This is a genomic window from Streptococcus cristatus, assembly GCF_963529205.1.
GTDB lineage: Bacteria > Bacillota > Bacilli > Lactobacillales > Streptococcaceae > Streptococcus > Streptococcus cristatus_O.
This window is the reverse complement of record NZ_CAURYF010000001.1, coordinates 1-100,414: the sequence shown is the minus strand read 5'-3', so window position 1 is coordinate 100,414 and position 100,414 is coordinate 1. Positions and strand designations below refer to the sequence as shown.

Annotated in this window: 111 protein-coding genes, 6 tRNA genes, 4 pseudogenes and 1 riboswitch; of the genes and pseudogenes, 84 read left to right on the top strand and 37 right to left on the bottom strand. The window is 41.6% G+C overall.

The features are described 5' to 3' along the window. Positions 1–67: 67 nt before the first annotated feature. The 18 genes from RWS39_RS00605 to rpsD all read left to right on the top strand — a co-directional run bounded on the left by RWS39_RS00605 (position 68) and on the right by rpsD (position 10,885). Positions 68–157, top strand: a tRNA-Ser gene (locus RWS39_RS00605). 19 nt (positions 158–176) lie between these two features. Next, a tRNA-Met gene (locus RWS39_RS00600) sits at positions 177–250 on the top strand. 3 nt (positions 251–253) lie between these two features. Further along, positions 254–326, top strand: a tRNA-Phe gene (locus RWS39_RS00595). A gap of 13 nt (positions 327–339) precedes the next feature. Then, positions 340–410, top strand: a tRNA-Gly gene (locus RWS39_RS00590). 34 nt (positions 411–444) lie between these two features. Beyond that, positions 445–518 (top strand) — tRNA-Ile (locus RWS39_RS00585). A gap of 4 nt (positions 519–522) precedes the next feature. After that, positions 523–610, top strand: a tRNA-Ser gene (locus RWS39_RS00580). A gap of 67 nt (positions 611–677) precedes the next feature. Next, positions 678–1,493 carry a rod shape-determining protein MreC gene (gene mreC, locus RWS39_RS00575; RefSeq protein WP_061585360.1) on the top strand — a complete coding sequence of 272 codons (816 nt, stop codon included), beginning with the start codon at positions 678–680 and terminating at the stop codon, positions 1,491–1,493. Position 1,494: 1 nt separating this feature from the next. Beyond that, complete coding sequence (gene mreD, locus RWS39_RS00570) at positions 1,495–1,995, top strand: rod shape-determining protein MreD (RefSeq protein ID WP_045773633.1); 501 nt, start codon at positions 1,495–1,497, stop codon at positions 1,993–1,995. Positions 1,996–2,094: 99 nt separating this feature from the next. Continuing rightward, entirely contained in the window at positions 2,095–3,285 is a 1,191-nt protein-coding gene (pcsB, locus tag RWS39_RS00565; protein ID WP_314479294.1) for a peptidoglycan hydrolase PcsB, read from the top strand. Positions 3,286–3,444: 159 nt separating this feature from the next. Next, positions 3,445–4,410 carry a ribose-phosphate diphosphokinase gene (locus tag RWS39_RS00560; RefSeq protein ID WP_314479291.1) on the top strand — a complete coding sequence of 322 codons (966 nt, stop codon included), beginning with the start codon at positions 3,445–3,447 and terminating at the stop codon, positions 4,408–4,410. A gap of 216 nt (positions 4,411–4,626) precedes the next feature. After that, the gene (abpA, locus tag RWS39_RS00555; protein WP_045504766.1) at positions 4,627–5,214 is read left to right on the top strand and encodes an amylase-binding adhesin AbpA; all 588 of its coding nucleotides are present in this window, start codon (positions 4,627–4,629) and stop codon (positions 5,212–5,214) included. An 88-nt stretch (positions 5,215–5,302) separates the two neighbouring features. Next, positions 5,303–6,160, top strand: a complete 858-nt coding sequence (gene srtB, locus RWS39_RS00550) for a class B sortase, LPKTxAVK-specific (RefSeq protein WP_125397316.1) — start codon at positions 5,303–5,305, stop codon at positions 6,158–6,160. 78 nt (positions 6,161–6,238) lie between these two features. After that, positions 6,239–6,898, top strand: a complete 660-nt coding sequence (locus tag RWS39_RS00545; RefSeq protein ID WP_314479280.1) for an HAD family hydrolase — start codon at positions 6,239–6,241, stop codon at positions 6,896–6,898. A gap of 13 nt (positions 6,899–6,911) precedes the next feature. After that, positions 6,912–7,013, top strand: a riboswitch (TPP riboswitch). Positions 7,014–7,237: 224 nt separating this feature from the next. Next, the gene (locus RWS39_RS00540; RefSeq protein ID WP_314479277.1) at positions 7,238–7,528 is read left to right on the top strand and encodes a thiamine-binding protein; all 291 of its coding nucleotides are present in this window, start codon (positions 7,238–7,240) and stop codon (positions 7,526–7,528) included. After that, positions 7,491–8,243: an ABC transporter permease gene (locus RWS39_RS00535; RefSeq protein ID WP_041789832.1), complete on the top strand. Its 753-nt coding sequence runs from the start codon at positions 7,491–7,493 to the stop codon at positions 8,241–8,243. The genes RWS39_RS00540 and RWS39_RS00535 overlap by 38 nt, the downstream gene beginning before the upstream one ends. 40 nt (positions 8,244–8,283) lie before the next feature. Then, positions 8,284–9,285 (top strand): ABC transporter substrate-binding protein, encoded by a 1,002-nt coding sequence (locus tag RWS39_RS00530; protein WP_111724258.1) that lies wholly within the window; start codon positions 8,284–8,286, stop codon positions 9,283–9,285. Then, positions 9,285–10,007, top strand: a complete 723-nt coding sequence (locus RWS39_RS00525) for an ABC transporter ATP-binding protein (RefSeq protein ID WP_045634743.1) — start codon at positions 9,285–9,287, stop codon at positions 10,005–10,007. The genes RWS39_RS00530 and RWS39_RS00525 overlap by 1 nt, the downstream gene beginning before the upstream one ends. Before the next feature lie 266 nt (positions 10,008–10,273). Continuing rightward, positions 10,274–10,885 (top strand): 30S ribosomal protein S4, encoded by a 612-nt coding sequence (gene rpsD, locus RWS39_RS00520; protein ID WP_000092756.1) that lies wholly within the window; start codon positions 10,274–10,276, stop codon positions 10,883–10,885. Between the two features lie 257 nt (positions 10,886–11,142). Here rpsD and RWS39_RS00515 read toward each other — a convergent pair whose 3' ends face one another. Beyond that, on the bottom strand, positions 11,143–11,673 hold the full coding sequence (locus tag RWS39_RS00515; RefSeq protein WP_314479255.1) for a TetR/AcrR family transcriptional regulator: 531 nt from the start codon (positions 11,671–11,673) through the stop codon (positions 11,143–11,145). 140 nt (positions 11,674–11,813) lie between these two features. On the opposite strand from RWS39_RS00515, the gene RWS39_RS00510 reads away from it, so the two are divergent. The 5 genes from RWS39_RS00510 (at position 11,814) to RWS39_RS00490 (ending at position 18,473) form a co-directional block, all read left to right on the top strand. Next, on the top strand, positions 11,814–14,213 hold the full coding sequence (locus tag RWS39_RS00510) for a YhgE/Pip domain-containing protein (RefSeq protein ID WP_314479252.1): 2,400 nt from the start codon (positions 11,814–11,816) through the stop codon (positions 14,211–14,213). 237 nt (positions 14,214–14,450) lie between these two features. After that, on the top strand, positions 14,451–15,176 hold the full coding sequence (locus RWS39_RS00505; protein WP_314479249.1) for a polyphosphate polymerase domain-containing protein: 726 nt from the start codon (positions 14,451–14,453) through the stop codon (positions 15,174–15,176). Continuing rightward, positions 15,169–15,849, top strand: coding sequence for a DUF4956 domain-containing protein (locus RWS39_RS00500; RefSeq protein WP_314479246.1), 681 nt, complete (start codon positions 15,169–15,171; stop codon positions 15,847–15,849). The genes RWS39_RS00505 and RWS39_RS00500 overlap by 8 nt, the downstream gene beginning before the upstream one ends. A gap of 20 nt (positions 15,850–15,869) precedes the next feature. Continuing rightward, a complete protein-coding gene (locus RWS39_RS00495) occupies positions 15,870–17,117 on the top strand; it encodes a carbohydrate-binding domain-containing protein (protein ID WP_314479243.1) in 1,248 nt (415 codons plus the stop codon). Between the two features lie 105 nt (positions 17,118–17,222). After that, positions 17,223–18,473: a S41 family peptidase gene (locus tag RWS39_RS00490; protein ID WP_314479241.1), complete on the top strand. Its 1,251-nt coding sequence runs from the start codon at positions 17,223–17,225 to the stop codon at positions 18,471–18,473. Between the two features lie 39 nt (positions 18,474–18,512). Here the strand turns inward: RWS39_RS00490 and RWS39_RS00485 are convergent, their stop codons facing one another. From RWS39_RS00485 to RWS39_RS00470, 4 genes are all read right to left on the bottom strand, one after another. Beyond that, the gene (locus RWS39_RS00485; RefSeq protein ID WP_314479238.1) at positions 18,513–19,466 is read right to left on the bottom strand and encodes a S66 family peptidase; all 954 of its coding nucleotides are present in this window, start codon (positions 19,464–19,466) and stop codon (positions 18,513–18,515) included. 144 nt (positions 19,467–19,610) lie between these two features. Next, the gene (locus tag RWS39_RS00480) at positions 19,611–20,651 is read right to left on the bottom strand and encodes a DUF4097 family beta strand repeat-containing protein (RefSeq protein ID WP_314479230.1); all 1,041 of its coding nucleotides are present in this window, start codon (positions 20,649–20,651) and stop codon (positions 19,611–19,613) included. After that, complete coding sequence (locus tag RWS39_RS00475; RefSeq protein WP_314479227.1) at positions 20,644–21,243, bottom strand: DUF1700 domain-containing protein; 600 nt, start codon at positions 21,241–21,243, stop codon at positions 20,644–20,646. The genes RWS39_RS00480 and RWS39_RS00475 overlap by 8 nt, the downstream gene beginning before the upstream one ends. Then, positions 21,230–21,556: a PadR family transcriptional regulator gene (locus RWS39_RS00470; protein WP_311164581.1), complete on the bottom strand. Its 327-nt coding sequence runs from the start codon at positions 21,554–21,556 to the stop codon at positions 21,230–21,232. The genes RWS39_RS00475 and RWS39_RS00470 overlap by 14 nt, the downstream gene beginning before the upstream one ends. A gap of 266 nt (positions 21,557–21,822) precedes the next feature. Here RWS39_RS00470 and RWS39_RS00465 point away from each other — a divergent pair, with 266 nt between their 5' ends. From RWS39_RS00465 to RWS39_RS00440, 6 genes are read left to right on the top strand one after another with little or no spacing between them, the layout of a single operon-like run. Beyond that, on the top strand, positions 21,823–21,954 hold the full coding sequence (locus tag RWS39_RS00465) for a teichoic acid D-Ala incorporation-associated protein DltX (RefSeq protein ID WP_005591428.1): 132 nt from the start codon (positions 21,823–21,825) through the stop codon (positions 21,952–21,954). Positions 21,955–21,974: 20 nt separating this feature from the next. Then, positions 21,975–23,525 (top strand): D-alanine--poly(phosphoribitol) ligase subunit DltA, encoded by a 1,551-nt coding sequence (gene dltA / locus RWS39_RS00460; protein ID WP_314479223.1) that lies wholly within the window; start codon positions 21,975–21,977, stop codon positions 23,523–23,525. Beyond that, a complete protein-coding gene (gene dltB / locus RWS39_RS00455; protein WP_314479220.1) occupies positions 23,522–24,766 on the top strand; it encodes a D-alanyl-lipoteichoic acid biosynthesis protein DltB in 1,245 nt (414 codons plus the stop codon). The genes dltA and dltB overlap by 4 nt, the downstream gene beginning before the upstream one ends. 21 nt (positions 24,767–24,787) lie before the next feature. Further along, positions 24,788–25,027: a D-alanine--poly(phosphoribitol) ligase subunit DltC gene (gene dltC, locus RWS39_RS00450; protein ID WP_005591431.1), complete on the top strand. Its 240-nt coding sequence runs from the start codon at positions 24,788–24,790 to the stop codon at positions 25,025–25,027. Beyond that, positions 25,020–26,291, top strand: a complete 1,272-nt coding sequence (gene dltD, locus RWS39_RS00445) for a D-alanyl-lipoteichoic acid biosynthesis protein DltD (RefSeq protein WP_062004545.1) — start codon at positions 25,020–25,022, stop codon at positions 26,289–26,291. The genes dltC and dltD overlap by 8 nt, the downstream gene beginning before the upstream one ends. Before the next feature lie 24 nt (positions 26,292–26,315). Beyond that, positions 26,316–26,795: a GNAT family N-acetyltransferase gene (locus tag RWS39_RS00440; RefSeq protein WP_187421009.1), complete on the top strand. Its 480-nt coding sequence runs from the start codon at positions 26,316–26,318 to the stop codon at positions 26,793–26,795. 30 nt (positions 26,796–26,825) lie between these two features. On the opposite strand, the gene RWS39_RS00435 is transcribed toward RWS39_RS00440, so the two are convergent. The 4 genes from RWS39_RS00435 to RWS39_RS00420 all read right to left on the bottom strand — a co-directional run bounded on the left by RWS39_RS00435 (position 26,826) and on the right by RWS39_RS00420 (position 30,437). Next, on the bottom strand, positions 26,826–27,653 hold the full coding sequence (locus tag RWS39_RS00435; RefSeq protein ID WP_062004544.1) for a Cof-type HAD-IIB family hydrolase: 828 nt from the start codon (positions 27,651–27,653) through the stop codon (positions 26,826–26,828). A gap of 35 nt (positions 27,654–27,688) precedes the next feature. After that, positions 27,689–28,435, bottom strand: coding sequence for a DeoR/GlpR family DNA-binding transcription regulator (locus RWS39_RS00430; protein ID WP_314479216.1), 747 nt, complete (start codon positions 28,433–28,435; stop codon positions 27,689–27,691). 231 nt (positions 28,436–28,666) lie between these two features. Further along, complete coding sequence (locus RWS39_RS00425) at positions 28,667–29,839, bottom strand: CynX/NimT family MFS transporter (protein ID WP_314479213.1); 1,173 nt, start codon at positions 29,837–29,839, stop codon at positions 28,667–28,669. A gap of 76 nt (positions 29,840–29,915) precedes the next feature. Continuing rightward, positions 29,916–30,437 (bottom strand): TetR/AcrR family transcriptional regulator, encoded by a 522-nt coding sequence (locus RWS39_RS00420; RefSeq protein ID WP_314479210.1) that lies wholly within the window; start codon positions 30,435–30,437, stop codon positions 29,916–29,918. A gap of 169 nt (positions 30,438–30,606) precedes the next feature. On the opposite strand from RWS39_RS00420, the gene RWS39_RS00415 reads away from it, so the two are divergent. From RWS39_RS00415 to RWS39_RS00400, 4 genes are all read left to right on the top strand, one after another. Next, positions 30,607–31,467, top strand: a complete 861-nt coding sequence (locus tag RWS39_RS00415; RefSeq protein ID WP_314479207.1) for a cation diffusion facilitator family transporter — start codon at positions 30,607–30,609, stop codon at positions 31,465–31,467. A gap of 148 nt (positions 31,468–31,615) precedes the next feature. Further along, positions 31,616–32,218, top strand: coding sequence for a DUF3796 domain-containing protein (locus RWS39_RS00410; RefSeq protein WP_314479204.1), 603 nt, complete (start codon positions 31,616–31,618; stop codon positions 32,216–32,218). Between the two features lie 2 nt (positions 32,219–32,220). Beyond that, positions 32,221–32,448, top strand: a complete 228-nt coding sequence (locus tag RWS39_RS00405) for a helix-turn-helix transcriptional regulator (protein ID WP_125373146.1) — start codon at positions 32,221–32,223, stop codon at positions 32,446–32,448. Further along, a complete protein-coding gene (locus RWS39_RS00400; RefSeq protein WP_314479198.1) occupies positions 32,445–33,092 on the top strand; it encodes a Maf family protein in 648 nt (215 codons plus the stop codon). Before RWS39_RS00405 ends, RWS39_RS00400 begins: the two co-directional genes overlap by 4 nt. A gap of 98 nt (positions 33,093–33,190) precedes the next feature. Here the strand turns inward: RWS39_RS00400 and RWS39_RS00395 are convergent, their stop codons facing one another. Next, positions 33,191–34,363: a family 1 glycosylhydrolase gene (locus tag RWS39_RS00395; protein WP_314479195.1), complete on the bottom strand. Its 1,173-nt coding sequence runs from the start codon at positions 34,361–34,363 to the stop codon at positions 33,191–33,193. A gap of 40 nt (positions 34,364–34,403) precedes the next feature. Continuing rightward, on the bottom strand, positions 34,404–37,349 hold the full coding sequence (locus RWS39_RS00390; protein ID WP_314479192.1) for a hypothetical protein: 2,946 nt from the start codon (positions 37,347–37,349) through the stop codon (positions 34,404–34,406). A 232-nt stretch (positions 37,350–37,581) separates the two neighbouring features. Here RWS39_RS00390 and RWS39_RS00385 point away from each other — a divergent pair. Then, a pseudogene (locus RWS39_RS00385) lies at positions 37,582–37,854 on the top strand (phosphomethylpyrimidine kinase); the annotation flags it as partial. Between the two features lie 27 nt (positions 37,855–37,881). Beyond that, the gene (locus tag RWS39_RS00380) at positions 37,882–38,499 is read left to right on the top strand and encodes an SAP domain-containing protein (protein WP_314479189.1); all 618 of its coding nucleotides are present in this window, start codon (positions 37,882–37,884) and stop codon (positions 38,497–38,499) included. A 463-nt stretch (positions 38,500–38,962) separates the two neighbouring features. Here RWS39_RS00380 and RWS39_RS00375 read toward each other — a convergent pair. The 3 genes and pseudogenes from RWS39_RS00375 to RWS39_RS00365 form a co-directional block, all read right to left on the bottom strand. Next, positions 38,963–39,052, bottom strand: a pseudogene (locus RWS39_RS00375) (helix-turn-helix domain-containing protein); the annotation flags it as partial. A 50-nt stretch (positions 39,053–39,102) separates the two neighbouring features. After that, positions 39,103–39,441: a Cd(II)/Zn(II)-sensing metalloregulatory transcriptional regulator CadX gene (gene cadX, locus RWS39_RS00370; RefSeq protein WP_000711078.1), complete on the bottom strand. Its 339-nt coding sequence runs from the start codon at positions 39,439–39,441 to the stop codon at positions 39,103–39,105. Positions 39,442–39,458: 17 nt separating this feature from the next. Next, positions 39,459–40,067 (bottom strand): CadD family cadmium resistance transporter, encoded by a 609-nt coding sequence (locus tag RWS39_RS00365; RefSeq protein WP_261082950.1) that lies wholly within the window; start codon positions 40,065–40,067, stop codon positions 39,459–39,461. A gap of 28 nt (positions 40,068–40,095) precedes the next feature. Between RWS39_RS00365 and RWS39_RS00360 the strand changes: the two genes are divergently transcribed. Then, positions 40,096–40,281: a FanG protein gene (locus tag RWS39_RS00360; RefSeq protein ID WP_071788395.1), complete on the top strand. Its 186-nt coding sequence runs from the start codon at positions 40,096–40,098 to the stop codon at positions 40,279–40,281. Between the two features lie 182 nt (positions 40,282–40,463). Here the strand turns inward: RWS39_RS00360 and RWS39_RS00355 are convergent, their stop codons facing one another. The 7 genes from RWS39_RS00355 to RWS39_RS00325 form a co-directional block, all read right to left on the bottom strand. Beyond that, entirely contained in the window at positions 40,464–41,729 is a 1,266-nt protein-coding gene (locus RWS39_RS00355; protein ID WP_314479184.1) for a tyrosine-type recombinase/integrase, read from the bottom strand. A gap of 86 nt (positions 41,730–41,815) precedes the next feature. Further along, the gene (locus tag RWS39_RS00350; protein ID WP_314479182.1) at positions 41,816–42,067 is read right to left on the bottom strand and encodes a MerR family transcriptional regulator; all 252 of its coding nucleotides are present in this window, start codon (positions 42,065–42,067) and stop codon (positions 41,816–41,818) included. Continuing rightward, positions 42,054–42,668, bottom strand: a complete 615-nt coding sequence (locus tag RWS39_RS00345; protein ID WP_314479180.1) for a replication protein — start codon at positions 42,666–42,668, stop codon at positions 42,054–42,056. Before RWS39_RS00345 ends, RWS39_RS00350 begins: the two co-directional genes overlap by 14 nt. Before the next feature lie 206 nt (positions 42,669–42,874). Continuing rightward, positions 42,875–43,474: a hypothetical protein gene (locus RWS39_RS00340; protein ID WP_314479178.1), complete on the bottom strand. Its 600-nt coding sequence runs from the start codon at positions 43,472–43,474 to the stop codon at positions 42,875–42,877. A gap of 3 nt (positions 43,475–43,477) precedes the next feature. Continuing rightward, positions 43,478–44,566, bottom strand: a complete 1,089-nt coding sequence (locus RWS39_RS00335) for a cell division protein FtsK (RefSeq protein WP_314479175.1) — start codon at positions 44,564–44,566, stop codon at positions 43,478–43,480. Further along, positions 44,566–44,880: a hypothetical protein gene (locus RWS39_RS00330; protein WP_314479305.1), complete on the bottom strand. Its 315-nt coding sequence runs from the start codon at positions 44,878–44,880 to the stop codon at positions 44,566–44,568. The genes RWS39_RS00335 and RWS39_RS00330 overlap by 1 nt, the downstream gene beginning before the upstream one ends. Positions 44,881–45,124: 244 nt before the next feature. Then, positions 45,125–45,556, bottom strand: a complete 432-nt coding sequence (locus RWS39_RS00325; protein WP_314479172.1) for a hypothetical protein — start codon at positions 45,554–45,556, stop codon at positions 45,125–45,127. A 353-nt stretch (positions 45,557–45,909) separates the two neighbouring features. On the opposite strand from RWS39_RS00325, the gene RWS39_RS00320 reads away from it, so the two are divergent. The 4 genes from RWS39_RS00320 to RWS39_RS00305 all read left to right on the top strand — a co-directional run bounded on the left by RWS39_RS00320 (position 45,910) and on the right by RWS39_RS00305 (position 48,357). Beyond that, a complete protein-coding gene (locus RWS39_RS00320; protein WP_314479169.1) occupies positions 45,910–46,767 on the top strand; it encodes a hypothetical protein in 858 nt (285 codons plus the stop codon). Between the two features lie 10 nt (positions 46,768–46,777). Then, complete coding sequence (locus RWS39_RS00315) at positions 46,778–47,353, top strand: hypothetical protein (RefSeq protein WP_314479167.1); 576 nt, start codon at positions 46,778–46,780, stop codon at positions 47,351–47,353. Further along, the gene (locus RWS39_RS00310; protein ID WP_314479164.1) at positions 47,334–47,519 is read left to right on the top strand and encodes a hypothetical protein; all 186 of its coding nucleotides are present in this window, start codon (positions 47,334–47,336) and stop codon (positions 47,517–47,519) included. The genes RWS39_RS00315 and RWS39_RS00310 overlap by 20 nt, the downstream gene beginning before the upstream one ends. Before the next feature lie 82 nt (positions 47,520–47,601). Further along, on the top strand, positions 47,602–48,357 hold the full coding sequence (locus RWS39_RS00305) for a hypothetical protein (protein ID WP_314479160.1): 756 nt from the start codon (positions 47,602–47,604) through the stop codon (positions 48,355–48,357). Positions 48,358–48,568: 211 nt separating this feature from the next. Here RWS39_RS00305 and rpmG read toward each other — a convergent pair whose 3' ends face one another. Together rpmG and rpmF are read right to left on the bottom strand one after the other, a co-directional pair. After that, positions 48,569–48,718 (bottom strand): 50S ribosomal protein L33, encoded by a 150-nt coding sequence (rpmG, locus tag RWS39_RS00300; protein WP_001265622.1) that lies wholly within the window; start codon positions 48,716–48,718, stop codon positions 48,569–48,571. Between the two features lie 15 nt (positions 48,719–48,733). Beyond that, complete coding sequence (rpmF, locus tag RWS39_RS00295; protein WP_000290417.1) at positions 48,734–48,916, bottom strand: 50S ribosomal protein L32; 183 nt, start codon at positions 48,914–48,916, stop codon at positions 48,734–48,736. A gap of 267 nt (positions 48,917–49,183) precedes the next feature. On the opposite strand from rpmF, the gene ilvD reads away from it, so the two are divergent. Then, positions 49,184–50,890, top strand: coding sequence for a dihydroxy-acid dehydratase (gene ilvD, locus RWS39_RS00290; RefSeq protein ID WP_314479303.1), 1,707 nt, complete (start codon positions 49,184–49,186; stop codon positions 50,888–50,890). A gap of 69 nt (positions 50,891–50,959) precedes the next feature. Here the strand turns inward: ilvD and RWS39_RS00285 are convergent, their stop codons facing one another. Further along, positions 50,960–51,301, bottom strand: a complete 342-nt coding sequence (locus RWS39_RS00285) for a metal-sulfur cluster assembly factor (protein ID WP_005591447.1) — start codon at positions 51,299–51,301, stop codon at positions 50,960–50,962. Between the two features lie 184 nt (positions 51,302–51,485). Here RWS39_RS00285 and hisS point away from each other — a divergent pair, with 184 nt between their 5' ends. The 21 genes and pseudogenes from hisS (at position 51,486) to RWS39_RS00180 (ending at position 65,300) form a co-directional block, all read left to right on the top strand. Beyond that, positions 51,486–52,766 carry a histidine--tRNA ligase gene (gene hisS / locus RWS39_RS00280; RefSeq protein WP_314479146.1) on the top strand — a complete coding sequence of 427 codons (1,281 nt, stop codon included), beginning with the start codon at positions 51,486–51,488 and terminating at the stop codon, positions 52,764–52,766. Positions 52,767–52,910: 144 nt separating this feature from the next. After that, positions 52,911–53,780 (top strand): hypothetical protein, encoded by an 870-nt coding sequence (locus RWS39_RS00275; protein ID WP_062004527.1) that lies wholly within the window; start codon positions 52,911–52,913, stop codon positions 53,778–53,780. 105 nt (positions 53,781–53,885) lie between these two features. Beyond that, positions 53,886–54,545, top strand: a pseudogene (locus tag RWS39_RS00270) (DUF6572 domain-containing protein). 102 nt (positions 54,546–54,647) lie between these two features. Further along, positions 54,648–54,974: a 50S ribosomal protein L7/L12 gene (locus RWS39_RS00265; RefSeq protein ID WP_314479141.1), complete on the top strand. Its 327-nt coding sequence runs from the start codon at positions 54,648–54,650 to the stop codon at positions 54,972–54,974. A gap of 163 nt (positions 54,975–55,137) precedes the next feature. Next, positions 55,138–55,671 (top strand): ankyrin repeat domain-containing protein, encoded by a 534-nt coding sequence (locus tag RWS39_RS00260; protein WP_314479139.1) that lies wholly within the window; start codon positions 55,138–55,140, stop codon positions 55,669–55,671. Next, positions 55,658–55,999, top strand: a complete 342-nt coding sequence (locus tag RWS39_RS00255) for a DUF2185 domain-containing protein (protein WP_314479138.1) — start codon at positions 55,658–55,660, stop codon at positions 55,997–55,999. Before RWS39_RS00260 ends, RWS39_RS00255 begins: the two co-directional genes overlap by 14 nt. Positions 56,000–56,024: 25 nt before the next feature. Then, the gene (locus RWS39_RS00250) at positions 56,025–56,600 is read left to right on the top strand and encodes a DUF6572 domain-containing protein (protein WP_314479137.1); all 576 of its coding nucleotides are present in this window, start codon (positions 56,025–56,027) and stop codon (positions 56,598–56,600) included. 89 nt (positions 56,601–56,689) lie between these two features. Further along, positions 56,690–56,884, top strand: a complete 195-nt coding sequence (locus RWS39_RS00245) for a hypothetical protein (protein ID WP_015605984.1) — start codon at positions 56,690–56,692, stop codon at positions 56,882–56,884. A gap of 22 nt (positions 56,885–56,906) precedes the next feature. Further along, positions 56,907–57,194 (top strand): hypothetical protein, encoded by a 288-nt coding sequence (locus RWS39_RS00240; RefSeq protein WP_314479132.1) that lies wholly within the window; start codon positions 56,907–56,909, stop codon positions 57,192–57,194. A 130-nt stretch (positions 57,195–57,324) separates the two neighbouring features. Next, entirely contained in the window at positions 57,325–57,537 is a 213-nt protein-coding gene (locus RWS39_RS00235; protein WP_125373108.1) for a hypothetical protein, read from the top strand. A 13-nt stretch (positions 57,538–57,550) separates the two neighbouring features. After that, positions 57,551–58,105 (top strand): alanine acetyltransferase, encoded by a 555-nt coding sequence (locus RWS39_RS00230; RefSeq protein ID WP_314479127.1) that lies wholly within the window; start codon positions 57,551–57,553, stop codon positions 58,103–58,105. A 104-nt stretch (positions 58,106–58,209) separates the two neighbouring features. After that, positions 58,210–58,404 (top strand): hypothetical protein, encoded by a 195-nt coding sequence (locus RWS39_RS00225; protein ID WP_314479124.1) that lies wholly within the window; start codon positions 58,210–58,212, stop codon positions 58,402–58,404. Positions 58,405–58,686: 282 nt separating this feature from the next. Continuing rightward, complete coding sequence (locus tag RWS39_RS00220; protein WP_314479121.1) at positions 58,687–58,980, top strand: hypothetical protein; 294 nt, start codon at positions 58,687–58,689, stop codon at positions 58,978–58,980. Further along, positions 58,962–59,384: a hypothetical protein gene (locus tag RWS39_RS00215; protein ID WP_314479112.1), complete on the top strand. Its 423-nt coding sequence runs from the start codon at positions 58,962–58,964 to the stop codon at positions 59,382–59,384. The genes RWS39_RS00220 and RWS39_RS00215 overlap by 19 nt, the downstream gene beginning before the upstream one ends. 12 nt (positions 59,385–59,396) lie before the next feature. Continuing rightward, the gene (locus RWS39_RS00210) at positions 59,397–59,819 is read left to right on the top strand and encodes a hypothetical protein (RefSeq protein WP_314479109.1); all 423 of its coding nucleotides are present in this window, start codon (positions 59,397–59,399) and stop codon (positions 59,817–59,819) included. 12 nt (positions 59,820–59,831) lie between these two features. Beyond that, a complete protein-coding gene (locus tag RWS39_RS00205) occupies positions 59,832–60,215 on the top strand; it encodes a hypothetical protein (RefSeq protein WP_314479105.1) in 384 nt (127 codons plus the stop codon). 267 nt (positions 60,216–60,482) lie between these two features. Next, a pseudogene (locus RWS39_RS00200) lies at positions 60,483–60,953 on the top strand (DUF6572 domain-containing protein); the annotation flags it as partial. 274 nt (positions 60,954–61,227) lie between these two features. Next, on the top strand, positions 61,228–61,950 hold the full coding sequence (locus RWS39_RS00195) for a hypothetical protein (RefSeq protein WP_314479103.1): 723 nt from the start codon (positions 61,228–61,230) through the stop codon (positions 61,948–61,950). A 292-nt stretch (positions 61,951–62,242) separates the two neighbouring features. Continuing rightward, entirely contained in the window at positions 62,243–62,455 is a 213-nt protein-coding gene (locus tag RWS39_RS00190) for a hypothetical protein (RefSeq protein WP_005591462.1), read from the top strand. A 168-nt stretch (positions 62,456–62,623) separates the two neighbouring features. Next, the gene (gene aspS / locus RWS39_RS00185; RefSeq protein ID WP_314479102.1) at positions 62,624–64,378 is read left to right on the top strand and encodes an aspartate--tRNA ligase; all 1,755 of its coding nucleotides are present in this window, start codon (positions 62,624–62,626) and stop codon (positions 64,376–64,378) included. After that, complete coding sequence (locus RWS39_RS00180) at positions 64,365–65,300, top strand: YitT family protein (protein ID WP_125389946.1); 936 nt, start codon at positions 64,365–64,367, stop codon at positions 65,298–65,300. Before aspS ends, RWS39_RS00180 begins: the two co-directional genes overlap by 14 nt. Positions 65,301–65,429: 129 nt before the next feature. Here the strand turns inward: RWS39_RS00180 and pulA are convergent, their stop codons facing one another. The 6 genes from pulA to RWS39_RS00150 all read right to left on the bottom strand — a co-directional run bounded on the left by pulA (position 65,430) and on the right by RWS39_RS00150 (position 72,969). Further along, on the bottom strand, positions 65,430–67,505 hold the full coding sequence (gene pulA, locus RWS39_RS00175; protein WP_314479101.1) for a type I pullulanase: 2,076 nt from the start codon (positions 67,503–67,505) through the stop codon (positions 65,430–65,432). Between the two features lie 15 nt (positions 67,506–67,520). Then, positions 67,521–68,504 carry a LacI family DNA-binding transcriptional regulator gene (locus RWS39_RS00170; protein ID WP_314479099.1) on the bottom strand — a complete coding sequence of 328 codons (984 nt, stop codon included), beginning with the start codon at positions 68,502–68,504 and terminating at the stop codon, positions 67,521–67,523. Positions 68,505–68,513: 9 nt separating this feature from the next. Beyond that, positions 68,514–69,326, bottom strand: a complete 813-nt coding sequence (locus RWS39_RS00165; protein WP_314479097.1) for a DUF1189 family protein — start codon at positions 69,324–69,326, stop codon at positions 68,514–68,516. 104 nt (positions 69,327–69,430) lie between these two features. After that, positions 69,431–70,273, bottom strand: a complete 843-nt coding sequence (locus RWS39_RS00160; protein WP_125379106.1) for a sugar ABC transporter permease — start codon at positions 70,271–70,273, stop codon at positions 69,431–69,433. Between the two features lies 1 nt (position 70,274). Further along, positions 70,275–71,564, bottom strand: a complete 1,290-nt coding sequence (locus RWS39_RS00155) for a carbohydrate ABC transporter permease (protein WP_125387170.1) — start codon at positions 71,562–71,564, stop codon at positions 70,275–70,277. Between the two features lie 145 nt (positions 71,565–71,709). Further along, positions 71,710–72,969, bottom strand: a complete 1,260-nt coding sequence (locus RWS39_RS00150) for an extracellular solute-binding protein (RefSeq protein WP_314479091.1) — start codon at positions 72,967–72,969, stop codon at positions 71,710–71,712. Between the two features lie 319 nt (positions 72,970–73,288). On the opposite strand from RWS39_RS00150, the gene malQ reads away from it, so the two are divergent. The 4 genes from malQ to nrdI all read left to right on the top strand — a co-directional run bounded on the left by malQ (position 73,289) and on the right by nrdI (position 78,359). After that, the gene (malQ, locus tag RWS39_RS00145) at positions 73,289–74,806 is read left to right on the top strand and encodes a 4-alpha-glucanotransferase (RefSeq protein WP_314479088.1); all 1,518 of its coding nucleotides are present in this window, start codon (positions 73,289–73,291) and stop codon (positions 74,804–74,806) included. A 39-nt stretch (positions 74,807–74,845) separates the two neighbouring features. Continuing rightward, the gene (gene glgP, locus RWS39_RS00140) at positions 74,846–77,107 is read left to right on the top strand and encodes a glycogen/starch/alpha-glucan family phosphorylase (protein ID WP_314479085.1); all 2,262 of its coding nucleotides are present in this window, start codon (positions 74,846–74,848) and stop codon (positions 77,105–77,107) included. Between the two features lie 193 nt (positions 77,108–77,300). Beyond that, positions 77,301–77,819: an ABC transporter permease gene (locus RWS39_RS00135; RefSeq protein WP_314479082.1), complete on the top strand. Its 519-nt coding sequence runs from the start codon at positions 77,301–77,303 to the stop codon at positions 77,817–77,819. 63 nt (positions 77,820–77,882) lie between these two features. After that, entirely contained in the window at positions 77,883–78,359 is a 477-nt protein-coding gene (gene nrdI / locus RWS39_RS00130) for a class Ib ribonucleoside-diphosphate reductase assembly flavoprotein NrdI (protein ID WP_390896017.1), read from the top strand. A 47-nt stretch (positions 78,360–78,406) separates the two neighbouring features. On the opposite strand, the gene RWS39_RS00125 is transcribed toward nrdI, so the two are convergent. Continuing rightward, the gene (locus RWS39_RS00125) at positions 78,407–78,673 is read right to left on the bottom strand and encodes a MarR family transcriptional regulator (protein ID WP_314479076.1); all 267 of its coding nucleotides are present in this window, start codon (positions 78,671–78,673) and stop codon (positions 78,407–78,409) included. Positions 78,674–78,724: 51 nt separating this feature from the next. After that, the gene (argS, locus tag RWS39_RS00120) at positions 78,725–80,413 is read right to left on the bottom strand and encodes an arginine--tRNA ligase (protein ID WP_314479074.1); all 1,689 of its coding nucleotides are present in this window, start codon (positions 80,411–80,413) and stop codon (positions 78,725–78,727) included. 125 nt (positions 80,414–80,538) lie between these two features. On the opposite strand from argS, the gene argR reads away from it, so the two are divergent. Both argR and mutS read left to right on the top strand, forming a co-directional pair. Continuing rightward, positions 80,539–80,979, top strand: a complete 441-nt coding sequence (gene argR / locus RWS39_RS00115; RefSeq protein ID WP_045500171.1) for an arginine repressor — start codon at positions 80,539–80,541, stop codon at positions 80,977–80,979. Between the two features lie 72 nt (positions 80,980–81,051). Next, complete coding sequence (gene mutS, locus RWS39_RS00110; protein WP_314479067.1) at positions 81,052–83,601, top strand: DNA mismatch repair protein MutS; 2,550 nt, start codon at positions 81,052–81,054, stop codon at positions 83,599–83,601. A 200-nt stretch (positions 83,602–83,801) separates the two neighbouring features. Here the strand turns inward: mutS and RWS39_RS00105 are convergent, their stop codons facing one another. Continuing rightward, a complete protein-coding gene (locus tag RWS39_RS00105) occupies positions 83,802–84,272 on the bottom strand; it encodes a DUF3021 domain-containing protein (protein ID WP_314479064.1) in 471 nt (156 codons plus the stop codon). Beyond that, positions 84,269–84,709, bottom strand: coding sequence for a LytTR family DNA-binding domain-containing protein (locus RWS39_RS00100; protein WP_314479061.1), 441 nt, complete (start codon positions 84,707–84,709; stop codon positions 84,269–84,271). The genes RWS39_RS00105 and RWS39_RS00100 overlap by 4 nt, the downstream gene beginning before the upstream one ends. Before the next feature lie 184 nt (positions 84,710–84,893). Between RWS39_RS00100 and mutL the strand changes: the two genes are divergently transcribed. Further along, a complete protein-coding gene (gene mutL, locus RWS39_RS00095; protein WP_314479057.1) occupies positions 84,894–86,840 on the top strand; it encodes a DNA mismatch repair endonuclease MutL in 1,947 nt (648 codons plus the stop codon). A gap of 35 nt (positions 86,841–86,875) precedes the next feature. Here mutL and RWS39_RS00090 read toward each other — a convergent pair whose 3' ends face one another. Both RWS39_RS00090 and RWS39_RS00085 read right to left on the bottom strand, forming a co-directional pair. Beyond that, on the bottom strand, positions 86,876–87,397 hold the full coding sequence (locus RWS39_RS00090; protein ID WP_314479054.1) for an RDD family protein: 522 nt from the start codon (positions 87,395–87,397) through the stop codon (positions 86,876–86,878). Further along, positions 87,381–87,887, bottom strand: a complete 507-nt coding sequence (locus RWS39_RS00085) for a helix-turn-helix domain-containing protein (protein ID WP_314479051.1) — start codon at positions 87,885–87,887, stop codon at positions 87,381–87,383. Before RWS39_RS00085 ends, RWS39_RS00090 begins: the two co-directional genes overlap by 17 nt. Positions 87,888–88,055: 168 nt before the next feature. Between RWS39_RS00085 and ruvA the strand changes: the two genes are divergently transcribed. From ruvA to RWS39_RS00065, 4 genes are all read left to right on the top strand, one after another. Next, a complete protein-coding gene (gene ruvA / locus RWS39_RS00080; RefSeq protein ID WP_247950950.1) occupies positions 88,056–88,646 on the top strand; it encodes a Holliday junction branch migration protein RuvA in 591 nt (196 codons plus the stop codon). Between the two features lie 9 nt (positions 88,647–88,655). Next, positions 88,656–89,210 carry a DNA-3-methyladenine glycosylase I gene (locus RWS39_RS00075; RefSeq protein WP_314479046.1) on the top strand — a complete coding sequence of 185 codons (555 nt, stop codon included), beginning with the start codon at positions 88,656–88,658 and terminating at the stop codon, positions 89,208–89,210. Positions 89,211–89,214: 4 nt separating this feature from the next. Beyond that, positions 89,215–89,874: a CPBP family glutamic-type intramembrane protease gene (locus RWS39_RS00070; protein WP_048791588.1), complete on the top strand. Its 660-nt coding sequence runs from the start codon at positions 89,215–89,217 to the stop codon at positions 89,872–89,874. Between the two features lie 71 nt (positions 89,875–89,945). Next, entirely contained in the window at positions 89,946–90,503 is a 558-nt protein-coding gene (locus tag RWS39_RS00065) for a GNAT family N-acetyltransferase (RefSeq protein ID WP_314479040.1), read from the top strand. Between the two features lie 43 nt (positions 90,504–90,546). Here RWS39_RS00065 and RWS39_RS00060 read toward each other — a convergent pair whose 3' ends face one another. Beyond that, positions 90,547–90,957, bottom strand: coding sequence for a helix-turn-helix domain-containing protein (locus RWS39_RS00060; protein ID WP_314479037.1), 411 nt, complete (start codon positions 90,955–90,957; stop codon positions 90,547–90,549). A 269-nt stretch (positions 90,958–91,226) separates the two neighbouring features. Between RWS39_RS00060 and RWS39_RS00055 the strand changes: the two genes are divergently transcribed. The 11 genes from RWS39_RS00055 to cls all read left to right on the top strand — a co-directional run bounded on the left by RWS39_RS00055 (position 91,227) and on the right by cls (position 100,362). Next, positions 91,227–92,483, top strand: a complete 1,257-nt coding sequence (locus RWS39_RS00055; RefSeq protein ID WP_314479035.1) for a competence/damage-inducible protein A — start codon at positions 91,227–91,229, stop codon at positions 92,481–92,483. A 58-nt stretch (positions 92,484–92,541) separates the two neighbouring features. Further along, a complete protein-coding gene (gene recA / locus RWS39_RS00050) occupies positions 92,542–93,690 on the top strand; it encodes a recombinase RecA (RefSeq protein WP_015605951.1) in 1,149 nt (382 codons plus the stop codon). A gap of 85 nt (positions 93,691–93,775) precedes the next feature. After that, positions 93,776–94,174, top strand: coding sequence for a transcriptional regulator Spx (gene spx, locus RWS39_RS00045; protein WP_005591493.1), 399 nt, complete (start codon positions 93,776–93,778; stop codon positions 94,172–94,174). A gap of 106 nt (positions 94,175–94,280) precedes the next feature. After that, positions 94,281–94,847 carry an SP0191 family lipoprotein gene (locus RWS39_RS00040; RefSeq protein ID WP_314479030.1) on the top strand — a complete coding sequence of 189 codons (567 nt, stop codon included), beginning with the start codon at positions 94,281–94,283 and terminating at the stop codon, positions 94,845–94,847. 43 nt (positions 94,848–94,890) lie between these two features. Then, positions 94,891–95,448, top strand: a complete 558-nt coding sequence (locus tag RWS39_RS00035; protein WP_285874257.1) for an SP0191 family lipoprotein — start codon at positions 94,891–94,893, stop codon at positions 95,446–95,448. 168 nt (positions 95,449–95,616) lie between these two features. Then, positions 95,617–95,883, top strand: a complete 267-nt coding sequence (locus RWS39_RS00030) for an IreB family regulatory phosphoprotein (RefSeq protein WP_005592119.1) — start codon at positions 95,617–95,619, stop codon at positions 95,881–95,883. Next, positions 95,883–96,302, top strand: a complete 420-nt coding sequence (gene ruvX / locus RWS39_RS00025) for a Holliday junction resolvase RuvX (RefSeq protein WP_314479025.1) — start codon at positions 95,883–95,885, stop codon at positions 96,300–96,302. The genes RWS39_RS00030 and ruvX overlap by 1 nt, the downstream gene beginning before the upstream one ends. Positions 96,303–96,322: 20 nt before the next feature. Further along, complete coding sequence (locus RWS39_RS00020) at positions 96,323–96,634, top strand: DUF1292 domain-containing protein (RefSeq protein WP_048763552.1); 312 nt, start codon at positions 96,323–96,325, stop codon at positions 96,632–96,634. A 222-nt stretch (positions 96,635–96,856) separates the two neighbouring features. Further along, positions 96,857–98,089, top strand: coding sequence for a bifunctional folylpolyglutamate synthase/dihydrofolate synthase (locus RWS39_RS00015; RefSeq protein ID WP_314479021.1), 1,233 nt, complete (start codon positions 96,857–96,859; stop codon positions 98,087–98,089). Positions 98,090–98,149: 60 nt separating this feature from the next. Then, positions 98,150–98,647, top strand: a complete 498-nt coding sequence (locus tag RWS39_RS00010; RefSeq protein ID WP_314479017.1) for an SP_0198 family lipoprotein — start codon at positions 98,150–98,152, stop codon at positions 98,645–98,647. A 179-nt stretch (positions 98,648–98,826) separates the two neighbouring features. Then, on the top strand, positions 98,827–100,362 hold the full coding sequence (gene cls, locus RWS39_RS00005) for a cardiolipin synthase (protein WP_314479014.1): 1,536 nt from the start codon (positions 98,827–98,829) through the stop codon (positions 100,360–100,362). The last annotated feature ends 52 nt before the right edge of the window (positions 100,363–100,414 follow it).

Below are 100,414 nucleotides of genomic sequence, written 5' to 3'. Positions count from 1 at the left end.
TAGAGCTCTCGGCTCATAACCGAGTGGTCGTAGGTTCAAGTCCTACAAGGTCCATAATGAATATCTTGGAGGATTACCCAAGTCCGGCTGAAGGGAACGGTCTTGAAAACCGTCAGGCGTGTAAAAGCGTGCGTGGGTTCGAATCCCACATCCTCCTTTTAGTTGAATAATAGTAACGCGGGATGGAGCAGCTAGGTAGCTCGTCGGGCTCATAACCCGAAGGTCGTAGGTTCAAATCCTGCTCCCGCAATATGGCTCGGTAGCTCAGTTGGTAGAGCAATGGATTGAAGCTCCATGTGTCGGCGGTTCGATTCCGTCTCGCGCCATATTTTTGAATAAGCGGGTGTAGTTTAGTGGTAAAACTACAGCCTTCCAAGCTGTTGTCGCGAGTTCGATTCTCGTCACCCGCTTTGAACAATAGTTCATACCAAGTTTTTATAACTTGGGCGCGTAGCTCAGGTGGTTAGAGCGCACGCCTGATAAGCGTGAGGTCGGTGGTTCGAGTCCACTCGTGCCCATTTTGGAGAATTACTCAAGAGGCTGAAGAGGACGGTTTGCTAAATCGTTAGGTCGGGTAACTGGCGCGGGGGTTCGAATCCCCCATTCTCCGTCAATAGGGAGTTTAGCATTTGCTATCTCCTTTTCTTGTACTTTGTTGTGATTTTGTAGGTATTGAGATGAAAAAATTTAAAAAATCAAGATTAATTGTAATGATCATTGTGTTAATTTTAACTGCTTCAGCTTTGTTACTTTCTACTTATTCTACTTGGTTTGTAAATGGAACATCAAATGTTTTAAGCCTTGTTGATAATGTTTTGTCAAAGCCATTTCATTTACTTAGTGATGTGAAAAGTGATTTGGAACATTTGGTTAATACTTATCATGAGAATGAAGAGTTAAAAGCTACTTTAAATGAAATTGATTCAGCGTCAAATGAAGTTTCAGATTTAAAGGAAGAAAATGCTCAACTTCGAGAAATGCTTGATATGAAGAATTCTATTAAAAGTGATGTGAAACTATCCGCTGATGTTATTGCTCGTACTCCAGCTTCATGGTCTAATGAGTTGACAGTTAATGTAGGATCAGAAAATAAAGTAGCTTCAACTATGCTTGTTGTTGCTAACGGTGGCTTGATTGGAAGTGTTGATCAAGTGAATGAACATTCTAGTCGAATTAGTTTATTAACGAATAAAAAAAATAACGAAAATATATCTGTTAGAATACAAAGTGGCTCAAAAACAATTTATGGTATTATTGTAGGATATGACGAAAAAAAGTCAGCTTTTATTGTTAGTCAGCTGAATACTTCTGATGAGATCAAAGAGGACTCAAAAGTGGTTACAAGTGGCTTGGGATCTTATCCAGTTGCGAATATTTCTGTTGGGAAGGTATCTTCTGTAGCTTCAAGTAGTGACTATTTGACAAAAGAGGTATATATTAAACCAAGTGCTGATTTTTCTGACATTCGTGTTGTAACATTGGTGGGGAACTGATATGCGACTTTTTAGACAACATGTGGGTATACCGCTCTTATTGCTTTTTTTAATGTTATTAGATGGCCAGATTTCAACCCTAATTGCTTCTTTTTTACCTATAAGATTCCATTTAGTTTGCCATTTGGTGTTGATTTTTCTGCTATTTATTTCAGTAGAAGTATCTGATGTAACAGCATTTACAATATTCTTAGTGATAGGTATTCTTTATGATGCTTACTATTTTCATGTAATTGGAATTGCCACATTATTACTTCCTCTATTGAGTGTATTAGTCAATAAATATAATACAATTATGATGGGCAATAAAATCACTAGATTCTTGTCCGTTTTAATACTGGTATTCTTGTTTGAATTTGTTTCTTTTTTATTAGCTAATCTAGTTTCTTTAACTAGTATGGAAATAAGTACTTTTATAGTGTATAGTTTAGCTCCGACAATGGTGCTTAATTCCCTGCTTTTACTAATTTTGCAACCAGTTTTGGAAAAAGTTTATTTATGATAAAAAAGAAGAAATAAAAATGTAATAAAGGCGTAACATATTCTACGTCTTTTTCTGTTATACTTATTATTGTCTTATTGGATAGGAGTAGAATTATTTATGAAGAAAAAAATTATCACTTCGATGTTATTAAGTGCTTTGGTTCTTACTCAAGGTGCTAGTCTAGTGAATGTGCATGCCGATACAACAGATGATAAGATCGCTGCACAGAACAATAAAATTAATAGCTTAAATGCTCAACAACAAGCTGCGCAAGCTCAAGTTGATCAAATTCAAAGTCAAGTATCAGCAATTAAATCACAACAAGAAAAGCTTCAAGCTGAAAACGAAAAGTTAACAGCAGAATCTGAAAAACTTTCAGCTGAAATTGATGAATTGTCAAAAAACATTGTAGCACGTAATGAGTCATTAGCAAACCAAGCTCGTAGCGCTCAAACAAGTGGAACTGTTACAAGCTATATTAATACGATTGTTAACTCAAGCTCAATCACTGAAGCAATTTCACGTGTGACAGCTATGAATGAAATCATTTCCGCTAACAATAAAATGTTGGAACAACAAAAAGCGGATAAAGAAGCTATTACTGAGAAACAAATTGCTAATAACGAAGCAATCAACACAGTTATTGCGAACCAACAAACCTTGGCTGATGATGCTCAAGCGTTGTCAACTAAAGAAGCTGAATTGAAGGTTGCACAAATCAATCTTGCAGCTGAAAAAGCAAGTGCCGAAGGTGAGAAAAATTCTCTTTTAGAACAAAAAGCAGCAGCACAAAAAGCAGCTGAAGCAGCAGCAGCAGCTGAAGCAGCTTACCGTTCACAACAAGCTTCTCAACTTCAAGCAATTCAAGCATCTGGTAATACAAACCTCTCAGCACAAATACAAGCTGTTTCTGGAGGTACTCCTGCTGCAGCAGCACCTGCACCAGCAGCGACAGTGTCTAATGTATCTTATTCTTCAGACGCTTCTACTTACCCTGTTGGTCAGTGTACTTGGGGAGTTAAAACATTGGCACCTTGGGCTGGTAATTACTGGGGTAATGGTGGTCAATGGGCAGCAAGTGCAGCAGCGGCAGGCTTCCGTGTAGGTTCTCAACCACAAGTTGGAGCGATCGCATGTTGGACTGATGGTGGTTATGGACACGTGGCTGTAGTAACAGCAGTTCAGTCTTCAACTAGCATTCAAGTATCAGAAGCTAACTATCTTGGTCAACAATCAATTGGTAACTACCGTGGTTGGTTTGACCCAACAACTGCACAAGGTACAGTAAGTTACATTTATCCAAATTAATAAATTTAGAAGGTTGGAATTTCCAACCTTTTTATATTTAGCATAAGATTAAGTATTTGTAAGACTATTCAAATATTTTTTGTAAAACGCTTTATTCAAAATTGAAATATTCCTTAAAAAGGGTTAAAATGTAAATGGAATAAATTTTCGGAGGCAAACATGTCATTTTCTGATTTAAAGCTCTTTGCTCTTTCTTCTAACCAAGAGTTGGCCAAGCGGGTAGCCAAAGGGATAGGAATGGAGCTTGGAAAGTCGACGGTACGTCAGTTTTCGGATGGGGAGATTCAAGTCAATATTGAAGAATCAATTCGAGGCAAGCATGTTTTTATTTTGCAGTCAACGAGTTCACCTGTTAACGATAATCTGATGGAGATTTTGATTATGGTGGATGCGCTTAAGCGAGCAAGTGCTGAATCTATCAATGTGGTCATGCCTTACTATGGTTATGCTAGACAAGACCGTAAGGCCCGTGCTCGTGAACCGATTACTTCTAAACTAGTAGCAAATATGCTAGAAATTGCTGGTGTTGATCGTTTGCTGACAATTGATTTACATGCTTCACAGATTCAAGGCTTCTTTGACATTCCGGTTGATCATTTAATGGGAGCGCCTCTCATTGCTAATTACTTTGAACGTCGTGGAATGATTGGAAGTGACTATGTTGTTGTGAGCCCTGACCATGGTGGTGTCTCACGTGCTAGAAAATTAGCAGAATTTCTAAAAACACCGATTGCTATTATTGATAAACGTCGTAGTGTAGATAAGATGAACACTAGTGAGGTCATGAATATTATTGGTAACGTTAAGGGCAAAACCTGTATTTTGATCGATGATATGATTGATACTGCAGGAACCATCTATCACGCAGCAGATGCCTTAGCTGAAGCAGGTGCAGTTGATGTTTATGCTAGTTGCACTCACCCAGTCCTATCTGGTCCTGCAATGGAAAATATTCAGAAATCTGCTATCAAGAAATTAGTTGTTTTGGATACAATCTATCTTCCGCAAGAACGTTTAATTGATAAGATTGAGCAGATTTCTATTGCTGATCTTCTTTCAGAAGCAATTATTCGTATCCATGAAAAACGTCCTCTTTCTCCTTTGTTTGAAATTGGCAAAAATTAATATTATAAAAATGTTACAATATTACACATTTCTGAAATGCTTCCCCCTGACCACAAGATAAGGGGGATTTTTTATTGAAACGAAGCCGTTTCTACCATATGATGAATTTCAAAATAATAAAAAAAACTATTGACAAAAATAGGGCAAATATATATAATATAGGTAGTAACTCCGAGTTACGAATAATTTTTTTAAAAAGAAAAAGGAGATAAAACGATGAAAAAAGTTTTATTGTCAAGCGTGGTAGCACTTACATTATTTGCAGCTGCAGCACCAGTTTTCTCTGCTGATGAAGCTACTGATGCAGCTCGTAAAAACGACGGCGCATACTACCTTCAAACTCAATTCACAAATGCTGATAAAGTAAACGAATACTTGGCTCAACATGATGGTGAAATCCGTGCAGAAGCTGCTGCAGATCCAGCAGTAGTAGCTGCTAAAGCTGCTCTTGATGCAGTTGAAGGTGGAAGCCACAATTATGGTGAAGTTAAAGCAGCTTATGAAGCAGCATTCAACAACGCTTTCAACGCTGTACGTAACAAATATGTACAACAATTCCAAGCTACATACAACAACGCTACAGAACAAGAAGGCAAAACATACATCCAAGGTGAAACTCCTGAACAAGCTAACGCTCGTTACTTGAAACGTGTTGGTGCAGCTAACAACCAAAACCCAGCTGCAGAAGACAAAGGAGCTACTACTCCTGCTTCTAAAGAAGAAGCTAAAAAATCAGAAGCTGCTGCTAAAAACGCAGGTAAAGCTGCTGGTAAAGCACTTCCAAAAACTTCAGCAGTTAAATAATTCTTTATTGATACTGATGTAAACAATATCACTGGGCCATTGGTTCAGTGATATTTTCTTAGAAAAAAATGGGGAATACTTAAATATTATGAGTCAAAATGCTAAAAGACAAACTAAGAAGGCTCCAAATAAGAATTTAAAACTATTTGGTGCTTTATTAGGTATCATTGTTGTTGCTGTTGCAACTGCAATGCTGATTTTTAATCCATTTAAGTCAGCGCCTAAGTCGAATACGACTGCTTCTACTAGTCAAGTAACAAAAAGCTCTACAAAGAATACTTATCAACCAAGCAAGGAAGAAAAAGAGTATTTAGCCAAGCGCTTTGCAGATTTAAAGGCTATTAATAGTGAAGCTATTGCTTATGTTTATGCTCCAGGTACAAAATTAGATGAACCTGTTGTACAGACGAAAGATAATTCTACTTATCTTGATAAAACCTTTGAAGGCGGGAATGAGCCTTACATGGGAACAGTCTTTATGGACACAGATAACAAGAAGGACTTTAGTGATCGCTTGACTTGGCTTTTTGGTCATGCTCGTGGAAGCAAAGTAGCGGACAATCGTATGTTTAACGATGTCAACTTCTATGATAATCAGGAATTTTTCGATCAGCACAAGTATGTTGTTGTTGAAACACCTGAGCGTAAGTTCTACTATGAAGCAATGGGCTTGGTTATTGTACCAGAGGAGACTGCTTTCTATCGGACTAGCTTCGATGGAGATAAGGACTTTACAGATCAGCTAAACAGTATTTATGAAGCATCTAGAACTAAAAACAAGGACATCAAGGTAAAAGCAAGCGACAAATATCTTGTGCTATCAACCTGTCGTGAAGAGGATGAGACAATTCGTTCTAACCTCTACCTACGTCAGATTCCAGATTCTGAAATGAGTGATTTCCTTGCGAAACATGGTTCAGAATTAACATATACTCCTACTAGATAGGCTATTAAAGAGGCGGAATTTGTTTTCGCCTTTTTTATATTTTTTAAACATGTTATAATGAAAGCAGAGGTGGACACTATGATTAAAAATTTGGTTTTTGATTTAGGAAATGTTTTGATTGAGTGGAATCCAGATAAGATATTCAGGCATTTTGAAACGGATGAAATGCGACGACAATCCCTGAGAAAAGCAATTTTTGATTCACACCTATGGCACCAAACGGATTGGGGATCCTTATCTTTGTCGGAAGCTTGTACATTAGCTCAACAGAATCTGGATCCATCTTTTGAAGCTGCAGTTGAAAAAATATTTTTTCACTGGTATGAGGCCGTGGATGTCTACCAAAATCTGCAAGAAAAAATAGAGCGATGGTCAAAGTTAGGCTATCATATTTACATTTTATCAACAACCTGTGAGATATTTTATAGGATTGAACAGGCAGGATTATTGCCAATTTTTCCTCTTTTGTCAGGTTATATTCTCTCTTCAGAAGTTAAAGTAGTAAAACCTTACAAAAAAATATACCAGGAACTCCTTGAGAAATATAATCTTAAACCAGAAGAGTCGGTCTTTATGGATGATATTCAGGTCAATTTGGATACGGCAAGGGAAATGGACTTTGAGACAATACTAGCTAAGAGCGAATTGGAAAATATTGAGGCGCTGGATTGTTTATTACTTTCTAAGGGAATGTTTGGTTCAGTGGGATTAAGCACAAATCTTGACATAGAGTCGTGATTGCGCTATCATAATATACATATATGGGAGTCTGTGTACAGTCTGAGAGGAAGTGTAAACTTCGACCGCACCTGATCTGGGTAATGCCAGCGTAGGGAAAAGTATTTGTAAAAACCTTGTGGTTTTACTAAAAGTGGCGAGCGATTCGCCTATCTTTAGGATACTGATGCATGCTACACCTTTTCCATATTGGAGAAGGTGTTTTTGTATGAAGTGCAAGGTTTTTATAAAGAGAGCTTGCGATCTCTTTCATTAGGGAAAGAACGGTCTGGTTAGTAAATGGAATCGTATCTGTATGCATCATTCTCAGATAGAGTTTGAATGCAGGGAGGTGAAGAGATGAAAGCGAGCATTGCTTTGCAAATTCTGCCTTTGTCAATTGATAAAGGACGGTTGGCAGTCATTGAAGACGTGATTGAGTATCTGCAGAAACAGCCCGTGAGGCAGTTGGTAACTCCTTTTGAAACAGTTTTAGAAGGAGAATGGGAAGATTTGTTTCCTATATTGGGAAAGGCAATAGAATTGGCTGGCAGTCAAGCGGATAATGTATTTGCAAATGTGAAGATAAATTATGGAGAGATTTTGTCTATTGATGAGAAACTTGAAAAATATTCTGCGTCAGCAGATTAGTCTTTTAGGGATGGTAGGTGTGCTTGCTATTTGGCAAGTCATGGGCTGGCTCAAGCTCTTGCCTAAGTTCATTTTGCCGACGCCTTTGGAAATTTGTCAGGCTTTTGTTAGGGATGCAGAACTGTTGGCTATACACAGTTGGGCGACCTTAAAAGTAGCCTTGTTGGGTTTGCTGCTAGGAGTCATTATAGCCTGCTTGCTGGCAGTCCTCATGGATAGTCTGAGCTGGCTCAATGATTTGATTTATCCCATGATGGTTGTGGTGCAGACGATTCCGACCATTGCGTTAGCGCCAATTCTGGTTCTCTGGCTGGGTTATGGGATTTTGCCCAAGATTGTGCTCATTATTCTGACGACAACTTTCCCAATTATCGTCAGTATTCTAGACGGTTTTCGACATTGTGACAGAGATACCTTGACTCTCTTTGAACTCATGCAGGCCAATCGCTGGCAGATTCTCTGGCATTTTAAGATTCCAGCTAGTTTACCTTATTTCTATGCGGGTCTGAGGGTCAGTGTTTCCTATGCTTTTATCACGACTGTAGTCTCTGAATGGCTGGGCGGCTTTGAAGGGCTGGGTGTCTATATGATCCAGTCTAAGAAGCTTTTCCAGTACGATACCATGTTTGCCATTATCGTTTTAGTATCAGTTATCAGTCTTCTGGGTATGAAACTGGTAGCTATTAGTGAAAAATTTGTCATCAAGTGGAAATAGGAGCTTAGCTCTGCTATTTTCCAAAAAAGAAAAGAGGATTATGATGAAAAAAAGTTGTAAATTGTTCCTTGCAGGATTGGCTGCAGTATCACTCTTTGGTCTAGCGGCCTGCGGTCAGTCGAAATCTACGTCTGAGAGCAAGGACAAAAAGATTGATTTTATTCTGGATTGGTCACCCAATACCAATCATACAGGGCTTTATGTAGCTAAGGAGAAGGGCTACTTTAAGGAAGCAGGTGTGGATGTTGATATTAAGTTACCACCAGAAGATAGCACTTCTGACCTGATTATTAATGGCAAGGCTCCTTTTGGAATTTATTTCCAGGACTCTATGGCTAAAAAACTGGATAAGGGCGCAGAAATCACAGCTGTCGCGGCCATTGTAGAGCACAATACTTCGGGTATCATTTCCAAAAAATCTGCAGGGATTAATGGTCCTAAGGATTTGGCTGGGAAGAAATACGGTACTTGGAATGATCCTGTGGAGTTGGGCATGCTGAAAACTTTGGTAGAAAGCCAAGGTAGCAAGTTTGATGATGTAGAGAAGGTTCCGAATAATGATTCTAACTCTATCACACCAATTGAAAATGGTTTGTTTGATGCGGCATGGATTTATCATGGCTGGGATGGTATCATGGCACAGACTCAGGGCATGGACACTAATTTCTTTTATATGAAGGACTATGTCAAGGAGTTTGACTATTATTCTCCTGTCATCATTGCTAATAATGACTATCTGAAGAAGAATCCGGACGAGGCAAAAAAAGTCTTGCAAGCTATTAAAAAAGGCTACCAATATGCTATGGAGCACCCTGAAGAAGCAGCAGACATTTTAATCAAAAATGCACCAGAATTGAAAAATAAACGTGACTTTGTTTTGGCTTCTCAAAAATATTTGTCTGAGCAATATGCGTCAGATAAGAGCAAGTGGGGTCAGTTTGAGGCTAGCCGTTGGAATGCCTTTTACAAATGGGCCAAGGATAACGGTCTTGTAAAAAATGACTTGAGTGACAAGGGATTTAGCAACGATTATATAAAATAATGACAGTAATTAAACTTGAAAATGTAAGCTATGCTTATGATGAACAGCAAATTTTAAAAGATATCAACCTAGAGGTGGAAGCTGGCCAAGTAGTGGCAATCTTGGGTCCTAGTGGCGTAGGGAAATCGACTCTTTTTAACCTCATTGCTGGGATTTTGGAGGTCCAGTCGGGCAGTATTGTCCTAGATGGGCAGGAAAATCCTAAGGGCCAGGTGAGTTATATGCTACAGAAGGACTTGTTGCTGGAGCATAAGACGGTGCTGGGTAATGTCATCTTGCCCCTCTTAATCCGAAAAGTATCCAAAAAGGAAGCGACGGAGCAGGCCACTCAGATTTTGAAGGAGTTCGGGCTCTTTGATGTGGCAGATAAGTATCCACATGAGCTGAGTGGGGGGATGCGGCAGCGCGTGGCTCTGCTGCGGACCTATATGTTCGGGCACAAGCTATTTCTTCTAGACGAAGCCTTTAGTGCTTTGGATGAGCTGACCAAGATGGAGCTGCACGCTTGGTATCTGGACATTCATCGTAGGCTGGGTCTGACGACTCTTCTCATCACGCATAGCATTGAGGAGGCTCTGGCTTTGAGCGATAGGATTTATATTCTGAAAAATCGGCCGGGGCAAATCGTCGCGAATCTCCAGATGACTTGGTCAGACAGCGAGGATAAAGAACTGCAGAAGCTCCGTTATAAGCGGGAGATTTTAAAGCTCTTGGGAATGTGAAGTAAGCGACGGGATTCCTCATGAAGAGTTTTCAAGTAACAAAAAATCAAGCTTTTTGGCTTGATTTTTTGTTTGAGACCCTTTACTTTTGACTTTATTCATGGTACAATAGCCTTTGTGTGAAATAGCAGCAGGAAAGCATGGAGCTCGTCAACAGAACATCAGCTATAAAAGTAGCCTTAGCTGTTTGGGCGAAAATGTTCTGCACGAATCAGAGCTTTCTAAGTGACTATTTCCTCAAAAATATTTTATAGGAGGACATTTATATGTCACGTTATACAGGACCATCTTGGAAACAAGCTCGTCGTTTGGGTCTTTCTCTTACTGGTACAGGTAAAGAATTGGCTCGCCGTAACTATGTACCTGGTCAACATGGACCAAACAACCGCAGCAAATTGTCAGAATACGGTTTGCAATTGGCTGAAAAACAAAAACTTCGTTTCACTTACGGTGTAGGTGAAAAACAATTCCGTAACTTGTTCGTACAAGCTACAAAAATCAAAGGCGGAATCCTTGGTTTCAACTTCATGCTTCTTTTGGAACGTCGTTTGGATAACGTTGTTTACCGTCTTGGTCTTGCGACTACTCGTCGTCAAGCTCGTCAATTCGTAAACCACGGTCACATCCTTGTTGACGGAAAACGCGTTGATATCCCATCATACCGCGTAACTCCAGGTCAAGTGATCTCAGTTCGTGAAAAATCATTGAAAGTTCCAGCTATCCTTGAAGCAGTTGAAGCTACTCTTGGACGTCCAGCATTCGTATCATTCGACGCTGAAAAATTGGAAGGTTCATTGACTCGCTTGCCAGAACGCGACGAAATCAACCCAGAAATCAACGAAGCACTTGTCGTTGAATTCTACAACAAAATGCTTTAATTTCTATTGGAAATTTATTCAGAAGCCGTTTTTGGCTTCTTTTTTATTCGATTAATAAAAAGAGAGAGTGGGACAGAAATCGGTAATTCGTTAGAATTCGGTTTCGTCGTCCCACCTCCGCACAGTTGAGTAGGGCTGTAAAAGCTGATGAAATCAGCGTAGTAGAGCCCACTCAACCACTGCGTCTTGCTCGATAATCCAAAGACAATTGAGAGGCTAGGACAAAAGTCCTAGCCTCTTTCTTTAGTTGTTAAATTTTATAGCATCTTTAAAAGGAGATCAGCCATTTGTTCAGGGCTTTCCTTACTGCCTCGGGCGATCCACATCTGGTAGACGCCAAAGAAAGCATTAACGAGGTAAACGATGCCGTATTCCTTTTCGATTTGATTGAAAGCTTTGTGTCGAAACCGTTCCTGTAGGATTTGGGAAAGTAAGGATTGGAGCTTATGACGCAGGAAATTTTGGATTTCTCTAGTGCCGTTTTCCGTCAAGAGAGCAGCCAGAAGAGGCTCTTGGGTCAAGAACTGAAAGACCTCTGTGATAGCGACTGCAACATCTTCTCGATTGTGTTCAAAGATGTATTCTAGTTGATGAAAGAGCCCTTGCTGATAGCGCTCAATCATATCATATTTATCCTTGTAGTGGGTATAAAAGCTACTGCGACTGATACCAGCAGCTCGGGCCAATTCGACTGTCGTAATGTGGTCAAAAGATTCTTGATGTAATAAGTCAACCATAGCCTTTTCAATGATGGCCTTGGTTTTTTTACGTTTATTACTTTCCGTCATTTCAATCTTTCCTTTGTTATTGAATTATACAAAATTAGACAAGGTGTTCAAAAATAGAATTTTCTGCTTGCCTTAATTTTTTTATTGTGTATAATCTATTATATCAAATTTTTAGACAATGTGTATAAAAAGGAGAAGAGATGTTCAAAGAATGGAAAGCTATCTTCAAAAAACCGAAGATTATTGTAGTCATGCTGGGAGTTGCCTTGATTCCAGCCTTGTATAATGTGATTTTTTTGAGTTCCATGTGGGATCCATATGGCAAACTTTCTGATTTGCCAGTAGCGGTGGTCAATCAGGACCAGAAGGCGAGCTTGTATGGACAAGACTTGTCCATTGGGTCAGATATGGTTCAAGATATGAAGAAAAATGAAGCGCTGGATTTTCATTTTGTGGATGAGAGTCAGGCAGAGAAGGGACTGGAAAAGGGCGACTATTACATGGTGGTGACTCTTCCCAAGGATCTATCAGCCAATGCGGCTAGTATCTTGAGCAATCAGCCCAAGCAGGTCACGATTCACTATCAAACATCCAGTGGTCATAGTTTTATCGCTAGTAAAATGAGCGATTCTGCCATGACTTCGATGAAGCAGTCTGTCAGTCAGAAGATCACGAACAGCTATGTGACAAGCCTTTTTGCGAGTATGGATAAGCTAAAAGGTGGACTTGGCACGGCTGTCGATGGGACTGCTAAATTGGCTGAAGGCAGTCAAGAATTAGCAAACGGCAGCCAAAAGCTGTCGACTAACTTGGAAAGCCTAGCCCAGTCCAGCCTCACTTTCTCAGATGGAGCCACAGCGCTGTCAACTGGTCTGGTAGCATATACAAATGGAGTGGCTCAGATCAATGCTGGCTTGCCAACTTTTACTAGCAAGATGACGGAATATACAGATGGAGTTGGGCAGCTTTCAGCTGGTGCCAGTCAATTAACCGCTCAGTCAGAAACATTACTGAATGGAACCAACCAACTGACGGGCAATTCACAGGAATTAGTTGCTGGTGTGGAGCGACTAAATAGTGGTTTGGCAGAACTGCAATCATCTGTTAATAGTAGTGTTACTGCTAATCAAGAAAAGGTTGCTCAGTTGACGGCAGGTCTAGATCAGCTCAATACAGCTATTCAGAATGCCACATCAGGAACGAGTTTGCCAACGGAAACAATTGCGGCTTCTCTCACGACGATTGCGACCAATGCCCAGTCTTTGGCAAGTAGTGCGCAAAGTGATCGGGCGGCAGCCGTGGCCGCTTTGGAAGGCACAGCTGCTTACCAAAAACTTTCTGCCAGTGAGCAAGAAGAACTAAAATCAGCTCTAGCAGGTGGAGCTGATTCTAGCAGCAGTGCAGCGGCAACCATTGTACAGGAAGTCCAAGCTATCCAAACGAATCTGCAAGGTCTGCAAAAGGCCAGCAGTCAGGCAAGTCAGCTGTCGGCAGCAGCCAACCAAGTCCTGCCGGGAGCTTCAGCTATGATTAGTGGTCTCTATGGTGGTCTAGGTCAGGTAAATGAGGCTCTATCCTCTGCCAGCACTGGTTCAGCGACCCTTTCTCAAGGTATTACGGCTTATACAGGTGGCCTTTCTCAAGTAGCTCAGGGAGTAGCCGCTTATACTACAGGTGTCGATCAGCTTTCTCAAGGAGCGGCCAATCTAGCGAACCATAATGACCAAGTGACTTCAGGAATCGGTCAAATCAGCTCAGGCCTCTCTCAATTAAATGATAAATCATCTACTTTGGTCACAGGGATGCAAACATTATCTACGGGTGCCACTCAAATGGCGGATGGTTCTCAGCAGTTAGCGACTGGTGGTCTCACTTTAACTAGTGGGCTGGGAGATTTATCAATCGGTGCTCAGACTCTAAATACAGGGTTGACGGGTGCCAAGGGTCAATTATCCGAGCTTTCAGTGACAGAGGACAATGCGGCCGCCTTGGCTGGCCCTGTCGAGCTGAAAAAGACAGATAAAGATCAGGTTGGTAAAAATGGTGTTGGTATGGCCCCCTACATGATTTCTGTTGCTCTTTTTGTAGCAGCGATTTCGACCAATGTCATTTTCGGCACGCTCCCTTCTGGTCAAGTTCCAGCTTCTCGCAAAGCTTGGCTCAAGGCTCGTCTGGAGGTCAATGGTTTGATTTCTGTTTTGGCTGGCATCTTGGTTTATGGAGCGGTTCATTTGATCGGTCTTGAGGCCAACTATGAATGGATGACGCTGGCCTTGACTGTTTTAGCCAGCATGGCCTTTATGGCAGTTGTGACGGCTCTAGTCACTTGGGATAGTAAGGTCGGGGCCTTTATCTCCTTGATCCTCTTGCTCCTGCAACTGGCTTCTAGCGCTGGTACTTATCCGCTGCCTCTAACGGCAGAAATCTTCCAAAAGCTCAATCCAATCTTACCGATGAGCTATGCGGTGTCAGGACTGCGGGAAACGATCTCGATGAATGGTCAAATCGGTGGCCAACTAGCTTTCTTGACCGCGACTTTACTGCTTTTCATGGTCTTAGGCACAATGGCCTATCGTCCTGATAAGAAGAAAATCATTTAAGATAGAGAAGAGGGCAGACTATTTTCTCTTCGAAAGGAACAACTTGGTTTTGTGAACAGAACCAAGTTTTTTTGTTTCACGTGAAACAGCAGAGAATTTTATTTTATAGATGTTCTCCACAAGTCTATTTTATTCAGTATGAAAATAATAATGTTTTGTTTTCTTTAAGTTTTCTTTAGCCTTGCTTTAAGTTTTCATCCGTAAAATGGCTCTAGTTACAAGAAAGAGGAAAAACCCATGGCTAAAAAAACATTTAAAGACAAATTTCAACGATTTGAAACCAAATATATTATTTCCAAAGAAACTTTGGCTGATTTATTGACCGAGTTTGAAAGCCATCTGGTGGAGGATGAGCATGCTTACTCGACCATCCATAGTCTTTACTACGACACCCCGACCTATCAAATGATTCGTGAGTCCTTGGAAAAGCCTTATTTTAAAGAAAAATTGCGCGTGCGGACCTACGATAAAAATCCGAGAAAAGACAGTCAAGTCTTTTTGGAAATCAAGAAAAAAGTGCGTAAGATTGTCTACAAACGCCGCATTTCGACAGATTTAGTAGCTGCCGAGGCTTACTTGGAGGGCGATCACAGTAAGATTGAAGATTGTCAGATTCGTGAGGAAATCGACTGGCTGGGTCAGCGCTACGGTGGCCTGCAGCCCATGATGTATATCTACTACAATCGTTATTCTATGAAGGGGATTGAGGATCCCAATGTTCGGATTACCATTGACCACGATTTGACCTACCGCAACTATGATTTAAGCCTTTTGCATGGTCATTACGGGGAAAATCTTCTGCCGGATCATCATGTGATTATGGAAGTCAAGGTGCCAGGGGCCTATCCGCTCTGGCTGAGTGAGATTTTGGATCGCCATCAGGTCTTCCCAAGCTCCTTTTCCAAATACGGGGTTGCTTACAAGAAAACGACAGACTATAAAGGAGTTGTAAATCATGCTTAGTCACTTATTTTATGATATTTTTACCGATACGGCCGTAGATCCGGCCATGATGATGCTGGCAATCGGAGTGTCCTTGCTTTTGGGCTTGGTCGTTGCCAAGGTTTACCAGTTTAAGACGGTTTACAGCAAATCCTTTGTGATGAGTTTGGCGCTTTTGCCGACCTTGATTGCAATTGTGATTTTCTTGGTCAATGGAAGTCTGGGAGCAGGGGTTGCCGTCATGGGGGCCTTCAGCTTGATTCGTTTCCGTTCCGCACCGGGAGGGGCCAAGGAGCTGGTGTCCATTTTCCTGGTCATGACAATCGGGATTGCCATCGGAATGGGCTATCTGGTCTTTGCGACCGTCTTTACCCTCATCATGTCGCTCGTCATGCTGCTGCTTGAGGTGGTTAATTTTGGGCAGATGAAGCATTCCATGCGCCAGCTGACCATCGTTATACCAGAAAGTTTGGACTATGAAAGCATTTTTGATGATATTTTCAACAAAGCTGTCAATCATGTTGAACTGGCCAATGTCAAAACCTCTGATATGGGAAGTTTGTTCAAGCTTAAATACATCATTCAGCTGAATGGTCGAATGACCGAAAAAGAACTCATCGATGCCCTACGCACGCGCAATGGAAATTTAGAGATTGCTATTAGCCGCTATATTACGAAAGAAAATGAATTATAATACCTAGAAAGAGGCCAATCATGAAAACAGGCAAGAAAAAAATATTTCAGAAAATAAAACTAATGGTTCCCCTAGCGCTAATGAGTGTCACCTTGGGAGCTTGCAGCTTGACCAGCCAGTCCAGCACTAGTACGAGTGCTAGTACCACGACCACTCAAACGGTGACCAGTACGACAAAGACAGACACATCTAGCTATTTCACGGATCGTGATCAGGATTCTTCTTATGATGAGTCGACAGCAACCAAGATTAGCTTGGGCGGCTCCACAGCCAAGACATCTGGTGACGGAGCCAGTGTTTCTGGCTCAACGGTGACCATTAGGGCAGCTGGGACTTATGTCCTCTCTGGCAGCAGTGAAAATGTGCAGATTGTCGTCAAGACTGGCGATCAAGACAAGGTACAAATCGTCTTGGATGGCGTGACTATGACAGGGACGGATGCAGCCATTGTGATAGAAAATGCGGATAAAACCTTCATTACCCTAGCAGAAGGCAGCAAGAATAGCATTTCTGACTCAGCCAATCATACCAATACGGACTATGATGCAGCCATTTATAGTAAGGACGACTTGACTTTCAACGGCTCAGGCAGTCTGACCATCGAAGGAAAATACGGTAACGCGGTCGAGTCTAATGATGACCTGCGTATCACAGGCGGGACTTATACGATTAAAGGTTACAAGAATGGTTTGTCAGCTAATGATGCCATCAACATCAAGGAGGCTAGTCTAGATATTACAGCGACGGAGGATGCGATCCATGCAGATAACGATGAAGATACTTCGCTCGGAAATCTCTATATCCAGTCTGGGACCATTACGATTAATGCTGGCGATGACGGCCTTCATGCTAGCAATGCAGCGGTGATCGACGGTGGCACCATCACAGTCAAGTCCAGTGTCGAAGCTTTAGAGGGAACAAATGTCACGATTAACGGCGGGACACTTGATCTTTATGCGACGGATGATGGGATCAATGCAGCTAGTACAGCGACGGGAGCTGAGATTTTCATCAAGATTACTGGTGGTGATATCAAGGTTGAGGTCGGCCAAGGCGATACAGATGCTCTTGACTCCAATGGCGATATCATCATGACAGGAGGAAACCTAGCCATCACATCCACTGTATCTGCCTTTGACTTTGATGGTAAGGCTACCTATACGGGCGGGACTATCACGGTTAATGGGCAAAATCGAACCGAAATCACAGCAGATGGCCCTGGTGGTGGCGGTGCCCCAGGCGGACAAGGTGGTTTTGGTGGACATTGATTAGAAAAAATCTAAGCAGAGATTGTGCTTAGATTTTTTTGTTTAAATCGGCATAAAATGTACAAAAATGATATACTAGTCTCAATAATGACGAGGAGCAATACGATGAGAAAAACGGCTATTTTTGAAGATGTTGTTTCGATTATGACCCAAGATTCGGCAACTAAAAAGGATATTGCCGGTGCGGATCCGACTGGTTTTCGCGAATGTATTTCAGACGATATGAGTGAAAAGGACTTTCTTTATCAGGTTCAGACTTATCTAGCTAGCTTCGGAGTTATCGGCCACGTAGCTTTTCGAGAGAAATATGCTAAGCCAAAAGGTTTTGTTCTACGTTCAACAATCCAAGGACTTTATGTTGAGCAGGCTAATGCAGATACGAATTTACAGGCGGGCGATCAAATTGTGAAACTGGATGGACAGCATCTAGAAGAATTTTATAGGATGCACCGAGCGTATTTTACCAGTTCAACACCCGAGCGAAACTACCGTGAGTGGAGCGAATTGATTTCAAAAGCTAGGCAAGTGACTGTTTTTCGAGCAGGAGCAGAGCAAATCCTTTCAGTTGAGCCTAGCCAGAATCCTATAGAGAGCCGATTTGAATGGAAAGAGTTAGAAAAGGGTGTTATTTATCTCCGTTTGGATGACTTTAGGAACGAGAAAGCCATCAACAAACTCTATCAGGAAGCACAAGATACTATCAAGAGGGCTGCTTGTCTGGTGATTGATGTCCGTCAAAATACTGGCGGGATGGACTCGCTGTATTTTCCCCTGCTCCACTATGCCCTTTCTGAGGGGCAAGTCTATTCTGACTTGGACTGGACTGATGAAGGGATGGAAATTCTCTACACCGAGCGGAATGTCGACCTGCGTTTGAAAGATTTTGAAGCCTACGTGCAGCAGGAAGGGATTAAGCAGGAGACGAAGGATCTGTTGGAGATAATCATGCAAGACCTGCAGGCCAATCGGGGCAAAGGCTATGTCAAATTTGGAGGCGAGGACAGGGAAATGTTTCCTAATGTGAAAGGAGGAAGCCATCCTGAGAAGATTTTTGTCTTGGCAGATGTCTACTGTGCTTCGTCGGGAGACAATTTTGTCCAGATGATGAAATGGTTTCCTAAGGTGACGGTTCTGGGGCGCCCGACTCTTGGAATACTAGATTATTCCAACTGCTGTCAGGTAGATTATGGTGATTATAGTTTGAACTTTCCAACTTCACGCGCTCTAGCACTTGATAAGGGACAGGGGATGACAGACAAGGGGATTGAACCAGCCATCCTTATTCCTTGGACAGTTGAGCATCTGGAGCGGGATGTGGATTTGGAGCGCTGTTTAGCGATGATTCATGACTTTTAGATATCAAAAACGACCTTTTGTTTGGAGGTCGTTTCATGTTTATTCATCAATTCTGATGGCCATTTTTTCCGTATCAACCGTCACTTGAGCACCGATGGTAATGGTAAAGAGCGGCTGAGTATGGGCAAAGTCCAAGTCATAGAGGACGGGAATTTGTTTGAGAATCGGATGTTTATCCAAGATATAAAAGAGCAGCTCCTCTGTCATCTGGCATTCTTTTGGAAAGCGGCCGATGAGAAGGGCCTGTGGGTTAGGATAGGCCTGAAGGAGGGCGGCAAGATTGCGGTCAAATTCCACATAATCATCTACCTCGGCCTCTTCAACAAAGAGGACATAGTTCTCATCTGTTGGGGCATAGGGGGTGCCGCGTAGGAGTGAGAAGGTGGAAAGATTACCGCCGATAACAGTGGCTTGGGCTTGTCCGTGATGATAGACTTTCCACTCTGTTTCATGGAAGGTCAGTGGGGCATCGGGCAGATACCAGGCATTGTCGCCCCATTTTTCACTAGGAGTCAATTCATAAGAAGTCTGGCTGACAGCCTTGAGCCAGCTCTCGGTCTGATAGTCCTGCAGGGCATCCATCTTAAAACTGGAGTAGGACGGTCCCATGTAGGTTTTCATGCCAGTCTTGTTATAGATCGCGTTGAGCAAGGCAGTAGTATCCGAGTAGCCACAGAAAATCTTAGGATTTCTAGCAATCAATTCAAAGTCCAGATAGGGCAGGAGCTCATTGCAGTTAAAACCTCCGATGGTGGCCAGAATAGCATCAACGGAGTCATCTGAGAAGGCAGCATGAATGTCTGCCACCCGGCTTTCGATGGAGGCAGAACCTAACATATCATTTTCCAGATAATGCTCCGAAAAAGACACGGTAAATCCTAGCTTTTCCAAGCGCTCCTTGGCGGCTAGATTGGCCTCAAAGCCGCCAAGCCGTTCGATTGACGACGAGGGGCTTACGACCCGAATATGCATACCAGGTGTGAGTTTTTTCATAGAAACCTCCTTATGATAAATTTTTATAGAATATCATAGCACAAAGGCCAAGGCCTGTAAAGCAATCTTAGGGCATTACGGGAATTTTTATTAAAAAAGGGAGCCGCTGAGGACTCCCTGATTGTATATAATCATTTCTATGATTTATTCACTGAGATTAATGCTGCCGCTTTGGGCGCTGGCAGTAAGTGTAGTTGTCGGATTTTCGACTTTACGGACTGCAGAGCCACCAAGTTCATCGCCTTTGGAGTGCTCTACACTTATACCACTAGGGATGTCAATTTCACCTAGATTCGTTTTCAGATCAAAGGATAGCTGCGACAAACTGCCAGAAACCAGATGCAGATTAATATCGCCCAATTGGTCAGTGATAGAGATTGTACCAGCTAATTCCAACTGTTCAGAGTTCAGTGAGCCGCTTGAGATTTTCAGAGTGCTGTCGGAGATTTTGCTTGAGTTTAGATTGACCTCTCCCAGAGAGTTTGCTATTTCGCCCGATGCGAACTGGCTGTTGCTCAGAGTGAGGGTACCCGAAGAAGCATTGATTTTTCCAGAGTTAATCTGACTGTTATTAAAGGAAATCTCTCCCAGAGAGTTCTTAAATTTACCTGATGCGAATTGGCTATCATTCACAGTCAACGAGCCATTGGATAGAGAGAAGTCAGCATTTTTGGCTGATAGATTGGACAGCGTAACATCTCCTAATGACGAACTGCCGTTGAATGTCTCAAGCTTGGTCCCTTTGGGCAGGGAAAGCTGCACAGTACGCTTCCCCTGAGATTCTTGGTCAAATAAGCTAAGTAGGGAGCGGATACCAGCGCTTATGTGGAAGGAACCTGCACCATCTTCCTTGATGCTTAAGTTTCCGTTTTCAGAACTTGTCGTGATTTTTCCAAGCGAGCTTCCATCAATCTGATAGTTACCATCGCTTTGGTAATAGGTCAAGTGAGCCTTGTCATCAGGAGATTCGCTGATGACGAGGTTTCTAGCCGCTAAGTTAATATTTAGGGAAGAAAGATCAGAGAAGCTTTCTTCTTTTTTCGTGAGTTTTACCTTGCTTTTGGCAGAATTGACCAAGTCGTTGACACCGCCTGTAATGGAGCCGATAGTTGTCAGGGCTCCACCAAATAGGCAGGCTAAAATAGCTGCGGATAAAAGAGGTTTTTTCAATTTGATGTTAGCCATGACGTGCTCCTTTCTTTGCGAAAAGTTGAGCTAGTTTGACAAAGCCAGCCTTGCCAAACTGAGCAACAGGAGAAATGCCTGCGTAGAAGATGCCAGACAGTCCCAGAGCTAGAACACTGAGTCCCAGAGTGAACAGGAAGGCCGGGATAGATGTCGTCAGTCCCACTGTCAAAGTGTCCCAGATCAGGCTGATGCCAAAGATAAAGAAGGCAAAGGCACCTATAGCCATGACGAGAGCAAAGATAAAGACTAAGAGGAAGAAAACGAAAGTCAAAAGTGCTGCTACTATAAAGAGCGGAATAGCCAAGGGTGCTGCTAAAATGGATAGGATAGCAATCTGGACGATGTTCTTAGTGTTTTTTGATGAACTGCTGTCTTGGTTATCTTCTTCGACTTTTTTGTCCAAAAGATTCAACATAATCTCGTGGGCCGCTTCCTTTGGGCTGCCTAAATCAGCAATAGCGGCTGCCTCGCCTTCTGGACCGACCTCGTCAAAATACTCGGTGAAGTAGTCCATGGCTTCTTGATAGTCTTTTGCTGGCAACTTTTTCAAATAGTGATCTAGTTGAGCTAGATATTCAGTTCTTGTCATGGCGAATGCTCCCTTCGATAATGCCCTTAATCATGTTGGTATAAAGCTCCCATTCATCTTTAAGGTTGACCAGTTGTTTCTGACCTCTTGGGGTCAGAGAGTAATATTTTCGTTTTCGACCTTGATATTCCTGAGAGTAAGTCTCTAAATACTGACTCTTTTCCAATTTTTTCAGGATAGGATAAAGCGTGGACTCCTTGATATCTGCAATGAGCTTGATGGTCTGGCTAATCTCATAGCCGTAGGAATCTTCTTTATCTAAAATTGCTAAAATCAGAAATTCTATCAGGGTAGAAGATGTAGGGAAATACATGTACTACCTCCTATATATAAAAATATTATATATAAACTTTCTACATATAGGATATCCTCTTTCGAACTAAAAGTCAAGTAATATATAGAAATTTCACTGATAGATTTTGAAAAGGATTTCATCCTTGAACGATAAGGGAAGTACCTCTTTTTCTCTTTATTTCCTTACAAGAACTTTACACAATTGATAGCTTTTATATTGAAATCTTTCTCTATAAAATGGTAAAATAATCTATGTCTATCTAAAAAAAGATAAGAGTGAATGAAATGACGAAATATAAGACGATTTATAAGTTTGTAGGGCAGACATTGCTATACTTTGTGATTTTCGTAGCCCTGCTTTATTTCTTTAGTTATCTTGGTCAAGGTCAAGGTGGCTTTATCTACAATGAATTTTAATGTAAGAGAGTACTATACACATGTCAAATACAGCAATTACAGATATGATTGAAGCGATTGAGCACTTTGCTCAGACGCAGCCAGATTTCCCTGTCTACAATGTCCTCGGACAAGTTCATACTTACGGGGATCTAAAGGCCGACTCCGATGCACTGGCAGCCAAGATTGATAGCTTGGGGCTGGCTCCCAAGTCACCCGTCGTGGTCTACGGTGGTCAGGAGTACGAAATGCTGGCTACTTTTGTGGCCTTGACCAAGGCAGGTCATGCCTATATTCCTATTGATAGTCATTCAGCCTTGGAGCGCGTGACGGCTATCGTGGAAGTAGCTGAACCAAGCTTGATTATCGCCATTGCAGATTTTCCGCTGGCGGATACAGATGCAGCCATTTTCAGTCTGGATCAGGTTCGAGCGGCTTACGCAGAGAAGACTGCCTATGAGATTAGTCATCCAGTCAAGGGTGATGACAATTACTACATCATCTTTACTTCTGGTACGACTGGTAAACCTAAAGGTGTGCAAATCTCTCATGATAACCTGCTCAGCTTTACCAACTGGATGATTACAGACAAGGAATTTGCGACACCTAGCCGTCCGCAAATGCTGGCGCAACCGCCTTATTCTTTTGACTTGTCAGTTATGTACTGGGCACCGACTTTGGCGCTGGGAGGCACTCTCTATGCCCTGCCTTCTAGTCTGACTCAGGACTTCAAACAGTTATTTGAAGCGATTCTTAGCCTGCCTGTAGCAATCTGGACTTCTACACCGTCCTTTGCGGATATGGCCATGCTTTCGGAAGATTTTAATAGCCAAAAGATGCCAGGCATTACGCATTTTTACTTTGATGGAGAAGAGCTGACGGTCAAGACAGCTCAGAAATTGCGGGAGCGTTTCCCTGAGGCTCGTATTATCAATGCCTATGGCCCAACCGAAGCAACGGTGGCTCTGTCTGCAGTTGCCATCACAGATGAGATGCTAGCGACCCTCAAGCGCTTGCCAATCGGCTATACCAAGGCGGATTCACCAACCTTTGTCATCGATGAAAATGGGCAAAAATTGCCGAATGGTCAGCAGGGTGAAATCATTGTCTGCGGACCAGCCGTATCCAAGGGCTACCTCAACAATCCTGAAAAGACAGCTGAAGCCTTCTTTGAATTTGAAGGGCTACCAGCCTATCATACAGGTGATGTGGGTACGATGACTGATGAAGGTCTCCTGCTTTACGGCGGTCGTATGGACTTCCAGATTAAGTTTAACGGCTATCGCATCGAGCTAGAGGACGTATCTCAAAACCTCAACAAATCTAAGTATATCGAGGCAGCAGTAGCAGTGCCACGCTACAATAAGGACCACAAGGTTCAAAACTTATTAGCCTACGTTATTTTGAAAGACGGTGTTGCAGAGCAATTTGACCGTGAAATCGATATTACCAAGGCTATCAAAGAGGATCTGCAGGATATCATGATGTCTTATATGATGCCGTCTAAGTTCCTCTATCGGGAATCTCTGCCCCTAACACCCAACGGTAAGATTGATATCAAGGGGCTGATTAGTGAGGTCAACAAGTCATGATGGATTTCTTGAAACAGCTTCCTCATCTGGAGCCTTACGGAGACCCACAGTATTTCCTTTATCTTATCTTGGCTGTTTTGCCAATCTTTATCGGACTTTTCTTTAAAAAACGCTTCCCAGTCTATGAAGCCCTGGTCAGCTTGGCCTTTATTGTCTTGATGCTGACGGGCCCTAGTCTGGCGCAGCTCTATGCCCTGCTCTTTTATGTTGTCTGGCAGACGATCTGGGTCTATTCTTATAAATTCTACCGCAAAAAGCGGGACAGCAAGTGGATATTTTATTTGCATACAGCATTGGCGATCCTGCCCCTATTCTGGGTCAAAGTTGAGCCAGCTATCAGTGGCCATCAATCGCTCTTTGGCTTTCTGGGAATTTCCTATCTGACCTTCCGTTCAGTTGGTATGATTATTGAGCTGAGGGATGGCGTGCTGACTGATTTCAGCCTTTGGGAATTCCTCCGCTTTATGCTCTTTATGCCCACTTTTTCGAGTGGCCCCATTGATCGTTTTAAGCGTTTCAATGAAAATTATCTCCAAATTCCAGAGCGCGATGAGCTTTTAGATATGCTGGAGCAGTCGGTCAAGTATATCATGCTGGGCTTTCTCTATAAGTTTGTCCTAGCTCATATCTTTGGCCACATGATTTTAGGGCATCTTAAGACCTATGCCCTCTATACTGGCGGTTTCTTCAATCTGGGAACGCTAGGTGTCATGTATGTCTTTGGTCTGGATCTCTTCTTTGACTTTGCCGGTTATTCGATGTTTGCGGTGGCCATTTCCAATCTCATGGGCATCAAGAGCCCTATCAACTTTGACAAGCCTTTTGTTTCACGCGATTTGAAGGAATTCTGGAATCGCTGGCACATGAGCCTGTCCTTTTGGTTCCGTGACTTTGTCTTTATGCGCCTGGTCATGGTACTCATGCGCAACAAGGTCTTTAAAAACCGCAATACGACTTCCAGTGTAGCCTATATAATCAATATGTTGGTCATGGGCTTCTGGCATGGTGTGACCTGGTACTATATCGCCTATGGTCTCTTCCACGGTCTGGGCTTGGTGGTCAATGACGCTTGGCTCCGTAAGAAAAAGACCATCAATAAAGAGCGTAAAAGTAAGGGACTGCCAGCCCTGCCTGACAACAAGTGGACCCAAGCGCTGGGGGTTGTGATCACCTTCCATGTTGTCATGTTCTCATTCTTGATCTTCTCAGGATTTTTGAATGACCTTTGGTTTAAAAAATAAAATGTAAACGAGGAAACTAAAATGGATGTAAAAGCAGAAGTAATTGAAATTATTGACGAATTATTTATGGAAGATGTTTCGGACATGATGGACGAGGATTTGTTTGATGCTGGCGTTTTGGACAGCATGGGGACAGTAGAGCTGATTGTTGAGCTGGAAAACCGTTTTGACATCCGCGTGCCAGTGTCAGAATTTGGCCGTGATGACTGGAATACAGCCAATAAAATCGTTGAAGGCGTAACGGAGCTTCGTAATGCTTAAACGACTCTGGCTGATTCTGGGGCCTGTCTTCTGCGCCTTGATCATGGTCGCCCTGCTCTTTTTCTTCTATCCGCTTGAGAAAAAGCATGATGTGGAAGCAGAGAAGCGGGCAGCTGTGACCCTTACAGCAGAAACGTTCAAAAGCCGTAGCAAAAAAATGACGGCCCTGACAGATCAAGATACCCGTTTTGTGCCCTACTTTGGATCTAGTGAATGGCTGCGCTTTGACAGTATGCACCCAGCTGTTTTGGCCGAGAAGTATGACCGCAATTACCGACCTTATTTTCTAGGGCAGCGGGGGGCGGCTTCTCTCAACCAATATTTTGGGATGCAGCAGATGACCTCTGAGCTGGAAAATAAGACGGCCGTCTATGTCGTTTCTCCGCAATGGTTTACCAAAAAAGGCTATGATGCGGCGGCTTTTCAGCAGTATTTCAATAGCGACCAGCTAGCTGGTTTTCTTAGCTGGCAGGATGGTGGAGTAGGCTCCCAGTATGCAGCCCAGCGACTTTTGCAGCTCTATCCCAACATTGCTATGGGGGATATTGTCAGGAAAGTGGCCGATGGAAGCCAACTGACTTCTTTTGAGCAGCAGTATATTAATACTATGAGTCGGATTTATCAGCGGGAGGATGCATTTTTCAGTACATTTGCTGCTGGTAATAATGGCAACTATGACACGAAGGTTTTGCCTCAGCTTTCCCGTCTTCCAGATGACTTTTCTTATGAAGAGTTGGAGCAGCTGGCTACGGCAGATGCTGTCAAGCAGACCAATAACAATGATTTAGGTATCGATAACGACTTTTATAAGAAGCGTTTGGCTAGAAAAATCAAGAAGTTCAAAGGCTTCCAATCCAAGCAGTCTTACGAAAAGTCTCCCGAGTACAATGATTTGCAGCTGGTTTTGGAGCAATTTGCCAAATCAAAAACCAATGTCATCTTTGTCATTCCACCAGTCAATGCCAAATGGATGGCCTATACTGGACTGAGTGAAGAGATGTACCAGCGGACAGTTGAGAAGATTAAGTTCCAGCTGGAAAGTCAAGGATTTACGAATATTGCTGACTTTTCTAAGGACGGCGACAAGCCTTACTTTATGCAGGACACGATCCACATGGGCTGGAATGGCTGGCTGGCCTTCGACAAGGCTGTAGATCCTTTTGTCTCTAACCCCCAACCTGCCCCTAACTATCAGATCAATGAGAAATTCTTCAGTAAGGAGTGGGCTAATTATACAGGCGACTACGAGGAATTTGTCAAATAAGAATGCAAGCTGGAAGGAGAAGTCATGATTCGCTTGGCGGAAATGCAGGATATCCCAGCAATTTTAGCAATTTTTGATCAGGCTAGGGAGTTTATGCGGACTATGGGAAATCCCAGTCAGTGGCCAGCTTCCTATCCGAATTGTCAGCTGGTAGAGGGAGATATTCGGGCAGGTCACTGCTATGTCTTTGAAGAGGCTGGGCAGGTTGTTGGAACCTTTGCGTTCATCATCGGACCAGATCCGACCTACCAAGAAATTGAAGGTGCTTGGCATTTTTCAGAGCCTTACGGTACAATCCATCGTATCGCTTCAAATGGACAAGTAAAGGGTCTGGCTCATCAATGTCTTGACTTTTGCCTGCAGCAAATTTCCTATCTCCGCATCGATACGCATGAAGATAACCATCCGATGCAGGCAGCCATTCGCCGCTACGGTTTTAGCCAGTGTGGCACGATTTATTTGCCAGATGGCAGCTCTCGCCTTGCCTACGATTACCATCAATAAAAAATCTGCTCAAGGGCAGATTTTTTTGCATTATAGTAAAACATATTCCTCAATAGCTTTGGCGACCCCGTGCTGGTTGTTGCTTTTAGTGACGGCTGTTGCCTCGAATTTAACTGCTTCAGGGGCATTGCCCATGGCAACTCCCAGACCAGCCAGTCGCAGCATCGGAAGGTCATTGAAGTTGTCTCCAATTGTCATGACCTGTTCCAGCGGAATCTGGTAGTGTTTGGCCACTTCCAGAAGGGCCTGCTCTTTTGATACCTCTTTATGAGTGACTTCCAGATAGTTGTCCTTGGACAGGTAGAAGGCTGTATTTGGAAAATCCATCGTTTGCAAGTAGGCATGGAGCTGCTGGATAACAGCTGCATCATCAATCAACAGCATCTTATGGACTGGAATGAGCACATCCAGAACAGGTAGCAGAACATTTTGAATAAGAGGCTGCTCACCTGTAATCTCGGCTTCAATTTGCACCCACCTATCCAAACGGTCAGCAATCCAATCTTTACCAGAGTAGAGATTGATGGAAACACTAGGAAACTTAGTTTTTACCAGTTCCAGAAAAGTGCGGATTTCTTTTTTATCCAATGGATGCTCGATAATGGTCTCGTAATCTTGCGGGTCACCCTTGATGACTAGAGCACCGTTGTAGCAGGCTAGTGGGTTATCACCCAGTCCCAGCTTGCGCGCAATTGGCTCCATGCCCAGAGGAGAGCGGGCAGAGGCTAGAACAAAAGGGATGTTTTCTTTTTTTAGCAAGGGAATCTGCTCCCTCAGTTGCGGATCTACTTGGTGTTGGTCATTAAGGATTGTGCCGTCAATGTCGCTGATAATCAAACGAATAGGTTGCTTGGTCATGGTCGCTTCCTCCGTACGTAAGCTATAAAATGAAACTAGTAAATAATGTTGACTTTCCCAGCTAGAAGAGCTTCTAGCTCAGGGCTAGGTTTTTGATCGGTGATCCAGTAATCAAAATCGCTGATATTTCCTAAAATATAGGTTGACTCTTTCTTAACTTTGGCCTGCTCAGCCAGCAGAATCTTTGTCTTGGCCTGCTTGAGAGCTAGCTTCTTCAGATAGGCATCTTCCTGATCTTCAAAGCTGATTTGGCCATTTTTCAGACCTGCAGCTCCGATGAAGGCTAGATCAAAAGAAATTTCTCTGAGCAGCTCGGCTTCATTGAGGGCGTAGTAAAAACGATTTCTAGAGTAGAACTTTCCACCTAAAAGATGGAAAGCAACCTGCTCTTGCTCACTCAGCATGATGGCATTATCCAAAGAATGAGAAAAAATCGTCATCGGTTTCTGAACTTGCTGAGCCAGCTTGAGAACCACCGTCGACACATCAAAGAAATTGACCTGATTGGGTTTGAGAAAGTCCAGAGCCTTCTGAGCAATGGCCTTTTTTTCTTGGTTTAGTTGGCTGACACGGTCGTTGAAAGAAGGAATTTGCTGACTATTTTCCAAAGGAATAATCCCGCCATGGGTGCGCTGAACCAGTTTTCGCTCGCTCAAAATTGAGAAGTCACGGCGAATGGTATCCTTGGAAACCTGAAAATAGTCTACCATGTCCTTGGCCGCCAGCTGTTCTTTGTCCTCCAAAAGTTCCAGCATTTTTGAAAGCCGTTGCTCTTGATACATCTTTCTCATCCTTTCTGCTTCTTTATAAGTTCATTATAATTCATTTTATAAGTATATGCAAGTTTTTATAATGAAATATAAGCTATTTTATCGAAAATAAAAAAGTCTTTGTAAAATTAGGTTATAATCAAAAAAATCAAGCGGATAAGATGAGGAAAGATGATTTCAAGTGAATTTCGGCAATCACAAGAAACTTGGCAGCAAAAAACTCCTGATGGAGAATCAGAAGTTTTATAGAATCTTATCAAATTTTTCTATGTAAAAGAGGCTCATGGTCATGATGACGGTCAGTCCGAGGAGGATGAGGATGGCTGGTGTCCAAGAGTGGAACAAATCAAAGCTGTAGCCAAAGAGGCTCGGGCCGAAGGCAGCTAGGATGTATCCTCCAGTTTGAGCTAGTCCAGATAGTTGAGCCGTTTGAGCAGGCGTAGAGGTCTTGAGGGAGAAGGTCACCATGAGATAGGGGAAGAGAGCACTGACAGACATGCCAATGAGGAGATTAAGAATCAGCCAGTAAGCAAAGGCATCTGTCCGAATCAAGAGCATGGCAATACCAATCAGGCCTGCTGCGGAAACCAAGCTAATCATGACCAGACGTTGACGAGCTTTCAAGCGCGCTGTCAAGCTAGGAATTGTCATTGAAAAGGGCAGGCTAATCAGAGAAAAGACCGCTGCTAGTAGTCCGGTCGTATCAGTAGAAAGGCCAGCTTGCTGCCCCAAGGTTGGCAACCAAGTCATGCTGGTATAAAAGAGTAGTGACTGTAAGCCGCCAAATAAAATCAAGGCCCAGACTCTTGGATTTTTTAGAAGAGCTCCTTGCTTTTGCTTTCCTTGTTGTTTAGCCGCCAAGCGATGGCTATATTTGACATTGGGCAGCCAAACCAAGAGAATCACAAAGCAAATCAGGGTCGATACCCAAATGAGACCTTGCCAAGAGCTCATTTGAACGATGGGAACAGCCAAAGCAGACAGAATCGTGATCGACAGTCCCATCGATGTGATATAAAGGGTTGTCAAAAGACCGACACGATGCGGCTGATTGGCCTGAATCAAGCTCGGAAGAAGGACGTTTAAGACAGCAATAGCCGCTCCTAAAATAATAGTTCCCGTATAAAGTAAGGGAAGATTAAATACGCGAATCAGTGAGCCTAGAGTTAGCACGAGTAAAACAAGAGCAAACAGTTTTTCCAAGCTCATCTTTTGCGCCAAGCGCGGAGCAAAGACCGAGCAGAGGGCAAACATGATCAAGGGCAGGCTAGTCAAGAGGCCTAGGGAACTAACTGGGACCTGTAGCCCCTCTGCAATATCTGTCAGAACGATAGGCAAAACAGTAAAAGGAGCCCGTAGTGCTATCCCGATCATCACTATACCTGGAATTAAAAATGGTGAGTGTTCTTTTTTCATAAATAGTCAATCTCCTTTCGCACATCAAGGAACGATTATACCATATCTTTTTAGAAAATGATAGGCGAATTGCGGCTTAGTCCATCAAGTCCAGAAAATAGTGGGAAATCGTGTCTTCGTCAACCTGATTTCGTTGCTGCAACCACCAGCTGACCGTCTCCACAAAAGTTGACGTCACATAATTTTTTAAAAAGTTGTCCGGCAGATGGCTCTTTTCCTGCAACAATTTCTGCTCAATCATGGGAAAGAGATAGCGCTCAAGCTCAATTTTCAGGCGGTTGATGAAATAAGTATTTTTAGCCAAGAGAAGGGTGGCTATCCGATCCTGATTTTTCCGAAAGTGATGGAAAATATGGGCTGTCGCTTCAAACAAATCGCGTCCCTCAGAGCGCTCGATAAAGGTATGCTGAAAGAGCTCTTGGCAGAGTTCCTCCAGCAGAGTTTCCTTAGTCTCAAAGTGGCTATAGAAGGTGGAGCGGCCTACATCTGCTAGGTCAATGATTTCCTGAACGGTGATGCTTTCGTAGCTTTTCTGATTGAGCAGGCTGATAAAGGCTTGGTAAATGGCCGCGCGTGATTTTTTTACTCGTCTATCCATGGAAATTCCGTACAAAAAGAGCTTTTTGTCTGCTAAGAGACAAAGGGCATGAACTGGCTCTTGTTTCCTTTCTAATAATAGGAGATAATATAATTGAACAGAGTGTTCGGTATTGATTAGATTATACCATAAGTATTATTCCTTTGGGAAAATAAATAAGGAGGTTCACATGAAATCCAGTAAAAATATGACAATCGCTTTTCTCTTGAACTTTTCTTTTGCTATTATTGAGTTTATCTTTGGGCTTCTCTTTCATTCTAGCGCTGTCTTAGCGGATGCGGTTCATGATACGGGAGATGCTTTGGCTATTGGTCTATCGACTCTTTTTGAAAAGATTTCCACAAAAAAAGAAGACCGAGAATATACCTTGGGTTATAAGCGTTACAGCTTGCTGGGGGCCCTCTTGACCTCGGTGATTTTGCTGGTCGGTTCGACCTTGGTTATCGTGGAAAATATTCCTAAACTATTTGCCCCTGAGAAGGTGAATTATGATGGCATGTTAGTTTTGGGGATTGTTGCTATTGTCGTCAATACAGTAGCCAGCCGAGTGGTCAGTCATGGACACAGTCATAATGAATCGATTCTCAGTCTGCATTTTCTTGAGGATATTTTGGGCTGGATAGCGGTTATCGTAGTATCTCTCATTTTGCGCTTCACCGATTGGTATTTCCTAGATCCACTGCTTTCTCTGGTTATCGCAGGCTTTATTCTCAGTCAGGCCCTGCCAAAATTTTGGGAAAATATCCAGATTTTCCTAGACCATGTGCCCAGCGATGTGGACCTCGGTCAGCTGTATCAGGAAATAGCAGCGCTAGAAAATGTGCGAACCATCACCCAGCTCAATGTTTGGACAACGGATGGTTTGGAAAAATATGCCATGCTTCATATCTGTCTGGAAAACCCAAATTTGCTAGCTGAAACGCAGGTTGTCCTGCGTCAAAAGCTTTTGGCTTATGGCATTGCCAAAGTAACCATTCAGACCGATGAAAGCTTGCAGGAACACCAAGAATGTTGTATTGGTAAAGAATAAGCCAGCTCCCCAGAGAAATTCTGGGGTTTTTGTTTGTGGAAATAAAAAATTCCAAAGTAGCACATAAGTACTTGCCTTTTATTCTTATGTGTGATATATTTATAACATAAAGGTGTTAAATATTTCTAACAAACGAAAGGAGTCTATCATGAAAAAAAGTCAAAAAATGGGTGGCCTCATTTTGATGGTCGCCACCGCTCTCTTTATTGATTTTACTGTTTTCCTTGCTCCCAGCAATCTCAGCTGGTCAGCCAAGTGGATGATTGTCGGTTTGGTAAGTATAGGTCAGCTTATAAGCATCTGGTCTTGGTTTCACATGAAACCATGGCCTAAGAAGATGAAAGAAGTTCAAGAAAAGCAGGTCTATGATCTGACCATGAAATTTTATAATCTACTAACGCTTACGGCAACCTCTATCTATACTGTCGGAATCTGGTTGTGGACTCCGAGCACCAATCCGCCCTTTATAAAGTACATTGCCTTGGGAGGCCCCCTCGCTATCCAGTTTCTCTTTCTGTTATTTTTTGCCTTGAAAAAGGTCAAGGAGAGAGCAGACGAGCGCTTTTATGCCAATCTAGCAAAAGCAGCGACTTTGATGTTTGCCATCTGTATAGCAACTTTACTGGTACTTGCAGGCCTTAGCGCTAATGTAGGTTCCATCACAGTCAATGCCGGAATATTTTTCATCATGATTGGTATCTTGGTTTTGCTCTTTGGATTTGTCTTCTTTTTATTTGAAAAGAGGGGTTAAAAATGGCCAAGGAAAGCAATATTATCACCAATCTCAAATCTGTTCGTGAATCCAGAGGCATGACCCAGCAGGAGTTAGCTGACCGCATTGGAATGCGGCGCGAAACGATCTTGCATTTGGAAAATAATCGTTATAATCCCTCGCTAGAGATGGCTTTAAAAATCGCTCAGGTTTTTGATTTGCGGGTGGAAGAACTCTTTCAATTAAAGGACACAGGAGGACAATCATGAAGACGGTTTTTGACTACCAAAGGGAAGGTGAAAAAGGAAGGATTCGTCACTTTGTCCTGCTATCTACGTCGCCCAGGCGCAAGGAATTGCTGAATTTTTTGAATCCAGAGATTCAGGCTGTAGAAGTGGACGAGCGAGCTATCGAAGAGCATTGTATGGCAACCATCGATGATCAGGACTTTCTGACCAAGGCGGCCAAGATTTGTTGTGAGATTTCCAAGGCCAAGTCTGATTTGGACTTGGAAGCTGAAACCCTTTATATTTCAGCTGATACCATCGTCGTAGTGGATGGTCAGATTTACAATAAACCACAGGATTTAGCTGAAGCCAGTCGGATGTTTCGGTCTTACTTTAGCAAGAGCCACCATGTAGTGACTTCGGTCTGTCTCCGTATGCAGGGTTTTCTAGAAGTTTTTTACACCGTGGCGCAGGTGGACTTTGTAGATTATTACCCAGAATTAGAGCCTGTCATCGAGGCCTATCTGCATGAGAAGCGTCCGCTGGATAAGGCGGGTGCTTACGGCTTTCAGGAGCTGGATCCTCGCTTTATCCGCTCAATTACAGGCGATATGCACACCATCATCGGCCTGCCTGTCGCTGAGACTAGCTATCGGATTTTTAGAGATAGCAAAGGAAAAGATTAGGTTTTTGATTTCTATTCTAAAACATCAAAAATCTCCCCACAAGTGATTATTTACTTTCTCGGGGAGATTTTTCTATGTTTTGAGCTTGGGACTGGATCCTAGATATTTACATCGCTCCAGCTAAATGGTGTGTAGCCAAGTAACTCAATACCGTCAATTTCAACGGATTTAATAATTTCTTGAACGTTGTCTTGAATGTTCTTAGCTAATTGCGGGTGGTCAGAGACCTCAGAACAAGTCTCAATGACTAAGAGAGGCTTGTGGTAGCGCTCATATAGCTCAGACATGGCAATCCGAAGCATAACAGGTTGTGCCAGACAAGTTTCTACATTTTTGCGGACATATTTGTTGGTAAACAAATCCTGGATATTTTCCGCCGCATAATGTGAGAAGGCAATAAAGTCCACGACTCCTTCTCTTAAGGCGAAGACATCCTCTTCCGTAATGCCCAGATCCAGCTGATTTCGCTCAATGTAGCGAAGGAAGTGGTTTGGATAGTGGCCCTTGGTCTGCACATCTGTAAAAATGTAGTTTTTACGTCTGTTTAGCTCATGGCCCAAGGCATCGGTAGCTGAGTGATTTTCTTGGTGAGAGTCACTATTGATGGTAATCAGACTACCGAATTGGAAGGTTGGATTGATGGTTTGACCGAGCTTGACCACATTTGCGGATGCGATGAGCTGATGGTGAGCAGCCAGCCAGATTTGTTGTTCCTGGTTTTCTGTACTATCAAAGTGTAGCCCAGCGCCTAAGAATGGCAAATAAGAAAGAGCGCTCATTTCTTTAAAGGTAATCCAGTAAGTGACTTTTTCTTTAAAGTGGGTCAAAACTGCTTCGCAGTACTTTTCATACATGGCAATCATTTGCCGACTTTTCCATGCTCCGTATTTTTCATACAAATGAAGAGGGAAGTCAAAATGAGACAGGCTCACAATTGGTTCGATGCCATTTTCGAGCAGTGCATCGATAATTGACTCATAGAAGGCAAGGACCTTAGCATCGGGTCTCCGCTCTTCTCCAGTCGGGAAGAGACGAGTCCATGAAAAGGATAGCTGGTAGGTATTGAAGCCCATTGTTTTAATTTTTTCAATGTCTGCCAGATAATCCTGTTTGCTGGAGCCTTGTTTGAACAGATCGTAGGCTCCTAGGGGGATTGTTCGATAGTCAACTGTTCCGTCCATGACAGAGAGACGATAGTCTTCACCATACTGGGGCAGGATGTCGGTGATTCCTAGACTTTTACCATTACTTGATAGAATATTTCTAATCATATTAGTTCCTTTCAGTATTCATTCGCTGTTTGTTCTGAGCTTATTTTTTATGTCTCTTAGTAATCATGGCTAAGGTTGATAGATTCTGTGTGACAGTAGTGAACTCAGAAGCCATGCTTTGCGATTGATATACGGCAGCAGACAGACTGATCGAATGGGCTCTCTCTGCACTGATTGATTGTTCAATGATCATTCTTTGTGACTGTGATTCAGCGATAGATAGACTGATTGAACGCTCTCTTTCCACGCTCATTGATTGCTCAATAGCAATACTTTGTGATTGCGATTCAGCCACAGACAGGCTACGTGACTGTTTTTGCTCTAAGCTGATAGACTGCTCGATGATCTTACTTTGGGCTTCAGATTGGGCAAGGTAAATGCTGAATGAATGATCCTGTTCGACGCTGATTGATTGTTCAACAGCTCTGCTGAGGATTTTAGATTCTGCAGTAGATAAACTAAATGATTGTTCTTGCTCCAAGCTGGTAGACTGCTCAATAGTATCTCTTTTCGCTCTAGATTCCGCAGCTGTCAAACTGTATGAATATTCCTGTTCCAGATTGCGAGATTGTTCCACCGCCGCATGTTGTGATTGTGATTCCGCGATAGACAGGCTGCGTGACTGTTCTTGTTCCAAGCTGATAGACTGCTCTACGGCCACGCTTTTCGCTTGTGATTCTGCCATAGACAGGTTAGTAGATACCTCATTTTCTAGGCTGATAGACTGTTCAATAGCGATGCTTTGGATTTCATTTTCAGTAATAGATAGGCTTAGTGATGCCTCGTTCTCCGCGCTAATAGATTGTTCAATTGCCCGACTTAAGGCTTCAGATTCCGCTACAGATAGGCTAATAGACGCTTCATTTTCTGCGCTAATAGATTGTTCAATTGCTTTGCTTAGCGCCTCTGATTCTACGATAGACAAGCTCGTAGACACTTCGTTTTCTGTCATAATAGACTGTTCAATAGCTCTATCTAAGACTTGGGATTCTTCAACAGACAAGCTGTTAGACGCTTCGCTCTCTGCACTGATTGATTCTTGGATAGCAATGCTTTGCGCCACAGACTCTGCTACAGATAAGCTGTTAGATGCTTCGATTTCCGCGCTGATTGATTCTTGGATAGCAATGCTTTGCGAAATAGACTCGGCTACGGACAAGCTGTTAGACGCTTCGCTTTCTGCGCTGATTGATTCTTGGATGGCAATGCTTTGAGAAACAGATTCAGCCACAGACAGGCTAGCAGACGCTTTGACTTCTGCACTGATTGATTCTTGGACTGCAATGCTTTGCGAAACTGACTCTGCTACAGATAGGCTAGTAGATGCTTCCAATTCCGCGCTGATCGATTCTTGGATAGCAATGCTTTGCGAAATAGACTCGGCTACGGACAAGCTGGTAGATGCTTCCAATTCTGCGCTAATGGATTCCTGAATCGCGATGCTTTGAGACACAGACTCAGCCACGGACAAGCTCAGCGACGTTTCCAATTCTGCGCTGATGGATTCTTGAATTGCGATACTTTGAGACACAGACTCAGCTATCGACAAGCTGTTAGACGCTTCCAATTCTGCACGGATTGATTCTTGGATAGCAACGCTTTGAGAAATAGATTCAGCAACGGACAAGCTAGTAGATGCTTCCAATTCCGCGCTGATAGATTCTTGAATGGCAATGCTTTGCGAAACTGACTCCGCCACGGACAAGCTAGTAGACGCTTCGATTTCCGCACTGATCGATTCTTGGATAGCAATGCTTTGCGCCACAGACTCAGCTACAGATAAGCTGGTAGATGCTTCGAATTCCGCGCTGATAGATTCTTGGATAGCAATGCTTTGCGAAATAGACTCGGCCACGGACAAGCTGTTAGACGCTTCGAATTCCGCGCTGATCGATTCTTGAATCGCGATACTTTGAGACACAGACTCAGCTACAGATAAGCTGTTAGACGCTTCGAATTCCGCGCTGATGGATTCTTGGATAGCAATGCTTTGCGAAACTGACTCTGCTACGGACAAGCTCTTAGATGCTTCGAATTCCGCGCTGATCGATTCTTGGATCGCGATGCTTTGCGAAACAGATTCTGCCATAGACAAGCTGTTAGATGCTTCGATTTCCGCACTGACTGATTCTTGGATGGCAACGCTCTGAGAAATAGACTCCGCCACGGACAAGCTGTTAGACGCTTCCAATTCCGCGCTGATTGATTCTTGGATGGCAATGCTTTGCGCCACAGACTCCGCCACGGACAATCTGGCAGATGCTTCGATTTCTGCGCTGATCGATTCTTGAATCGCGATACTTTGCGAAACGGACTCTGCTACAGATAAGCTAAGCGATGCTTCGTTGTCCGCACTGAGAGACTCTTCAGCGGCCATGCTTTGAGATACTGACTCAAAAATTGATAAGCTAAGCGACGCTCTATTTTCTTCAAGGATTGATTGCTCGAAGGCATGACTTTGCGCAATTGACAAGCTAGCAGAAGTATCCGTTTCTTTGCTGTCAGATTGCCCAATTTCCAAACTTTGTGTCTGTGATTCGGTTACTTCTAAACTACGAGAAGCCTTTTTACTTTCTATACTTAATGATAGAGATATTGAATCAGCAGTACTCTTCAAGCCCCTCTTTTTCATAGAATCTGAAGAAATGCTTGTCTCAGCAGATTCTGTCGTGCTGGCTGCCTGGTTTTTCGCTGCCATTTTTTCTTGCTCCAGACTAGATTCACTTTCTACAGCTTGAGATTCGTCTGGATCCTCTTCTCCACCGATATTCATAACATCCAAGCGGTCGTAGTATTGGATCGATTCCAAAGCTTTCTCAATGAGGAAATTTTCTCTATCTTCTGGGTTCACATTGACTTGTGGGGTACTTCCTTCATTGTTATGAACCGCAGAAGTGGATGATTCGTCCTCTTCTCCTTTTATAAGACGCTTAAAGCCACCTAAAAAATTACGAAACATACCTTTGTTCTCTTCATTATTTGGCATGGACATACTCTCCCTAATTTTAGTAATAATACTATTATAAAGGCTAGTAGAGCATCTGTCAAAGTTTATTGCATTAAAATGAAGATTTTCAAAAGTAAGGGTTTTCTTGGAATTTTATAAGAGTTTTTCGCCGAATTTTATTCATCTTTGCTCTCTTTTTTGAAGGATTTGAAGTCGATAGAAATAATATCTTAGAAAAAATGATATAATATGAGAAGTTATGATTGTATTCCGTTCATTCAATCCTAATACAAGGAGAGCAGTTATAGAGGGGTTAAGAATATAGACGAGTAGACTATATTTTAAGGAAATCCGAATGAAGCTATTGAAAGCTTGCAAACTTAAAAGAATATGCAAGCGAATATGTGAGAAAATCAGTTGGAATGCTTTAGGGGATATTAGTAAAAAATTTCCAGAGTTGCTTAAAATTGAGCTTGATAGCTTGAAATTAGAAAGTAAAGAGATAAGACGGGTTTACAAGTTAGCAAGTAAATTGATTGTCTGACAAATTTGAATTTATTAAGGTGGGCATATGAAAGAAAAAAGACCTGATTTTGGAGATATAAAATCATTTGAAGAATTTAATAGATACTATTGGTATCGAGAAGAACTTTCACAAATCTGTAAGTCCCTTGGATTAGAGTATAGATGTACGAAGCAAGAATTGAACTATATTATCGAACAATATTTTAGGGGAAATAAAGTAGAAAAATTTTTGAAGACAGGAAACAAAAGTCAAGTCGAAGTGATAACCTTGGAGACTCCGTTACTTAACTGTGGTTTTTCTTTTAACCAAAAATTTCGAGATTATTTTTCAGCTATAACAGGGATTAGTCCCTTTAAATTTAGTGCTGATATGGCAACGGCTTGGCGAAAAGTAAAAAGGGATAAAGATATAACATTCACTATTCAAGATATGATTAAAATATATTATGGTGAGTCAGATTATGCCAAGTATGATAGTTCGGCTTGCCAATGGAATCAGTTTCTAAAAGACTTTTGTTTAGATGAATTGAGCGATTGTTATTCTAACAAGTTAAAAGTTGCAGCTATTCTCTGGAAAGAAGTTAGAAACTCGATACATGAAAAAGCTTACTCACGGGAACTTTTAAAAAAGTATGAATCTAAAGTAGAGGCGTACCGTAAGTAAATAGGTTCCAGCTTGTCGAGTTGAATAAAGCTGAATCAATTAACTCACATGCTGTTTTATTATAATACAATAATAAAACAGATGTTGGAGCGAGCATAGAAAAAAGAGGAGCCTCATAATGAAGTTCCTCTTACTTTTGATTGTCCGAATCGATATTCTCATTTCAAATAAGGGTAGTGAAAAAGGTAGTGATTCGATTGATTTATATTGCGATGTACTGAATTCGAGAAAAATAAAAAACGCTTGAAATGAACCGCACCCCAAAAGTTAGACATAAAAAATCTAACATTGGGGTGTTTTATAATGAAATTGCGTTATGAAGATAAAGTTCAAATCTATGAACTAAGGAAACAAGGAATCAGCTTAAAGCGTCTTTAAGAAAAATATGGAATTAATCTTTCAAATCTTTTGTATTTCAAAAATTTATTGGAACTTTTCTCTTTACGCGTTTGTCGTGTCATCATAGTTCGCTTTGTGTAATATTGTATTTTTTTCTTAAATTTTTGATACGAGTAGGTATTTCTTGTGAATAATTTTCTTCAAAAAATTTCATATATAATCCCCCTATAATCATGGAAAAGTATAAAGTAGTAAAAATAGTTGTTATCCTAGTTGATTAAAAAAATCTCTGATTTCCTCATCTTTTATAAAATAATATATAATTTTCCCCTCTCTTCTAGTGTCCAAGATGTTTTGATTGGCTAGTTTACGAAGATGGTGGGAGGCAGATGCCATACTGAGATTTAATAAACAGGCTATATCGCAGACACAGAGTTCTTCGACGGCAAGGAGATAAAAGATGATATTTATCTGTTTATTATCGGTAAATTTTGATAAAATGCGAAGTGATTTTTGGACTTTTTCCTTTTCAAGGTAGTTCGTTGCGGTTGTAACATTTTGTTGATTTATAACATCCACTTGACAGATACTATCTTTTTTCATAATTTTTTCTCCTAGCCTTACACAGCCCATAGCATGTCAAAGCTGTTGTTTTCAATCAGGATATACATCCCCAATCCTAAATAGACAACGGCAATAAACCATCTGCTATATTTTTCCAAAGTTTCTCCAACAGAAGGGACTTGTGCTAATTTTTGGGCAGAAAAAACCAAGAGATAAATCATGACTAGAAAAGTAAGTAAAGTCACTATCAAATTCGCTAAATTTAAGGTGGTAAAATATGGGACAAAGACACCAATATTGTCAGCACCACAACTTGCAAAAGTAATCATAGCGACTAGAAAAATCAGGTTTTTATTGTCTTTGCGCAAACCATCTTTTGCAATAGCTTCTCCATCAGAATCTCCTAAAAGCAAAACTTTGAGGCCTAGGAAAATTGGAATCAAACCGAGTAAACCTAAAATCTCTTTACTAGGAATATAATTTAAGACAAATGCAAAAAGCAAACTTAGGAATATTAGACTAACAGAGCCTAGAAATTGTCCTAAATAGATGTTAATGATGTCCTTTCTGCTTTTTCTTTTGGCAAAAAATAACATTAGGATAATAAGTAAGTCTACGGCTGTCCCAGAATACAGGATTATTGAAGTAACAATATTTTGAATCATAAAACACCTCATTCAAATATATTTTTGAATGTATTCTAACATTAACCTTTGTAGATGTCAACTTAAAATCCACCAAAATATAGATAAGAAGTTAGTGTACCAAATATTAAAAAGCCCTGCCATCGAAATGATAGCAGGGCTTAACTTCAATATCCAGATGATATATTTATCTAAAAAAGGTAGAGTAAAAGGTAGAGTTTTTATTGATTTGTAGTGCGATATAATGAGTTTCAAAAAATCAAAAATTACTTAAAATCAATATTTTGACGTCTATTGACGTGTACTGAAACCCTTACTTAACCTCTGTAAGGATTAAATAATTGACCTATAAACCTTATTGTATCAAGGGTTATATGCTTTTGAAGTAAAAAGGTAGTGATAAAGGTAGTGATGGAATCAACTTGCCAGCTCTTCCATTTTATTTAGGAAAATATCCACTGCTTCAAACTTCTTTTTAGGAGCTAATTCAGCATAGGTATCCATAGTTGTTGATATGGACTTGTGTCCCATTCTATGTTGTAGCTCTTTCCAGTTCATACCAGCATTTAACATCATAGAAGCGTGTGTATGGCGGAAAAGATGGAAACCATAGTCAGGTAAACCAAGAGCCGCTAATCGCTTTTTAAGGGTTGCACGTTCGTTTCTATCACACATATAGTTGCCATAGATAGTTGGGAAGATAAGTGAAGATTTTGGTAGACTATGCTTTTCAAAATAGCCAGTCATTTCCTCATGAAATTCTTTGAGGCCTTCTATTATTGAAGGCGGAACAGCAACCCTACGATTCCCAGAATCAGTTTTAGGAGCTTGTTTACAAATCATTTCCCCTCGGATACCTAGTTTCTTGTTTGCGCTTCTCCACATTAGTGTTTTATTGACAAGAATTTCATTAGCATCAAAATCAAGGTCAGATATTTCTAATGCTAGTAGTTCATTAATTCGTAATGCAGACGCTAATAGCGTGTTACAAATGATCTTAAAGCGTCTATTTGCTCTTGTATTAGGCAAGGTGTCAAGGTAAGACAGCCAGTGTTTTAGGTCGCCATCATGAAGTACCATGATACGCTCTTTGTTTGCTTTGGGCTTTGGTGGAATCTTAATTGCTTTTGCTGGATTGGTAGTTAGCCTACAGTTTGTAATACCAAAATCAAAAATATCACTGACCTTGTGAGCCATAGCTCCAAAATCCTTTGCACTACCTTTTGGGGCACGCTTCACGCCAGAATCAACGGATTTTTTAGCTTTTTTAGCTAACTTGTTGACCCAAAGTTGAATATCAGCAGGCTCAATCTGGTCAGGTTTATAGTCCCCAAAGTAAGGAATAATATAGGTATCAAGATACCCTCTAACTCGATTAATGGTATTTTGTGAAGATACCCAAGTTTTGAAGTTGCTAAACCATACCTCAGCTAGACTTTCAAAGTTATCAATTTGGATAGATTCTTTAATAGTAGAGCCAGCTTTTTCAAACTCAATTTTAGCTTCAACAATTTTTCTATCCAAAGATTTTAATGTTTTAGCAGTAATGGTTTTTGTGATTCGTTTCCCAGTTTTTACATCAGTTCCGATGTAAACCCCTTTGATTGAATAGCTGACATCACCATTTTGTTTGGTAATTTTTGTTATCTTTTTGTTATTGTGTTGAATGATTTCTTTACTCATAGAGCCTCTTTCTTCGGACAATCAAAAGGCTAGAATAGAACCCTCACATTCTTTGTTTGATAATTCTATTCTAGCATATTTGGAAGTTAAATAGTTAAAAAATCAATGACGTCTTCCATTTTATAATAGACAGTACGTGTTCCTTCAATTGGAGGTTCAAGACGTTTTAAACCTTTGTTTTCCCATGCTTTCAATGTGTTGGGAGAAATATGTAAAATTTTTAGTAGTTTTTTTTGTGTTACGATTCCATAGGAATCATTGTTTTGTAATTTCTGTTGAATGATGGTAATGAGCGTATTTAGTAGTTCTTCAATTTGATTTAATTTAATCGTGTCCATCAGTATTTTCTCCTTGTTCTTCAATTGCATTTAGTAAGCGTTTGGGGTTGTGCCGACGAGAATCCAGATAACGGGCGAAAAAGTAAGTCCGTTCGATGATTAATCCCAGTAGAGCTGTGTTATTATCTCGTGCATACCAGATCAATTCTTCAAATTCTGTAAAATCATTTTGTTCAATCGTATCAATAACTTCTGTCATGAAATCATCAGAATTATGCTGCACTAAGAATTGGTCAAGATTAAACCCACAACCACTTTCAATATCTTTAATATCGTAAAGAGTTTTGTCAGGGTTTTCTGCATGAGTAAAATAGTCATACATTCCTTTTGGTGAGATGACAGGTTCAACATGAGCAGGTCCGTTTAATTTATCTTTGATGAGCTCCGACACTTGAGCATGGCTTTTAAGAGAATCAAAGTAAAATGCGCCATGTTTATGTGCTTTCTTAAACTCGCCTGTCTCTTTGTTTACATCTTTGTCGTGCCAAGGAGAGAGAACAAAGGGAACATGAATCCCTTCAAGGACTTCTAAATAGTTGTTTGGTGCACTTTCTTTATAGAAAAGGAAAGCCCATTTGTTGGAACGTTGTTCTTTTGCCATGGACAAAATTTCTCGCTTTCAATTTTTATTTCTATCTACTAGGAGATTGGTAGGGTAAAAATCGGAGTTTCGAGAAGAAATTCTTTTGATTATTGATTATTGGATTAAGTGGGGGTCGTAGTAGCCCCACTTAATCCTAGAATTACAGTAATCCAAAACGGCGCTGTTTGGCTCTCACTCCGTGAGCCACAGCGCCATTCCTTTTGTTATTTTCGTTTAGTACCAACAAAATATAGCCATTTCCCATTGCGTTCAGGCTGGGAAAAGTAGTAATCAGGATTGCGATTTGAAATTTCTTCACTGATAAGTGTTTCCATTTCTTTTAGAATTTTAGTTGCTTGCTGAGTCGTTGGAACTCGGATTAATAAGACAGTCTTATCATTACGAACATCTACAACTGCTTTGCCAACAGCTTTGTTGAAAGTCTGAATGATAGGATTGTAATGTGTCACTCTTCCTTGTTCTACAGTAGTTACAATCTCTGAACGCTCGCTTTGTGCTAAGAACGAACGCATAGTAAGAGTTTGCCAAATGGATTTCCACAGATTTGATAGCCTATCTTTCCTTTTTCGGCTCTTGATTTCAATGCTTAAGAGTAAAATGAAAACAATAGAACTGATAAGTGAAGTTGACAGGCTAGCCCCAAAAATCATACTAATAAAGCGATAAACGAATTCTAGGTAGATAACTTCTTGTAAAGAATTCACGATAAAACTTAAAAAGATTGTACACATGATGCTTAGAATTGCTGTAAGGAAGAATAGGGCACAGAGATTGAAAAATTTTTGAAAATATGTTGTTCTCATAAGTTAAAAAATACCTTTCGTTGTGTAGTAAGTAGGACAAAGCAGGGGCAGAACATGATAAGGATGCTCATTATCAATAATCTGAATAAGCCCTGTACCTTTTCCTATCGGAATAACAATGCCTTCTGGGTTAAGGTCTGGAAACAAGAACTGCGTGGTTTTCTGATTGATATTCCCAATCTGAATGAGCACATTGAGTTGCTCTCGTACGGATACAGGTACTGTATTGTGGTCAAATCGTTGGCTCACAAGAAGCAAGTGAACCTTTGTTGCTCGTCCTAACAATGCAATTTGAGAGAGTAAGGAAAAGAAGGAATCCTTGATATTTTTATTAACTCCCTCAGACAAAGCAAGTACCTCGTCAATGACAATAGTTAGATGTTTAAACTCATGACGTGGATTTTCAAAGAGAATCCCTTGACGCTTATGAATAATAGACAGACATTGACTCAAACTTTCGTTAATTTCTGATAGAAAATCAGACTTGGAGCGGTTCTCTTGAGGGTGAATGACAGCAATTTGATGTTGCCTTGCCCAGCGTGAGGGAGTATCGAACTTAGGGTCAACGATAACTAAGTCAGAAATGTTTTTAAGGACACTTAGCATATACGTCAGAGCATAGCTTTTTCCACTTCCTGAATTACCAGCAATGGCGATAGAAGTTACTTTATCATAGTTAATCACCAAATTTTTCATGATAGGAATATCATTCCCTTTTAGTGATGACGTGAATTGTTCAAGTTCAGAAATGACAAGGCGTTCAGAAATACCTTTTTTCCATGGAAAGAACAGTCCTCGTTGAACATGAATATCATCTGTTTTTAATGCGACAAAGAAAGCAGAATTTTGCTTTAATAATGTGTACTGTGGATAGAGTGACGCATTAGCAATTAGGAAAATCTTTTGATATAAGTCGCCATCAATGATAAATCCAGATGGAAGACGTGGAACGAAGATAAAGCCATCTTCTTGAACAGAAATATTAAAAGAATTGGTATACGATGTTTCGCCCTGCAATACAGAGCCTAAAGCCATATTTAGGCTCTGTAACAGGTATTGTTCCAATTCTCTTTTTGTAAGAGAGTGAACCATTATTTCACCTCTTTCAATCCGTCTGCTTTGAAATAAACATTATAATTTACTTCGCATGCCTGCAAATTATCAAAGGTAACAAGAGAAAGATATTCAGGAAGTGCAGGTTCTTCAAGGAATTTTACTTGAAATGGTGGAAGTCCTTTTTGTCCGAACCATGTTTTATAAGCAATAATCTCACCGGTTGGTTTGCCATCTTCAAATTTTTGTTGGGGCTCAATTTCTTCACTAAGTAAGTAAATAGGAGCTTGAAGGTCAACATATTGTTTTGCTGTTTGGTTTGAGTAACCGCCTTTGCGGTATTGTGGCATCATTTTCATTTTGGAATCCTTCCTATACTGTATTTGTTTTGTAGTATAATTGATATGCTCAGTTTGAGGTCATGAGCTGGACTTGATTTTTTTCCTTTCTATCTTATAGGAGATTCAAGTGGAGAAATTCGGAATTTTTGAAAATAAATTTTTTATTTTGCTCCCTATCTTTAAGGAAATTGTGAAAGTAAAGTTCGGAATAATCCTTAAAAAAACTGATAATCAGGTTGATTATCAGTTCAAAGGATTAAATATAATCTTTTAAAAGTTGTTGCAATACCTTTTGATATTTTTTAAAGCGAGCCGTTACTGTTTTGTCGCTAAGACCTGTAATTTTTGCTAGTTTAGCTGAAGACATGGGTTTATCAGTCAATTTGTAAATCATAATAATTTGGTCTACTTCTTTCAGATTTCCAATGAAATTGACCACACTATCGATTAATTCGTTGGTTAGATAAACTTCTTCGCCAGATGGTGAATCACCCTTGGTCACTTCGTATTTGTTTGTTTCGCGACCATCAAGAGAAATATTTTCATCAAGACTCTCAAGTTTATGATAACGATTGCGACGATTTGCATTAGCAAATGCTTTATTATCATCACGTAGGAATTTATCCCAGAGTTCTATTTCTTTTTTGTCCTCTGGAGTAAGGCGGTCGTTGAATGTTTTTGTTGGCATATTAGCCTCTTTCTAAGTCCATTTTTAGGACGGAAAGAAACTGTTATGAACCATACTGAATACCGAATGGGTGTAAAAATGCACACCAAAATAAACGGATAAACAGATATATGCGGAACTCGACCGTTATCGTCTGAGTTTTCATATTCGTTTCAATCCGTCCATTTGGTGCGCACCAGTTAGGACTAATGATATTATTTTGAAGAAAACGCTTGTAAAATTTGATATAATAGTATCAAATATACATTTGCTTTATCTTCACTCTTTATTATAAAGTAGATAGTGTTACCATCAATTGTAGATAGAGTATATAAAGTAGATACAGTTACTAATTTATTTATGAGGAGTAAAAAATGCCTGATAATGTCCCACGCCTCACAGGAGGAATTCTATTTGGACTGATGCTTGAAGCTAGAAAACTCAAGAGTAAGGTTCGGATTGGATGTTTAGAAGAACGAACTGATGATTTATCCGAAACCGATATTATGAAGTCTCTTGTTGATATTTTTACAGGAGAAACTCAGCAAATGCCTTACGAGAACACATTTAAAAAGAATGTTTCTGATTATAAAAAATGTATTATTTCTAAAACAGAGTATTTACCTTTTGATGATTCGAAGTTCATTAATTTATTTAAAGATTCTGTTGAACAGAATAAAAAAGACACACTGGAAAGTATGTCTGTATTTATAAATGAGAAGTTTTCGGAACGAAAATTGAAGTGGCTTGTTTCGGCGGTTGTTGAAAGTATTTGTACTGATGAAACGGTTAATGATTCGGAGGATTTTAAAATTTCTTCTAATGAGTCGGCATGTAAGCAAGATTTATTAAGAGTTGAAGTAATTGAAATTGAGTCATTCTTATTAGATGTAATGAGATATATTTTTGTCAGTAAATTAGATAATACTCTCGGTAAACAAACATTTGAAGCTTGGTATTCTCAAAGCGGAGAGCGAACCCCTTGGAAATTCAATAATGCAGAACTTGGACAACATATGAACGGCTTAAAAATAACTCGTTATAATCCAAGTGTGGAAGATGTTGAGGAACAAGAGTATATCGAAGAATCAGATGTTGAGATTGAAGAAGAGTTTCATTCTGATGTTGAAAGTGATGACTCAATAACAAAACAAGTGTTGAATAATCCTAAAGTTATCAACCAGTATGCAAATAAGATATATAACATAGAACATGTAGAAAATCTAAATTAAGGAGAATACATTGACAAACTTACTAAAAAGGCAGGATAAATTGCCGTCAGAAGTTCCCCAACAACCACTACAACAAAACGCAGATAGGATTTATAACATTGAGCAAGCAAACAATGTGAATCATATCGTTAATGTTACACCTGTACGCGAGTCACTCTCTTCCGATGAGTACTACAACCTATTTATAATTTACGGTGAAAAGTATGAAGAGAATTCTTTTAGTCTAAATAATGATAGAATTTTTGAATACACGAATGCAGCAATTAGACAAAGATTCAATCAATTTACACTAGAAGATATTGATGAAATAATGAATTTACCAGCTTTATTTCTACCAGAGTATAGCGATGCGAACCAAGACATAAAAATTGGTTTTTTCGGAAAGTTAGAGGATATAGATAAAAGAGCTAGAGATATACAATTTGTTTTTCGGAAAGAATGTGAAATTGATTTAAATCAGGTCGAACTTCATCAATCAGAATTAAAAATAGAAGATTGGGAATTAAGTAGGACTCACTGGGCAATTAAAAGAGCTAATTTAAAGAACATTTTGGAAGGCTTTGGTAATGGCAACGAAACAGAGTAAGGAAGTGAAAATCCAACGTGAAGTTGAAGTGGCAACGTCTTACGGCATGGAATTTGTGACACAAAATGAAAGTGTCAATCCAGAGATTGACAAAGCCTTATCAAAAGCTTCCTCCGTAAGAAATCAAAAGCTAGAACGAACTTATAAGATGTCGATAATGCGGTAGGACGTTATGAAGAGGTCGTCAATCTCGTCAAATTTGGTAAAGACGAAATGAATTAGATGGATTATTTATTGAGGTAATAGCGATGAAATATTTTAAATTAATCAATGGTGGAACTTATCATATTGATGAGTTTGAAGAGAAAACAAATAGAGAATTACCATATTATCGAAATGGCAATAAGTACGCATTGTGTCCAACTTGTGGTTCTTCGATTCAACTTATCGGGGGGGAAAATAATAATGCACAAAATAGAGCTGGAAGATATTATGCGGCACATACAAAAAATCCTATAGAAGGACTGTCATACGACATAGGAAGAAAAAATAATTGTGCAAATTATGAAGGAAATCAAAATAATTGGCAGGGTATTTATCAAAGGAGACAAGAGCTTCCTGAAAATGAAGAATTATCTATATTTATAAATGAGAATATGTCAGATATCGCTATAGAAATTGGTGACTTAATTGGATTTAATGGAATAAAATCCGATGGGGAACCAAGTGCTATTTTTAACCGATTATTAAATTCTTTCAAAGAAAACGGAGGATTATGTATTGCACCAGAACAATTTGTACCTGAATATATTCCTAGAATGATTATCGAAAGAGCTGGGCCAGTTATTTGCTGGGGTTCAATTCCTTGTGAGGAAATACGCAATCGTATCCTACAACATCCACTGTTACAAGATTCAATTGATGGGGGACAATTTAAACCAAATATTGAAACAAGACTTGTTTGTGTTCTAAATAATGGGATTGCTCCTACTCAAATCCAAATCAGATTATTGTTTGAAAATGAGCAATTAAACTTAAAACGAGTAAATGCTAGGGTTCAGTAAGGGGGATAGGCAACGGTATAAAGATAAAAAAGAGGAGCTTCATCACGAAGCTCCTCTTACTTTTGATTGTCCGAATCAATATTCTTATTTCAAAAAAGGTAGTGAAAAAGGTAGTGATTCGGTTGATTTATATTGCAATGTAGTGAAATTTTAAATTTCCAAAATCGCTTTAAATCAAGGTTTCTGACGTCTAGTGACGTGTAGTGAATCCCTATTTCACTTCTGTAAACACAACGTGTTTGCGAAGTTTTGGTGAGTATTTCTTCAATTGAAGACGGTCTGGAGTGTTACGTTTGTTTTTAGAAGTAAGGTACAAGCGTTCACCAGATTCTTTGTGTTCAAGTGTAATATTTACGCGCATGGTATCTCCCTTCTATTATTCAGCTGATGCAGCTTTAGCGATTTTACGTCCTTTGTAGTATCCTTTAAGTGATACACGGTGAGAACGTGAGTAATCTCCAGTAGTTTCGTCAAAGTTTACAGATGGAGCTGTTACTTTGTAGTGTGTACGACGTTTGTTTTTCTTCGCTTTTGAAGTGCGACGTGCAGGTACTGCCATTGTTTGTTTCTCCTTTTAGAATGTAATTCGATGCAATCTCATGATTTTCATCAACTTTAACAGTATAACAAAACTTTTTTGTAAAGTAAAGTTACTTGACAGAAATTTTTGATTTTCTTTTTGCCAATAGCCAAGCTTTTTAGCAGTTGCATCTATTTTCGGGTTTATTATTCTAATATTCTGAAAATTTAAAAATTTTCTTCTATCCAATAGAGCATAAGTGTGGTATAATAAAGCACAAAGATGACTACAACGAAAGGGAAAGACATGACAGATAAATTAGATACACGCCACAGAAGTAAGATTTATGATAGTATGGTCAAATCTCCTAACCGCGCCATGCTTCGCGCGACAGGGATGACGGACAAGGACTTTAAAACTCCGATTGTCGGAGTGATTTCGACTTGGGCTGAAAATACGCCTTGTAATATTCACCTGCATGATTTTGGTAAGCTAGCCAAGGAAGGAGTAAAAGAACAAGGTGCTTGGCCTGTTCAGTTTGGTACGATTACGGTTGCGGACGGGATTGCCATGGGAACACCGGGCATGCGCTTCTCTTTGACTTCACGCGACATCATCGCAGACTCTATCGAAGCTGCCATGGGCGGACATAATGTGGATGCCTTCGTCGCTATCGGCGGCTGTGACAAGAATATGCCTGGCTCCATGATTGCCATTGCGAACATGGATATCCCAGCTATTTTCGCTTACGGAGGAACCATTGCACCGGGAAATCTGGATGGCAAGGACATTGACCTAGTTTCTGTCTTTGAAGGCATCGGGAAGTGGAACCATGGCGATTGGACGGCTGAGGAAGTGCGCCGCATCGAGTGTAATGCCTGCCCTGGCCCTGGTGGCTGTGGCGGTATGTACACAGCCAATACTATGGCGACAGCTATTGAAGTTCTGGGTATGAGCTTGCCTGGCTCTTCTTCTCACCCAGCAGAATCCCAAGATAAGAGGGATGATATCGTGGAAGCTGGCCGAGCAGTTGTTCGGATGTTGGAAATGGGACTCAAGCCGTCTGACATTCTGACTCGCGAAGCCTTTGAAGATGCCATCACAGTGACCATGGCTCTGGGCGGCTCGACCAATGCTACTCTTCACTTATTAGCTATTGCCCATGCGGCAAATGTGGAGCTGACCTTGGATGATTTCAATGTCATTCAAGAGCGCGTGCCGCATTTGGCGGATTTGAAACCATCTGGTCAGTATGTCTTCCAAGACCTATACAATGTCGGTGGTGTGCCTGCCGTTATGAAATATCTCTTGGCTAATGGCTTCTTGCACGGCGATCGCATCACTTGTACAGGTAAGACGGTGGCTGAAAACTTGGCTGACTTTGCAGATCTGACACCAGGTCAAAAGGTCATTATGCCACTTGAAAATCCAAAACGTGCGGACGGTCCATTGATTATCCTGCATGGTAATCTAGCACCAGATGGCGCGGTTGCCAAGGTATCAGGTGTCAAGGTGCGTCGTCACGTCGGACCTGCTAAGGTTTTTGACTCAGAAGAAGCTGCTATTGATGCGGTGCTGGCTGATGAAGTAGTCGATGGCGATGTTGTCGTGGTTCGCTATGTTGGTCCAAAGGGTGGCCCTGGTATGCCAGAAATGCTGTCACTTTCTTCTATTATCGTAGGGAAAGGCCAAGGAGATAAGGTAGCTCTCTTGACAGACGGTCGCTTCTCAGGTGGTACCTACGGTCTCGTTGTCGGACATATCGCTCCGGAAGCTCAGGATGGTGGCCCGATTGCCTACCTTCGCACAGGCGATATGGTCACGGTTGACCAAGACACCAAGGAAATTTCCATGGCAGTTTCTGAAGAAGAACTTGAAAAACGTAAAGCAGAAACAACTATTCCACCGCTTTATAGCCGCGGTGTACTTGGTAAATATGCCCATATGGTATCCTCTGCTGCTAAAGGTGCTGTTACCGACTTCTGGAAGCCAGAAGAAACAGGTAAAAAATAGCCTATATATGACAAAAGAACCCGCTAGTTTTTCTAGCGGGTTTATTAATTTGGATGAATTTCTATCTTCTTATCTAGGACTAATACCTAGCGCAATCCGTCCAAAGCGACTGATACGAGTGATTTTCCACGCGGGCGACCAAGTGACTTCAACGGAGACCGTTTCGATGCCCTCGATTTGCTTCAGGGACTCGACAATTTCAATAGGAACGGTCTCAGTACAGTCGCAGGCCGTGTCTGTGAAGGTCATGACAATCTTGCAGTGGCCAGTTTCGTCAAGATTGATTTCATAGATGAGCCCGAGATTGTAGACATCAAGCTCGACTTCTGGATCGTAAATCGTTTCGAGTTTCTTAATTAATTCTTCTTGGATAGCTGCGGCTCGGTCATTGATTTTGATATCGTCTCTCATCTTCTGTCCTTCTTCCTTTATAAAATAGTGGTCTTATTTTCTCATAATTCTGACAATTTTTCAAGAAATTCTGGCGAATGAAAACGGATTTAGTCTCTTGGAGGGAATTTTTCTGCTCTAACTCCTCAAAACATCTGATTTATGGTAAAATAATAGATATTATATAGTTGCAGAGGATTAGAAAATGAAATTACAAAAACCTAAAGGAACTCAGGATATCCTCCCTCAGGAATCTGCTAAATGGCAGTATCTGGAGGAGTTTGCTCGTAAGACATTTAAAAAATACCACTATGCGGAAATTCGGACACCGATTTTTGAGCACTATGAGGTCATCAGTCGTTCTGTTGGAGATACGACAGACATCGTGACCAAGGAAATGTATGATTTCTACGATAAGGGAGACCGTCATATCACGCTACGACCAGAAGGAACTGCACCGGTCGTTCGTTCTTATGTCGAAAACAAGCTCTTTGCACCAGAAGTTCAAAAGCCAGTCAAGCTTTATTATATGGGCTCTATGTTCCGCTATGAACGGCCTCAGGCTGGTCGCTTGCGCGAATTTCACCAAATCGGGGTGGAGTGCTTCGGCTCTGAAAATCCAGCGACAGATGCAGAAACGATTGCTATGGCGGCTCAGTTCTTCAAGGAAATTGGGATTGGACAGGTGACGCTGCAACTGAATAGTTTGGGCAATGCGGCGAGTCGGGCTGCCTACCGTCAGGCCTTGATTGATTATTTGACTCCGCTGAAAGACAGTCTTTCTAAGGATAGTCAGCGTCGTTTGGAGGAAAATCCGCTGCGGGTGCTGGATTCGAAGGAAAAAGAAGATAAGGCAGCTGTTGAGCAGGCTCCTTCGATTTTGGACTTTCTGGACGAGGAGAGCCAAGAGCATTTTGCGGCTGTCCGCTCAATGCTAGAGTCTTTGGACGTTCCTTATGTCATTAACACCAACATGGTGCGTGGTCTGGACTACTACAATCACACGATTTTTGAGTTTACGACTGATGTGGCAGGCAGCGAACTAACTATCTGTGCGGGTGGCCGTTATGATGGCTTGGTTGACTACTTTGGTGGGCCAGAAACCCCTGCCTTTGGTTTTGGTATGGGAATGGAGCGTCTGCTCTTGGTTTTGGAAAAACAGGGAGTAGCTTTGCCACTTGAGATAGGCTTGGATGTCTATATTGCCGTTCTAGGTGAAGCTGCCAATCGCAGTGCTTTGGAGCTGGTGCAGGCTCTCCGCAATCAAGGATATGCGGTCGAGCGAGACTATTTGGATCGCAAGCTCAAGGCTCAGTTTAAGTCAGCAGATGCTTTTAGAGCGAAAACCATCATTACTTTAGGTGAAAGTGAGATCGAAAGCGGCCAAGTCACTGTGAAGAATAATGCAACTCGTCAAGAAGTGGTGGTTGGACTGGATCAAGTTCAAGAAAACTATCAGGCTGTTCTCGAAGAATTAGGTTGTTAGAGAAAAACTTATTCTTTCTTAAAGGCCGAGCTCTTTAAGGAATCTCGAAACATTACATTTTTGTTACACGGCGAGCAAATACTGTAACAAATTGATAATATTTTGGTATAATGGATATACTCTTACATAAATAAAGGAGAAAAAATGAAAAAATTGATGAAATTTGGCGTATTGCCTGCTTGTATTCTTTTGTTGGGAGCATGTTCGGCTCTACCAAAACCACAGAAGAAAAACGCTGAAAACGTGAAGACCGAGCAGTCTTCATCTTCTACATCAGAAAAAGAAACCAATGAAAAGCGGATTGAGAAAGACGCAGATATTATCTTGCGTGCAGTCTTTACAGATCATTCTTCAGGTTTCACGACCTTGATGGGAACTTCTGTTGACAAATGGAAGAAAGGTATTACTCAGTCTTACGTTGATGAAAACCTGTCTAAATACACACCAGAAGAAAATTATACGCTTGACTTAAAGACAGAAAAATTCCCTCCATCAAAAATCTTAGAGTTATTTGACCAAGCACGTTTTAAAGTCTTGGCTACGATTGGCGATGATTTTGAAATTACTAAGGTTGAAGACGATGGAGAAACAGCAACTGTAACATTTAAGAGTCGTGCGATTGCGACACGTGATTTGGCCAATCTAATCAACATGACCAAAGCTAGTCTGTTTGAAAATGGGATTGAAGATGTAAAAGCCTTGGAAGACTCAACGGATCCAGATCTTGAGAAGCGTTTGGCTTTGGTAAATAACTTCCTCTTCTACTATGCTTTTGACCGTATGAATGAAGACTTTGGCTACATTGCGCCACGTGAGTTTACAATGGAGTTAACGAAGACAAAAGAGGGTCGCTATATTCTCAATGATGAAAACTTTATTGAATTGCGTAAATCAATTTTTGTAAATGAGTATTCAGCAAATGGTGCGGAAACACGTAAAGGAAACAAATCAACAGATTCTGGCTCTAAATCTGACTCAAGCTCCTCTTCATCTTCCGATAAATCAAAGATCTAATAGTTTGAAATAAGATTTAGGATCTCATTTACATAGATAACGGGTCTGGGGCTTTTTGTCTCAGACTTTTATTTTTCAACTAGCTTGAATTGACGGAGGATATGAATGAAAACAATTTATTTAAGCAAAAAAGACATGTTGGAAATCTGCCAAGATGGTGATAAGTATTTCTTGCGTTATCCAACTTTTAATATTACCATGCCAGAAGTAGTTTAAGAAATCCCCAAAGAAGCTGCAGATAGTTACATGTCGGGAGAACATACTGGTAAAGAGTTGATGAATTATGCAGATTATGGTTTTTGGAAATCTAAAAAGCAATATACACAAGATGAGTCTGGTAAGCTCTTCATCGAAAATCATCCTTCTTTTATTTTAAAAAACCCTGAAAATAGTCGTCGCCTTTTTACAGCAGAGGAATTTAGACAAATCGTCACCCAAGCCATTGATTCAGAACTGGAACCAACGGCGCTTGACGCTATTGGTATAGTTGATAATCATTTAGAGCTTCTTCTGGTGGATCCAGTTGGCTGGGAGGAAGAGATAGAAGCAGTCCATCTGGAAATTCTGCAGGAAAAACTCAACAACTATATCTACTTCCTTGAAAGCAAGCAGTATGTGGCACGATATGGCGATAACTTGGATAAAAAAGTCATCCATATCACATTCCAGTATTCCCCATCTGATAATGGCTTGGCCTTTTTAGCAGCTGCTCAGAAGGTATTGCAGAATACAGATATGAGCTTGAAGGTAGAATTACCGGAGTGATGAAGAGAGCGAATTTTCGCTCTCTTTTTGGTCTCTTACAGTATGGTATAATTGAATTGGACGGTACTCAGACTGTCATTATCAAAGAAAGGGATCGAGCTTATGTTAGATATTTGTATTGATGCCATTGCTAATAAGTCTTTGACATACAAGATATTAAGAAAATATTCTGCTTTACCTTTTTCACAACTAAAGCTAAGAATAGAAAATCATGATCCAGTGATGGTAGTAGATGACTTAAAACTGGACGAGCTTCGAAGGGTTAGAGAGTTAATTTATGAGTTAAGCGGCATAGGCACTGAGGTTACGATAAAGGATTCAACAGGCATCATCACCTTGGGAGTATTGCATAATATTATCTCTAGTTATGAAGGGATTACGGCTGATATAGAAGAGCTAGATGCCCTTGTGTTGGATGAAGAGGAGTAGTTGATTTTGGGCATAAAGAAGGTAAAACTTATAAAAAATGTTTGAAAAGTACAAAAATCCTGAAATTACTTTGTAAGAATTAAAGGACTTCCAGTTTAATCCAAATAATTTTAAATTAGCTCCCTTCTGCCCATAGAAGTCATAAGTTTGAATAGGAGATAAGGTGGATATTTTTGATATTGTTCAAAATGGGACATATGATGATTTTATAGAAAATTACAATGGTGACATAACACAAATTGATGAATATACAAAACTGAATTTGTTATGTACAGCAATGCTTAACGATGATTTACCGGAAGAGAAATTGAAAATTATTAAATATCTGCTATCTGAGAAGGTAGAGATAAATTTTTTGTCAAAAAAAGAAAACAGAAATGCTCTTCATTATTTCTTCCAAGCCAATTGGCGGCCTAAAATAGCATATGCATATGAGGTGGTGAAATTACTCGTTGAGGCAGGAATTGATGTAAATGCCGTTGATAAATTTGGTTCTATTCCGATGACTTACTCAGTAACGTTATTAAAATTAGCAACGGAAGAGTTAGAACCTCTATATAAGCTTTTACTAGAGGCTGGTTCGGATTATAAGTTAAAAAATAAATCTGGAAAATCGTGTCTAGACTATGCGGAAGAATATTCTTGGAGAAGCGGTCTGCTTGATATAATAAAGGAGTATGAAGATGGTAGAAATTAATAACAATGATTTTGGTGGTTTTGTCGTTTCAAACAATATTCTTGATGGAAAAGCTATTCGCTATTCTTATCGTGAGGAATCTGCTATTCCACAATTAAATGGCTGGACACTGTTATCAATCGAAGATGATGAAGCTTACCTAGCTAATTCAAAAAATTTCACAATTTTAGGAGCAAATAGCATTGTAAAAATTGCTCCTGTTATACTGGAAATTTTTGAAGCCCCGTACGGCACCGACTTGTGCTGGCTATATGAGGAGGGCGTTCATGTAGGATTTTATGATTTGGTGAGAGATAGAGAAACTACTATCAAGGAAATCATTAGCTGAATATAGAAATGACGGAGGAAAACTAATGAGAAAACAGGAATTATTAGATTTTTTAAAATTTAATAGCAACAAGCTTAGATATTATGCTGTATACTTAAACAAAAAAGTTTTAGAGCAGTTTGCGATAGGGTATTATCAGGATCTGAGCGCAAATAGATTTATAGTGTATGAGGTGACTGAACGTCAACAGTTACATGAAAAAGCTAGTTTTGAAAGAGAGGAGGATGCTATTAAAGAATTATATGAGGTTGTGAAATTTAGATGTAGGATTAAAGGCGTTCCTATTCAGTTAGATGTTTCAGAAATTGATGCAATCGGAACGAGTGATACAGACTTGGAACTTTTATTAATAGATGGCAATCTTTGGCTTCCAGATACCGAAGAAGAACATTTGTTGAAGCTTCAGGAAAAACTCAACAACTATATCTACTTCCTCGAAAGCAAGCAGTATGTGAAGCGGTATGGCGATAACTTTGTTAAAAAAGTCATCCATATCACTTTCCAATATTCTCCATCTGACAACGGTCTAGCCTTTTTAGCAGCTGCTCAGAAAGTCTTACAACCTACAGATATGAGCTTGAAGGTAGAATTACCAGAGTGATAAAGAGAGCGGAAACGCTCTCTTTTTGTGGTATAATGAGACTATATTTATAAAAAGATTATTTAACAGTTCTAAACAGCGAACTACTTATGCCAACGATTGGTACAAAAGGGTATTCTTACGATGATTTTCTATCTGCGATTGAACGTCAAGGCTATTATGAAATAAAAAATCCACGTGTATATAAGCCTGGCACTAATGAAACTGATGAAGAAAAGGTAGAGAAGATCCTTAAGGAATTCAAGGAAAAATACTACAATCCACTTAAGGTAGTGAAACTATAGGAAACACCATGGAAAATTTAAAATGACGCAACAAGAACTAGTAAATTTCATTAATAAACATAGAGATAAAATAGGGACATTTTATATTGCACTTGATGAACGATTTGAAGGTCAGTTTACTCTGGGATATTATTACGATGAAAAGTCCAAACAATATAAGGTGTATGAGGTTAATGAGCGCCAAGATATTTGGATAAGAAACGAATTTAAAAATGAGAATGATGCAATAGAGCGACTTTTTCGTTTGATAAAAACAAAATTTTGGATAAAAGAAACTCCAATTCAGTTAGATGATTCAGAAATCGATTGATTAGAAACAGTCACATATTTTTCATTGAGCATACTTATATGAAGGGGAAAGGGTGTATTACCAAATGAATCAAATAAAAGGAAATGGGTTTATTATAACTGGAGAAAATGGCAATTATACAATGTCCTAGATGACAGGAGGTTTTCAAGATATTGATAGAGTTGTTCAATATAGAGTCAAAGAAGGGAGTGAAATCCCTGCAAATGTAGGACCTATCGGACCTCAAATAGATTTGGAAATCAACATGTATTTGCCAGGTGGACCCAATCAGATTGAAATGTTGATGGGGAGAGAAAAAATGAAACGTTTAGAGATAATTGGAATTCGTAATATAGAATATTGAGAGGATAGTTTACATGAGGGTTAAATATACTGACCAAAGTGTTAAGTGGGAGAATAATGGAGAAACTATAGAAATTTACATAGAAAATATAATATTTGCAGACTTTGATAAAGATAAAAATGTTATTTTTATTGGAATTGGAAAAAATTTTATTGCATCAGATTTTTATTATTACTCTATAGATGGGTTGTTAATACTCCAATATCATGAGTCGACTGACATTATTTCCTGGGGCTATAATAAAAAACATGAAATAGAGATACCTAATAAAGAATCAGTCTCTTTCTACCCCAATCAAAAACTGATTTTAGTTATTTATAGAATCTCGTCTGAACAGACTTCGGTTACTGAAATGAAAATATTGGATTTATATGGTAATCTCATTTATCAAGCTAAATCTCCTGAGGGTTATACTATGGTCTATGTCACAGATGTTCTTAGTAACCAAATAAAAGTTGTTTGCGATGCAGTTATTGAGGAGAATCGAGATTCCTACGGTCGTGATCGTTTTCATTTCCTATTAGATCTAGATACAGGAAAATGGACAAAACTTGGTTTAGCATACTAAAATCTAAACTAGGGTTATCGAGTTCAGCTTTATAAAATTTACAATATTTTAATACTAGAGATTTGCCATATCCTGAGGGATATCAAGCATACCATTAGTATGAAGTGCTTGTAGATTTAACTGAGGAAAATATTCTTAAAGTATTTGAAAATGTACCTAAAGAAGTGAAGGATGCCCTTCTCGATGCGATGGGAAATAGAGAATTTTCTTTATCAGACTTAGCCAATATTCGTAAAGGAAAAATTGTCCGAATCTTTAGGCAAGAAGGGAAACTCAAATCCAGCTTGGACAATCATTAAAATATTATGAGGATTTAGGTATACTAATATTTTATTGGTAAGTTCTTGCTTTAAATAGAATTCTCTACAAAGACAAGTGAGCACTCACTCTTTCAGCATCTCCTCTGCCCAATCACGTATTACTGCCATTGATGAAAAATTGGAGCGCCTTCGCATGGCTCAGAATATATAAAAGCACACAGACAGCAATTTAAAAATGGTGCATCCAGATTCCAAAAATTTCAACCAAGCGAAAGTTGGAATGGAGGTATTGTTGGAGGTAATGATGGAACAAGTTTCTGGTTGAGTAAAGAACATGCAGATATCATTGAAAAGGTTGCCAATGGAGATAATCGTCTTTACGAAATCATATTAGGACTTGATGAAGGTTATTTGGGAGATGGTCCGCTTTATCGTTTGGATGTTACTCCAGAAGTAGTAGCAGAAAAAGGGCTTTCAATACCAAGTGGAAATGAAGCTGGGGCCAACGACTGGTGGAGGCCAACGGGACGAACTTTCCCAGGAGATATCCCAGAAGGCATAATGAAAGATATTAGTACCAAGAGAGGAGAACACACATGGAACATAGTAAATTAGACTGGGAAGATGTCATCCAGTTTGAAGAAGTCAAAGGTTATGGTCAGCATATATGGAGAGATGGTAATAATCTTTATTACGTTACTGAGGAGGGAGGAATTGCCTCTAGGCGTGTGGTTTATGAATTACCAAATGAATTATTTGCCTTACTGGAAACTGGGGAGAGAACGCTACGCGAAGTATCTTGGAAGATTCAGAACGATTGTTGGCCACCGACGGAAGAAGAAAAGAACGAAATAAGAAAAAATAGAGCTAGAGAAAAACCAATTGTGCTGATTTCCAACCGTAAAAATCAGTTGCTTTTTAGTAAGAAAGAACTTGAAATACTTATTCCCCAAGCCGAGCAACAATGGATAGAATCAATGGGGAAGCTTCCAGAGGATTATGTATCACCACTTAAGTAAAAGAGGTATAAAATGAAACCAACAAAACTAGAATGGGAAGATGTTATCCAGTTCGAAGAAGTAAAAGGTTATTGTCAGCACATTTGGAGAGATGGTAATAAACTTTATTACGTTACTGAGGAGGGAGGAATTGCCCCTCAGCGAGTGGTTTATGAATTACCAAATGAGTTATTTTTCTTATTAGAGAGTGGGGAGAGAACGCGGTTAGAAATATTAAGTAAACTTCAGAACGATTGTTGGCCGCCAACGGAAGAAGAGAGAAGAGAATCTAGGAGAAAATTTATAAGTAAACATCCAGCTTCTTTGATAGATGTCCCTAAAAATAGGAAACTTTTTTCTAAGGAAGAACTTGAAGAGTTGATTCCAATTGCTGAGAAGCAGTGGATTGAATCTGAAGGCGAACTTCCAGATGATTATGTATCACCACTTAAGTAAAAGAGATATAAAATGAAACCAACAAAGCTAGAATGGGAAGATGTTATCCAGTTTGAAGAAGTAAAAGGCTACGGTCAGCATATATGGAGAGATGGTAATAATCTTTATTACGTTACTGAGGAGGGAGGAGTTGCCCCTCAGCGAGTGGTTTATGAATTACCAAACGAGTTATTTGCCTTACTAGAGAGTGGGGAGAGAACGCAGTTAGAAGTATTAAGTAGACTTCAGAACGATTGTTGGCCGCCGAACGTGACACAAGAAGAAGCTAATAGAAATTTCTTGAGGCAATATCCAGAAGCTTTAAGAGGAAATCCTAAAGCGCAAGGCTTATTCACAAAGGCTGAACTAGAAGAAGTATTACCCGAAGGGGCTGAAATTCTAGCGAGCAAAGATTAAAATAAAATTACTTTAAGTTCACTCGAAAGGTTAGATAATAATTTTTCTATGAATTAGTATTGAATGCCTATTATGTGTTGAATACGTGGAGGGATGATGGATAAATTATATATAGTTGTTGATGGAATTCAACATCGAAACTTTGATCGTGACAGTACAGGATATTATTTAATTTCTTATGATCCTTTATCCGAGAATAATGGCTATAAATTATTTGATTCAGAGTTGAAACAATATAGAAAATACTTGACAGAAAAACAGGTTGAAAAAAATACCTATGAGAGACTCTGTAATGTATCAGACCGTAGTCCATTATACAGACAGTGTGATGAAGAAAAGGTAGAGAAGATTCTCAAGGAATTCAAGGAAAAATACAAAAATCCACCAAAGGTAGTAAAAACCATTAAAACAGTTGAGAAAATTGAGCTAGATGTTACAAGTATCGATGCGATGGGTGTCTCTGATGACCATCTGGAGTTGTTGTTGATTGATGAAAACAAATGGATAGAGTCTCTGGAAGAAGAACACTTGTTGAAACTTCAAGAAAAACTCAACAACTACATCTACTTCCTCGAAAGCAAGCAGTATGTGGTACGATACGGCGATAGCCTTAATAAAAAAGTCATCAATATCACTTTCCAATATTCTCCATCTGATAAAGGCTTGGCCTTTCTAGCAGCTGCTCAGAAGACATTGCAGAATACGGATATGGGTTTGAAGATAGAATTACCAGAGTGATAAAGAGAGCAAATTTAGAGGAGACGACCATCTTCTCTTTTTTGCGACAGACCTTCTCCTCCCATCGGCGCTCAATATTCAATATGGTATAATGGGACAAGGTAGATAGACGGCTAGTCTGATGATAGGAGAACGGGTAATTGAAAGCTAAAAAAAATGTGGCGCATAGTTTCGAGGTATGAGTGGTAGAATAGAAGAGCTCTAGTTTGATAGAGCTTTCTGTAACAGCAGCTAAGGATGCCTTAATAAAAACAATAGGAGGGTGGTTCAGTTAATGGCAAAGAGAAATAGAAAAAATAAAGAGAAGATTACTGATATAGAAAAAGAAAGATACCACGGTCCTTTGATTACACATGGTGTTAGCTTAGGCTACATTAAGATTTATCCATGGATTGCTTTAGCATTAACTGGTTTTCTGTATGTGGGTGGAACTTATAAAGACAATCTAGGCATCTTTAAAGGACTTTCTTTGTTTTGCGGTGTTGTGAATATATTGGGTGTTATCATTTCTTTTATTCCCTATTTGGTAAACGCCTGGAAGACTTTAACATATTATTTAATAGCCCTCACAGTGTTAAGCTTAGTGATAGGTTTAGATTTTATTGGTTTATTAATGGTTATTTCAGACGGCAGTCCTATAGGAGCTAAGGAGATATATCAATCCCCTCTCACCCCATTTTATGTCATCTTTATGTTACCTCTTTTTATCTTTGCTTGTGGCCTCTATGCTTGGTACTATATTCCAAAGAATCAAGGAAAAGTCTGGGCATTTAATCAAGTAAAAGGGGGAAGTAGAAAGAAAACATGGTGGAATAATTTTGCTATAGCTTTTGCTGGGGCAACAATCATTCCCGCCCTCCTAACAGGTTATATTCAGAGTGCTTTTGGTGTTTTATTGGGAATTTTATTTACTTTGACCCTGCCAGCTGTCATGGTAGATGCGGTTTATGCAGCTATTTATGTAAAAAAGCATCCTGATAGCGATGAATTAGATTAAAGATATTGTAAAAATCCAAATTTATTGACAACAGATTTGTGAGCCTTGAAATACACAGCCCGTCCCAAATCTGTCAACTTATATGATATGACACTTGAAAAATAGAATCCTTATCTACGCATGGAGAATAACATTTTAAAAGTGTACTCTCCTTGGAACATGAGAAAGAAGCACCTTAGAACAGGATATAGCAAGTGTTTTGTTTGGCTATATTGCTGCTTTTTATCTAATGGGACATTAAAAGTTGTTGCACTGCATAATATGCTATAATAGTCTATAGAAAGTTGAGGGAATGATGAAGAAAATATTATTAGTAGTTGTAGTGCAGGGAGTGGCCTTATTTGTGATAACGGGTCTGCTCTGTTATTTTATGCGAGGGGATTTTTTCTTCCGTGCTTTGGCGCCGATTTTTGGTCTGGCAGCTGGAGCCTTTCGCTTCTTGACAGCCATGGTGACAAAAACGTTGGCTCCTAGTCTTTATGAGGATGGGAAGAAAAAGGAATAGTCTATATGAAATTAGGAGGTCTGAGAATATTGATTCCAGACCTTTTTTATGAAAGTGGGCAATGTAAATGAAGGTTTTTAATTTTTTTCAGAAAAAGGACAGGTAGGGGGGCTTTCCTAGGCTCTTTGTGGTAAAATAGTAACAGAATTAAAATTTTGGAGAGTAAAGATGAAACGTTCAATGTATGCGGGACGTGTTCGTAGTGAGCATGTCGGTCAGGAAATTACTTTGAAAGGTTGGGTTGCCCGCCGTCGCGATTTGGGAGGCTTGATTTTTATTGATCTGCGTGACCGCGAAGGTATTATGCAGCTCGTTATTAATCCTGAGAGTGTTTCAGATGAGGTCATGAAGACAGCTGAGAGCCTGCGCAGCGAGTTTGTCATTGAAGTGACTGGTAAGGTGGCCGCGCGTGAGCAGGCCAATGATAAGCTGGCCACAGGAAGTGTAGAGCTTCACGTGGACAGGCTGACGGTACTGAATACTGCTAAAACAACTCCTTTTGAGATTAAGGACGGGATTGAAGCCAATGATGATACGCGCTTGCGTTACCGTTATCTGGATCTGCGTCGTCCAGAAATGCTGGAAAATCTCAAGTTGCGTGCCAAAGTGACCCATTCTATCCGCAATTATTTGGATGAGCTGGAGTTTATTGATGTGGAGACACCGTTTTTGACCAAGTCAACGCCTGAAGGGGCGCGTGATTATTTGGTGCCGAGCCGGGTCAACCAAGGTCATTTTTATGCCCTGCCTCAAAGCCCACAGATTACCAAGCAGCTTTTGATGAATGCTGGCTTTGACCGTTATTACCAGATTGTCAAGTGTTTCCGAGACGAGGACTTGCGTGGAGACCGTCAACCAGAGTTTACACAGGTGGACTTGGAAACTTCTTTCCTATCTGAGCAAGAAATCCAAGACATCACAGAAGGTTTGATTGCCTGTGTCATGAAGGAAACCAAGGGAATTGAAGTGACTCTACCTTTCCCGCGTATGAAATATGACGATGCTATGGCTCTCTATGGTAGCGACAAGCCAGATACTCGCTTTGACATGTTATTGCAGGACTTGACAGAACTTGTCAAGGACGTTGACTTTAAAGTCTTTTCTGAGGCACCGGCTGTCAAGGCAATTGTAGTGAAAAATGCTGCTGACAAATACTCGCGTAAAGACATTGATAAGCTGACAGAGCAAGCGAAGCAGCATGGAGCCAAGGGACTTGCTTGGGTGAAAGTAGTTGATGAGGAGCTGGCTGGACCTGTTGCTAAGTTCTTGACAGACTTGTCAAGTGAGTTGACAACTGCTTTACAACTTGAAGAAAACGACTTAGTTCTCTTTGTGGCAGATACCTTGGATGTTGCTAATGCAGCTCTAGGCGCTCTTCGTGTCCGCCTAGGCAAGGAATTAGGTTTGATTGATCCTGCTAAGTTTAACTATTTGTGGGTAGTAGATTGGCCAATGTTTGAGTGGTCGGAAGAAGAGGGACGCTATATGAGTGCCCACCATCCATTCACTCTGCCTCAAAAAGATTCTGAGCAGGAGTTAGAAGGGGACCTGAGCAAGGTTCGCGCGATTGCCTATGATATCGTACTCAATGGCTATGAACTAGGTGGTGGTAGCCTACGGATCAACCAAAAAGATCTGCAGGAACGGATGTTTAAGGCTTTAGGCTTTTCAGCTGAAGAAGCGCAAGACCAGTTCGGCTTCCTTCTAGAAGCCATGGACTATGGTTTCCCACCACATGGAGGTCTGGCTTTGGGTCTGGATCGCTTCGTCATGCTCTTGGCCGGTGAGGAAAATATCCGTGAAGTCATTGCTTTTCCTAAGAATAACAAGGCTTCTGACCCAATGACGCAAGCACCAAGCTTGGTTGCTCCAGCACAATTAGAGGAATTAAGTTTACAAGTAGAATCACATGAAAAAGACTAGTTTGCGGAAACTTTTTCGCTATTATCTTCATCGCTTTGCCTACCATGTCAAGTTGCTAGAAGTCCTGAAAAGTATTTCGCGTGAAAAATATGATGAGAAATTTTCAGCCTCTCTGGTATATGGCTTTCTCTCAGCAGTAGCGGTCAATTTCTTCTTTCAGCCGGGCCATGTCTACTCAAGTGGTGCAACGGGCTTGGCGCAGATTGTCTCAGCTTTGAGTGGTCGCTTTATCGGCTTTACCATTCCAGTTTCTATTACTTTTTATGCGATCAATATTCCACTGATGATTTTGGCTTGGTATCAAATCGGGCATAAGTTTACTGTTTTTACTTTTATCACTGTTTCGATGAGCTCGCTTTTTATCCATTTTGTGCCAGAAGTGACATTGACGACCAATCCCATTATCAATGCTTTGTTCGGGGGAATTGTCATGGGGACAGGGATCGGCTTTGCCCTCAAGTCAAGCATTTCAAGTGGAGGGACAGATATTGTTAGCTTGACCATTCGCAAGAAAACAGGCCGTAATGTAGGCAGTATCTCCCTGATTGTCAATGGGATTATTATGCTGATTGCTGGTCTGACTTTCGGTTGGGAATACGCTCTCTACTCGATGATTACCATCTTTGTATCTAGCCGTGTGACGGATGCCGTCTTTACCAAGCAAAAGCGGATGCAGGCCATGATTATCACCAGTCATCCTGACGAAGTGATTAACAAGATTCACCACAAGCTCCACCGTGGTGCAACCATTATCAATGGAGCGGAGGGAACTTACAATCACGAGCAAAAGGCGGTGCTGATTACAGTCATTACGCGTGCTGAATTTAGCGAATTTAAGTACATCATGAAACAGACGGATCCGACCGCCTTTGTCTCCGTATCTGACAACGTACATATTTTAGGAAGATTTGTAGAAGAGTAGTCTCGATTATCGGCATTGTTAGTGGATCTTACTCAAACGCAATGCTTCCATCTATACATAAAAAAGGAGCAAGTTCAGCGGGATGTTTTCCCATCCAAAATGAACCTGTTCCTTTTTATAGTTATTACTTTATTTCAAAACCAAGACTTGCTTAGCAGGAACTGTATAAGAGTCTGCTAGCGGGGCGATTGGTCTTTTAGCGTTAATGCGCGGATACTGAAGGTGAATGCTTTGCTTGGTTTTATTTTCATAAGTCGCTGCTTCAGTGCCGAAGTTAATCAAAATGGTCAGCGCTTGTTTATCTTTTTGAATCTTATATTCAAGGAGGCTAGGGCTGAGCCATTTGACCTGACAAGCTTTTTGAATAGCAGAGCTAGTTGTCAGAGTCAGAAGTGGATGAGCCTTTCTAAAGGCAATGAGTTGCTTCAAAAATTCAATGTCTTCGGTGTAGTGAAGTGAGCGTAGCCAGTCTAGCTTGTTGACATCATCAGGCAGGTTGTAGGTGTTGTCAATCAGATTCTTGGTTCGATAAAATTCCTGCCCGCTGTGGAGGAAAGGAACTCCTTGCGCTAAGAGAACGATGTGCAATGCTAGACGAGAGTTAGCTAGACGCTGACGGAGGCTGATATTTGGATTTTGAATATCAAAATAATCAAACACCGTTGCGTTGTCATGGCATTCTACATAGTTGATCGCCTGATGAGGCGCTAGGAAATGTGGCTCTCCTGTCAAGCCGACATTGGCTGTCAGGACATTTTCTAGCCAGCTGGTTGCATGCTCTTTGTCCAGTCGGCTACCTTGGACGATGGTTTGTTTGATCGTATCACGGAAATGATCGCTGAAGAAACCATACTCAGGTAGTTGTTCAGCGTTGAACTGATGAGCTAGAAGGTCGCTATCAAGACCAGTAGGCATCTGCCAACCTTCTCCGTAAAGGTAGATGTTGGGATGAATGGCTTTTAGTTCCTGAGCGATTTGCTTCATTGTGGTTATATCGAGAATGCCCATCAGGTCAAAGCGAAAACCATCAAAGCCGTAGAGGCTAACCCATTGCTGGACAGATTGTTGGATATAATGGCGCACCATAGCTTTTTCGCTGGCTACATCATTTCCACAGAAGGTGCCATTTGTCCGTAGGCCTTGTTCATCGAGACGATAGAAGTAGCCTGGCACAATCTTCTCAAAAGCATAGGCATCTGCCTCATAGACGTGATTGTAGACGACATCCATGATAACGCTCATATCAGCCTGGTGATAAGCTGCAATCGCGTCTTGTAGTTCAAAGATACGGCTATAGGGATTGTGTGGGTTGCTTGAGAAGCTACCTTCAGGAACATTATACTGGACGGGATCATAGCCCCAATTATAAACGAGCTCGGGGTGTTTTTCGTCAACGCTACCAAAGTCATAGACTGGCATCAGCTGAACGTGTGTAATGCCTAAATCCTGCAAGTATTTTAGACCAAAAGTGTGGCCGTGTACGGTTGGAGATTCGGACAGAGAAGCAAATTTACCAGGTTGTGAAAAACCAGCTTCCTTTTGTATGGAGAAATCACGCACGCTCATTTCATAGATAACGGCTTCTGTTGGTTTTACTTGGCTGGCAGCCCGATGAATAGGTTTGCTAATCTTTTTGCGATCAATGACATAACTATGACCAGAGTTGGCATCTGAAGAGAGGGCGTAGGGGTCATGTACTTCTACCCATTTTCCGTTCACCTTATGGATATAGTAGTAGGCCTTGCCTTCTAAGTCTCCAAGGACCTGCGTATGCCAGACGCCCCTATCTTGCCTTTGGAGAGGAATAATTTGCTCTTCCAGATGCAGCAAGACTTTTTCCGAAATAGGCGCCCACAGTTTGAAATCTGTTGCCTGAGGGCTATAGCTGGCTCCCAAATCTCTTTCTTGGTAGCTAAATAATTCATCAAAAATTGGCTTTTGGACAATGTGACGATACTGGAGGATGCTGTGATTGCGGTCTTGATCATAGACTGTGTAGGATTCAGTCAAATCAATCGGGTCATTGACTGAAAGGGTGTAGACAATCTGATGTTCTTGATTCTCAATTTTTTTGATGGTCAAGGGACTAGAGCTATGCTTGTCCTCTAGAGTAAAGTGGATAGAATAAGCGTCAAAGGACTTTTCCAATTCGATAGTGATGCTATTTTCATCATCTAAGTAGGCTTGGAAAATACGATAAACCATGAAATTTCTCCTTAACTAACGAGTAAGAATGCTGTGGGGGATGACTTGGCGATAGCAAGTATGCTTGTCATCCTTATTATCTTTAATGATTTGGAGCAAGGTACGGAAAGATTCCCTCCCCAACTCGAGGGTGTTGATATTAATATAGGCATCCACGTCGATACGTGGCTTGATAGAGTCAAAAGTGATAATCGGGAAGCGGTAGTCAATGTCTTTGAGATAGTGGAGAGCCCCTTCAGCAACCATACTATCCGATGTCACAAAGGCTTCAATTTCCTGAATAGGCATCTTTTCCATAATCTTATAACTGCTATCTTCCAAGAGGAAACCGAAAGAAAACTTGACGATGTTTTCATCGAGAGGGATGCCTGCTTCTTCTAGGGCTTGTTTGTAGCCGGCAAACCGGTCTTGGGATACGACAAGCTCTTTATTCCCAGCCAGAAAGGCGATTTTTTTATAACCTTGATCTAGGAAATATTTGGTTGCATCGTAGCCAGCCTTGATATTATCATTATCGACCAAAGAAACAAATGGCGACACTGCTTTCCCTAAAATCAAGAAAGGAAACTGGTTTTTAATCGCAAAGTCAACCAGCGGATCGTTTGGCTTAGAATAGAGAAAAATCAAACCATCGACGCGTTTTCCGAAAATCATTTGTTTAATATTTTCTAAACGACGCTCTTCGTCCTGTCCGGTGCTAATCTGAATGGCATAGTCATGTTCAGATGCGATGCGCGAAATCCCCCGCAAGACAGTTGGAAAGAATGGGTTTTGGTAAAAAACATCCGAATCATCGGGCAGCACTAGACCGATGACTTGGGTAGACTGACTGACCAGACTTCTAGCGTTGAGATTTGGATGATAGTCCAGCTCTTTCATAGCAGCGCGGACGCGCTTTTTAGTTTCATCGCTGATGGTTGACTTGTTTTGTACGACGCGTGTCACCGTTGAGGGAGACACACCCGCTAATTTCGCTACTTCTTTAATCGTAACGCGCATAATAACCTCCTAATTTCTGAAATCCTCATCACGAAAATGTGTTTTGTAGAAAATAATCACCAAATAAAGAACAAACAAGATATTTTGGACGGTGATGATCGTAGGCAGGCTTTGCCCAAATAAGCCGCAGATAAGACCGATAATCGTTGGTAATCCTAGGCAGTTGAGGATAAAGTGATAGCATTCTTTAAAGGTTTTAAAAGAAAATAGCCGTGATTTCTTGGTCAGATAGAGCAGGAAGGAGGCACCGAGTGCTAGAAAGGCAAAGTTGATGCTAAAGAGGAAACCTGCGGAGAGGACTAGAAAGAGGCTGATTACCAGGCGGTTTTGTTGGAACCAGTCTTTAGAAATGGCTTTGGTCAGGGCTTCTTTGCTTTTCAGAGCCTTCTGGTCAATGGCTTGGTAGCGGATATTGGCCAGTTCTTTTCCTTCTTTAGTGATTTTGAGATTTTCTTTGTCGAAGTAAAGGGTCAGCTCCTTGCCTAATTTGAGCTCCTTGTGATGGCCGATAATGACAGTCCCAGCGCCATTGCGATGAATGCCTTCAGGATTTTCAGTGGTCAGCACATGGTCTTTCATCTGGGCATGATGGTCAAAGTCAATCATCACGTCTTCATCCAGAGTGTCAAAAGCCTTATCAACAAAGGTATCCAGAGCATAGCTCGTCAAAGACGCTGTCTGAATGGCCACAGGAATCAAAGACAGAGAAATCAAAAAGACGCTCGTAAAGATGAGCTGGAACCAGCTGAGCATGCGACGACTGGCGAAGGTTTTTCTAAAACCAATTAAGCTCGAAAAATAATTAAAAGGATAAGGTAACATAGCTGCCTCTTTCTAAAATTATAATCAGGTGGTGGCCAATAAAGAACTTATTGGCTGCCATATAACTATAATTGTCTTTAAATCAAAAACAGGGTGGGACAAGATTATCCCTTGTCTCCACCACTTGTTAAACCAGATACAAAATTCTTTTGCAGGAAGAAGAAGAGAATACAGATTGGAAGGGCAGTGAGAATCGCACCGGCAGCAAAGAAGGCAATTTTTTGATTCTTGACATCGCTGACGAAGGTACGAAGACCAACTGCAACCGTATAAAATTCTTTTTCACGAAGAAGGAAGCTGGAGAGGATATAGTCTCCGAAAGGTCCCATGAAGGCCCAGAGAGCTTGCACAGCAATCATTGGACGAACGAGAGGCAGGATAATCTGCCAGAAACGTCTGAAATGACCAGCACCGTCTAATTTAGCTGACTCATCCAGAGACATAGGAACGGTATCGAAGTATCCTTTCATCAACCAAGCATTCATTGGAATACCACCACCTACATAAAGGAAGATGAGGAACCAGCTTTGGTTGAGGGCATTGAGCATCAGCGCCATAACGAAGAAGGCGGTCAGAGCTGCAATGGTTGGTACCATTTGGATAATCAAGAAGAAAACCAAACTTTGCTTTCTTGCGATGAAATTGTAACGGCTGTATGCATAACCTGCAAGTACAACTATACTGGTTTGGACAATCATTGTCAAGACGGCAATGATAATAGTGTTAAAGTACCAAGTACCATATAAAGTCTCTGAGAAGAGACGAGAGAAGTTTTCCAGACTGAAGTTGATGTCTGTGTCTAGCTTGAAGGCCACGACATTCCCCGTCTTGAAAGCAGACATGATCGTGATCAAGAGCGGGTAGAGAATGATAATGGAAAGCACGACAAGGTAGAGATAGGTCAAACTGTGGTTGATAAAACGTTTAAATTTAACAGAACTATTCATCTTATACATCCTCCATATCAAATGCGTGTAGTTTCTTGAAGGCAATCATAGAGATAGAGATGACGATGATGGAGATGATGAGGGTAACGGCCGCCGCCATTGAATATTGCGGTGCTGTACCTGTGGTCAAACGATAAATCCAAGAGATAAGGATATCGGTTGAACCGGCTCCTCCACCGACACTACCAGGACCACCTGCATTGAAGAGGTAGATGATTGAGAAGTTATTAAAGTTAAAGGTGTATTGACTGATCAAAGTTGGTGCCGCAACTGCCAAGATCATTGGGAAAGTGATGTTGCGGAATTTCTGCCAAGCATTGGCTCCGTCGATGTAGGCTGCTTCGTAAAGGTCATTTGGAATAGACTGCAAAATACCCAAGGTCAGGACGTAGATATAAGGGAATCCAAGCCAACCTTGCATCATAATCAGAGCAATCTTAGTCCAAGTTGGATCAGTCTTCCACGGGATCAGGTGTCCATTTAAGAAAGGGAGAACCTTGCCGAGAAGTGGGATAACCTGAGTATTGATGGCCCCGATACTATCGTTGAACATATTTGAGAAAGTCAGGATAGTGATAAAGGCTGGAACTGCCCAAGGAAGCAAGAAGATAACACCGAAGATGCGTTTTCCTTTGATGAATGGTTGGTTGGCAATAATAGCAGTGAAAATACCGATTACGATTTGTAAAGTAGAGGCTGCCAGTGCCCAGATGATAGTCCAAGTCAAGACAGAACCAAAGGCCGCACGGAAGGTGCTCAATTGCCAAATGTTGGCAAAGTTGGTAAAGCCAACCCAATCCAAGAGTTTATTTGGTGGCAAGTGTTTGAAATCATAGTTTGTAAAGGCGATCAAGAGTGTTACCAATACAGGGAAAATGATGGCAAAGGTCATCGCCAGATAAGAAGGAATAATCAGCAAGTAAGGGAAGCCATTTTCATAGATTCCATCAAACATTTCCTTCAAGGTAGTATGAACAGGATAATCATTGTTCCACTGCTTGGCAACTGTACGGGCATCCTTCAAGTTAAATCCATAGAAAATCAGGAAAAAAGCTACAAGGATGAGGTGGAAGGCACCGCGAATCAGCATGAAGAGTGAGTTGTCCCCACGTACTTCACCAAGAGTGATGAGATTTTCAATTTCTGGTAGGGCAATAGCTGCGAAATAAGCTAAAAATGCAACTGTAACCCCAAGAAAGATGTATCCTTTGGCTTTTTGATCATTATAGATTTGCCCCAACCCTGGAATGAGGGAGCGCAACATGGCTTGTTTGGGATCTTTTTTTGTCATTGTAGTCTCCTTAGATACGAGAAAGATTGAGGAAGTGCAGTAAGTACAAGTCCTAATCTGAGTTTTTCTTATTAGAAGATAGAATAAATCCTCATTCTATCAAACAAGGGGTAGGGAAAATTCCCACCCCTTTATTTAAACTTGTTTATTTGTTGCCGAATTTTTGATCGATAGTTTCTTTGATCAATTTAACAGCATCTTCAGCAGCAGTTTTAGCATCTTTCTTGCCGCTTACAGCATCGAAGAGCATGTTCTTAGCTGGATCCCAAACAGTACTCATTTCAGAGATGTTTGGCATTGGTTCTGCAGATTTGAACTGTTTAACAACCGCATCTGTCAATTCATCTTTCTTGCTTACAGCGTATTCACGTGCTTCTGTGTTAGCAGGAACTTCGTTTGTTGCATCGTAAAGAGCTTTTTGTTGTGCAGTTGATGCAAGGAAGTTAACGAATTTTTGTGCGCCGTCAACGTTCTTAGAACCAGCAGGGATGACCCAAGCTTTACCACCACCAAAGGCTTTGTATTCTTTGCCGTTTGGAAGTGTTGGGATAGTTGCTACACCGTAGTTTACTTTAGCTTCTTTAAGAGATGCAGCTTTCCAAGGACCGTCGATGATTGCTGCAGTTTTTCCACCTTGGAATTGAGTTTGGATCAAGTTAGGAGCACCTTCTGTATCTTGCATACCTTTAGGCCATTTTGCATACCAAGTTTTAGCGTACTCAATTCCTTTGATAGCACCTTCGTTAGCCAAACCTACATCTTTAGGATCTGTCCCATCTTTACCGAAGACATAAGCACCGTTTCCAGAAAGGAGACCGTAAGCATAGTAGAAGTTTGTCCAGTCAGCAAGGAAGGCAGTTGTTTTACCGTCTTCTCCTTCAAAAGCGTACTTGCTATCTTTAGCCAATTCTTCAAGTTCAGCAAATGTTGTAGGAGCTTTTTGGATCAGGTCTTTGTTATAGTACATTACTAAGGTCTCGATAACAGCAGGAGCACCGTAAGTAGTACCGTCGATTGATACCAAAGATTTAGTAGTATCGTCAGCTTTTGCATCTTTACCCAACTCAACTTCTGAAAGTTGTCCGTCAGCACCTAGGCTTCCTACGCGGTCGTATGGTGCCATCATGACATCTGGAGATTTACCAGATTGGTTGTCAAGTGAAAGGTTATCAAGACCTGTAAGAGCATCACCAGTTTTGATAGTGACCTTTGTTCCGGTTTCTTTTTCGTAAGCTTTGGCAGCTTCTTCCATGTAGCTCTTGTAGCCTGGGTCTACATAAGCAGTCAATTCGTTGCTTGCAGCAGTTTCTTTTTTAGAAGATTTGCTACCGCAGGCTGTCAAAATAAAACCTGCTAAAGCAACAGTACCGAGAACAGCAACGCTCTTCAACATTTTGTTTTTCATGATTATTCCTCCTAAAGAATAAAAAATATAATACCATCTAAGAACACGCTTGCATAGCGCAAACGTTTTCTTGAACTTAAAATAATTTTAGCACAAAAGGTAAACGCTTGCAAGCGTTTTTAAGAAAATTTTAAAAAATTTTTAAGGAAAGAGTGCTAATTTATATGATATATAAGGATAGAAAATTGAAATCTATGGTATAATAAATAAAAAAAGTTTTTTAAAAAGCTTGCACTTGAAAAAAAAATAGGTTATAATTCAAGCAACGCAAACGTTTTCGCTAAATAAAGTAGGAAACAAGCATGAAAAAATTTTTGAGGTGTTACATATGAAAGCGAGACAAAGTGGTGTATTGATGCACATTTCCTCTTTGCCAGGCAAGTACGGGATTGGTTCTTTTGGTCAGTCTGCTTATGATTTTGTGGATTTCTTAGTTAGAACGAAGCAACGTTATTGGCAAATCTTGCCTTTGGGAACGACTAGTTACGGGGACTCTCCTTACCAGTCTTTCTCAGCCTTTGCAGGGAATACTCACTTTATTGATTTGGATTTCTTGATTGACGAAGGCCTGTTGGCAGAAGAAGATCTAAAAGGTGTTGATTTTGGTGATGATCCAAAAGCTGTGGATTATGCAAAAGTATTTGAAGCACGTCGTCCTCTTTTGGAAAAAGCGGTTGCTCGTTTCCTTAAAGTTGGCGATCTTGACAAATTCCGTCACTTTGTTGCAGAAAATGCAGCTTGGTTGGAGCTCTTTGCAGAATACATGGCTGTTAAAGAGCATTTTGATCTGAAAGCTTGGACAGAATGGCCAGATGAAGCAATTCGTCGTCGCCAACCAGAAAGCTTGGCTAGCTATCGTGAGAAATTGGCAGACAAGCTGGAGTACCATCGTGTAACTCAATATCTCTTCTTTAAACAATGGTTGCAACTTAAGAAATATGCCAACGATCATCATATCGAAATCGTTGGTGATATGCCAATCTATGTGGCTGCTGACAGTGCGGATGTCTGGGCTCAGCCTCATTTCTTCAAGACAGACGAGCAAGGCCGTCCAGTCAAGGTTGCTGGTTGCCCGCCGGATGAATTCTCAGAGACTGGCCAGTTGTGGGGTAACCCAATTTATAATTGGGAAGCTATGGATCAAGATGGCTATGCTTGGTGGATTGAGCGCCTGCGCGAAAGCTTCAAGATTTACGACATCGTTCGGATTGACCACTTCCGTGGCTTTGAGTCTTATTGGGAAGTGCCAGCGGAGTCTGAAACAGCAGCTACTGGTCACTGGGTCAAAGGTCCAGATTATAAACTTTTCGCTGCAGTCAAAGAAGCTTTGGGTGATTTGAACATCATTGCAGAAGATCTTGGCTTCATGACAGATGAAGTCATTGAATTGCGTGAGCGTACTGGCTTCCCAGGTATGAAGATTCTTCAATTTGCTTTCAATCCAGATGATGAAAGCATTGATAGCCCACACTTGGCGCCACATAATTCTGTGATGTACACTGGTACTCACGACAATAACACTGTACTGGGCTGGTACAAGGATGAGATCGATGATCCAACTCGTGAATACATGGCTCAATACACCAACCGCAAAGAATACGAAACAGTGCCACACGCAATGCTTCGTACAATCTTTGCTTCCGTTAGCTACATGGCTATCGCAACGATGCAAGATTTGCTAGAGCTAGATGGCTCTGCCCGCATGAACCTGCCTTCTACAATTGGTGGTAACTGGGCATGGCGGATGACGGCTGAAGAGCTTAACCCGATTGTAGAAGGTCAGCTTTATCATTTGACTAAGGTCTATCGTCGTCTGAATACGGACTTACTTTCATAAGACAATAAATTTCAATACTTTCTAATACTAGGAGAAATCATGTCAAACTTACAAACATATATCCAAAATACTTATCAAAAGCAAATTGCTGATTGTAGCAATGAAGAGCTTTACTTGGCTCTCTTGAACTACACAAAATTGGCTAGTGCTCAAAAACCAGTCAATACTGGTAAAAAGAAGCTCTACTACATCTCAGCTGAGTTTCTTATCGGAAAACTCTTGTCAAACAACTTGATTAACTTGGGTCTTTATGACGATGTTAAGCATGAATTGGCAGCGGCAGGCAAAGACCTGATCGAAGTAGAAGAAGTGGAATTGGAACCATCTCTTGGCAACGGTGGTTTGGGCCGTTTGGCAGCCTGCTTCTTGGACTCTATTGCAACCTTGGGTCTCAATGGTGACGGTGTGGGTCTTAACTACCACTTCGGTCTTTTCCAACAAGTTCTTAAAAACAATGAGCAAACAACTATTCCAAACTTCTGGTTGACAGAGCAAAACTGGTTGGTTCGTTCAAGCCGTAGCTACCAAGTGCCATTTGCTCACTTCACTTTGACATCTACTCTTTATGATATTGATGTGCCAGGTTATAAGACAGCAACTAAAAACCGTTTGCGCTTGTTTGACTTGGATTCAGTTGATTCTTCAATCATCAAAGAGGGAATCGAATTTGATAAGACAGATATCGCTCACAACTTGACTCTTTTCCTTTATCCAGATGATAGCGACAAGCAAGGTGAATTGCTCCGTATCTTCCAACAATACTTCATGGTTTCAAACGGTGCACAATTGATCATCGATGAAGCGATCGAAAAAGGAAGCAACTTGCATGACCTTGCAGACTACGCAGTTGTACAAATCAACGATACTCACCCATCACTGGTTATTCCTGAGTTGATCCGTCTTTTGACTGCGCGTGGTATCGAGCTTGATGAAGCAATCTCAATCGTTCGTAGCATGACTGCCTACACTAACCACACAATCCTTGCTGAAGCCCTTGAAAAATGGCCTCTTGAATTCTTGCAAGAAGTGGTTCCTCACTTGGTACCAATCATCAAAGAATTGGATCGTCGTGTCAAAGCAGAATACAAAGATCCAGCTGTTCAAATCATTGACGAGAGTGGTCGTGTTCACATGGCACACATGGATATCCACTATGGATACAGCGTTAACGGGGTTGCAGCACTCCACACTGAAATCTTGAAGAACTCTGAGTTGAAAGCTTTCTACGATATTTATCCAGAGAAATTCAACAACAAGACAAACGGTATTACATTCCGTCGTTGGCTTATGCATGCTAACCCACGTTTGTCTAGCTACTTAGATGAACTTCTTGGTCGCGACTGGCACCATGATGCTGCTAAGTTGGAAGGCCTACTTGACTTTGCTGGTAAGCAAGAAGTGAAAGAAAAGTTGGAAGGCATCAAGTCTCACAACAAGCGTAAATTGGCTCGTCACTTGAAGGAAGCTCAAGGTGTGGAAATCAATCCAGATTCTATCTTTGATATCCAAATCAAGCGTCTGCACGAGTACAAACGCCAACAAATGAACGCTTTGTATGTCATCCACAAGTACTTGGACATTAAGGCTGGTAACATTCCTGCTCGCCCAATCACTGTCTTCTTTGGTGGTAAGGCAGCGCCTGCTTACACAATTGCCCAAGACATCATTCACTTAATCCTTTGCTTGTCAGAAATCATCGCGAATGACCCAGCAGTGGCACCACACTTGCAAGTGGTTATGGTTGAGAACTATAACGTTACAGCATCAAGCTTCTTGATTGCAGCTGGTGATATTTCTGAGCAAATTTCACTTGCTTCTAAAGAAGCTTCAGGTACTGGTAACATGAAATTCATGCTCAACGGTGCTTTGACACTTGGTACTATGGACGGTGCTAACGTGGAAATCGCTGAGTTGGTTGGCAAAGACAACATCTACATCTTTGGTGAAGATTCAGAAACAGTTATCGACCTTTACGCAAAAGCAGCCTACAAATCAAGCGAATTTTACGCTCGTCCAGCTATCAAACCGTTGGTTGACTTTATCATCAGCGATGCTGTTCTTGCAGTAGGTAAGAAAGAACGTTTGGAACGTCTTTACAATGAATTGATTAACAAAGACTGGTTCATGACGCTTCTTGACTTGGAAGACTACATCAAAGTTAAAGAGCAAATGCTTGCTGACTACGAAGATCGTGATGCATGGTTGGATAAAGTGATCGTTAACATTGCGAAAGCTGGCTTCTTCTCAGCAGACCGTACAATCCAACAATACAATGACGAAGTATGGCATTTGGAGAACTAATTATTTAAAATAAGTGAAAAAGCCTAGACAGTCCTGTCTTGGCTTTTCTCTTGTTAGAAGACTCGAGTAAGTAGCCTTGGAAGATAAGTTTTTTTGGTAGTGGAGCTTTTAAAATCGTAGCAGGCCTTGTCTCTTGTCAGTCTTTTCTTTTGGGTGTATAATAAGAAAAAGTATTTCTTTACAGGAGGTTGTTATGAAAAAGAAACCAATTTATCTCTATGTCTTACTGGGGTTAGAAACAGTAGGCACTTTGTGGGGGCTTGTTTCGAAGTTCTCCTCTTCAAATGATGCCGTGGAAACCTTGCTAAAGGGGGTCAATGAGCCAGCAAAATCTCAGTATGCAACTTACTTTAGTAAGAGCGCTGAACTGTCAGGTTCGCTAATAAATAATATTTTCTTTTATGTTGGCTTGCTTCTTTTGATTGCAGCTTGGTTCTTTGTTTTTAAGAAAGATATTTTCAAAGCAAATCTTATTTACATCGCGAACGTTCTTATTGGCTTGATTGGAACAGCGTACGGTTATGTGGTAGCAAAAGGGATTGCAACGTCTTCTTTTTCAGATCCATCCTTACTCTCATCTCAGATACTAGGCTTGAACTTTACTATTGGCTTCTCTGTTGTTGTTAGTCTTATCTTCCTTTCCATTGTTATCTTTAAGCTGATCAAGCAGCAAAAGGAAGCTGAGAGTGTAGAAGTAGCTGAAGAGGATTAAGATTTGGCAAATAACATTTACTGCTGATAAGTTAGATGAGCGGATAAATGTTATTTTTTTGGAATGGAGCAAATAAACATGAAAGTTTCCTTAGTTTATATTAGCTTGAGTGGCAATACAGAGAGTTTTGTCCGTCGTTTGAGCGACTATTTGTTAGAGCAGCATCCGAGTTTAGAGATTGAGAACATTCACATCAAAGACTTAGTGAAAGAGGGGCATCCGTTCTTTGAAATGGCCAATCCCTTCATCACTTTTCTACCGACCTATCTGGAAGGTGGTAATGGTGTGGATAATGGCGATGTCGAAATTCTCACGACGGATGTAGCCGATTTTATTGCCTATGGGCAAAATGCTAGCAAGTGTTTGGGAGTTATCGGAAGTGGCAACCGTAACTTTAATAATCAGTACTGCCTGACTGCTAAGCAATACAGCCAACGTTTTGGCTTCCCGGTTTTAGCTGATTTTGAAATGCGTGGTATGTTAGGCGATATTAAAAAAGTAGCAGGCATTATCGAGGAATTGTACGGAATAAAAGCATAAGAAAAAAGCCGTTCAGTCAACAGTTGTTGACTGAGCGGCTTTTGTTTCTATTCTTGACTTGCTTGTTCGCCGGTGATAGTTTCGACCAGCTCTTTTGAATATAAAATTCCTAAACGATAGTTTTTGTTAACGTAAGCTATAAGGTCATTTTGGTTTTCACTAGTGGCCATTTTTTCTTGGAGTTCTTGTCGAAAATGATCACTTTTTAGGAGTTCCTGCTGCAGCAAAATCTGCAACTTTACCTTTTCTCTTTTGTTGTACAAAAAGAGAATGACCAAGCTAAGGACAACTAAAATATAAGCAGTTTCATTCATAAAATATCTCTTCCTAAGAAAACCTCCCAAAACTGGAAGGTTTGTGTAGGGTTACATTTTTTCTGGTGCTTCTACACCAAGCATGCGGAGAGATTCCTTCAGTACAACAGCAGTGGTGTAGCTGAGAGCTAGACGGCTGTCACGTTTCGGAGTTTCATCCAAGATGCGAGTGTGAGCATAGTATTTATTGAAGGCTTGAGCTAGGCTGATCGCGTATTTGGCAATCAGAGATGGCTCAAAGTTATCAGATGCACGTTTAACTACGCGAGCGAAGTCTTGGATCAGTTTGATAATTTCCCAGCTTTCAGCATCGTTGAGGTTGTAGTTGGCATCAAGACTTGGCTTGAAGTCTGCTTTGCGCAGGATAGACTGGATACGTGCATAGGCATATTGTACATACGGTCCAGTTTCACCCTCAAAGGAAACCATTGCTTCCAAATCAAAGTCGTAACCATTGCGACGGTCAGTTTTAAGGTCGTAGAATTTAACGGCACCAACACCAACTGCATGGGCAACAGCTTCTTTGTTTTCCAGATTTGGATTTTTCTCTTCAATTTGAGCTTTTGCCCGGCTGATCGCTTCTTGCAGAGTTGGTTCCAGAAGGATGATGTTTCCTTTACGTGTTGAAAGTTTTTGGCGATTCTTCGTAACCAGACCAAAGTCCACGTGGATCATATCATCGCTCCAGTCAAATCCCATCTTCTTAAGGACAGCTTTGAGCTGACGGAAGTGGTTTGATTGTTCTTGACCAACGACATAAACATTCTTGACGAAGTTGTAAGTGCGTGCACGGTACATAGCAGTGGCAATATCACGGGTAATGTAAAGCGTAGCACCGTCTGATTTTTTAATCATAGCTGGTGGAAGGTTGACATCATCCAAGTCCACAATGCTAGCACCTTTTGATTCTTTCAGGAGACTCTTGTCTTCCAGAATTTTCACGGCCTCGTCCATCTTGTCATTGTAGAAGGCTTCTCCGTTTAAGCTATCGAATTCAACGCCGAGCAATTCATAGATGCGGTTAAATTCAACAAGACTTTCGTCACGGAACCATTGCCAGAGTTCTGTTGCTTCTGGATCGCCATCTTCCAATTTCTTGAACCAGAGGCGGCCTTCGTCGTCCAAGGCTGGATCGTTTTCGATTTCAGCATTGATGCGGACGTAAAGTTGCAAGAGTTCATCGATTGGGTTGGCTTCAACGGCTTCCTTGTTGCCCCACTTCTTGTAGGCAACCATGAGGAGACCGAATTGCTTGCCCCAGTCACCTAAGTGATTTATCTTGATGGTATTGTAGCCCATCTTGCGGAAGATATTGGATAAGGCATCTCCGATAACAGTTGAGCGCAAGTGACCGACAGAGAAAGGTTTCGCAATGTTGGGACTGGAAAGGTCGATGGTAATATTTTCGCCCTGACCTTCGTTCTGTTGACCATAGTCAGCGCCTTCCTTGATGACTTCTTTGATAACTTGATCAGAGATTTTAGCTTTGTTGAGGAAGAAGTTGACATAAGGTCCAGTTGCGACAACTTTTTCAAAATGACTTGGGTCGATCTTTTCAGCAATATCCGCAGCGATAGCTTGAGGAGCCTTGCGTTCTACTTTTGCAAGTGAGAAAGCTGGGAAGGCAATGTCTCCAAGATCGGAACTTTTCGGTTGCTCTAGTAGGTTAGAGATAGCGCTTTGGTCCAAGCTGTCAATAACTTTGGCCAACTCGCTAGCGATTAATTGTTTATTATCCATATTTGCTCCTTTGGGTCTTTTGTTACTATTCTATCATATTTTATGAGGAATCTTCAATTTTTTTGGTATAAGATAGATTTTTTGATATAATTGAGAGTATAAATATTCAGTCAATGAGGTCGAGTATGAGAAAGAGTGAGCGTCATCAGCTTATTAAATGGATGATCAAGGAAGAAAAGTTAGGAACACAAAAGGATATTCAAAAAAGACTGGAAGACGAGGGGATATTTGTGACCCAAACAACCCTCTCGCGGGATTTAAGAGAGATTGGCTTGACCAAGCTGAAGAAAGACGGGCAAGTCTACTATGTGCTGGCTCATGAAGCAGAGGAATTGGATCTGGCTGGATTTCTGGCCAGTCATGTTCAGGCTGTTTCTAGAGCGGAGTTCACGCTGGTTTTCCGTACAGGACTGGGCGAAGCGACGGTCTTGGCAAATGTGGTAGATGGTTCGTTGGATAGTCGGATTTTAGGAACCGTTGCAGGGGCCAATACCTTGCTGGTGATTTGCCGGGATCAGGAAGCGGCTAGAGAAATCGAAACGAGTGTCAAAGAAGGCATGGAATAGCCAAAAGCTTAGAATTGACGGAGAGGTTTGAGACGGAAGTCCTGACCTCGTTTGTTTTTAGAAAGGATAGAGATGGCAGTAGAAAAGTTATCGCCAGGCATGCAGCAGTATTTGGATATCAAGAAAGACTATCCAGATGCTTTCTTGCTTTTTCGGATGGGAGATTTCTATGAGTTGTTTTATGATGATGCGGTCAATGCCGCCCAGATTTTAGAGATTTCTCTCACCAGCCGTAATAAAAATGCTGAAAATCCCATTCCCATGGCCGGAGTTCCCTATCATTCGGCTCAGCAGTATATTGATGTTTTGGTCGAATCAGGCTATAAGGTAGCGATTGCGGAGCAGATGGAAGATCCCAAGGAAGCCAAGGGTGTTGTTAAACGGGAGGTCGTTCAGGTTATCACGCCGGGAACGGTGGTGGACTCCAATAAGCCGGACTCTGCCAATAACTTTCTGGTGGCTCTGGATTGCTCAGACGGGCTCTATGGTCTCGCTTATATGGACTTGGTGACCGGTGAGTTTCAGGTGACCAGTCTAGAGGACTTTGCCTTGGTCTGCGGGGAAATTCGCAATTTGAAAGCTAGGGAAGTGGTGCTGGGCTATGCCTTGCCAGAAGCTGAGGAGCAGGTCTTGGCTGGACAGATGAATCTTTTACTGTCCTATGTACAGACGGCCTTGGACGATGTCCAGCTGCTGGGCGAGGAGCTGTCTCCTATGGAGCGTCAGGCAGCAGGGAAATTGCTGGAGTATGTGCACCAGACCCAGATGAGGGAGCTCAGCCATTTAAAGAAGGCCCAGCATTATGAAATCAAGGACTTTCTGCAAATGGACTATGCCACCAAGGCGAGTCTGGATTTGACAGAAAATGCTCGTTCAGGCAAGAAGCACGGCAGTCTTTATTGGCTGATGGACGAGACCAAGACGGCCATGGGCGGCCGCATGCTGCGCTCTTGGATTCAGCGTCCGCTGATTGATGAAGTGCGAATTAGCCAGCGGCAGAATGTTGTCGAGGTTTTTCTGGATCATTTCTTTGAGCGGAGTGATTTGACAGAAAGCCTCAAGGGAGTCTATGATATCGAGCGGCTGGCTAGTCGGGTTTCTTTTGGCAAGACCAATCCCAAGGATCTGCTGCAGTTGGCAGCTACCCTGGGCAATGTGCCTCAGATTAAGGCTATCCTGCAAGGGATTGGCAGCCCGCATCTAGCTCGTCTGATTGAGGGCTTGGATCCTATTCCAGAGTTGGCAGGCTTGATTAGCTCAGCTATTTCACCGGATGCACCTCATATCATCACCGAGGGCAATATCATTCGGACCGGTTTTGATGAGACTTTGGATCAGTATCGACTTGTGCTGAGGGAGGGGACCGGATGGATTGCGGAGCTGGAAGTCAAAGAACGTGCCAACAGCGGCATCAGCAATCTGAAGATTGATTACAACAAAAAAGATGGTTACTATTTCCATGTGACCAATTCCCAACTGGCTCATGTGCCTAGTCATTTCTTCCGCAAGGCGACCCTGAAAAATTCTGAGCGTTTCGGAACGGAGGAGCTGGCTCGAATTGAGGGAGAGATGCTGGAGGCGCGTGAAAAATCTGCTAATCTGGAATACGAGATCTTTATGCGGATTCGCGAAGAAGTTGGCAAATACATCCAGCGCTTGCAGGCCTTGGCACAAACGCTGGCAGCTGTAGATGTTCTGCAGAGCTTTGCTGCGGTGGCAGAACAGCAGCATTTGGTGCGCCCCGTCTTTACTGCGGAGCGCCGTCTGCAGATTGAAAAAGGCCGCCATCCTGTCGTAGAAAAGGTCATGGGAGCCCAAAGCTACATTCCAAATAGTATTCTGCTGGACCAGGAAACGGATATTCAGCTGATTACCGGGCCTAATATGAGCGGGAAATCGACTTATATGCGCCAACTGGCGATCATCGTTATTATGGCACAGATGGGATCTTATGTGCCGGCCCAGTCTGCCAGTTTGCCGCTATTCGATGCGATTTTCACTCGTATCGGCGCAGCGGATGATCTGGTATCTGGCCAGTCCACCTTTATGGTGGAGATGATGGAGGCCAATCGGGCCATTCGGCAGGCCAGCGAGCGTTCGCTCATCCTCTTTGATGAGCTGGGCCGTGGAACGGCGACTTATGATGGGATGGCGCTGGCTCAGGCTATTATTGAGCATATTCATCATTATACTGGAGCCAAGACCCTCTTTGCCACCCACTATCATGAGCTGACAGCCTTAGAGGATAGTTTAGAGCATTTGGAAAATGTCCATGTGGCAACCTTGGAGAAGGACGGGCAGGTGACTTTCCTGCATAAGATTGAGCCGGGTCCGGCTGACAAGTCCTACGGAATCCATGTGGCGAAGATTGCCGGACTTCCTGAGAAATTACTGGAGCGGGCGGACAGCATTTTGAGTCATTTGGAGAGTCAGGATACAGGACTAGGCTCAGAGCTTGCTGCTGCATCCAGACCGAAGCAGCCGCAAGTAGCGGAGCAGATGTCTCTTTTCGCAGAAGGACCGGAAAATCCAGTCCTGACTGAACTCCGAGACTTGGACATCTATAATATGACTCCCCTGCAAGTCATGGCTGCGGTAGCCGAGCTCAAGAAGAAGTTGTAAAAACAAAGAACGAGGCTGGGACAAAAGTCCTAGCCTCTCAATTGTCTTTGGATTGTCGAGCAAGACGCAGTGGTTGAGTGGGCTCTACTACGCTGATTTCATCAGCTTTTACAGCCCTACTCAACTGTGCGGAGGTGGAACGACGAAATCGAATTCTAACGATTTACCGATTTCTGTCCCACTCTCGCTCTTTGTGTTTCTCACGATTTGCTAGACAAGCCGCTATTGATTTTTTGAATTTTCCGGTAGGTGTGGTAGTAGATGGCGCCTGAAATAATTAGATAGATGAGAGTGAATTCCCCGACGGCAGTCAGTGTCAGGCTGAGTATTTTTTCTCTTGGGAAAAATCCAGCTAGATTAGCCAACAGTGCAAAGGTCAGAATCATCACACCATAGTGGCTGACGACGGAGCGCAGGATGCTCCAATCTCTTTGGAAGAAGCTTCCACTCCATCTGAAAACCGCTCCCATAATAAACCAGATAAGCAGGCAGTAGAGCATGATGAGGGAAACATGGACATGCTGACTCAAAAAGAAGTGGCCGATCGGCGAGTCAGGGTGCAACGGTAGATAAGCTGGATTGTAAAAATAAGAAACAATCATGGAGAAGAAGAGACCGATGAAAATCCCTCCAATTCCTCCGAAAAAGAGTTCTTTAAGACGAGTTTTCATAATTGCAACCTTTCTTTGATGGATTTGAGATAACGGCGGGACGAGTAGGTCTGATCGCCGTTTTTCAGAAATATTTGAATCAGACCATTGGGCGTCAGCTTGAGGTGACTGATTTGTCGGCTGTTGATAATCTCTGACTGCGAAATCTGTAGGAAATAGTCCGGCAGGACCTGCAGCAACTGATAAAGAGCTTGTTGAGCTCGATAGCTGTCTTTTGTCGTTCGGACCCGAATCTGACGATTTTCTGTGTAGATTCGGTGGATTTCCTTAGCGTCTAGTAAGTAGATTTCGTCCTTTTTCTTGACATGAATCTTATCCACTTTGCCTAGATCTTGAGCAAAGTGGACCAATTGCTGAATGCTTTCTGTCATGAGGCGGGCCTCAATGCTGACGGAGTCTTCGGTGACTTGAGAATCGATTCTTAGCTTAACTTTCATAACTTCCTCCTTTCACCTTTATTAAACCGCAACTTAGTAGCGAAAACAAGCCCTTTTGTCCATGTGGCAGCTATTTGTGTCTATATGGTTTGGCTGGCGGACAGAATGGTCAAGAAAAGGCTGTCTTCTGCTAGAAAGAGCCCAATGTGTTATAATAGATAGCAGAACAAATACGGAGAAAAAGATGTCAAAAATTATCGAACTTCCAGAAATTCTGGCCAATCAGATTGCGGCCGGTGAAGTCATTGAGCGGCCCAGCAGTGTAGTCAAAGAGCTAGTGGAAAATTCAATTGATGCGGGTGCAAGCCAGATTACCATCGAAATCGAGGAGGCCGGACTCAAGAGCATTCAGGTGACAGATAATGGTGAAGGCATAGACCACCAAGATGTCCCTCTGGCTCTTCGCCGCCATGCTACCAGTAAAATCAAGAAGCAGGCGGATCTATTTCGGATTCGGACGCTGGGTTTTCGTGGTGAGGCCATTCCTTCCATTGCTTCTGTCTCACGTTTTACCATTGAGACAGCGACGGAAGCTGGCCAGCACGGGACTCTGCTAGTTGCCCAAGGCGGTGAGATAGAAGAGCACGAGCCTACCAGCAGTCCAGTGGGAACGAAAATCAAGATAGAAGATCTTTTCTTTAATACCCCAGCTCGGCTCAAGTATATGAAGAGCCAGCAGGCTGAGCTGTCCCATATCCTTGATGTGATTAATCGGCTCAGTCTGGCCCATCCGGAAGTGGCTTTCACCCTTATCAGCGACGGACGCGAACTGACACGGACTGCCGGCAGTGGCAATCTGCGTCAGGCTATTGCGGGCATCTATGGTCTGGTAACAGCTAAGAAAATGGTGGAAATCTCTGCTTCGGATTTGGATTTTGAGGTAAGTGGCTATGTTAGTCTGCCTGAGCTGACTCGCGCCAATCGGAATTATATTACGATCCTCATCAACGGCCGTTATATCAAGAATTTCCTGCTCAATCGTGCTATTTTGGACGGCTACGGCAGCAAGCTTATGGTAGGCCGCTTTCCACTCGCGGTCATCAATATTCAGATTGACCCCTATCTGGCCGATGTCAATGTCCATCCGACCAAGCAAGAGGTGCGGATTTCTAAAGAACGAGAACTCATGACCTTGATTTCGCAAGCCATTGCGACCAGTCTCAAGGAGCAAGACCTGATCCCAGACGCCCTGGAAAATCTAGCTAAATCAACTGTTAAGCGTGCCAATAAGCCTGAACAGACCAGTCTTCCGCTGAAAGAAAATCGCCTCTACTACGATAAGGAGCAGAATGATTTCTTCCTCAAGCCGCAGGTGGCTGAGCAGCAGCTATTCTTTGAAGAATCAGCGGAGCCTGTTCATGAAGCGACAGATGAAAAAGCAGAACTGCCACAATCGACTTCGGTCAAATTTGCAGAGAGAAAGTCGGCCAGCTATGACCAACTAGACCATCCAGAGCTAGACCAGGCTAGTCTGGAGCGGGCTGTGGATAAGTTGGAACAGGAAGAGAAATCAAGCTTCCCAGAGTTAGAATATTTCGGCCAGATGCATGGTACCTATCTCTTTGCTCAGGGCAAGGGCGGTCTTTACATTATTGACCAGCATGCTGCCCAAGAGCGGGTCAAGTATGAGTATTATCGGGAGAAGATAGGGGATGTGGACAATAGCCAGCAGCAGCTCTTAGTGCCCTATATCTTTGAATTTCCAGCGGACGATATGTTGCGAATCAAGCAGCGGATGGAGCTGTTAGAAGATGCAGGCATCTTTTTAGAAGAGTACGGAGCCAACCAGTTTATCCTCCGCGAGCATCCCATTTGGTTCAAGGAAGAGGAGATTGAGGCCGGCATCTATGAAATGTGTGATATGCTTCTCCTGACCAAGGAAGTTTCCATCAAGAAATATCGAGCAGAGCTAGCCATTATGATGAGCTGCAAACGCTCCATCAAGGCCAATCACAGTCTGGATGACTACTCTGCGCGTGACTTGCTCTTTCAGCTGTCCCAGTGTGACAATCCTTACAACTGCCCACATGGCCGGCCAGTCTTGGTCAACTTTACCAAGTCGGATATGGAAAAAATGTTCCGCCGCATTCAGGAAAATCACACTAGCCTGCGGGAGTTGGGGAAATACTAAACTTTATTGCACATAAAACAGCCCTAGTCATAGAACTAGAGCTGTTTTGAATTTTTGAGCTGAACTTGTGTTTCAGCAAGTAAATCAGCTGGATGGCGTTTGTCCTTGCGAAGCAGTCCCATCAGCAGAAAGATCAAGAAGAGAATCCCTGCTGAAGTTGACAAGAAAATTGACAGGGTATCTGCTTGATAAGCACTACGGATAGCTCCCATATGTCCCAGCTGCCAAGGGAAAAACTTGATAACAGAGCGCAAAAGGCTGTGGGGAAGGCTCCTATGTTTGTAAACCAACTGTAAACCTGCCCAACGCTTGCCAAAACTGCCTTTTCTATAGTCTAGCCAAGCAAAGATGATAGTTAGAGGCAGGACTGAGGTAGAAAAAGCCAGAAGCTGGCTCTGGGATTCAGTGAATGTAGGAATGCCCCCTAGAACCAGATTGTAAAAGCCCATAGCTAGTAAAAAAAGAGCAATGAGGTAGCCTGAGATGAAGAGCCAGTCACCAAAGAGTTCTTTCAGACGAGTTTTGACAGGTATGGGATTGTCAGTTTTTAGCTTCATCTTGAGCACCTTCTTTCTTAGAATCCTCATCAAAGCCGATAACCTTGTCTAGATACTTTTCCTTAATCTTTAGCGCCTTGTTAATAGCCATTGCTGATGCGACTAGGAGGAAAAAAGTTAACCAGACTAGGGCAGTGAATTTTGCTGGAAAGATAGAACCTGCGGAAAAGAGATAAATAGCCAAGGCTGATACAAGAATATACAAAATATGCCAGAAGCCATAAGATTTTACTTGCTTATAGTAGCGGTCTTTTTCGTCTTCTGAGAGGACGGGTTTTATTTCCGGCTTGTCACTTTCTTCTAAAAGTAGATAATCTGTCGTCACCTGGAAAATCTTGCTCAGTTCTACAATTTTTTCCAGTTCGGGCAGTGCTTGGCCAGATTCCCACTTGGAAATGCTCTGGCGAGAGACATTGATCTGTTCAGCCAGTCTTTCTTGTGACCAGCCTTTTTCTTTTCTTAGTTCAAATAATTTATCAGCGAGTTTCATCGTGACAGCCTCCTTTTCTTTGCTGCCTCTATCCTAACAGCTTTTAGTTATCTTGAGAATACAGCTTCCTGTACATTTTGTCAACCGCTGGTTGCACTTCTATTTGCAGTTTCCAGACAGAAAATATGATATACTAGATAGGCAAAATGATACAAAAGAAGGAAGATTATGTACGAATATTTTAAAGGAATCATTAGCAAAATTACAGCCAAATACATTGTATTGGAAGTCAACTCGATCGGCTATATTCTTCATGTGGCCAATCCTTATGCATACTCAAGTCTAGTCAATCAAGAAACGCAAATTTATGTGCATCAGGTTGTCCGTGAGGATGCGCAGCTGCTTTATGGCTTTCGCTCAGAAGATGAGAAGCAACTCTTTCTCAGCTTGATTTCAGTCTCAGGTATTGGGCCAGTGTCTGCCTTGGCTATCATTGCCGCAGACGATAATGCTGGCTTAGTGCAAGCCATTGAGCAGAAAAACATTACCTACCTAACCAAGTTTCCTAAGATTGGCAAGAAGACAGCCCAGCAGATGGTGCTGGACTTAGAAGGCAAGGTAGTGGCGGCGGATGGTCCGGCAGAAAGCAAGGCACCTGTCCAGACTGTGGATAATCAGGAGCTGGAAGAAGCCATGGAAGCCATGCTGGCTCTGGGATACAAAGCTGCTGAGCTCAAGAAAATCAAGAAATTCTTTGAAGGAACGACGGACACAGCTGAAAACTATATCAAGTCTGCCCTTAAGATGTTGGTGAAATAGGAGAAAGATATGACCAAACGCTGCGGCTGGGTAAAAATGAACAACCCCTTGTATGTAGCCTATCATGATGAGGAGTGGGGCAAGCCTCTCCATGATGATCAGAAATTATTTGAATTGCTCTGCATGGAGACCTATCAGGCTGGACTTTCTTGGGAGACCATTCTGAATAAACGTCAGGCTTTTCGGGAAGCTTTTCATTTCTATGATGCCCAGAAAATTGCTCAGATGACGGATGCAGACTTGGATGCTCTTTTGGACAATCCTAATATCGTCCGCAATAAGATGAAAATCTATGCGACCAGAGCGAATGCCCAAGCATTTTTGGTTGTTCAAAAGCAGTTTGGCTCTTTTAACGACTATATCTGGTCCTTTGTCGATTTCAAAACGATTGACAATCAAATTACGAACTACAAGGAAGCGCTGACAAAGACCGAACTGTCAGAAAGCATGTCCAAGGCACTGAAAAAGCAAGGCTTCAAATTTGTTGGACCTGTTTGTGTATATTCATTCCTAGAAGCCGCTGGCCTTATCAATGACCACGAAAATGATTGTGATTGGAAGTAGAACAATGAAAACAAGAAAATTCCTCCTTATTTTTATCACCCTCTATACAATCTTCTTTTTAGGTAGAGGCTTGGAACTGCTTGGGATAAATTGGTTGATTTACCCAGTTTATTTCCTTTTATTTATATTGGGAATCTTAGCTTATCGTGAAGAATTAAAGGAGCAGCTGGCCTTGATTCTGACTAAAAAGAAGGAATTTCTAAAAACGATTTCCTTGTATATGGTCTTTGTTTTCCTCCTGTCCATTGCCTGCAACTTTCTTTCAGCCTTCATCAAGTATAGTCTGGACTTGCCATTGCAGGGGCAGAATGAAGCCAATATTCAAGGTGCCTTGTTGAAAAATCCCTTTCTAATCTTGCTTATCGGCTGCTTTATTGGGCCAATCGTTGAAGAGTTTTTCTTCCGTCGCTTTTTCCTAGGCACCTTCTTGGAAAAATTCCCTAACTGGCTTGGTATTGTGTTAACGACTGTTCTATTTGCTACCCTTCATATGCACAGCTGGGACTTATCAGAGTGGGTGACAGCTATTTCCTACATTGCTGGGGGTCTTCTTCTCTCGCTCCTGTATCTGAGAAAGGACAAAAATATCTGGTATCCAATTGCTCTTCATTGCTGCAACAATATTATTGCTTTTGTGATTACAATTTTTTCAATAAGCCAGTAGACTGTTAAGTCAATAAGCAGAAGATATTGTGATCTAGTCACTTTTAAGGTTATTCAGAAAGGAAATGAAGGATGGATAATAGAGCCTTAGTATATTTAGCGGAGAATCGTATCTTGGAGACGGAGCGTCTCCTCCTACGGCCCATGACCATGGATGATTTGTTGGATTATCATGAATATACTTCAGATGGAGAATTATTAAAATATGATTATCCAGAGCACCAAAGCATAGAAGAGAGCCGAGAGAGTCTTGTTTTATATAATTTAAGCGCTCCTTTGGGTCGCTACGGTATCGAGTTGAAATCTGAAGGCAAATTAATTGGCAATATCTCTCTTCGAATAGATACGGAACAAGAAACGGCGGAAATAGGCTATACTGTCAATGCTAACTATCACAGAAAAGGCTACGCAACTGAAGCAGCCTTAGCCTTGAAAGAATTGGCTCAGAACATGCCTGGGATAAAGATATTTCTTGCCCACACGACTAAGCCTAATCTTGCTAGTCAAGGAGTTTTAGAAAAAATTGGTATGATACTGATGTGGGAAAAGGAGGGATTGAGCCTTCGAGGAGAGCCGACCATCCGTCTCCGCTATGAAAGTAAGTTAAAAAATAACGAGAAAGAAACCTAGACAAATATCTTGTCTAGGCTTTTTCTATAGCCTGTGAATATTCTTATTCCTCTTTCTGCATCCAAATCTTTTCCTTGATAAAGATGCGCAGCTCATAGAAGAGCATAAAGAGGGTGGAGATGAGGAAGCCAGCCATAAAGATATGGTGCAAATATGCAAAAATAGCAATTTCAACCAAAACGGAGAAGAGATAGAAAATGACTAAATAATGCCATTTCTTAGCCTTACTGTCTTCGATAACCTTTTTCTCCAAGCGCCCATCCTCCTTGATGAGTGTGTCCAGGCTGATATCAAACTCCCGACTGATAGCGATGAGATTTCCAATATCAGGGATACCTTTTTCGCTTTCCCAGCGGGCAATGGCGGAGCGGGAAACTTTGAGTCTTTCTGCTAAGGCTTCCTGAGTGAGTTGATGTTGTTGACGAATGTCTTTGAGAACTTGAGAGATTTTCATGATGATTCCCTTTCTAATAACATAAATAATTTTTCTTTCCATCCTTTTCATTTTTATTATAAAAAGAAAAGTCTCCTTTGCCAATAGCATCTGTTTAACAAGGCAGTTATTCTCCATAACAAACAGAATTCCAAAAGTTATCCACAGGATGTTGACAACTTTGTCAATAAAGTTGACAGCTCTTTTTATTTCCTGACATGAAAATCAACTTTTTTACTCTTTTTTGTGATAAAATAAAGCCAATTCCGAATAGTAAGGTAGGAGGTTCTATGAAAGCAGAAATTATTGCTGTGGGCACCGAGATTCTGACAGGTCAGATTGTCAATACCAATGCCCAATTTTTATCTGAAAAGCTAGCGAGTCTAGGGATTGATGTCTATTTTCAGACAGCAGTGGGGGACAATGAAAACCGTCTTCTCTCTGTCCTAGAAATTGCCAAAGAGCGTAGCGATTTAGTTATCCTGACAGGGGGCTTGGGGCCAACAGAGGATGATTTGACCAAGCAGACCTTGGCTAAGTTTGTAGGTCGAGAGTTGAGCTTTGACCCCGAGGCTGTGGAAAAGTTGGATCGTTTTTTTGCCAGTCGACCAGATTATGCTCGAACGCCCAACAATGAGCGTCAGGCCCAGCTGGTTACAGGCTCAACTCCTTTACAAAATGTGACAGGCTTGGCCGTTGGCGGCTTACTAGAAGTTGATGGAGCGACCTATGTGGTCCTGCCAGGCCCGCCTAGTGAGCTCAAACCTATGGTCAATAACGAGCTGGTTCCCCTCTTATCCACAGGCCAAAAATTGTATTCACGGGTGCTCCGCTTCTTCGGTATTGGCGAGAGTCAGTTGGTGACTATTTTGGCTCAGATGATTGATCAACAAAGTGATCCGACCATTGCACCTTATGCAAAGACGGGCGAAGTGACCTTGCGATTGTCCACCAAGGCTTTGAGTCAGGCAGAAGCGGATGATAAGTTTGAGGCTGTGGAAAAGTCTATTTTGGCGCATCAGAGTTTTGAGGGACATCCTTTGTCTGAGATTTTCTATGGTTACGGGGATGACAATTCGCTTGCTCAAGTGGCCTTTGACTTGCTCAAGAGTCAAGCCAAGACAATTTCAGCGGCGGAGAGTCTGACAGCTGGTCTTTTTCAAGCAACCTTAGCGGATTTTGCTGGGGCGTCCTCCATTTTTTCAGGTGGCTTTGTCACTTACAGTATGGAGGAAAAGAGTCGGATGCTGGATATTCCATTGGGAGATCTGGAGCAGTATGGCGTCGTTTCCGCTTTTACGGCTGGGAAAATGGCAGAGCAGGCTAGAAAGCTGACTCAGAGCGACTTGGCTGTCAGTCTGACAGGTGTGGCTGGCCCAGATTCGCTGGAAGGCCATCCAGCTGGGACAGTTTTTATCGGCTTAGCGAGTGAATCAGGAACGGAAATTATTGAGGTCAATATTGCTGGTCGCAGCCGAGGTGATGTGCGGAAGATTGCCGTTATGCATGCCTTCAACCTCGTACGAAAAACTTTATTAAAGTACTGATTTTTGGTATAATAAACAGATGGCCAAAAGACATTTTAGAAAAAAACAGGAGAAATAAATGGCAAAAAAACAGAAAAATTTGGATGAAATTACAAAGAAATTTGGAGATGAACGCCAAAAAGCTTTAGATAACGCCCTAAAAAACATTGAAAAAGACTTCGGTAAGGGAGCTATTATGCGTCTGGGCGAGCGAGCTGAGCAAAAAGTTCAAGTCATGAGTTCAGGCTCTCTGGCTTTGGACATCGCCCTTGGTGCGGGTGGCTATCCTAAGGGGCGGATTATTGAGATCTACGGCCCAGAGTCTTCTGGTAAGACAACCGTTGCCCTTCACGCGGTGGCTCAAGCGCAAAAAGAAGGTGGAATTGCAGCCTTTATCGATGCTGAGCACGCTTTGGATCCGTCATACGCTGCAGCTCTGGGTGTAAACATTGATGAATTGCTGCTGTCTCAGCCTGATTCTGGGGAACAAGGTCTTGAAATTGCTGGTAAATTGATTGATTCTGGTGCAGTTGATTTGGTCGTTATCGACTCGGTTGCGGCCCTAGTACCTCGTGCGGAAATCGATGGGGATATCGGTGACAGCCACGTTGGTTTGCAGGCTCGGATGATGAGCCAAGCCATGCGCAAACTGTCTGCTTCTATCAACAAAACCAAGACGATTGCCATCTTTATCAACCAGTTGCGTGAAAAAGTTGGTGTTATGTTTGGAAATCCTGAAACAACACCAGGTGGACGTGCCCTCAAGTTTTACGCTTCTGTTCGTCTGGATGTCCGTGGTAATACCCAAATCAAGGGTACAGGCGATGCGAAGGATACCAATGTCGGTAAGGAAACTAAAATCAAGGTTGTGAAAAACAAGGTGGCTCCACCATTCAAGGAAGCCTTTGTGGAAATCATGTACGGAGAAGGTATTTCTAAGACAGGCGAGCTGATTAAGATTGCGACGGACTTGGATATCATCAAAAAAGCGGGTGCTTGGTACTCCTACAATGATGAAAAAATCGGTCAAGGATCTGAAAATGCGAAAAAATACTTGGCTGATCATCCAGAAGTCTTTGACGAAATCGACCGTCAAGTCCGTGTACGATACGGCTTGATTGAAGATGATGAGGCAGCAGAAACTGCCAAGGGTAAGGCTGAGGCTCCTATTGAAAAGTTGGAAGAAGTGACTCTTGATCTAGACGATGCCTTTGACATTGAGGAATAATTTTTCAAAATAGGTCGCAAGACCGATGGTTTTTGTGGTATAATATACTACGATAGTAGTATCGTGTAGCGAAAGGAGTACTTGCATGATCACAATTTATACGGTTTCAAGTTGTACTAGCTGCAAAAAAGCAAAGACCTGGCTAAACGCCCATCAATTGACTTACAAGGAGCAAAACCTTGGTAAAGAAGGAATTACCAAAGAAGAAATTCTTGATATTTTAGCAAAAACTGAAAATGGCATTGCCAGCATTGTATCTTCAAAAAACCGTTATGCAAAAGGACTCGGTGTTGATATTGAAGATTTGAGTGTGAACGAAGTCATTGACATCATCATGGAAACACCGCGGATTCTGAAAAGTCCGATTTTGGTGGATGACAAGCGTCTCCAAGTTGGTTACAAGGAAGACGATATCCGTGCCTTCTTGCCTCGTGCAGTGCGCAATGTTGAGAATACAGAGGCTCGCTTACGAGCAGCTCTATAATTAGATAAGGAAAGGCGCCTTTTAGGTTGCCTTTTTCTGTCTCATTACCTAAAAATGATTGACAAGCGGTTAAACTATGATACAATATCTCTGAGGAGGACGGAACGTGAAGAAATTTTTACTAATTTTTGGCTTAGCAGCTGTGATATTGACTGGCTGCGCTCATAAGAAAGCAGACAAGCCAAAGGGGAAAAAAGAGGAAATTACAACTAATCTTCCCATTATCAGTCAGGCTGAAAAGCAGGAAGTTATCACCAAAAAACTAGTTTTTCCCAAAGATGAGCAAGGAATTCAATCTAGTCAAATTATCACTTATCAAGGGAAACGTTTTATCAAGGTGATTATGGAGAGAATTACTCCAACGGATGATAGTATCAAAAATGCGATTAAAGAAGTGGGGCTGGAGGAGACTCAGCGGCTCTTGGATGAATCAATGCAAAAGGATACGGACTATACTCAGGCAAAAACTGTTGCTGGTTTTACCGGAACCGTTCAGATTCTTAATGAAAATGAAATGAAAATCACGTCAACTTATGATTTTGACAATTTGGATATTGAAAAGGCACTCACTTTAAATTATTTTAAAAATAGCAATCTAAAAGAAATGACAAAGATGTCACCTGAAGAATATATCAATAATTTATTGATAAACGGGGCTGAGGAGCAACAGTAAGGAAGCTTCTTGTCAATAATAGAAAACCAAAAAGGAGAAAGAAATGAAAAAATCAGTAGTACTTTTAATGGCTAGTTTGGCGGTGCTGACAGCTTGTGGACAGCAATCACATAGTGGAAAAGCAGGTAGCAACCAGTCTGTTCAAAGCAAGGCAAAAGCTAAATCGGTTACCAAGTCTTATCAGTTAAATCAAAAGGTACAAGGCCTTGATCAAACGATGACCTTGACAGTTACCTACGCGGGCAAGAAGTATGAAAAGGTGAATATTGCTATTTCACAAAATTTACCAGAAGAAGCTAAGTCGGCCTTAGCTGGTCAAGACTTGTCCTCTCTGCAAGAAGAGGTGAGCAAGAGCTTCAAGCAAAGTTCAGGAGTGGATAAACTTGAACAAGTAAAAGGTATTCAAGTGAATGTTAAAGTGACTGAAAAAGGCACTGTTGATATTGATTTTATTATTGATCCGACAAATCTTGATTATGATGCGGCTTCTAAAGTACCGACCTATGGGCCAATCTTTAGCCAAATGAAGTCTCAGACTCCAGAAGAATTTATCAAGTCCTTCCAAGATGAAGGGGGCAAGGAAATTAGCAATCCGTCCTAATATTTTTGATGAAAACTAGTCTTTGAAAAAGGGCTAGTTTTTTGATGGGAAGGAACGGTAAATAGTTGAAAAAATGTCGAAAAAGTAGAAAATTTACATGGATTAAGTTTGTGAAACTGCTGTAATTATGCTATAATGATGGTATTCTTAAAGAAAGAGGGTGTAATTGTGGGATTTACAGACGAAACTGTACGTTTTAATCTTGATGATTCAAACAAAAAAGAAATTAGCGAGACTTTGACCGATGTCTACAAGTCACTCAATGATAAGGGCTACAATCCAATCAATCAAATCGTAGGTTACGTGCTGAGTGGAGATCCTGCTTATGTGCCTCGTTATAATAATGCTCGAAATCAGATTCGTAAATACGAACGCGATGAAATCGTAGAGGAACTGGTGCGTTATTATCTGAAAGGGCAAGGCATTGACCTCTGATGAGAATTATGGGACTAGATGTTGGCTCGAAAACGGTGGGCGTTGCGATTAGCGATCCGCTCGGTTTCACTGCTCAGGGACTTGAAATCATTCAGATTGATGAAGAGAAAGAGCAGTTCGGTTTTGAGCGTTTGACAGAGCTTGTCAAGCAATATAAGGTGGACAAGTTTGTGCTTGGCCTCCCTAAAAACATGAACAATACCAGTGGACCACGGGTGGAAGCGAGTAAGGCCTATGGCGAGAAAATTGCCCAGCTTTTCCAAATTCCAGTCGAGTATCAGGACGAGCGCCTGACGACAGTGGCTGCTGAGCGCATGCTGATTGAACAGGCAGATGTCAGCCGCAGCAAGCGCAAAAAAGTGATTGACAAATTGGCAGCTCAGCTGATTTTACAGAATTATCTAGATAGAAACTTTTAGAAAGAATTGAGGAAATTATTATGGCACACGATCATAACCATGACCACGAACAGGAAAAACCTGAGTTGATTACCTTGGTAGATGAGCAAGGAAACGAGAATTTGTTTGAAATTCTTTTGACCATTGATGGCAAAGAAGAGTTTGGAAAAAATTACGTACTCTTGGTACCAGTCAATGCTGAAGAAGATGAGAACGGCGAAGTTGAAATCCAAGCTTACTCATTTACAGAAAATGAAGACGGAACAGAAGGCGAATTGGAGCCAATCCCAGAAGACTCTGATGCAGAGTGGGATATGATTGAAGAAGTCTTCAACAGCTTTATGGAGGAGTAAAAAGGTCTGGGGGACCTTTTTAGCCCGAGCTTGAAAACTAGAGAGCGAGTAAGGTCCGAGGGACCTTTTTAGCCCGAACCTAGAAACTAGAAAATCAGCCGGCTTGAAAACTTATCATGGCTTGGCCACAGCTAGTTTCTTTACAAAGAATAGAAAAGCGAGAAGCGAGTGGCGATTCACCTTTGAAGTCTGCTTCGCTTCTCTTTTTATGTAGGAAAAGTGATGAATGAAATTGAAAAATGGTTGAACGGTCGCATTGGCCTGAACTTTCGTTCAGGTCTGGAACGGATGCAGAGAGCTGTAGACTTGCTGGGGAATCCTGAAGGGGCTTATCCCGTCATTCATGTGACGGGAACGAACGGAAAAGGCTCTACCATTGCTTTTATGCGGAATCTATTTGCCGATCAGGGGAAAAAGGTAGCCAGCTTTACATCGCCGCATATGATCAGCGTCCATGACCGCATTTGTATCAATGGACTTCCGATTTCGGATGCTGATTTTATTCGCTTAGGGCGGCAGATTCAGGAGATGGAGAGAGAATTGGTTAAGACTCACGACCAGCTATCCTATTTTGAAATCTTGACCTTGCTGGCCTTTCTTTATTTCAGAGAGGAGAAGGTTGATCTGGCTCTCATCGAGGTAGGAATTGGCGGACTGTTGGATACGACCAATGTCTTGGATGGGCAAGTTGCAGTGGTGACTTCAGTGGGCTTTGATCATCAGGAGACGTTGGGGCAGACGCTTACAGCGATTGCAGAGCAGAAGGCTGGTATTTTCAAAAAAGGTCGTTCCGCAGTCATTGGCCCCTTGCCGGAGGAGGCTCGTCAGGTCTGTGAGCAGCGGGCAGAAAGCTTGGACTTGGATTTGTACGAATACGGTCGAGATTTTTGGTTTTCTGATCGTTCTTTTAAGAATAAAGACCTGCTTTTATCGCATTTGGTCTTGGGATTACAAGGTGCTTTCCAAGAAGAAAATGCAGCGCTGGCTTTGCAGGCTTTTCTGCTTTTTATGAAGCAAATGGGCTGGGAAATTGATTTTTCTCTGCTTCCTTCTTCTTTGCAGAAGACCCATTGGGCGGGGCGGCTAGAGGAAATTAGCCCGAATATCTATCTGGATGGTGCCCATAATTTGCCAGCTTTGGCACGTCTAGTTGAGTTTATCAAGGGACAGAAGGGCAAGACATGCAGCCTGTTGTTTGGAGCTTTAAAGCGCAAGGATTATAGTGGTATGCTGGCCTATTTGCAGGAGAACTTGCCAGAGGTTCAGGTGACGGTGACCAGCTTTGACTATGGGGAATCTGTGGGGCAGGCAGAAGCTGCGGACTTTGAATATGTGGCTGATTATAGAGCTTTTATTGAGAATTTCAAACAAGAGCAGACGGCCGACCAAGTTCTTTTCGTAACGGGCTCACTCTATTTCATTGCAGAGGTTCGAGCCTACCTCCAGAGTGTATAAGTTGACCATAGAAAGCCTTGTTTGGTAAAATAGAAGTGGAACAAAGAAAGGAGAAACAAAATGAAGGTTTCAAAAAAATTAGTTCTTTCAGCCCTCACGGCTATGACCGCTTTTGTATTGGTAGCTTGTGGCAACTCTGGTCAAAATCCATCCAATCAGGCTGCTCAATCTCAAGTGAGTTCCTCTGTTTCTCAGTCATCTGATACAGTGTCATCAAATAGCAAGGCAAGTAGCAATACAAACAGTAGCGCAAATACTAGTAGTTCAGAGGCTTCTGCTTCCAGTCAAACGGCAGCTAGTGACTTAGATGGGACTTATAAGGCCACTCATGAAGGCGATGCTTTAACTCTAGAAGTTTCTGGAAATAAAGGAACCCTGACCAAAGTCGAATACGACGGTGAGCAGGAAATTGAACAGGTGCAGATTGATCCGACTAATCAAACCATGATTGTCGGGGATGACGTTAAGCGCTATCGCGTAGAGGGCAATCAACTGACTCTGGAAGATTTGTCGCAGGAAAACGATGATGACGACACAATCGTCTTCACCAAGCAATAATTTTCAAAAAAGGAATATCCTAAAAAGGCTGGACAGATGCTCCAGCTTTTTGCGTTTGTGAATAACAGAGTGCAGGGGCTTCCTTTACCCTTGGACTAGAGGTCATTTTTTGAAAAAATTTTGAAATTGCTGCTAATTATTGTTATACTAGATAAAATGTGAGATGAGGAAGGATTAGGATGAATCTAGGCAAGTTTCGTTTACTGATGTCTAAGTATGGTTTCAGCATCATTATCATGTTACTGGAATTATTTCTTGTTTTTGCGGCCTTTTTCTATTTTAATCAGTTGGTGCCTAATTGGTTATCAGCCCTTGTCATTGTTTCTTTATATATTGGGACTATCTTGGCGATTGTCAATCGGAATATGCCTCCTGAAAGTAAGGTGACCTGGCTCTTGTTCGCAGTCGTACCTGTCTTTGGTTTTCTGCTTTATCTGATGTTTGGGGAGCGACGCCTTTCCAAAAAAGAAATCCAGCAGCTGGAAAAAATGGACTCAATGAAGTTTCGAGAGGACAACAGCTATGACTTGCGAGTCGAACTCAAGCAGGAAAATAAATCAGCCTTTGGTATTGTCAAGTCTTTGCTGAGTATGGATCACAATGCCGATGTCTACGATGGCACGGCTTCGCAATATTTCCCTCTTGGAGAAGAGATGTTTGAAGCCATGCTGGATGATTTGCGTTCGGCCAAGAAATTCATTTTTCTGGAGTTTTATATCATTGATCCAGGTTTGATGTGGAATCGTGTCCTTGAGATTTTGGTAGATAAGGTCCAGCAGGGAGTTGAAGTCAAGCTGCTCTACGATGACATTGGCTGTATGGCGACCCTTTCAGGAGATTATACGAAAAGGCTCCGCAAGATGGGAATTGATGCCCATAAGTTTAATAAAGTGATTCCGCGGATGACGGTGGCCTATAACAATCGTGACCACCGCAAGATTTTGGTGGTCGATGGGCAAGTCGGCTATACAGGCGGTATCAATCTGGCAGACGAGTACATTAATCATATCGTGCGCTTCGGGCATTGGAAAGATGGCGGTGTCCGTCTGGAAGGCAGTGCAGTGAAGGCTTTGACACGTCTTTTCTTGATGAATTGGTACATTAATCGCGGGGAAATTACAGACTTTGACCGTTATCATTTTGATAGCCAGCGAGTGGAAGGCAAAGGGCTTTATATTCCGTATGGTAGTGGTCCCAAGCCGATTTATAAGGAACAGGTGGGTAAGGCTGTCTACCAGAATATTATCAATCAAGCCATCGATTATGTCTATATCACGACCCCTTATTTGATTATTGACTATGATTTGACAGAGGATATCAAAAATGCAGCTATGAGAGGGGTGGATGTTCGCATTGTGACGCCATTTATTCCTGATAAAAAGCTGATTCAGATAGTCACTCGTGGTGCCTATCCAGACTTGTTGGAGGCTGGTGTTAAGATTTATGAGTACACTCCTGGTTTCATCCACAGTAAGAATGTTATTTCGGATGATGAGTTAGCCGTGGTCGGAACCATTAATTTTGACTACCGTAGTCTGGTGCACCATTATGAAAATGCGGTCCTTATGTATCAAACAGAATCGATTGCGGACATTAAGCAGGATTTTGAAGATTTGTTTGATGTTTCCAAAGAAATTTCTCTTGAAACCCTCCAGAATAGCTGGTACCAACGTTTATTGAAGGAAATCATGCAATTATTTGCTCCGCTACTTTAAAGAGAGTGGGACAGAAATCGGTAATTCGTTAGAATTCGATTTCGTCGTCCCA

Coding starts and splice junctions, on each gene's coding strand:
- mreC (WP_061585360.1), top strand. CDS start 678: ATGAAAAAATTTAAAAAATCAAGATTAATTGTAATGATCATTGTGTTA.
- mreD (WP_045773633.1), top strand. CDS start 1,495: ATGCGACTTTTTAGACAACATGTGGGTATACCGCTCTTATTGCTTTTT.
- pcsB (WP_314479294.1), top strand. CDS start 2,095: ATGAAGAAAAAAATTATCACTTCGATGTTATTAAGTGCTTTGGTTCTT.
- RWS39_RS00560 (WP_314479291.1), top strand. CDS start 3,445: ATGTCATTTTCTGATTTAAAGCTCTTTGCTCTTTCTTCTAACCAAGAG.
- abpA (WP_045504766.1), top strand. CDS start 4,627: ATGAAAAAAGTTTTATTGTCAAGCGTGGTAGCACTTACATTATTTGCA.
- srtB (WP_125397316.1), top strand. CDS start 5,303: ATGAGTCAAAATGCTAAAAGACAAACTAAGAAGGCTCCAAATAAGAAT.
- RWS39_RS00545 (WP_314479280.1), top strand. CDS start 6,239: ATGATTAAAAATTTGGTTTTTGATTTAGGAAATGTTTTGATTGAGTGG.
- RWS39_RS00540 (WP_314479277.1), top strand. CDS start 7,238: ATGAAAGCGAGCATTGCTTTGCAAATTCTGCCTTTGTCAATTGATAAA.
- RWS39_RS00535 (WP_041789832.1), top strand. CDS start 7,491: ATGAGAAACTTGAAAAATATTCTGCGTCAGCAGATTAGTCTTTTAGGG.
- RWS39_RS00530 (WP_111724258.1), top strand. CDS start 8,284: ATGATGAAAAAAAGTTGTAAATTGTTCCTTGCAGGATTGGCTGCAGTA.
- RWS39_RS00525 (WP_045634743.1), top strand. CDS start 9,285: ATGACAGTAATTAAACTTGAAAATGTAAGCTATGCTTATGATGAACAG.
- rpsD (WP_000092756.1), top strand. CDS start 10,274: ATGTCACGTTATACAGGACCATCTTGGAAACAAGCTCGTCGTTTGGGT.
- RWS39_RS00515 (WP_314479255.1), bottom strand. CDS start 11,673: ATGACGGAAAGTAATAAACGTAAAAAAACCAAGGCCATCATTGAAAAG.
- RWS39_RS00510 (WP_314479252.1), top strand. CDS start 11,814: ATGTTCAAAGAATGGAAAGCTATCTTCAAAAAACCGAAGATTATTGTA.
- RWS39_RS00505 (WP_314479249.1), top strand. CDS start 14,451: ATGGCTAAAAAAACATTTAAAGACAAATTTCAACGATTTGAAACCAAA.
- RWS39_RS00500 (WP_314479246.1), top strand. CDS start 15,169: ATGCTTAGTCACTTATTTTATGATATTTTTACCGATACGGCCGTAGAT.
- RWS39_RS00495 (WP_314479243.1), top strand. CDS start 15,870: ATGAAAACAGGCAAGAAAAAAATATTTCAGAAAATAAAACTAATGGTT.
- RWS39_RS00490 (WP_314479241.1), top strand. CDS start 17,223: ATGAGAAAAACGGCTATTTTTGAAGATGTTGTTTCGATTATGACCCAA.
- RWS39_RS00485 (WP_314479238.1), bottom strand. CDS start 19,466: ATGAAAAAACTCACACCTGGTATGCATATTCGGGTCGTAAGCCCCTCG.
- RWS39_RS00480 (WP_314479230.1), bottom strand. CDS start 20,651: ATGGCTAACATCAAATTGAAAAAACCTCTTTTATCCGCAGCTATTTTA.
- RWS39_RS00475 (WP_314479227.1), bottom strand. CDS start 21,243: ATGACAAGAACTGAATATCTAGCTCAACTAGATCACTATTTGAAAAAG.
- RWS39_RS00470 (WP_311164581.1), bottom strand. CDS start 21,556: ATGTATTTCCCTACATCTTCTACCCTGATAGAATTTCTGATTTTAGCA.
- RWS39_RS00465 (WP_005591428.1), top strand. CDS start 21,823: ATGACGAAATATAAGACGATTTATAAGTTTGTAGGGCAGACATTGCTA.
- dltA (WP_314479223.1), top strand. CDS start 21,975: ATGTCAAATACAGCAATTACAGATATGATTGAAGCGATTGAGCACTTT.
- dltB (WP_314479220.1), top strand. CDS start 23,522: ATGATGGATTTCTTGAAACAGCTTCCTCATCTGGAGCCTTACGGAGAC.
- dltC (WP_005591431.1), top strand. CDS start 24,788: ATGGATGTAAAAGCAGAAGTAATTGAAATTATTGACGAATTATTTATG.
- dltD (WP_062004545.1), top strand. CDS start 25,020: ATGCTTAAACGACTCTGGCTGATTCTGGGGCCTGTCTTCTGCGCCTTG.
- RWS39_RS00440 (WP_187421009.1), top strand. CDS start 26,316: ATGATTCGCTTGGCGGAAATGCAGGATATCCCAGCAATTTTAGCAATT.
- RWS39_RS00435 (WP_062004544.1), bottom strand. CDS start 27,653: ATGACCAAGCAACCTATTCGTTTGATTATCAGCGACATTGACGGCACA.
- RWS39_RS00430 (WP_314479216.1), bottom strand. CDS start 28,435: ATGTATCAAGAGCAACGGCTTTCAAAAATGCTGGAACTTTTGGAGGAC.
- RWS39_RS00425 (WP_314479213.1), bottom strand. CDS start 29,839: ATGAAAAAAGAACACTCACCATTTTTAATTCCAGGTATAGTGATGATC.
- RWS39_RS00420 (WP_314479210.1), bottom strand. CDS start 30,437: ATGGATAGACGAGTAAAAAAATCACGCGCGGCCATTTACCAAGCCTTT.
- RWS39_RS00415 (WP_314479207.1), top strand. CDS start 30,607: ATGAAATCCAGTAAAAATATGACAATCGCTTTTCTCTTGAACTTTTCT.
- RWS39_RS00410 (WP_314479204.1), top strand. CDS start 31,616: ATGAAAAAAAGTCAAAAAATGGGTGGCCTCATTTTGATGGTCGCCACC.
- RWS39_RS00405 (WP_125373146.1), top strand. CDS start 32,221: ATGGCCAAGGAAAGCAATATTATCACCAATCTCAAATCTGTTCGTGAA.
- RWS39_RS00400 (WP_314479198.1), top strand. CDS start 32,445: ATGAAGACGGTTTTTGACTACCAAAGGGAAGGTGAAAAAGGAAGGATT.
- RWS39_RS00395 (WP_314479195.1), bottom strand. CDS start 34,363: ATGATTAGAAATATTCTATCAAGTAATGGTAAAAGTCTAGGAATCACC.
- RWS39_RS00390 (WP_314479192.1), bottom strand. CDS start 37,349: ATGCCAAATAATGAAGAGAACAAAGGTATGTTTCGTAATTTTTTAGGT.
- RWS39_RS00380 (WP_314479189.1), top strand. CDS start 37,882: ATGAAAGAAAAAAGACCTGATTTTGGAGATATAAAATCATTTGAAGAA.
- cadX (WP_000711078.1), bottom strand. CDS start 39,441: ATGAAAAAAGATAGTATCTGTCAAGTGGATGTTATAAATCAACAAAAT.
- RWS39_RS00365 (WP_261082950.1), bottom strand. CDS start 40,067: ATGATTCAAAATATTGTTACTTCAATAATCCTGTATTCTGGGACAGCC.
- RWS39_RS00360 (WP_071788395.1), top strand. CDS start 40,096: ATGTATTCTAACATTAACCTTTGTAGATGTCAACTTAAAATCCACCAA.
- RWS39_RS00355 (WP_314479184.1), bottom strand. CDS start 41,729: ATGAGTAAAGAAATCATTCAACACAATAACAAAAAGATAACAAAAATT.
- RWS39_RS00350 (WP_314479182.1), bottom strand. CDS start 42,067: ATGGACACGATTAAATTAAATCAAATTGAAGAACTACTAAATACGCTC.
- RWS39_RS00345 (WP_314479180.1), bottom strand. CDS start 42,668: ATGGCAAAAGAACAACGTTCCAACAAATGGGCTTTCCTTTTCTATAAA.
- RWS39_RS00340 (WP_314479178.1), bottom strand. CDS start 43,474: ATGAGAACAACATATTTTCAAAAATTTTTCAATCTCTGTGCCCTATTC.
- RWS39_RS00335 (WP_314479175.1), bottom strand. CDS start 44,566: ATGGTTCACTCTCTTACAAAAAGAGAATTGGAACAATACCTGTTACAG.
- RWS39_RS00330 (WP_314479305.1), bottom strand. CDS start 44,880: ATGATGCCACAATACCGCAAAGGCGGTTACTCAAACCAAACAGCAAAA.
- RWS39_RS00325 (WP_314479172.1), bottom strand. CDS start 45,556: ATGCCAACAAAAACATTCAACGACCGCCTTACTCCAGAGGACAAAAAA.
- RWS39_RS00320 (WP_314479169.1), top strand. CDS start 45,910: ATGCCTGATAATGTCCCACGCCTCACAGGAGGAATTCTATTTGGACTG.
- RWS39_RS00310 (WP_314479164.1), top strand. CDS start 47,334: ATGGCAACGAAACAGAGTAAGGAAGTGAAAATCCAACGTGAAGTTGAA.
- RWS39_RS00305 (WP_314479160.1), top strand. CDS start 47,602: ATGAAATATTTTAAATTAATCAATGGTGGAACTTATCATATTGATGAG.
- rpmG (WP_001265622.1), bottom strand. CDS start 48,718: ATGCGCGTAAATATTACACTTGAACACAAAGAATCTGGTGAACGCTTG.
- rpmF (WP_000290417.1), bottom strand. CDS start 48,916: ATGGCAGTACCTGCACGTCGCACTTCAAAAGCGAAGAAAAACAAACGT.
- ilvD (WP_314479303.1), top strand. CDS start 49,184: ATGACAGATAAATTAGATACACGCCACAGAAGTAAGATTTATGATAGT.
- RWS39_RS00285 (WP_005591447.1), bottom strand. CDS start 51,301: ATGAGAGACGATATCAAAATCAATGACCGAGCCGCAGCTATCCAAGAA.
- hisS (WP_314479146.1), top strand. CDS start 51,486: ATGAAATTACAAAAACCTAAAGGAACTCAGGATATCCTCCCTCAGGAA.
- RWS39_RS00275 (WP_062004527.1), top strand. CDS start 52,911: ATGAAAAAATTGATGAAATTTGGCGTATTGCCTGCTTGTATTCTTTTG.
- RWS39_RS00265 (WP_314479141.1), top strand. CDS start 54,648: ATGTTAGATATTTGTATTGATGCCATTGCTAATAAGTCTTTGACATAC.
- RWS39_RS00255 (WP_314479138.1), top strand. CDS start 55,658: ATGGTAGAAATTAATAACAATGATTTTGGTGGTTTTGTCGTTTCAAAC.
- RWS39_RS00250 (WP_314479137.1), top strand. CDS start 56,025: ATGAGAAAACAGGAATTATTAGATTTTTTAAAATTTAATAGCAACAAG.
- RWS39_RS00245 (WP_015605984.1), top strand. CDS start 56,690: ATGCCAACGATTGGTACAAAAGGGTATTCTTACGATGATTTTCTATCT.
- RWS39_RS00240 (WP_314479132.1), top strand. CDS start 56,907: ATGACGCAACAAGAACTAGTAAATTTCATTAATAAACATAGAGATAAA.
- RWS39_RS00235 (WP_125373108.1), top strand. CDS start 57,325: ATGACAGGAGGTTTTCAAGATATTGATAGAGTTGTTCAATATAGAGTC.
- RWS39_RS00230 (WP_314479127.1), top strand. CDS start 57,551: ATGAGGGTTAAATATACTGACCAAAGTGTTAAGTGGGAGAATAATGGA.
- RWS39_RS00215 (WP_314479112.1), top strand. CDS start 58,962: ATGGAACATAGTAAATTAGACTGGGAAGATGTCATCCAGTTTGAAGAA.
- RWS39_RS00210 (WP_314479109.1), top strand. CDS start 59,397: ATGAAACCAACAAAACTAGAATGGGAAGATGTTATCCAGTTCGAAGAA.
- RWS39_RS00205 (WP_314479105.1), top strand. CDS start 59,832: ATGAAACCAACAAAGCTAGAATGGGAAGATGTTATCCAGTTTGAAGAA.
- RWS39_RS00195 (WP_314479103.1), top strand. CDS start 61,228: ATGGCAAAGAGAAATAGAAAAAATAAAGAGAAGATTACTGATATAGAA.
- RWS39_RS00190 (WP_005591462.1), top strand. CDS start 62,243: ATGATGAAGAAAATATTATTAGTAGTTGTAGTGCAGGGAGTGGCCTTA.
- aspS (WP_314479102.1), top strand. CDS start 62,624: ATGAAACGTTCAATGTATGCGGGACGTGTTCGTAGTGAGCATGTCGGT.
- RWS39_RS00180 (WP_125389946.1), top strand. CDS start 64,365: ATGAAAAAGACTAGTTTGCGGAAACTTTTTCGCTATTATCTTCATCGC.
- pulA (WP_314479101.1), bottom strand. CDS start 67,505: ATGGTTTATCGTATTTTCCAAGCCTACTTAGATGATGAAAATAGCATC.
- RWS39_RS00170 (WP_314479099.1), bottom strand. CDS start 68,504: ATGCGCGTTACGATTAAAGAAGTAGCGAAATTAGCGGGTGTGTCTCCC.
- RWS39_RS00165 (WP_314479097.1), bottom strand. CDS start 69,326: ATGTTACCTTATCCTTTTAATTATTTTTCGAGCTTAATTGGTTTTAGA.
- RWS39_RS00160 (WP_125379106.1), bottom strand. CDS start 70,273: ATGAATAGTTCTGTTAAATTTAAACGTTTTATCAACCACAGTTTGACC.
- RWS39_RS00155 (WP_125387170.1), bottom strand. CDS start 71,564: ATGACAAAAAAAGATCCCAAACAAGCCATGTTGCGCTCCCTCATTCCA.
- RWS39_RS00150 (WP_314479091.1), bottom strand. CDS start 72,969: ATGAAAAACAAAATGTTGAAGAGCGTTGCTGTTCTCGGTACTGTTGCT.
- glgP (WP_314479085.1), top strand. CDS start 74,846: ATGTCAAACTTACAAACATATATCCAAAATACTTATCAAAAGCAAATT.
- RWS39_RS00135 (WP_314479082.1), top strand. CDS start 77,301: ATGAAAAAGAAACCAATTTATCTCTATGTCTTACTGGGGTTAGAAACA.
- nrdI (WP_390896017.1), top strand. CDS start 77,883: ATGGAGCAAATAAACATGAAAGTTTCCTTAGTTTATATTAGCTTGAGT.
- RWS39_RS00125 (WP_314479076.1), bottom strand. CDS start 78,673: ATGAATGAAACTGCTTATATTTTAGTTGTCCTTAGCTTGGTCATTCTC.
- argS (WP_314479074.1), bottom strand. CDS start 80,413: ATGGATAATAAACAATTAATCGCTAGCGAGTTGGCCAAAGTTATTGAC.
- argR (WP_045500171.1), top strand. CDS start 80,539: ATGAGAAAGAGTGAGCGTCATCAGCTTATTAAATGGATGATCAAGGAA.
- mutS (WP_314479067.1), top strand. CDS start 81,052: ATGGCAGTAGAAAAGTTATCGCCAGGCATGCAGCAGTATTTGGATATC.
- RWS39_RS00105 (WP_314479064.1), bottom strand. CDS start 84,272: ATGAAAACTCGTCTTAAAGAACTCTTTTTCGGAGGAATTGGAGGGATT.
- RWS39_RS00100 (WP_314479061.1), bottom strand. CDS start 84,709: ATGAAAGTTAAGCTAAGAATCGATTCTCAAGTCACCGAAGACTCCGTC.
- mutL (WP_314479057.1), top strand. CDS start 84,894: ATGTCAAAAATTATCGAACTTCCAGAAATTCTGGCCAATCAGATTGCG.
- RWS39_RS00090 (WP_314479054.1), bottom strand. CDS start 87,397: ATGAAGCTAAAAACTGACAATCCCATACCTGTCAAAACTCGTCTGAAA.
- RWS39_RS00085 (WP_314479051.1), bottom strand. CDS start 87,887: ATGAAACTCGCTGATAAATTATTTGAACTAAGAAAAGAAAAAGGCTGG.
- ruvA (WP_247950950.1), top strand. CDS start 88,056: ATGTACGAATATTTTAAAGGAATCATTAGCAAAATTACAGCCAAATAC.
- RWS39_RS00075 (WP_314479046.1), top strand. CDS start 88,656: ATGACCAAACGCTGCGGCTGGGTAAAAATGAACAACCCCTTGTATGTA.
- RWS39_RS00070 (WP_048791588.1), top strand. CDS start 89,215: ATGAAAACAAGAAAATTCCTCCTTATTTTTATCACCCTCTATACAATC.
- RWS39_RS00065 (WP_314479040.1), top strand. CDS start 89,946: ATGGATAATAGAGCCTTAGTATATTTAGCGGAGAATCGTATCTTGGAG.
- RWS39_RS00060 (WP_314479037.1), bottom strand. CDS start 90,957: ATGAAAATCTCTCAAGTTCTCAAAGACATTCGTCAACAACATCAACTC.
- RWS39_RS00055 (WP_314479035.1), top strand. CDS start 91,227: ATGAAAGCAGAAATTATTGCTGTGGGCACCGAGATTCTGACAGGTCAG.
- recA (WP_015605951.1), top strand. CDS start 92,542: ATGGCAAAAAAACAGAAAAATTTGGATGAAATTACAAAGAAATTTGGA.
- spx (WP_005591493.1), top strand. CDS start 93,776: ATGATCACAATTTATACGGTTTCAAGTTGTACTAGCTGCAAAAAAGCA.
- RWS39_RS00035 (WP_285874257.1), top strand. CDS start 94,891: ATGAAAAAATCAGTAGTACTTTTAATGGCTAGTTTGGCGGTGCTGACA.
- ruvX (WP_314479025.1), top strand. CDS start 95,883: ATGAGAATTATGGGACTAGATGTTGGCTCGAAAACGGTGGGCGTTGCG.
- RWS39_RS00020 (WP_048763552.1), top strand. CDS start 96,323: ATGGCACACGATCATAACCATGACCACGAACAGGAAAAACCTGAGTTG.
- RWS39_RS00015 (WP_314479021.1), top strand. CDS start 96,857: ATGAATGAAATTGAAAAATGGTTGAACGGTCGCATTGGCCTGAACTTT.
- RWS39_RS00010 (WP_314479017.1), top strand. CDS start 98,150: ATGAAGGTTTCAAAAAAATTAGTTCTTTCAGCCCTCACGGCTATGACC.
- cls (WP_314479014.1), top strand. CDS start 98,827: ATGAATCTAGGCAAGTTTCGTTTACTGATGTCTAAGTATGGTTTCAGC.